Source organism: Rhodococcus baikonurensis (assembly GCF_040489275.1).
Lineage (GTDB): Bacteria > Actinomycetota > Actinomycetes > Mycobacteriales > Mycobacteriaceae > Rhodococcus_F > Rhodococcus_F baikonurensis.
Genome location: NZ_JBEUOQ010000014.1, coordinates 1 through 115,343, shown reverse-complemented (window position 1 = coordinate 115,343; position 115,343 = coordinate 1). Strand labels below are relative to the sequence as shown.

Genomic DNA, 115,343 nt, shown 5'->3' with positions numbered 1-115,343 from the left:
CGACAGCAGTTCGTCACGGACGTCACGGACCACGTGGTCGTACTGATCGGCGCTGCCACGATGGACGTAGTCACCGGCCGAGCGCCAATGCATGAGAATCCAGGGCACTCCGGCGTCGGCCACAACGGATGCCATGTCGGGGTCTGCGCGACCACCCGATACGTCGTTGACGATCCCTGCACCCGCTTCGATCGCGGCGGCGGCGACGGAAGCGCGCATCGTGTCGACACTGACGCGGATTCCTGCTGCCACGAGTTCTTCGATCACCGGGGCAATACGATCAGCCTCGAGTTTCGGATCGACGCGGGTGGCTCCCGGGCGCGTCGACTCGCCGCCGACGTCGACGATGTCGACGCCTATGCGTTGCAGTTCGAGCCCGCGAGCGATCGCCGCGTCACGATCGAGAAATTGACCACCGTCGGAAAACGAATCGGCGGTGACGTTCAGAATCCCCATCACGACCATCCGGGCCGGATCGCTGCCTGCAACGGGAGCCGCGGACATCTCGCTCACTTACGCAGGATGAGGTCCAGCGCTTCGGACCGTGAGGCCGCGCTGGATTGCAGGAGCCCACGAACCGCAGACGTGGTCGTGCTGGCTCCGGGCTTGCGGATACCGCGCATCGCCATGCAGAGATGCTCGGCTTCGATGACGACGATGGCTCCACGGGGGTCGAGCTTGCGCATCAAAGCATCCGCGATCTGACTGGTCAGGCGTTCTTGAACCTGCGGACGCTTGGCGTACAGATCGACGACACGCGCGAGCTTCGACAAACCGGTGACCTTGCCCGACTTTCCGGGGATGTAGCCAACGTGGGCGACGCCGTGGAAGGACACCAGGTGGTGCTCGCACGTCGAGAACATCGGAATGTCTCGCACGAGCACCAATTCCTGGTGGCCCTCGTCGAAAGTTGTGTTCAACGCGTCGTCGGGCTCGGAGTACAGACCCGCGAAGATCTCCTTGTACGAGCGCGCAACCCGGGCCGGCGTATCGAGCAGGCCTGGACGCTCCGGATCTTCACCGACCGCGATCAACAATTCCCGTACGGCAGCCTCTGCCCGCGCCTGATCGAACGGGCGGCCCGTTCCGAGCGACACCAGTTCACTGGCCACATCATTCACCGACAACCGAACTCTCCTCGAGAATTGTTCACAGGTCCCCCGCCGCAGAGCCTAGTGGCGCAGGGTCAGCGAGATCCGTCCGGTCCGTCCCAGCGAGCGGTGCTCGGGCCGTCGTCCTCAGCCGAATGATGCGGCGGCGGAGTCTGCGGTTGTTCCGGCGTGGGGCTCTGCCACTGGTTTTCGCCGGACGGGTTTCCCCGATTCGGATCGGCGAAGGGTCCACCGTCCGGGTACTGCACCGGGTAATCGGGCTGCGCGGGGTAACGGCGGCCGGGATGCGGCTGCTCCGGGTACGCCTGCTGGCCCGGATGCGGCTGACCGTACTGCCCCTGATCGGGCTGGGGCTGACCGTGTTGGGGCTGTCCGTACTGGCCCTGCGACTGGTTCGGCGGGGTCGGATTCTGTCCACCGGTGTATCCACCCGACTGCTGTCCGGGGTACGTCGGAGACGGATTCTCACGCGGAGGCCAACCCGGTGCCGACCATCCGGCGGGCGCTCCGTAGTCCGGTGTTCCCGGTTGCGGCGTCTGCTGCGGAGCACTCGGCTGTGGGTACGAAGGCTGTGCGTAGCCGTTGGAAGGTCCCTGGTTGCCGTTGTTGGGGAGACCACCGTTGTTGGGGACACCACCGTTGGGGGCACCGCTGTTGGGTGCGCCTGCCTTGACGAGAACAGGTGCGGCAGCGGGCTCCGGCCACGTCTCGCCGCGCTCGATTGCGAGTTCGCGCGGAGTCTTCACCGGCGGACGATCCGAAGGCGTACGCCCACCGAAATCGTTGAAAGCCGTGATGCGCGGACGCTTTTCGACGCCGGCAAGGATCTTCTCGAGGTCCTTGCGAGTCAACGTCTCACGCTCGAGCAGTTCGGTCGCGATGAGGTCGAGCGCATCGCGGTACTCGTTGAGGATGGCCCACGCTTCGGTGTGCGCTGCCTCGATGAGGTTGCGCACCTCCTCGTCGATTTCGCGGGCGATCTCGTGGGAGTAGTCGGACTGAACGCCCATTGAACGGCCGAGGAACGGATCCCCGCCCTCCTGTCCGTAGCGAACTGCGCCGAGCTTGGCGCTCATGCCGTATTCGGTGACCATTGCGCGGGCGATCTTGGTCGCCATGTCGATATCCGACGACGCTCCGGTGGTGGGCTCGTGGAACACGAGCTCCTCGGCGGCGCGTCCACCCATTGCCATGACGAGACGAGCGATCATCTCGGAACGCGTCATCAAACCCTTGTCGTCCTCGGGCACCGTCATCGCGTGACCGCCGGTGCGACCGCGAGCGAGGATCGTGACCTTGTAGACCGGCTCGATGTCAGGCATTGCCCAAGCAGCCAGCGTGTGACCGCCCTCGTGGTACGCCGTGATCTTCTTCTCGTGCTCGCTGATGATGCGACTCTTACGCCGCGGTCCACCGACAACACGGTCCACCGATTCCTCGAGCGACGCTTCGGTGATGACGGTCCCGTTTTCGCGTGCGGTGAGCAGCGCAGCCTCGTTGATGACGTTCGCAAGATCGGCGCCGGACATGCCGACGGTCCGCTTGGCGAGACCTTCGAGGTCGGCGTTGGGATCGATCGGCTTGCCCTGCGAGTGCACGCGCAGGATCGCGCGGCGACCGGCGAGGTCGGGGGCGCCGACCGGAATCTGGCGATCGAAGCGTCCCGGACGCAGCAGTGCGGGATCCAAGATGTCGGGGCGGTTGGTTGCGGCGATCAAGATGATGCCGGTGCGATCACCGAAGCCGTCCATCTCGACGAGCAACTGGTTGAGTGTCTGCTCGCGCTCGTCGTGTCCGCCGCCCAGGCCTGCTCCGCGCTGACGACCGACGGCGTCGATCTCGTCGACGAAGATGATGCAGGGGCTGTTCTGCTTGGCCTGCTCGAACATGTCGCGAACACGCGAGGCACCGACACCGACGAACATCTCGACGAAGTCCGAACCGGAGATGGTGAAGAACGGGACACCGGCTTCGCCTGCAACAGCGCGAGCGAGCAGCGTCTTACCGGTTCCGGGAGGGCCGTACAGCAGCACACCGCGCGGAATCTTGGCGCCGAGCGCCTGGTAGCGAGCCGGGTTCTGCAGGAAGTCCTTGATCTCGTACAGCTCTTCGACAGCCTCGTCCGCACCGGCGACGTCGGCGAACGTGGTTTTCGGCATGTCCTTGGTGAGCTGCTTGGCCTTCGACTTACCGAATCCCATGACTCCGCCGCGACCACCGCCGCCCTGCATCCGGTTCATGACGAAGAAGAAGATGCCGAACAGAATGATCATCGGCAGCACGAACAGAAGGATCGACGTCAGCCAGCTCTCCTGAGTGACCGTCGTGTTGAACTTGTCCGCTCCGGCGCCTTCGACCTTGTCGAAGATCTGCTCCGACGCACTCGCGGGGTACTTCGCCAGGATCTGCGTCTTACCGTCGGTGGCGTCGTTGCCGTTCTTGAGCCACAGACGAACCTGCTGCTCACGGTCGTCGATCTGCGCCGACGCAACGTTCTTGGCGTCGAGTTGGGAGATCGCGACCGAGGTGTCGACGGTCTTGAAGTCGCGGGTGTCGTTGCTGAAGTAGCTGAAGGCATAGATCACCAACAGCACGACGGCTACGAGTAGCACGTTACGGAACACAGTCTTACGGTTCATACAGGTCGGCCGATGTGGCCGGTCCTTTCGAGAGTGCGGGTCTGCCAGGTCGCCTTCCGGCTGCCAACCGGACACCTGCAGGTTACCGCGATCGGCCCCATCGATGCCCGCCAGCAGCCGTGCCGCTTGGTCGGAACGGTCGTCACTGTGTTCAACGTGCGTATTGCCGATCAGGTTCCCGGGCTACGTCGCAGCACAGTTTCCCGTGAGCGAACACGCTCACAGTGGTTATCGTGCGCTTTTCCGACGCTCGTCCGTCGTTATTCGTCAGGCCGTGCCGGAGAGGATTCCCGCAACAGCGTCAGCGGCACCCGACGGGTCACCGTCGATGATGCGGTGAGCGAGCTGATCGAGCCGCGCAGACAGCCGAGCCGAGGACTCGGGCACGTCCGCCTGCTGGGCGATAGTGTCGTCGAGATCGGCCAACAAGCCGCCACCGGCCAGGTGCCTGACGCAGCGCCACGTCTCGGCGAAGTTTCTCGCGGTCCCGTCGTCGGTCAGCATCGCGACCCGCAGCGCAGCGTTGGGATTCGACGCCGCGGCCCGCGCCAAACCAGCCATGATCGCTTCCCTGGCCGCAGTCAGTTCGTCGACGGTTCGGTCCTGTAGCCGCACTCCCGAGTCCGCAGAGCGGCCCGCGTCAGGCGTCGGAGCTTCACGAATCACTGCACCGTTGCCGTGCTGGATTTCGACTCGGCCCCGGATTTCGAGGGCAACGAGCGCCTGAGCGAGCGACGCGCGACTCACGCCGAGTTCGGCAGCCAGGCTGCGTTCGGGAGGAAGCCGATCGCCGGGCGAAAGACCTTGAGCCTCGATGAAATTCGAGATGTGCTCGGCCAACTGCTCGTACAGACGCGGACGCTTCAATCGTCCGGGCAGGCCCGAGCGCGAGCCGGGCGATGACGTCGAATTCATGCCTCGGAGTGTACTTGACAAATGGCGCAGTGGCAGAGAGGCTAGGCCAATTCCAAGTGATGCAGACCACAAGATGGTCGCGAACGGATTGAGAGTTCGATGGCAAATGTCATAGCCCTGTCAGTACTTGTCCTGGTGTTCGTCATATCCACCGTGAGGTCGGTGAACATGGGTGCGCTTGCCCTGGTGGCTGCCTTCGTCGTCGGAACACTGGTCTTCACCGTCGATACCAGCGAGATCCTCGACGGCTTCCCGGCCAGCCTCTTCGTCATCCTGGTCGGTGTCACTTACCTGTTCGCGCTGGCCAGAAACAACGGCACGGTCGACTGGATCATTCACGCGGCAGTGCGGGCGGTCAGAGGACGAGTGGCCCTCGTGCCGTGGGCGATGTTCGCGGTGTGCGCGGCCGTGACCGCCATGGGTGCGGTCAGTCCCGCTGCCGTCGCCATCATCGCGCCCGTGGCGATGGGCTTCGCCACCCGCTACCGGATCCACCCCATGCTGATGGGCTTCATGGTCGTCCAGGGCGCAACGGCGGGCAGCTTCTCCCCCATCGGAATCTTCGGCGTGATCACCAACGACGTCATGCGCCAGAACGGTCTCCCGTCGAGCCCGGCCTTGCTGTTCGTCTCGACCTTCGCGGCCGCGGCCGTTGTCGCTGCCATCGCGTACGTCTCGTTCGGCGGTCGCGCACTGATCGCTCGCGGCGCCTCGGAACGCGTGCTCGTCAGCGCAGTCGGAAACGCGTCGGGCGGTGGCGACACCATCACCGGTTCGGGTTCCGGCGACAGCTCGAAGGGTGGCGGTAGGTCCTCGGGTGGGACCGCTCCGCACGAGGGAGCACTCAATCTCGAGCGGCGACTCACCCTGCTCGGACTGGCGTCACTTGCCCTCGGCGCCTTGGTCTTCGACCTCGACGTCGGATCCACCGCACTGACCGTCGCGGTACTTCTCACCCTGATATTCCCGGCCTCCGCCCGCGGAGCCGTCGACAAGATCAGCTGGGGCACCGTGCTCCTCATCGGCGGAATCGTCACGTACGTGGCCCTACTGCAGAACCAGAACACCGTCCAGTGGCTCGGGGATTCGGTAGCGCACGTAGGCATTCCGCTCCTCGCGGCCTTCTTGATCTGTCTGATCGGCGCGATCGTCTCGGCGTTTGCATCCACCACGGGAATCCTCGGAGCACTCATTCCCTTGGCAATTCCCTTTCTCATGACCGGTCAGGTCAATGCGACCGGCCTGGTCATCGCGCTGGCGATCTCGTCGTCTCTGGTCGATTGCAGTCCGTTCTCGACCAACGGCGCACTGGTGGTGGCGAACGCCGCTCCGGAAGAACGCGACGTGGTGTTCGGGCGGACGATGCGGTGGGGCATGACCATCATGGTCGTGACGCCGATCCTCGCCTGGCTGCTGTTCGTTGTTCCCTGGTCCGTCTGAAACTTCTTTCAAAGAACGGAAACTCACAATGAACAGCGAATCCACACTTTTGCGCTCCCTCGACCCCCACTTCTTCGACGATCACGGAGCGGCGGTCAGTTTCGGCGAAGGCGCAACCCTCTCTCGCGCCGACCTGTTGGCCGCCGCCACCGCGGTCGCCGATCGAATCCACGGCGCACAGCGAGTGGCAGTACAGGCCACCGCCGGCCTCGAGACGGTCGTTGCTGTGACCGGCGCGCTGATCGCCGGTGTTGCCGTGGTCCCGATCCCGCCGGACTCCGGCCCGCTCGAACGTCAGCACATCATCGCCGATTCCAAGGCCGAACTGATACTCGGAGAAGGGCCGACGGATTCGAGTATCCCGTTGATTCCCATCGATATTCACGCGCGATCCGCGACGTCCTATCCCGAACCGAGCGCGGCAGCTACTGCACTGATCATGTACACCTCGGGAACCACCGGAGCTCCGAAAGGCGTCGTCCTCTCGCGAGCATCGATCGCAGCGGATCTCGACGCACTTGCCCACGTGTGGAATTGGACTCCGGAGGACACACTCGTCCACGGACTGCCCCTCTTCCACGTCCACGGGTTGATTCTCGGCGTGTTGGGCGCCTTGCGCGTGGGTTCGGCGCTGATTCATACCGTCAGACCAACTCCGGATTCGTATGCCGCAGCGGGTGGCTCGCTGTACTTCGGTGTTCCGACCGTCTGGTCACGAGTGTGCGGAGATCCCTCGGCGGCAGCAGCATTGCGATCCGCGCGTCTGCTCGTGTCCGGCAGCGCGCCACTTCCGGTTCCGTTGTTCGAGCGGATGAAATCGCTGACCGGGTTGGCTCCCGTCGAGCGCTACGGAATGAGTGAAACTCTCATCACCGTCAGCACGACGCACGACGGCGAACGCCGCCCGGGTTGGGTCGGCCACGCTGTTCCCGGTGTCAGAACGAGGTTGCGCGGCGAGAACGGTGAACTGTCGGCGCGCGACGGTGAGCAGCTTGGGCAACTGGAAGTTTCGGGAGCCGTGCTCTTCGACGAGTACCTCGGGAACCCCTCGAAGACAGCGGAATCCATGACAGAGGACGGCTGGTTCCGCACCGGAGACATCGCAGTGATCGACGACAGCGGATTCCACCGCATCGTCGGACGCGAGTCTGTCGACATGATCAAGTCCGGTGGATACCGCATCGGTGCAGGCGAGGTGGAACAGGCGCTTCTGGCGTACCCGGGGGTTCGCGAAGCCGCCGTCGTCGGTGTGCCGGACGACGACCTCGGACAGCGCATAGTCGCCTTCATCGTCGGGGAAGTAGCCGACTGCGCAGTGGTTTCGGACTTCGTCGCCGAATCGCTGTCGATCCACAAGCGTCCTCGCCAGGTTTGTCTGGTCGACAGCTTGCCCCGCAACGCCATGGGCAAGGTGCAGAAGAAACTGCTGACGCTCTGAGACAAGTCGCCTCCGTCAAAGCGTGCTCGGCTACTGTCGGGTGACCACGACGACGGCGTCAGCCATCCGATCGTGAAAGCCGCGTACGTCCGGTGCGCCACTGATCGAAACGATGATCGCGATCGAAATACCCACCGTTACAATATTACCCAGGATACTGGCGATACTGCCCAACGACATCGAACTCAGCATGCCGACAAGCTCGTCGCCACTACCGAGCATGGCCAACGCCGAAACAGCCGATCCGAGGTACATGGGAATCACGAATGCGTTCCGTTTGAAGGACTGCGCCAGGGTCGGACGCGCACCTCCTATCGAGCGAACGCCTATTCCGAGGGCGAGTTTGCCCAGGGTTACCCCGAATGCCGACTCTCCCCACACGAAGTACACGATCGAACCGATCCCGATCAGCAGGCCGATCAGACCCGAACTTGTCCGGTAGGCATCGAAGTCGAAAGCGCTTCCGAGCGTCGCGGTGGAGATCATTCCGCCGACGACCGATACAACTCCGAGAATGGCAAAATCGATGAACCGCGCGGCAACTCGTATCCCGGTGCCGGCCGGCCGAAACCCACCAGGCAGGAGTGGAACGCCGGTCGGCACATACCCCGGGTTCGGTTGCGGCACGGCCAGTTGCGGTACGGCCAGCTGCGGTTCGGCCGAATGCACAGGGGCGCCGCTGGAGCGGGATTCCGGTGCACTCGATATGAACATCTCTGTCGCAGGTTCGGGGTCGGGTTCGTGTCCGACTAGGCCGAATTGACCAGCAGTCCTTCGATCTAACGCCGCATCCACAGCAGGATCACCCAACGCTTCGAGCCACGTAACAAGGTCGTCGTACGTCGACGGATTCGCGGCAATCGCCGGCCGCAACTCCGGCGAACTCGACGCGATCGCGAACAGCACCGCCGCCGGAGTCCGCGGATCCGCAGCCTCGAGAGCACGTCCCGAAGGCTGCACGGGGACGGGTTCGGGTTCGGGTTCGGGTTCAGGTAGACCGAATTGACCAGCAGCCCTTCGATCCAATGCCGCATCCACAGCAGGATCACCCAACGCTTCGAGCCACGTCACAAGATCGTCGTACGTCGACGGATTCGCGGCAATCGCCGGCCGCAACTCCGGCGAACTCGACGCGATCTCGAACAGCACCGCCGCCGGAGTCCGCGGATCCGCAGCCTCGAGAGCACGCCGCGAAGGCTGAACGGGCTGTCCGACATTCGGTACCGCAGCTGTAACCGTGGTGGCTGACGCGAACAGTTGCACCCCCGCATACAAATTCCGAACAGCCGGTGAGACTGTGAGGGGGAGAGCGACCACAACTACCAGCACCGCCATGGCGAGATCGAATATCCATGAACTGTAATATATTTCGCCGTACATGGCCGACTGCACCACGAGACGAGCGATCATCAGGACCAGCAAGCCGACACAGACTCCGAGACAGACCTCGCGTGACGGGCGAGGGTCGAGCGAAGAATACCGCAGCGACAGTGATTTGACTCCGACGACGGCAAGAATCGCGACGAGTATCGCGAGAACAGCGAGCACTAACGCATCTCCCCACGGCACGATGCCAAATTGCGTTGCTGCCATTGCGATCTGAGAGAATCCAACACCGAAGCTCCACACCGCGATCAACAGCATGCCGTTTCGTGCCGCTGCGAGCCAGACGTATCCGGGGTGCGTCCCGTCGCCGACGGATGCAACACCGAATGGAATGAATGTAATTGCGGCTGCGGCAATCAAGAACGTGATGCCGTAGTACGGACTAGCCGTGACCGTGTGGAACAGTTCGACACTTGTGCCCTCGCTGATCGAGTGGAGTAATCCGGCTGCGAGGAGAGCGATGCCGAGCGCGGCGATGGTGAGGCGCCAGGACGCAAACCGTCTGGCGAGACCTACTGCCGCAACACCCACCACGACGATCGGAACGGCCGACGACACGAAGAGAACGATCAGGCTCTCGAATGTCTGCGGCCCGTCGTAATATCGGTAGCGACTGGCGGAGACCAGGATGTAGATCAGCGCGAGTAGCGCCGAGGCCACTGACGACCCCCAAGCCACAAACACAAGCGGCTTCACCAACGCCAACCATCGCGGCGCAGTTCGAGGGTCGATGCGAATTTCGGCCGCTCGCGGTTGAGCTGCGAGCAAGGCACCGGCAAGCCCGAACCACGCTCCGGCGCCGACGCCGTTGCCGGTGAAAATACTCGAACTCTCGCTGAATCGAAACATTCCTCGAATGACGTCGTAGACGACCAAACCCACGACGGCAGAAAGGAGGGGCGCGTTGGCCACCAGACGCAGCACACGTATCTGTCCGACGTTCCAATTCGGCCCGAGCATTCCGAGGCGCGCCACGTACGGCAGAGACAGTGACACCAGCGACAGCAGTATCGGCAGAACAATGAGCGCGACAAGACCACTCGAACCGACGCGGGTTATTCCGACGGTCATGCTCCACGGTAAGAAGAACGACACGAACAGCAGTACGGCGGCTGTCCCGTCGCGGGTGTAGTCACCGATCCGAATATCCTGGAACACAGATTGCGTGGGTGAATAGCCCTGAGCCGGTGGATACATGTCGTGCGACTGGGGCAAACCGTTTATCGATGGTTCACCGTGTTGACGCGAGTTGTCTTCGGTCATTCGCCAAGCTCCTCAGATGTGGAAGTGCGCCAAACGGCTCAGGCACTATCGCCGATATTTGGTGGTACCCGACGAATCGCGATCGTTGCTGACGATCTTGGCGAAGCATTGATCGTTGGCAATCCGCTTCGAATCGCACCACCCGTTGGCTGCATCCGCATCCGCAAACGTCAAGCCTGCGACGGTTATCCACCAACCCCGGAGATCGAAGGTCCGCCATTCGTCACTCCAGAGCAGACGCACCTCCGGATACATGAGACGAAGTTCGAGATGCTGTCGCAGGATCTGGGCAGCAGTCCAATGCACCTGAGCGCCATTGATATCCGCCGCATCGAGCCCAACCCGCTTGGAGGAGATCTGAGCCACCCACCTGTTTGCGAGGTCACCGGTCACAAACGGACGATCGGCGTCGGCTTGAGCTCGGAGGGCGTCGAGACTCGCAGATTCGACGTCGCCCGTTGTCGGCTGCGCGCTACGTGTGGGCCGGATCGGCGTATTGGTGTCACTTCGCGATGCCGGCCCGGACGTCAGGCTGGCATCACTTGTCCCCTCGTCCTCACACTCGACGAGTTGAGCACCTGACGCTCTCGAATTGGTCAGGCTCGAAGACTCACCGAGAGTGTTCGGCAGCCTCCAGAAGCTACCGAGGTCGTACAGGAACTCGCGCTGGATCGAGTTCGTCGTGTTCGTCCCATCGGTTCGGGGAAGGTAGATCGGGGCATCGGAGAAGTCGAACACCGCCGATGCAACGCTCTGGCCGGTGTCGGTGATCGACACCCGAAGTGCGTCGGTGGAGACGATGTCTCCGCCGGGACATGATGCTTTCATTTCCATTCGGACGACGAGACCCTCTGCCTGCGTGCGGTATTCAACCGGCGTCAGGGTCGGCGTCCGTCCGCATTTCGTGACGTACTCGTCGCCTCCGTCGATTTCAGGGACAGCGGGCAGTTTGCCTGGCGCTCCCGACGGTCCGCCGGTCGGTCGGTAGTAGACGAATTCGTCATTGGAGATCGACGCGAGTCCGTCGTGGGCCTTCGACCAAGACCAGTGGTTGGTGTGGGAATCGAGTGACCAGCTGATGGAGCCGTCGTCGAGTTCGACGGCAAGTACCCTGCCGTCGTTGGGGTGGACGAGAATTCGCTCACCGTCCGAGACCGAGTAAGAGAAGTAGTCACCGATCTTGGTCGACCACAACTGTTCCCCTGTGTCGATTCGGTAGGCCGAGAGCGTGTCCGAGTCGTTGCCCAACACGATGTCGCCGACGATCCGGCGTAGCGAGAAGTGGTCTCCGCCGATGACCGACCACAGCTCGGTGCCGTCGTTCATGTCGTAGGCACCGTGCGAGCCGATGTACGGACGAGAGTTCGATGCCGAGACAAGCCACGGTGATGCCGGTGCGTCTTCGTCAACTCTAAATCTCTCGGCACCGTCGCGGTCGGACACGATGCTGGAGTATCCGTCCGAGGGAAATGGCATCGCGCAGAGGACGCCGGCAAAACCCTGCCCTGGAAGTGCCTCGTAGCCACCCAGATTCGGATTCGAAAGCAGTGCGCCATCGACCGCGTCGAGCGCCGTCGATCCAATGCTCGAGTAATAGACGATGCCGTCCACGATCTCGAACGAATGCGAATCGCCGGATCCGACGCAGTCGGTTTCCGGTGGAATTGTCGTTGTCCACGCCGCGTCGAGATCGTTGGGCGTACCGCGCGAAATCACCAGCCCGGACTGGGTACCGCCGACAGTGAAGACCGCTCCGTCGGAAACCTCTACCAAGGTGGCTGTGTCGGTGTCGACACTCGAACGAATCGCCCCCGAGTCGAGCGAGAAGGAAACGATTCGAGCTGTTCCACCAGGGTTCCTGACGACACAAGGTAGGGCTGCATCGATCGCGGCGGTCGCACACGACACCGTGCCGGCGACCGGCGACTGCCATCGAATGGATCCGCTTTCGGCGTCGACTGCAACAAGTTGGGATTGCTGTCCCTGCTGTGGACCGACCGTAGTGATCAGAGTCTGTCCCACGTCGATGAATCTCGCCGTTCCATAGCTCGCACCGAGCGAATCCGGCCACAGAAATCTTCCGCCCGGCAGAACCTCGTCAACGTCCAACGACCACCCTGGCGTCGGCTGCGTGGGGTAGGTGTTGACCAGCTGGCCGGCCACAGGTCCATCGGTGTCTCCCGATCGTAGAACCGTGACAACGGTGACGGCGCCTGCGGCGAGGGCCGCGACGGCGGTAAGGGCTGCAACGGCAACAATCCATCCTCGGCCACGAGATCGAGAGGGCGGAGGATGTCCGGCAACCGGAGCCTGCGGTGGTGAAATCGGGGGCGGGGGTGGAGGTGGAGGTGGAGGCGGGGGCGGCAACGTCATCGGTTGTGTCTCCCTCTGTCGATCATTCGTCCGCTAGGCAAAGCACTACGACCGGACTCTCTTTGCGGACCCAATCGGCGGTGCACGAAGATGTGGACGTGCCGCGACTGACTACCCGGTGTGTGGCGCTGCTCGAGCTGCACGAGACCGGACTGACGTATGTCTCGCTGGTCCCGTCGCCCTTGTCTGCCCCGAGCCTTCGGACGATGCAGTCACCTACCGAGGCATTGGCGATGACCGATGCCGTGTCGCTACCGCTGAACGTCGGCGCCACCGTCCGGGATGTGGTGGTCGAGTACGTCGGATAAGTCGTACTCGACGATTCGGATGTGTAGTAGAGAGAAGACGCGCTGTCGTAGTCGTCGAACGCACGGGTGACAGCATTGGCAATGAGAAACATCCACACGATCGACAGCACCAGAAGCCCGGTGAAGATGTAGCCGATGACCAGACCGGCGATTGCAAGTCCTCGCCCCTGCTCACCGGTTCGTTTGATCTGCGCCAGCGAAATGTGGCCGAGCACAATGCCGACCGGTGCCAGCACGAGCGCCCCGACCAGGGCGGCAATTGCGAGGCCGTTCGTGGTCGGAGGTTGGTACAGACCGCCCTGCGGTTGGGCACTCCTGTACTGCTGCTCCCCACCAGGAGGAGGTGGGGGCGGGGGTGGCGGTGGTGGCGGAAGGGTCACCGAATAAGCCGTCGATAGCGCATTCCGTGAATCTAGCGACGCCTCGGAGACCTGTCTGTCGTCCGTTCGCAGGACTGATGCAGAGGTGCCGAAATGTGAAGAGTTCTAACCAGCGAGCAGGCTCAGCCGCCGTAGACCTCGGGGTCCAGGGTGCCGATGTACGGCAGATCGCGGTACCGCTCGGCGTAATCGAGGCCGTAACCGACGACGAACTCGTTGGGGATGTCGAAGCCCACGTCCCGGACGTCGACGTCGATCTTGACCGCGTCGGGCTTGCGGAGCAAGGTGACGACCTCGAGCGAAGCGGGGTTACGAGTCTTGAGGTTGCGCATCAACCACGACAGCGTGAGACCGGAGTCGATGATGTCCTCGACGATCAGCACGTGGCGACCAGCGATGTCCTTGTCGAGGTCCTTGAGGATGCGGACGACGCCCGAAGACGAGGTCGAGGATCCGTAGGAGCTGACGGCCATGAATTCCATCTGCGACGGGATCGGCAGGGCGCGGGCGAAGTCGGTCATGAAGAAGACCGCTCCCTTGAGGACGCCGATCAGCAGGAGATCCCCTTCGGGGGCGCCTGTCGGGTAACGCTTGGCGATGTCCTCAGCCAGTTCCGCCGTTCGAGCACGGATCTGTTCTTCGGAGATCAGTACCGATGCGATGTCGCCCTCGTACACGCGTCAAACCCTTCGTCGGTCTTCGAATCCGAGGATCAGCCTGCCACGTCGCCGGGCCGCCACCAACCTCGCCTCCGGTGTTCCGCCCCCGATCGCGACGCCGCCTTGCCCCCGCCAGTCGATCACCAGGGCGTCGACCGCGCGTAATTGTTTGTCGGTCAATGCTTTTGCGCCACCTTGCAGTAGCCAGGCCCGTAGAGCGCGTCGACGGATTGCGGTGGGAGCTTCGGCAAGTGTGTCCACTTCCACTTCTCCGTCGACGACAACCCGTAGGAGTAGGGCCTCGGCGTACTCGTCGAGCGCTTCGCCGTCCTCACGTAACTGCGTCGCGGTTCGGGCCAACGCCTCGGGAACTCCCCCACCGAGAATTTCTTCGAGTAGCGGCAACGCCTCGTGCCGCAGACGGACACGAGTGAACTCGGGATTGTCGTTGTGCGGGTCCTCCCACGGCGTGATTCCCAGGTCGACGCAGGCCGCCCTGGTCACCGATCGACGGATGCCGAGCAGCGGCCGTCCCCAGGGGGCGTCGAATGCCGCCATACCCTGAATCGATCGCCCACCGGACCCGCGGGATAGTCCGAGAAGCACGGTCTCTGCTTGATCGTCGAGCGTGTGTCCGAGTAGAACCGGGAGGTCAGTCCTGGCGTCGCGCAGGGCGTTGTACCGAGCCTCACGCGCTGCGGCCTCGAGACTCCCACCATCGGCTACGTCGACGGTCAGCACCGTCGCGGTCCGGCAACCCAGCGCCAGCGCCTGATCCGCGGCCGAGCGTGCGACGGCATCGGAGCCGTCTTGTAGTCGATGGTCCACGATCAACGCGTCGACAGAATCGGTTTCCGCCACGGCTGCTGCGGTCAGCGCCAACGAATCGGCTCCCCCGGACAGGGCGACGACCACACGGCGTCGCGGCTCGTATGCGACCGTCCACGCCCGCACAGCCTGTCGCAACGCGAGTAGGGCAGGCGTCTCAGGCAGCAGCATCTAGCCGAGAACGCGCTTTACCCACGCGTCGGGATTGTCGATCTCGTCGAGCAACGGCAAGGTCTCGGGCCCGGTCCAGATGGTGTTGAACTGCTCCATGCCGACCTTGAGGACCACCGCGTCGACGAAGGCCTTGCCGCGTACGTACTGCGCCATCTTGGCGTCCATGCCGAGCAGCATCTTGATGATCCGCTGCACGGGGTTGGACTTGCGCTGCCGACGCTTGTCGAAGGCCGCTCGGATAGTGGCCACCGACGGCACCACGGCAGGGCCGACGGCGTCCATCACGTGGTCGGCATGCCCTTCGAGGAGGGTGCCGAGCACGAGCATCCGATCCAGCGCGTCACGCTGGGGTTCTGCCTGCGAGGCACGCAGCAGGCCGATGATCCCGCCCGCCGTCGCACCGTCACTGGAGTCGGGTTCCTTCCGCGAACGCAGCTCTGCGGCGAGGCGCCCGACTACGTCGGTCATCGACTCGTCCACCGTCGCTCCGAGCGTTTCGACGGATTCCTTCATGTACTCCGCGAGCCACGGCGAGGAAGAGAACTGGACCCGGTGAGTGACCTCGTGCAGGCAGACCCACAACCGGAAGTCACTCGGATTCAGCCGAAGGGACCGTTCGACGGAGACGATGTTCGGTGTGACCAGGAGCAGCGTGCCGTGCTCGCCGGTGAACGGGTCGTACTGCCCGAGGATCGCCGAAGACAGGTACGCCAGCATTGCTCCGGCCTGCAAGCCCGCCGGCTTTCCGACGATGAGATTGCCACTGCCGTCGGGGTCGGCGCCGGTGAGATGCGCCATCGACCGCGAGGCCGCCGTGATCCACCCGGCCCGGTCGAGCACGTCAGCGGCCGGGACCGGTAGGCCGTCGGCCAAACCGGTCACCTCACGAACCGGCAGTTCTGCACGCTTGGACGCTTCGGCGAGTTCTGCGGTTGCCGTCTCGGCCGTGTAGCGAGACATCGCGGGGCCACCGCGCGCCAGCTTTATCCCGGCTTTGGCGGCAAGACTCCAGTCGACGGCACCACCGAGCGGAGCCGAGGCTTCATCATCGTGTGGAGTCTTTTCGGCCACTATTGGCACCCGCAATTCCTCAATGCTCCGGCAATCGCGTCCAGGGCAGGACGGCTCACTTCTGGCGGCCGGTCATTGGACATCAGTGCGAAGGTGAGCACTCGCCCGTTCTGATCGACCACGAACCCTGACAACGCGCTGGCCGTCGACAGAGTTCCCGTCTTGGCCCGCACCCAACCCGCACCGGTTCGGTTTCCGGACGCGTAGCGGTCGGACAAACTTCCCGTTCCGCCGGCCACCGGAAGGTAGTCCAGCAGCGGACGAAGCTTCGGATCACCGTCACCGGCCGCAGCCGTCATGACGCGATCGAGTACCTGAGCGGGAATGAGATCGTCGACGGACAGTCCGCTGGAATCGTGCAGCGAAACTCCGGTGTAGTCGAACCCGGCCGCCTGCAAGGTCTTACCGGTCGCGTCGACGGCTCCGGTGAACGAGGCTTCGATTCCGGAGGCAATCGCGACCTCACGCCCGATGGTCTCGGCGAGCACGTTGTCGGAATGTTCCATCATCTGCAGCAGCCGGTCGCTCAGCGGCGCCGACTGCACAGTGGCGATTGGCTTGGCACCGGCAGGCGCCGCGCCGAGACTCACGTTGGCGGGATCGACGCCCAGCGCCTGAGCGAGCACCTTGCCCGCGTCCAATGCGGGAGTCTCCGAACGTGGCGACTCGTCTTGAGTGCCGTCGTACCGACCACCTTCGATCATCACCGATTCGATCGGAGTGATGTAGCCCGCGGCAATGTCAGCGGGGAACCAGCCGGTGGCCATGTTGTCCCCCTTGAACAAACTCGAGTCCACCACGACGCTGGTCACCGGCGTACCGGCAGCCTTGATCTGGTCGACGAGATCCGCGATGTGAGCGGCGTTGGCGTAGTACCCGCTCTGCCCCTTCGGCGTCGCCGTCAGCGTCGGGTCCCCGCCGCCGACCAGAACGATCTGGCCGGGGCTCGATCCGGGCACCACCGTCGTGGACAGCCTGTGGTCGAGCGGCAACTTCAGCAGTGCCGCCGATGCGGTGAGCACCTTCGTCGTGGACGCAGGCGTCATCGGCGTCGACGGGTCTGCGCTCCACAGAACGTTGCCGGTCAATGCGTCAGCCACGACTCCGGTGAACTTCCCCAGATCCGGGTTGGCCACGGCCGGGCCGATCGCCGCAGCGATTCCCGACGCGCTCGGGATCGGTGCGTCCGTCGGGACGGGCACCACCTGAGGTGACGGCGTCACGAGAGCAGGCTGCGGCGACGTAGTCACGGTCGCGCTGCCCGCGGTGTCGTTCGACGTACCGAGTTTCACGACGACAACTCCGGCGACGGCCAGTACAACCACTGCACCGACCGCCAGAAGGATGCGGAAGTTACGCCGTCGACTCTCTTCCAACGAGCCGATCTTCTTCTTTCCTTGGCCCGCCAACGCCCCTCCGTCTTTGCTCTGCCTACTGGGTGGTCAGGCAACCTTATCCTTGACCCGATATCCTTCCGACGAATCATTACCGACACGACAGCGAGGAATCGGCGTGGAGTTCGACGTCACCATCGAGATCCCCAAGGGTCAGCGCAACAAGTACGAGGTCGACCACGTAACCGGTCGCGTCAAACTCGATCGCTACCTCTACACAGCTTTCGGCTACCCGGCCGACTACGGCTTCATCGAAAACACCCTGGGTGAGGACGGCGATCCGCTCGACGCCATGGTCCTGCTCCCCGAGTCGGTCTTCCCCGGCGTCATCGTCGAGGCTCGCGCAGTCGCGATGTTCAAGATGGTCGACGAGGCCGGCGGAGACGACAAGGTCCTCTGCGTTCCGGCCGGCGACCCCCGCTGGGATCACATCCAGGATCTGGGTGACATCTCACAGTTCGAGCTCGACGCGATCAAGCACTTCTTCGTCCACTACAAGGACCTCGAGCCGAACAAGCACGTCGAGGCAGCCAACTGGGTCGGCCGCGCCGAGGCAGAGGCCGAGATCGAGGCTTCGATCAAGCGTCTCGCTGCCGACGGCGGTCACTGAGCTCGAGTTCTCAGGCCTTACGAAAATCCCCGCACATCGGAAGATGTGCGGGGATTTTTTGTGCTGTTTTTACTCGCCCTTGCAGTTCCTACTCACCCTTGCAGTTTCTACTCACCCTGGAAGACCGGCGGGCGCTTCTGGAAGACGGCGGTGATGGCCTCGGTCAGATCCTGCGAAGGCAGGAACGCCGCGTTCCAGGCTGCGACGTAGCGAAGGCTGTCGTTCACGCTCGCGCTGCGGGTGTGATCGAGCACGTCCTTGATGCCGTGGACCACGAGCGGCGGGTTGAGAGCAATCTCCTTGGCGGTCGCGCGCGCCGCGGCCAGTACTGCGTCGGCATCTTCGAACACGTCGTTGACGAGACCGATCTTCTCGGCTCGCGCTGCGTCGATGTCCTTGCCGGTCAGAGCCAATTCACGCAGGTGTCCGTCGCCGATGATCGCGGGCAGACGCGCGAGGCTGCCCATGTCCGCGACGATCGCGACCTTGACCTCGCGGATGCTGAACTTGGCGTCGGCACTCGCGTAGCGGATGTCCGCTGCCGTGATCAGGTCGACGCCGCCGCCGATGCACCAGCCCTGCACAGCTGCGACGACGGGCTTGCGGCAGTCTGCGACGGCATTGATGCCCGACTGCATGCGCTTGATCATGTCGTGGAACTTGGTGCGCGGGCCCGCCTGAGCCTTGTCCGCGAGGACGGCACCGAATTCGCCGCTCATCGCCGGCAGGTCCAGGCCGAACGAGAAGTGCTTGCCGGAACCGGCGATGACGATTGCACGCACCTCGGGATCGGCGTCGAGGTCGGCGAAGATTTCGGGGAGTTCACTCCAGAAATCCGGCCCCATCGCGTTGCCCTTGCTCGGCCCGATCAGCGTCACCTGGGCGATGTTGTCTTCGCGCTCGACGGTAAACGCATTCCAGCTCTTCTGTTCAGTCATTACTCAAGAGTAACTAAAGGTCGGGCTCAGCCGAAGACCGCTGCCTTCATCCGAAAATTCCTGCCTCGTCGAGTACCAGTACGACGAGGGTGACGGCCATCAGGGCGAACATGATGAGCATCGCCATCCTGGCCGCCCGCTCACTGGTCGGCGGGAAAACGCGCTGCGCCGGATGCTCGGCCACGTACTCGGACAAGGACATGGTCCTGGCACGTGAGCGTGTCGGATTCTGTACCGCTGCTGTTGTAGCCATGTCGGTGATCCTTTCAACTACGCAATCTCAGTCAGGTACCCCAAAGGTGAAGTACCCGACCGAGTTCGACTTCTCCAATGTAGACCCGCAGACCGAAGAAGTCAGCGTGAGTTTCGTGCGAATTACCTGAGAGTTAGTCCACACAGGGGATGCCGCCATTCGCGTCGGCTCGGATGGGTGATCCCTGCGCTCCCGTGTCGGGAACGGTCCCGGCCGATACCGACGGACCGGGTTGCACCGGAGCAGTCGAGAACACGGTCTGCGCATTGTCCTCGCCGATCAGTACAGACACTGATTCGGCCGCTGCCTGCTCGTTCGACACCGCGACCACACCCAACTGCTCGGCCAGCGCCTCTGCGACGGCTTTGGCGCCGACCCCATAGCTGACCACCGACTTTGCCGTCGGAGGTGCGGTGCTCACCTCGCCGACTTCGACTCCCGACGCTTTCATCTCCGACGCCAACGCGGCACCCAACCCGTCCGTCGCGGTTCCGTTGCGGATGTCCACAACTTCGTTCCCGGTCGAGATCGCGGTGTCCATCGCAGGGGCAGACGCAGAGTCGCCTCCCGCGAAGATCCTCGACACTTCACTACGCAGACGCGCCGGATCGACCGTGTTGACGTCCTGGCCGTCGACGGTCTCGTATCCCTCGATGGGCAGGGTGTAGAAGTCGATGTTCCCACCCGCGAGAGCGCTTGCCTGAGAGGCGAATCGGACGGGATCCATGGCGGAATCGATCACCACGTCCTTCTTCACCACGTCGGCGAGTGCCGTCATCTTCGGAATGTTGCCGATGACGCCTGAGCCCTTCAGGTTGGCAATCACCGCACTGATGAATGCCTGCTGCCGATGGGTGCGATCCAAGTCCCCGTTGTCGAGACCGTGGCGTTGACGGACAAACGAAAGTGCCTGTGACGCATCGAGAGTCTGGATCCCGGCCGGGAAGTTGGCACCCGAGAAGTCGTCCTGCACCGGATTGTTGAGGCACACCTGAACGGGGCCGATAGCCGAGACGACGTCGTAGAAGCCCATCAGGTTCACTTCGGCAAAGTGATCGATCGGAACCTTGAGCAGATTCTGCACGGTGGTCAATGTCGAGCGCCTTCCGACTTCCCGCGCTTGCTGTTCTCGCGCAGCAGGATCCGTCACACCGTCCGCTACGAGTTTGGCGTCCGCGTCAGCCTTCGCCATTCCGTAGGCTTCCTTGATCTTGGCCATTCCGTAGCCGGGCACCGCGACGTAATCGTCGCGTGGGATCGCCACCGCACTGGCCTTGCCGCCGTCGCCCGGAACATGGAGCAGGATAAGCGTGTTCGTGTTGTACCCACCCACGTCGCTGTCCCCCGCATGCAACTTGTCGGTGACGAACTCTGCCGGCAGATCGCTGCCGTCCATCGCTTTACGACTGTCGAGCCCGATCAACAAGATGTTGGTATCCCCGCCTGGTGAACTGCCGGCGTCGTCACCGAGAGCGGAGAGCGCGTCCGATCGATACAGCCCCGACGTGAGATCCGACTGCACGTACCACCCGATTCCGACGCCCACCAGAATTGTCGTCGACAAGGAGGCGGCCGCCAGCTTGCGCCCCACCGAGAGCGTCGACCGCTGCGGTTGACGCCTACGCCTGTGCCTGTTTGCCGAGTGTCGAGGTCGCGGTTCCACGGCCGACACGCTATCCACCGTTCCTGAGTAGAACCTGTCGATACCGGACACAGCTGGTCATTCGCTGAAAGAACGCTGAGAATGAAGTCCGAATTGGGCAAATCTGCTCTAGGCTCCGCCCTGTGGACCGCCGACGCTTCCTCAGTGCCCTCGCAGCAGCAACCCTGACCGGAACCGCCGCGGTGACCATGGGAACCGCTTGTTCGTCACGTTCGGTCGGGACGGCGGTCGCCGCAGCCGACGAACCAGCGGACCCCGCGCCTGTCCCCGATCTGCCGCCCGCCTTGTTGCCGCCTCCACCGCCGTCTGCCCGGGTGCCACTGCCCGGTGGCGGATCGTTGACCGCCCTGCCAGGTGGCGGAGATCTGCTCGCCCTGACGGTTGACGACGGGGCCAGCTCCGAAGTCGTGCGCCTCTACACACAGTTCGCAAAAGACACCGGTATCCGTTTGACGTACTTCGTCAACGGGCAATACAACTCGTGGACCGAAAACGCCGGACTTCTGAGACCGCTGGTCGAGAGCGGACAAATTCAGCTCGGCAATCACACCTACTCGCACCCGGATCTGACGTCCGTGTCGAAGCAGCAGATCGCCGACGAGCTGACGAAGAACGGAACGTTCCTGCGCAACACCTACGGCGTGGACGCGGCGCCGTACTTTCGACCGCCGTACGGAAGGCACAACGCGACAGTCGATTCCGTGGCCGCAAGCGTCGGCTACACCGTGCCCACCCTCTGGTACGGGTCACTGTCGGATTCTTCCTTGATCACCGAGGAGTACATCCTCCAAATGGCGAACCAGTACTTCAATCCAGGGGCCATAGTGATCGGACACCTCAACTATCTGCCCGTGACCCACGTGTATCCGCAACTGGTGGACATCATCCGGAGCCGGAACCTGCGGACGGTCACGCTCAACGATGTGTACCTGAAGCCGTGACGCCGTGGTGACCGCAGCCGACAACGAGGTCCCGGCTGAAAACCCGGTCCCGTCTGTGAAACAACGCACCGAGGCCTGGCTGCTCGCGGACATCACCGAGGAACCCGCCGGACATCTGGGGCCACACCGGATGGCGCCGAAGAAGGAGAAGCGCCACCCGTGGTGGAAAGTGATGTGCCTGACCGGTGTCGATTACTTCTCCACTCTCGGCTACCAACCCGGTATCGCGGCACTGGCGGCCGGCACCTTGGCTCCCATCGCGACAGTCGTATTGATCCTGCTGACGCTGTTCGGTGCGCTCCCGGTCTACCGGCGAGTGGCCCGCGAGAGTCCGCACGGCGAGGGCTCGATCGCCATGCTCGAGAAGCTGCTCCCCAAGTGGCGCGGCAAGATCTTCGTTCTCGTGCTTCTCGGCTTCGCGGCCACCGATTTCCTCATCACCATGACGCTCTCGGCTGCCGACGCCACGGCGCACCTCGTCGAGAATCCTTTTGCACCAACCTTTCTCTCCGGACACACCGTCGCTGTCACCCTGGTTTTGCTTGCGCTCCTCGCTGCGGTATTCCTCCGCGGCTTCACCGAAGCTATCGGCATCGCGGTCGGATTGGTCGCCGTCTACCTCGCCTTGAACGTGGTGGTCATCTCCGTGGGTTTGTGGCACATCGCGACTGCGCCGTCGTTGGTCACCGACTGGACGCGCGCCATGACCACCGAGCACGGAAATCCGGCGATGATGATCCTGATAGCGCTGATCGTCTTCCCGAAGTTGGCGCTCGGCCTGTCCGGCTTCGAAACCGGGGTCGCGGTCATGCCGCAGATCAAGGGCGAGCCGCACGACACCGAACAGAATCCACGCGGACGCATCAAAGGCGCACGGCGCCTGCTCACCACGGCGGCACTGATCATGAGTGGATTCCTGCTGACGTCGAGCCTGGTCACCACCATCCTGATCCCGGAGAACGAGTTCCAGCCCGGAGGCGCTGCCAACGGCCGCGCGCTTGCCTTCCTCGCGCACGACTATCTGGGTGAGATCTTCGGAACCGTCTACGATCTCAGCACGATCCTGATCCTCTGGTTTGCCGGTGCGTCGGCAATGGCAGGGTTGCTCAATCTCGTTCCGAGGTATCTGCCCCGCTACGGCATGGCGCCGTCATGGGCCCGCGCCGTGCGTCCGCTGGTCCTCGTATTCAGCGTCATCGCCATCACCGTCACGATCTACTTCGACGCCGGTGTCGACGCTCAGAGTTCCGCGTACGCAACCGGTGTCCTCGTGCTCATCTCGTCGGCGACCGTCGCCGTTGCCCTGTCCGCCCGCAAGCACGGTCAGCGAAAACTGTTCGTAGGGTTCAGTTTTGTCGCAGTTTTGTTCGTCTACACGACGATCGCGAACATCTTCGAACGTCCAGACGGTGTGAAAGTGGCGTCGTTTTTCATCGCCGCGATCATGGTGGTGTCCTTCCTTTCCCGGATCTCGCGAGCCTTCGAACTACGGGCAACCTCTGTCGAATTCGACGAGACGGCGCTGCAATTCATCGCCGAGGCAGCCGAGAAGGGTTACCTCGCGATGGTGGCGCACGACGTCGACCGTCTCGACGAGGACGAGTATCGGCAGAAGGAATCGCAGCAGCGCGCCGAAAGCAACATCCCGGAGGCGGAGTCGATCATCTTCATCGAAGTCAACGTCACAGACTCCTCCGAATTCAGCACCGACCTCCTCGTCCACGGCCGACAGCGCGGTGAGCACCGGATTCTCTGGGTCGACAGCCCTGCCGTCCCCAACACCATTGCGGCGGTTCTCCTGCGGACGAGGGACATCACCGGCGTGATTCCCGACGTCTACTTCGAATGGACGGAGGGAAATCCGATCATGTACCTGCTCCGATTCCTCTTCATCGGTGAGGGTGAGACGGCTCCGGTGACCCGTGAGGTTCTCCGCCGCGCCGAGCCCGATCAGTCCCGACGGCCCCACGTCCACGTCGGTTGACACGGCACTCCCCTTGACCGCCCACGCGCGTACAGATGCGGCGTTGCTCGCACAGCCAGCATTGTTGATTGCTTCGGGCACAACCGACTCGGCCACGATGTTCGAGCATCCTGCGAGAACGCATCCGGTGAACATCTGCAGCCTCGGAAGTCGGCGAATATCAGCGACAAGCAGTTAGGAGCAGGACGGGCTTACCGGGCGGGGAGTGGGTGAACGCGATTCTTCGTTCGATCTATGGTCCGGAGCAGACGCTTAGTGGACAATGCGAACATGACGACCGGCGCGCCTGCTCAAACCGTGCACTTTGATCAGAAGCATTACACGGCAGTGGTTTCTGGCGCGAAAGTTTCCACCGTCCGCTGGCGCGAAGACATACACGAAGGGCCGGCAATTTTCATCTTCGATAATCACCCGACCGCCCGCCCCCTTGCAGGACAGGTCACTGCTGTAGAAACGTACGATCTCGCTCATCTGTCGCCGCTAGCAGCTCGCCAGCCACCCGGCACCGACATGACGAATTTCGCAAGACAACTCCGGGTCAACTACTACCCCGAGATGCCTGAAGACGCTGTTGTTCAGGTGGTCGTCATAGCCACTGGTCACCACGGGGATTCGTCACTGCCCACGACGTAGTGCGACCGAACTCAGCCGTCGAAAACGTCTGTTGCACTTCCGTGTGCGTAGAGGTCTGCGCTGCCGGCGCCGATCGGGTAGTTGCGGCCCATTCTGGCTGGGTTGATCGGTCCAGGCGCGCTGGCACTCGTCCGGGGTCAGCGTTGTCGTGGATCCTCTGCGACAGGGCCGCCTTCGTTTTCCCACCGATCCAGTGCGCGTTTTTCCTGCTTGGCGGCGGTGTCTTTGCGTGATCCGAGTGATCTTACGGACTTGAGTAGTTCTGTGAGTCGGCCCATGACCGGACCATACTCGACTTTCCGGCGAAGCTGACCCGGGGTTGGATGTATCTCCATCGGAGATGCCATAGGGGACTTCGACGGCGTCGACAACCACGACAGAAAACGGCTCCGGAGCGAAATCGATTTCAACAGTTGCCGAATCGCAACGTGTCTCAGAAGGGCTCCAGTGGATGTGAAACTTCGCGGTGTCGAGGTCGGCTAGTTATTTTCGCTCCGGAGCGACCGGTTTGGTAGTCGGTCGAATCTCGAATGGCGTCGGGTTTTGTTGCGGTGCTTAGTTTTATCCAAATTGCCCACGCGCAGGCCTGTTCGGGCGTGGTGCCGTAGCGCTCGATCGTGGCCTGCCAGTGCTGCGGAAAAGTCATGGCGGAGCGAGGCGAATTTCTCTCCGCGAGGACACCGCAGGTGGCCGGACCGCCGAGCAAGCGGATGCAGTAGATGATCCACCTGACAAGGGTTCCTGGTCTGTGGCTCGTCCGACAGACAGGTGCACTGACCGAGCCCGTCCACGACGGCAGACGGCGACCCATCGCGACGGGACGATGCGACGGAGATCTGGAATGACCGCGACATACCATCGCGGTCAGAGCGAAGCGCCAGGCCGAGATTCCGGCACCGTAGTGAGGGAGGGCAGGATGTTCGGCTGGAAGAAGAAGCGCCACGATTCGAAGATGACGCTCGACGATGTGATGTCGAAGCTCCGGCCTGACCTGAGTCGGGAATCGCTCGGCGTCGGGCCCGACTTCCCGGGCGTCGCCCCGAATCCTCTCCTGAGCAGTGGTGCACGCAAGCGAAATGCCGAACTGCGTACGGCGGCACTTGCACTCGGCGTTCTCGTCGACTGGCGAGAGGTCAGCAGCGACGGCAGTCCACGCGTCGTCCTGATGTTCGACGTAGAGACCGCCGACGGCATCTCGTTCCGCGGTATCGCAGACGAAGACCTCACGATCACCGAGCTGACACGACTCGCCCCAGGACAGACGTTGCCCGTGCGCTACCGGCCGGCCGTCATGGACCACTACGTCGCCCTTGCCCGGGACGCGGACCCCGCCCACGTGCAGCAGCTCTCCGACGAGATCGCGAGCGGCAAGCGGACCTGACCCGAAGCCTTGGCCGGATCCCTAGGTCGCCGGCAATTCGGTGATGGCGTCCGCGGTCACGAGCATGTCGATTTCGACGAGGTTGTTTCCGCTGCTATCGGTGACTCGCACAGTTACCCCTGCCAGCCATGCGACAAACGCATGAATTAGCCTACGGCTGGAAGAGGTTCGAGGCGAAGGAGAGGCTTTCGGGGAGCGCTGCCCGCATCGTCTCGATATGACCGGTCGGATATGTTCGGAATGTAACTGGCTGGCGGTTGGCGGCGAGTTCGGCCGCGAGTTTCAAAGCCAGCGGTGCCGGTACCATCTCGTCCGTCAGCCCCTGCCCGAGGAACACTGGCCGGTCGTACCCGGTCGTCGGGATCTCCAGCATGCCGCGAGCAGCAGCCAGCACCGCGGGATCGTCGAGGGGCCGGTTCACCAGATCGCCGATCGTGAGGTCGCCGAGGCCCGATGCCATGTCCTGGTAGCAGTCGGTTTCGGCTCGGGCCAGGGCATCCTGGCCGCGCGGTGTCAGGTAGCGATCGATGTCGAGATCGGGTCGCGCCGCCCGCAGTCCGGCCAAGAGGTACGAGACGAACACGGTGCTGCCGGTCAGTGGCAAGCGGGGAAAGTCCGGCCCCACGAGTGGTGCAAGGTTCTCCAGATTGGACGGCGCCCCGGTCGCGACCGCGCCCCGGTAGTCCAATTCGGGCGCGTACCGTGTGGCGATCGCTGCCGTGACCATAGCGGCCTGCCCGCCCTGAGACTGTCCGAGTGCCAACCACCGCGGTGAGAGCGACGGTTCGACCGCACGCGCCGCACGCACCATGTCGATCACGCTGTGCGCCGCCGACGGTCCGTCCAGGTACGCGTGGATTCCCGGCGTGCCGAGCCCCACGTAGTCGGTCGCGACGATCGCGTACCCCTGCGAGAGCCAGTTCGTGAGGTATGGACTGCCGACGGTCCCGGTCACGGTAGGAGCGCACTGGTCGGAAATACCTACAGTGCCGTGAGCCCACGAGATGACCGGCCAACCGCCTTCGGGTGGATCGCCGGGGGGCAGGAAGAGCGCGCCCGTACTCAACGCGGGCCGGTTCAGCGGACCCGTGGACCAGTACGTGAGCTTTGATGCGTTGGCGGTGCCGGGAATCCAGAAGGAGTGCGGCAGGGAAGTTGCCGCGGTCACTGTGCCCGGCGTCGTGATTGGCGCCGGTTCCTGCGCGTGGACGGGCGCGGTCGAAACGGCCGCGGAGGCGAGTGCGATCACCATCAATGCTTGGCCGAGCCGTCGTCGGATCATCGCATCGCTCCCGTGGTTCGTCGGTGTCTGCGCCGACTTCCATTCTGCGCGAACCGGCGGCGCCGGCGTACTGGTTCGACTATCTTCGGGTGCCGCGAATACGGGAAGTTGTGGGCTGGATAGCCACCTCGGGCTTCTCCCCTGGACCAGCCAAACTCCCTGATCGGCAGAAGGTTCTTGAAACGAGTACCGTGCGCTTAGGTTTGGTCTCGTGCAGCACGAAAGGCTGAGACACGGAGGCAATTACATCAGCTAGCGGACGCACTCACTTCTGAGTGAACTCTGTGCACACCGAGACGTCGGCAACTGGACATTCCACAGCCAAATCACGAACTTCGAAGATTGACACTGACTCCCGAATTGCGCGCGATTAGAGAGCCTGGCCAGCTATCCACTGGGTCGACTTCGAATCAAATCGATGTCACCAGCGGGACAAATCGCCGCCAATCGCAACCGCGAGAGCTGCGAGCAAAGCGCCTAGCTGGATACGCCCCCGATTGCCGCCCGTGGGGTTCCTGCGTTGTGTGGGTCAGCTCGTTACGCCGCGTTAAGAACCTGAAAACTCGGTGAGCAAACCTTCCTTTCCCAGGTGAAGCGGCGGATTATCGAATTGGCCGCGCATCTGGTTACCGCGCGGCATGTCGAGCGCGCCTGAAGGCACAACGGGCCGGGAGGTCACATGCTGCTACATCAATCGATCGGGTTGGAGCGCTTCAACGAACTACCGCGACAGAAGGCGGTTCACGCATTGTTCGAGTGCTGCTGCTCTCTGACGTGGGCCGGGTGGGTCAGCGACGGACGTCCGTTCGCCGATCACGCAGAGATCCTGTCGCGAGCCGAGGACGCGATTCTCAACCTCTCGGACGAGGACGTCGAGCGAGCATTGCAATGCCATCCACCCGTAGGCGTGCGCAAGAACAGCGTGCCGTCCCACCTCGAGCAATGCTCGATCTGGGTTCCCGACGACGCCGTCATGGCTACCATCTATCGCGCCGGCGAGGAGTACGAGCGGAACTTCGGCTTCCGTTATCTGTGGTGTTCGCACGGCCACGACGCCGACGACCTGCTCGCGAACATCGGCCAGCGTATGTCCAACGAGCGGTCCGTCGAGCGCAAGGTCTGCGTCGACGAGCTCGCCAAGATCACGCGGACGAGAATCGAGCGCATGCTGGGACCCGAGGACGGTTATCCCGAGTACTGAAAAGAAAAGCGGGTGCAGCGCTTTCGCGCTGCACCCGCTTTCGTCCTCTGAAGATCAGAGATCGAACTCGGCCGGAGAGATTCCGACTGCAAAACACATGTCGCGTACGACGCCGCGCTCGTGCTCGTCGAAGTTGCCGTCCGCGCCGCCGATGATGATGCCGATCTGGATGACCGCGCGGGCCTGATCCTGCTTCGACTTGAGCTTGGCGATGGTCGCGGTTGCCTCGACCTTGCCGAACTCGTAGTCCGAGGACAGCTTGCTGCAGTACCAGTCGAACTGCTCACGAAGCTCGTCCGGCGGGAAGACCGCGAGCGACTCGTTGCTCATGATCAGCGCGGCGGTCTTCTGACGCTCCGACGGATCGATCGAACCGTCTGCGGCGGCGATCAACGCGCACATTGCCATGCTCGCGTTCTTGAATTCCTTGTTCTGGAACTGGCTGGTCTTTGTCTTGAGCTGACCGTTCATCTCCTGAGCCTTAGCCTTCAACTGATCCCAGAATGCCATGAGTCTCCTCGAGTATTGCCGCCACACACCGCGCGTGGTCGTACCACCACTCTGCCTGTGCGCTCGGCAATCCGCCATCGGCCGCTAGGTGCGGTCGAACACTGCCAGAATTCGCGACTCGGAGATCGGGTCGAGCACGTCCGGGGTGAAGTGCCATTGCGTGCGGGTCCACGGATCGTGAACCTCCGTCTGCCCTGCTGCCGAAAGATGTTGGCACCCCTCGGACAGCGCGGCGACGGACTCTTCCGCGAAGTTCGACTCGTCCTCTCCGACAATGAGTATCGACAAACCGATTGCCGGTCCACGTTCGGCGAGGAACATGACGGTCTGTGCGTCTTCGGCGGAGTATCCGTGCGGAAAATCGCTGAGGATCAACAGTCGTAGGGAACTCGGGCCATCTGCGACGCCACTCATTCGCGCGAGTTCGCCCATGTCGACGGCTTCGGCAAGTGCCCGCAGACGCGCTGAGATCTCGGTGTGAGCGGTGATGACCGGCCCCGCGAGCATCGGTGCCAGTCGGTCGGTCAGTGGCGTGAGCGAGCCGGTCAGGTCGACGACGTCGAGTAGCGGCATCGGGCCTGCGGCCATGACGCGCACGGTGACGGCACTGATCAGACCGAGCGCTGCTTTGCTCGACGTACTGTCCACCCAGATGGGTCGACGCAGTGGGAGCGGGACGCAGTAGGGAACGGTGAGCGTGCCGCGGTCCGGAGCCGACAGCTCGCCCAGACGCATTCCGTCGCTGACGGCCGTGATCTGGGCCGGATCGGTTGTTCCCGCCCACGACACCGACTTCCACGACGCCATCGACCGTGGGAGCACGCCGTCGATCACGCCGAGTTCGTGCGCAAGCTGGGCGCTGTCGCGGGCGTGATTGTCCCGTGCGAGTGAGACGAGATCGTCGTGACGCTTCTGTGCGGCATCACGCGCTGCCACTCCGGCTGCCGAGTTCCGCAACGACGGATCTGCGACGGCTGCTGTCAGATCTTCGTCCAGCCGAGCCAGCGCGTACTCACTGCTGGAGACGAAGGAAGCGGCAGATCGTGAGGCGTCCTCGAAGATCATCCATGCACGTTCGAGACCGCGGCCCACCTCCAACGGCTCCACCGCGGAGTCCGACGCGGGCGCAGCTGTCGGGGCTGGTTGGGCCGGCTCGTCGTCCACCTCGACGCCGTGCACCGAGATCAGTTCCGCCAGACCACCCGCGTAGCCCTGCCCTACGGCCCGGATCTTCCACGCACCGGACTTTCGGTACAGCTCCCAGCAGATGACCGCTGTCTCGGTACCTGCGGTGGGGATCGCGAATTCGGCCAGGACCGAACCGGATTGATCGCTCAGGGTGGCGGAGAGCCCGGCCGTGCGAATGGCTCCCGCGGCCGTCGCTGCCGGATCCACGCTCACGATGCACAACACGGCCGCCGCATCGGGGTGAAGTCGATCGAGTTCCACCCGGATGCCACTCTCGTCGAGTTGCACTCCAGCGGTGGACGGTTGGTTGTAGAAAACGAAGTCCGCGGACGTCAATGCCCGCAGGTTCGCGTCCGCTACCAGCGCCGACACGTCGAACGGCGTCTGGCTCTCGGCTCGAAACGTCACCACGGGCGCCTGCAGCGGCGCGTTCTGTCCGGGAACAAAAGTCATACCCACAGCAGCGAACTATGCCATGACCGGGCTCTCTCGGTCAGCCTTGCACGTCCGCCACCACTAGATCGGCCACCGCGGTCATCCCAGCGTCCGTGAAGTGCAAGCGCTGCGCCGTCGACTCCGAGAACAGGCCTTCGAACCAACGCTGATCTGCACTCGCACATGCGTCGTGCCCGCCGGCGATGCTCGCCGCCGCAATGTCGACAGTGCGCACACCGTGGGCGTGGGCGACCTCGTCGAACTTCGTGTTGTAGCGAGCGAAGTAGTCCATGAACCAGGATGCGTCGGCGTCTGAGAACGGAATGTTCGGCCAGCATCCGCGAGAGGAGATCATGCCGCCCTCTCCGATCAGGTAGATGCGAGCGTTAGGCGCGCGCTGCGTGACCGCAGTCAGGATGCGATCCAATTCTCCGGCAGCCCGGTCGATTCCGGATTGGGCGACGGAATTCGCGAGCGGGTCGTACCGGCATCCACGATCGGTTCCTGGCCCCGGAGCGACGCACAGGGGACCGAGGAAGATGCTGTTGGAGTCGTTGCCGCCGATCGAGATGGTGATCAGGTCGGTGTCCGGGTGAACGGCATCGAGTTGGACAGGCCAGTAGTTCGGAATCAGCTGTGGAGTGTCGATGATGTTCTCGGCGCGTGCCGCGCTGCAAGAGACGTCGGTGAACTCCGCGACCTCGAGTGCCCGAGAGATCTTGCCCGCGAAGTTCTCGTACGAACGCGAACAGGCGTCGGGGTACATCGGTTCCAGCCTTGGACCGGAGGCACGGGAGTCACCGAGGGCGACGTACTTGATCCCGGTGCCGGATACTCCTGACCGAGTTTCCGACTGGGGCACCGAAGCCTGCGCGATTCCGGTGCTCACGAGCGCCAGCACAACGCCTGCGACAGCCGCCGCACGACCGAGAAGTTTCCCTCGAATGATCATCTACTGTGCCAAGTCCTCTCGCGCACGGCCGCTCGACTGACGGCTCGACATGCCGCATGAGGTTAACGCACGGAGTGGGCAACGATGTCCGGTTCGGCGGACGGCGATCGAAACCACCTACCGCCGAACCGGACTCATCTCGACTATGCAGTCTCGACTCACACAGTGAGGAAACGGCCCAGCTGCGGCGCAGCTTCTCCCGCATGCTTGGCCTGAATACCTTCACCGATGGCCTGCAGCTTCCATTCACCGTTCACGCGATACACCTTTGCCATCACCATTCCGGTGAAGGCCATGCCGCCCTGGAGCGTGTATCGAGCGAGCTCGGAGTTGGTGGTGCTGTCCACGAGGCGGCAGAAAGCGTTGGAGACCTGCTCGAACGTGTGTCCGCGGTACGAGGTCACGGTGAAGATCACGGTGGTCACGTGAGCCGGGACGCGCTGCAGATCGACGAGCATGACCTCGTCGTCACCATCTCCGTCGCCTGTCAGGTTGTCACCCATGTGACGGACCGAGCCGTCCTTGGACGTCAGCTGACCGTAGTAACAGACGTCGACGAGGTTGCCGTCGGCGTACAGGAGAGCCGAAGCGTCGAGGTCGACGTCGGCGGTACGGCTGCCGAACAGGCCGCTCTTCTTGATCGGGTCCCAGCCGAGCCCCATCTGGATCATGGTGAGCGCGACGCCACCTTCCTTGCGGAGGGTGACCTTCTGGCCCTTGGTCAGGCTGACAGGACGTCCCTTGACCAGGCTCACCTCGGGCTGCTGGGCCGGCGGCTGGTTCTGCACGGGAGGCGCCGGGGGCGCCTGGTTGTACGTCGGCTGCTGGTTGTACGCAGGCTGTTGGTTGTAGGCAGGCTGCTGCGCCGGCGGGTAGGCCGGCGGCGTCGGGCCCTGGTTGTAGGCGGGCGGCTGGTTGTACGCGGGCGGGGCCGGCGGAACCGGCGGAGCGTTGTACGAAGGCTGCTGCTGCGGCGGCTGGTTGTATGCCGGCGGTGTAGGAGCGACGGACGACGGCGGGGCGATCGGAGCCGGAGCCGCGACCGGAGTGGGCGGCGGCGGCGCGGGAGCATCGTCGACGGACACACCGTGATCGGTGACCAGCGCGGCAAATCCACCGGCGTAACCCTGGCCGACGGCGCGCACCTTCCACGCACCCTGGCGTCGGTACACCTCGAGCGCGATGACGATGGACTCGGCGGTGAGGCCGTCGATCACGTACTCGTACAACACGTTCCCGGCCGCGTCGGAGACCCGAGCGGTCGGTGCAGCAGTGCGCCCGAAGTTCGACGACGCGTCGTCGAGCGTGATGACGGCGCGGACTTGCTCGATGTCTGCCGGGACGCCGGCGAGCGAGACTCGGAGTGAGGCAATGCCACCCGGGTTGGGCACCAATTGCACGCCGGGTCCGGTCGGCTGGTTGAAGAAGACGAAGTCGGCGTCGGAACGAACTTTTCCGTTGCTCGTCACGAGGAGTGCAGACAGGTCAGCGGCTGCAGCCAACTGAACCGACACAACTACATCCGAGACGTCCAGCGGGCCGTTCTGCCCTTTGGCAAGCGATACAGACAACTAAATCCCCTTCATAGAGAGCGTGTATTACCCGAGCGCGGAAGAGAACCACCGCAATATCTCCGCGCTCGCTGCGATACCGGACCTTTCTGTCACAGTAACGGTCGGCCGTTGCCAATTCAGTTCTTCCAGCTCACCGTGCCTCGGCCGGATCGCGAAATCGGAGTATTCGAGCATGTCCGCATCCAACGCACCGTCACCAGCCGAGATCACCACGGCGGACTGATCCAGATCACCCGACTCGACCAATCTGCGGCGCACCTCTGCCAGTGCGCGTGACTTCGAGACCGCGTCGGGCATCGTGTAGATCTTCCGGCCTTGACGAGAGACGTTCCAGCCCCGCGCCACACACCAGTGATTCCATTCGGTCTCGAATTCACTCGGCATCACGGCCAGATCGACGACCAGGTACGGAAACAGATCGTCGGCAACACGAATGGAGCTGACCCAACTCGAGTCGATGCGCGATTCCAGTTCCGCCTGAACCTGCGGCAACTCGGCGCCGGCGTTGCGGGTCGAACGGTCGATCTCGTTTCGCCACTCGCGATCGGCTTCGCCGTCCACCAGGATGTTTCCGCCGTTGCTCGTGATCGCGTACTTCCACGGTCCGCCGGGGAGATCGATCCGCTGAAACTGTGCGATGGTCCGGGTCGTTGTCGGAATCACCGGAACCCGCGAGCTGAGCGCAGTCAGCAGTTCGATCGATTCGACGCTCATGTGTGAGAGCGGACCGCCGTTGTAGTACTCGACGCACAGGGGGCTCGGCGCCGAATCCAGGTCGGAGCCACTGGGGTCACCGCCGATCGCGGCCTGTGAATAGATCATCGTGCGGTCCAGATCCGTAGCGATCAGGACCTGGGACGCAGCGGTGTCCGCACGGCTCACGTGATGTCCTTGATCAGGCCGACACACGAGTAGGCGAGGTCGGGTACCTCCTCGACCGGAACCCCACGGGCCTGCGCCAACAACCGGATATGTGCATGCTCCGGGGCTTCGAGTTCGCGCACCAGAACCTTCCACGGGAGCCGGCGCAGCAGCACCCTGGTTGTTTCTCCGACACCGGGTTTGACGAAGTTGACCGTCGAGATCCCGTATTCGGCCTGCACCTTCTCCACCGATTCCCAGCCGGCCCAGGTCGGCGTCCGATCGGAATCGAGCACTACGGCAAGAGAATCCGCGGCATCTGCACGGACAGAGTCGAACTCGGCCGAGACCACGTCGAGCAACCTGTTGGAGACGTCGACGTCGGCCAGATCTGCGTAGAACTTGGCGCCGTGGAAGTCGCCCGGCCCGATGAGGGTGTCGTTGAGGACTGTTCGTGAGACCAACCCGGATACCGTCGAATTGAGGCACGCCGACGCGATCAGGAAGTCGTCGCGGGTTCCGTACGTTCGCACACAGTGGCCGGGGTCCGCGAGAACAGCCAGATCGGAGTCGAACTTTGCGCCGCCCGCCTCGTGGTACTCCGTCAACGCCGCGTCGAGTTCGCGGGCGATCGCACCCTTACCCGTCCAGCCGTCGACGAAGACGACGTTCTCCGAGTCATGATGGTGCGCAAGATAATCGAGTGCGACGGAATCGATGCCCTTGCCGCGGACGATGGACACTGCGTAGTGCGGCAGCGTCAACCCGCGAGTCTGCTGGGCCCAGCGCCGCATCAGAATCCCGATCGGTGTTCCGGCCCGGGCGAGTGAGACCAGCGTGATGTCACTTCCGCGCTCGGCCAGCACCAGGTCCATGACGGTCCCGACAGCGCGCGCCAACCGTGGGGCGCTCTCGGCGAGCACCGTCTCGAACAGATCCCGATATGCCTGATCGGGTTGGTACTCGATGGGAAGAGACTCGGCATAGTGCGCCTCACCCGACTGAATACGCTTCTCGCGCACGGATACATCCGCTTCGAGATCCACGTGCGAAAGATCCTTGAGCAGCCACTTCACTTCGCCCGGCGCGTACGAACCGAAATCGGGTCCGACCAATGGTTCGTTCATGACGAGCCTCCTGCTCTGGAATCTCGCAGCGCCGACGGATCGGCCCCGCGAACGGTGGCGACCAGGACGTCGGTGCCGGAGTTCCGCAACACCTCGATCACTCCGTCCATCGCCGTCAACCGATCGGTGTCGGCGGGCTCGTCGACGACCAGCAATGCAAGGGCTTCGACCGCCGCATCAGGCCACTGCGCGTTGTACACGTATCGAGGCTCGTTCTCACCCAGTTCCGGTGCCGGAAAGGTGAACCCACGACGCAGCGGGTATCCCGGCAGGTCGACGACGTAGGCGGGTGAGCGAGTTGTGGTCTGGTACCGAACTGCTCGCCCAGCGCTTTCCAAGCCCGCTGCGATCCGCAATGGCAGGTACATCAACTCTTCGTGACCGATCACGATCACAGCACGCGACGGGTCGATCGATGTTCCGAGTATGGACACCGCCGCCTCGACGGCGGACTCGAATGCCACGGTGTCGCCATCGAGAAAACCGTGCCGGCCACCGTCGGGGACGTGCGCGGGCCATGGCAGATCCACTCGAGCCAAGGAGCCGCGACGATCGCCGATCGGATTGAGATCCGGAGCATCCAGGGCCGTGACGCGCTCGGTCAGCCCGTCGGGCAGGACCGTCGAACCCGAAGCGAGAGAGACGTAGTCGATCCGCACGCCCAACTCTGCCGCCGCGGCTGCGCTGGCGGCTCGGTGTTCCTCGGTCCTCATGTCCACCAGCGAGGCCACGACGTAACGGCTTCGCGGGCATTGGCCGTGCAGCGCCCGGATGGCGTCGATCGCGGTTGCGCCGGTGGAGATCTCGTCGTCGACGAGGACCAGCGGCAGGTCGTTCTCGAACAGTTCGGCGGACGTCGGCTGCATCAGATGACTCGTGGCGTGCGAGTGCCCCTCCTCGAATCCGGCGAGCGTCGTGGCACCGGGTACGTCCCGGCGCGTGGAGTGCAGGTAGCAGTGAGCGCGCAGACGAGCCGCGACACAGTGGCCCAAACCTGTTGCAGTTTCGGCAAACCCGAGCACGACGACGTCGACGCCGTCACCGAGAGCGGTCCGCACCAAGTCGCCGAGGTCGTCGGCAGCGCCGATGACAACGGACGGCTCGGTAGGTACGTGCTTTCCCAGCACCGTGGACACCAGCAAGTGAGCGCGACGCGGATTCCGCCGAAGTCCGGGGATCACCAGATCGGGCACCGAATGCCCGAGTGACGAATCGCCGTGAACGAGGTCCAAGCCGAATTCTGCGGTAGCCCAGGGGACGTCCCGGGACTGGACGACCTCTGTCATCGATCGACCAACGCCGTCAGCAACTCGACGAACGTGATGCCCTTGTTGGTCACACCGAACACGTGAGCGCGGAGCGCAGTCTGATGGGCCCAATTGCGGTGTGGCTTCATCTCGTTCATCTTGTTCCGGTAGCCGGAGGCCTGCACTCCCCCAGCGTCGGCACCGAGAATGTCGAGGGCATCGTGGTACTCCTCGTGCGTGACCGCGGAGAGAGCATTGACCGCCGCGACGTGCGACGGGTGGATGACCGTCTTGCCTTGGATTCCGTTGGCTCGGTCCAGCGCGATCTCACGGAGCAGGCCGTCGAGGTCGCGGCTGACGAGGTGCTGACGGAACCGGACGGCGTCGTGTTCCTCGAACGGGGTGGCGCGCAGCATCGGCCGGAACATGCGTTCGTGATCGGCGAAGTACTCCCACACCGGCCCGGTGATGACAAAACCTGAACCGTCGGCGCGGCCGAGGTAGTTGACGATGTCGGCGATGACGTCGACCACCACGCGCACGTCGTAGATGGTCAGATCGCGGTCACGACGGATGCCGAAGGTGCTGCACATGTCGGTGGCGCCGATGCGGACGGCAAGGATGCGCTCGCGGTGTTGCGCGAGAATTCCACTGATGGTGCGCAATTCGAGATCACGTGTATCGCGGTGAACCAGCGCGGGTGATTCGAGTACCGGCATCGCGTAGAGATGCTTACCCAGCAGCTCGGACGCGTCCGCGACGGCGTCGAGAAACACGGGGCCGGACTCGCTGCCGAACTTGGGGATGACGAACCCGGTGAGCGCGGCACGCCCCTCGGTCAACGACGCGGCGACCTTGTGGATGTCCGCGACCTCACGGACCCGCACGAACAGCAACATGCCGACGGCGTCGGTCGACGCGATCTTGTCGAGAGCGTCAACCGCGTTAGCCCGCGCCGACTCCACCTCGTGATCAGCGACGGCGTCTTCGAGATCGAGCACCATCGAGCTGACGCCCTCGGACGCTCGCTTGACCACGATGTCGGCCAACCCGGCCCGGGTGGCCGGAACGTAGAGAGTTGCACCCAGAGCAATCGCGAGCAGATCCCTCTCGTCGGAATCCGCGAACGACCGAGGCGCATGCAGGAACAGTTGCTCCCGCACGTCGTCCTCGAGATGTTGAAAGTGCTGCATTTCTCTTCTCTCTGTAACCGCAATCAAGTCCATGAAACGACCCCCTGTGACAACGCGTCGGGCTACTCCGATCCCCCGATCGGCCCGACCATTCAGTTTTTGCCGGCTCGCGCCCGCATCTTCTCGACAACTTCGGTGATGAACGTCGATACCGAGTCCAGCTGTAATACATACGACCAGTAGTCCGGATGAGTTCCCGACAGTGACGCACTCGCTCGCTCGATCCTTGCTAGTTGAGCATCGAGTACGGAGCCCCACTCCGCCACCAACCCTTGGTTAACAGCGAACATCTGGGCGTCTTTCAGCCGGAAACGAACCTCACGTTCCTTTTCGCTCGGATCTGCCCGAACTGCACGCAGAGTAGCGAGACGGTCCGTCACGGCATCGGCGCACGCTTCGGCGTCGGCGAGGTGAACACGCGCTTCGGCCATCAAAGCCAGTGCGTGTTCGGGGTTTCCCGCAGCCAACGACTGCTTCGCTTCCTTGAGATCGATGTCAGCCTGATCGATGTGCGCTCGGCTGCGACTGCTGTTGTCGACGAGGTCAGCGGAACTCGCGGCGTTGAACTCGCGCAGCAATGCGGAGTACGCCGGGTCCAGCCGGTCCACTCGTGTGCGCACTGCCGACAACCTGGTCGAGACCGAGGAGATCGTCATCTCGGCACGGTGCTGGGTCGACGGGGCGTCTGCCAATGCTTCCTCGAGCGCCGATACCGCTTCGCGGACACTCTCGGCCCGCGTGCGGACTGCGTCGGCGCGACCGGAGGATCGCGCATTGTCGAGCGCTGCCACCGCGTCGTCGAGGTGTTCGGAGGCCGTCACCACCGACGGGTACTCGCGATAGCGCTGATCAGTGGCAGCAAGTTTCTCCCGGGCGGCGTTCGCCAGGGTTCGGGCCTGTTGGCCGAGAACGGGAATGGCGGACATCGTGACCGTCGCCTGCTCGAGATGCGCTCGATGTCCGTTGTAGAAGGCGTCGACGCCCTGCGCTGCCTCGACAAGTGCAGCTACCGACTTCTCGAACGCCGCCCGAGCACCGTTCGGGTTCTGGTGAAGTACCTGATCGTTGCCGTAGCGCTCGGATGTGTCGAGGTAGTCCGACGCAGCCTGGAAGCACCGATCTCGAACGGGTTCCCACGCGGCGCGCAGCCCGCGCTCGGGGTACAGCTCGGCGGAAGCGTCGACTGCTGCCGACGCGATGGTCTGCCGCTTGTCCATGTCGAGGAACGCCGAAACCATGGCCGTCTGCGCCTCCCGCGCACGACTGACCGACTCCCCCACTCTTGCCCCCCGATTGAAGCGCTCCGACCATCTTCCCACCACGATTGAATCCTACGGGTCCAGCACTTCGCTTCTCGGTTCGTAATTCTGCTGTTACGGCGAACACACCGGAACTGCGGTTAGGGTGGTGGAGGTAAACACACTCCCAAGACGACTTCGCGTCGTAGTGGGCCTTGTCTCTCCTCTTGAAAGGACCCCTGAATGGGCGTCAGCTTGACCAAAGGCGGCAATGTCTCTCTCACGAAGGAGGCCCCGAACCTGACTGCAGTGGTCGTCGGCCTGGGCTGGGACGCGCGTTCCACCACCGGAGCTGCTTTCGACCTCGACGCCAGCGCGATCGGCGCAGGCTCGAACAAGAAGGTCCTCTCCGACCAGCACTTCATCTTCTTCAACAACCTCCGTTCGCCCGACGGCTCGATCGAGCACAAGGGTGACAACACGGACGGCGAAGGCGAAGGCGACGACGAGCAGATCGACGTGAACCTCGCAGCGGTTCCCGCCGAGGTCGAGAGCGTTGTCTTCCCCGTCTCGATCTACGACGCAGAAGCTCGCTCGCAGTCCTTCGGCCAGGTCCGCAACGCGTACATCCGCGTCGTCGACAAGTCGAACGGCAACGAGCTCGCTCGTTACGACCTCTCCGAGGACGCTTCCACCGAGACCGCCATGGTCTTCGGTGAGCTGTACCGCAACGGTGCAGAGTGGAAGTTCCGCGCAATCGGCCAGGGCTACGCGTCCGGCCTCGCGGGCATCGCGCGCGATTACGGCGTCAACGTCTGATCTTCGCTCTCGACGAGCTGACTCGGGGAAGGTTCCGCAGTAGTCTGTGGAACCCTCCCCGTTTTCACGTTCGGATGCGGTGAGAGACCGCTTGCAGTAACCACTCTGCATTGACCAACTAGAAAGGGCCACGCTCCGTGGTACTGCGAATATTCGGTTTATCCATCGCAATTTCGATCCTCGCGATGATCGTTGCGTTCATCTACGGCGGACCCGAGGCACTGTTCCTCGTCATCATCCTGTCGATTCTGGAAATCTCGCTTTCCTTCGACAACGCCGTCATCAACGCCACTGTTCTGCAAAGAATGAGTGAATTCTGGCAGAAGATCTTCCTCACCATCGGCGTCATCATCGCCGTCTTCGGCATGCGTCTGGTGTTCCCGCTCGTGATCGTCTGGGCTGCATCCGGTCTCGGACCCGTAGCTGCACTCGACCTCGCACTGAACCCGCCTGCGGACGACGCCGCGTACTTCGCCAACGGCGAGCCGAGCTACGAAACCATCCTCACCGACGCTCACCCGCAGATCGCTGCCTTCGGTGGCATGTTCCTGCTGATGCTCTTCCTCGGGTTCATCTTCGAAGAGCGTGAGATCACGTGGCTGTCCTGGCTGGAGAAGCCGCTCGCTCGCATCGGCAAGCTCGATCAGCTCTCCGTCGTCGTGGCCGGCATCGTCCTGGTTCTCAGTGGTTCTTTCCTCGCTGCTGACGACAAGGTTTCCACCGTCATGATCTCCGGTGTTCTGGGCATGATCACCTACATCGCGGTCAACGGACTGGGTGAACTGTTCAACCTGCCGGAAGAAGGCGAAGAGGAAGAAACCGCCAAGTCCGGCGGCCCCACGCAGCTCGCGAAGGCAACTGGCAAGGCCGGCTTCTTCCTGTTCCTCTACCTCGAGGTCCTCGACGCGTCCTTCTCGTTCGACGGCGTCATCGGCGCATTCGCCATCACGGCAGACCCGATCATCATCGCTCTGGGCCTCGGCTTCGTCGGCGCGATGTTCGTCCGTTCCATCACGGTCTTCCTGGTCCGCAAGGGCACGCTCTCCGATTACGTCTACCTCGAGCACGGTGCCCACTGGGCCATCGGCGCTCTGGCCGTCATCTTGATGGTGTCCATCGGCGTTCACATCAACGAGATCATCACCGGCCTGGTCGGTGTCTTCTTGATCGGCGCTGCTTTCATCAGCAGCCTCATTCGCAACAAGCGAATTGCGAACGACGATCCGAAGTTGGACGAGAACACTCCGGCAACTGTCTGACGTTCTTTTTTCGAAACGCCCGCGACCAATTAGTCGCGGGCGTTTTGTTTGTTATGACTGAATTGAAACTCTCTGCATTCACAGCCGCGCGCCAATTGTTCAGCCGCGCGCCAAATTCAGCCTGCGGGTGAACAATTGCCCTGCGGATTCGAAACCGCACAATTTTCGACCTACCCCGGCACAATCAAGAGGCGAAATCCGACTGTGCACAGTAATGAGGGGGAAAGTCGTGGAAGACCAGTTTCTGTCCAAAGGCCAGAACATCGAGCTCCCCGACGAACTCGATCAGATCGACATCGTGATCACCTGGGACAACTCGGAATTCGGTGTCGATGCCTCGGCATTGCTTCTGGGCGCCGACGGAAAAGTCAGGTCCGACGCGGACTTCGTCTTCTACAACCAACAGGAATCTGCTGACGGCTCAGTTCGATACCTCGGTCGCCGCGAAGCCGAATCCGGCCCGCACGAGCGACTCCTCGTCCACCTCGCTGCTGTACCCGATCAAGTCGACGCGATCGCTCTAGTGGGCAGCGTCGACTCCGGGTCCTTCGGCGACCTCGGCAAACTTGCGCTCCAACTGGTTGATTCCGGCGGCTCTCCTATTGCCGAGTACGTCACCGCCGACGCGTCCACCGAAACAGCATTCGTCTTCGGTCAGGTCTATCGACGTAACGGGAAGTGGAAACTTCGGGCAATCGGCCAAGGTTGGGCTTCAGGCCTCGCCGGGCTCGCCGAAGACTTCGGGGTCGACGTGAGCGAGGACGCACCCGTCGAGGAGCCTGGGCCACCTGAGGTGGAGGCACCCCAACCGATATCGGAACGGGAACCGTCAGTCACCGAGCCCTCAACGCCCACGAAGCCCGTCCGACAGCGTGGGGTTCGAACAGCGAAGCCCGTGCCCAAGAAAGCCCCACTACCCGAATTCAAGCACGCCGAGTCCGAGGCCTGGCAACCTGCACGACTCTTCTCTGTGATCGGCGTCGGAACCGGTGAGGAACAAGAGCGTCGAACGACGTCGGCATTGGTTTCCACGATGCAAGCGGTTCCCATGTTTGCGCGGGCAGTTTCGTCCCGTGTGGGGGCACCGGCCGGCTCGTTCGAGGGATACGTCGAAGTTCCCTACGTCAAAGGTGAATCTCGGGTGATCCCGGATGCGGTGTGGCGCATCGCCCGCGGAAGCCGACTCTGGACAGGCTTGCTCGAGGCAAAGACTGGAGCAGGCACCCACACCCGAGAGCAGCTCGAGAACTATCTCGACGTCGCCAAGAAGAACAAGTACGACGTCGTGATCAGCCTGTCCAACGACTTGCCTGCCGGCGCCGGCGAATTACCCGTCGAGGTGGACAAGCGCAAGCTCACCAAAGTTGCGTTACGGCATCTCTCCTGGGCAGAAGTCATCCACGAGGCACGGATGGTGCTCTCGCACGGCGGAATCGACAATCCACTGCAAGGTTGGATTCTCAGCGAGTTTCTCCGGTACATCGAACATCCCAAGTCCGGGGCCGCGGAGTTCGTCGACATGGGTCGGCACTGGGTATCGATACGCGATTCCGTGAGTGCCGGAACGCTCCGTCCTGGAGATCCGAAAGCAGCGGCGGTCGCTCAGTCGTGGATCGCGCTCGCGCGGAACCTCGCGCTGCGGTTCACCGCAGATCTCGGTGTCGTCGTCAAACACGTGTTGCCCCGACGGGTAGTCAACGATGCGGATGCGCGTACCGCGCTGACGGTCAACGAATTGGCGAACGACGGCACCTTCAGCGCCACCCTCCGAATCCCCGACGCAGCCGGAGAGTTACGGGTTACTGCTGATTTGAGAACCAACAAAGTGAGCTGCAGTACGACGGTTTCTGCACCCGACGAAGGTACTTCGGGAAAACGAGTCACCTGGGCTTTGCGTCAGTTGAAGAATGCTCCTGCCGACTTGTTGGTCGAAGCGTTGTTCACCGGCCCGGCCTCGTCGACGTGCGAGACCATTGCATCCGCTCGCGCAACGCCACGCCTGTTGACGGACGGTCAAGGCGGCCAACTCAGTTCATTTGTACTGACGCAGTCCTTCACTCTCGGCAGCAAGCGTGCGGGTACTGCTGCGAGTTTCATCAACAGTGTGACCAGTTCGGCCGAAACCTTCTACTCCGAAGTCGTTCAACCGCTCCGTGAATGGGTCCCCGCTGCCCCGAAAGCGTCCGATCTCCCTCGCGACGAACAAGTCGACAACGAAGACTGACAATGGACGAGATCGTCATACAGAACGCAACGGACGAGGACGCCGCGGAAATCCTTGTTCTACAACGCTGTTGCTGGGTCTCGGAAGCAATCTCGAACAACAGCATGGACGTACCCCCGCTCCACGAGGACCTACCCACGGTCCGAGCCTGGGTTCAGGAGTCGACGGTCTGGACCGCACGACGCGGCGGCCGGCTCGTCGGGGCCGTCCGCGGCACAGCCGACGGAACCGCATGGCAGATAGGTCGCCTCATGGTGGCGCCGGACTTGGCGGGCAATGGCCTCGGCCGACGCCTCTTGCAGCACGTGGAACAGAATGCACCCGAGCACATCACCAGTTTCGAGTTGTTCACCGGCAGCAAGAGCGCGCGGAACATTCGTCTCTACACCCGAGCCGGCTACGTCCCGTTGCCGCCGGATCCCAGCCACATCCCCGGAGTTGTCTACCTGTCCAAGCCGAACGTAACCGCCTCAGCTTGAACGGCAATACTGATGTGTGTGGTGAACATTCGCGTCGCAGCACAGACAGACTTGCCGTTCTTACGTGAGAACGACTCGCACATCGCAGACGAGGAACTCGTGTCGGTGGTCCAACGCGGCCGGATACTCGTCGCCGAGGACAGCGATAATCCAATCGGATGGCTCCGTTGGGGCCTGTTCTGGGACGAGATTCCGTTCATGAACATGCTGACCGTCCAGTCTCTAAACCGCGGCCAAGGCATCGGGAGCGCGTTGGTCAGATATTGGGAAACACAGATGCGCCGTGCGGGATATTCGACGGTCCTCACCTCCACACTCGCCGACGAATCAGCCCAGAACTTCTATCGCGCAATGGGATACGTCGATGCCGGAGTTTTGCTACTTCCCGGCGAGTCCTCCGAGATCTTTCTACGCCGAGAACTCGACACGGCGCCCGAGATGACCGATCCCCACATTACCCGCGAGTAATATATGGTGGTCGTCACACCGCGATCTCAGGGTGGGGCGTGGCACACCAATGTGGAGGACGAGTATGTCGTCAAGGGTCTTATCTCGCACAGTTGTCGGAGTACTCGCTGTCGCACTGACAGGCGTCGGCGCACCGGTAGCGCTCGCACAGCCGGCTCTTGCCCAGTCCCCTGATGACGGTTTCTACAGCTACGACGGCGCGACACCCCTCTCGTCGTACGCTCCCGGCGCAGTCCTCGAGACTCGCACCGTGCCGTACACGGTGCTCAACGTCCCGACCCCGATACAGGCAGTGCAGGTTCTCTATCGATCAACCGACGCCCTGGGACAACCGTCCGCCAACGTCACCTCGATCCTGCGCCCCGCCAACGCTCAACCGAACAAAGTTGTTTCGTACCAGTCCTTTTACGATTCTCTGAACCCCGACGACAGTCCGTCTCGCGCGATCGCGGGCAACACCCCGATCGGTGACTGGACGCCCAGCGGACGCAACTTCAACATCGGCGGTACCTTCACGTCCATCGAGGCAGCTTTGTTCGGGCCGCTCTTCGCATTGGGCTACACCATCGTCGTCCCGGACACCGAGGGCCCGGATGCAAACTTCGCTGCCGGACCCGAATACGGGATGATGACGCTCGACGCTCTGCGTGCCGCCCGCGATGTCCCGGAAACCGGAATCACCGACGACGCAGAGATCGCGCTGATGGGTTACTCCGGCGGAGCGATCGCCACCAACTGGGCTTCGATACTCGCTCCCGCATATGCACCGGAGATCAACGACAACTTGATCGGTGCCGCGCAGGGAGGCGTGCTGGTCAATCCGGCCAACAACCTTCGCTACGCGAGCGGAAGCATCGGGTGGGGCGGCGTGGTCGGCATGGCAGTCGTCGGCGTTGCGCGTTCGTACGACATCGATTTCGGGAAGTATCTCAGCGACCGTGGACGCGACGTCATGGCTCGACTCGAAGACGCGTCCATCGGCAATGTGCTGGCGCAATATCCCGGTTTGACCTGGCAGGACTTGGTCAAACCCGAGTACGCAGATCCCAATACGGTTCCCGAGTACGTCGATGTCGTGAACAAGATCAACATGGGCACTGCTGCGACACCGACGATACCGATGTTCATCGCGCAGGCAGCGAACGGAACCATCGAGGGCACCCAACCCGGCGGCCCCGGTGTCGGAGCAGGTGACGGCGTGATGATCACGGGCGACGTCCGCAGCCTCGCACGCAAGTACTGCGACGCCGGCCTGGCGATTCAGTACGACCAGTACGACACCATCAGCCACTTCCTCGGCGCCATGCTCTGGCTCCCCGGTGCGCTCGCTTGGGTCGACGACCGATTGAACGGCAAGCCTGCGCCGTCGAACTGCGCGGACATCGCACCGGGGAACTCTCTTGCGCCGCAGGAACATGCACGCTAGCTGACCGGGACCTCGAATCTACTTCGACGGCTCCACCTCCCACCGAACGTGAGTTACCAACGGTTCCAGGCTAAGCCGGCTGACGGCGGATTCCAGAAGTCCGTCGTCACGCTCCGCCGCAGCCAGTTCGGCCACCACCCGCACGCGGTCGCTGTCCGGGATGTCGAAGGACTGCACTGACCGCAGTTGGAACTCCGGCCTCGAAATGGACTGTACGGTAAGCCCTCTGATGTGGGCTTCGGCGTCACCGTGGCAGGTCACCTCGAAGGTGTAATCGGCCGGCGGTTCCTCGCGCCCGGTGCGGGCAGGCTGGTGATCCATCATCCGGCCCAACGGCCTCAACAATGTGTTCGCCAACATGATCGCACCGGCTCCGAACACCGCCACCCAGTACATTCCGCCGCCTGCCAGCGCGCCGACGGCGGCCGTGGCCCACAAGGTTGCGGCGGTGTTCAGGCCCGTGACCGAGGCTCCCTGCTTCATGATCACCCCGGCACCGAGGAAGCCGATCCCCGAGACGATCTGCGCTGCGACGCGCGTCGGATCAGCGTCCGGCCCCTCGAACCCGTACGCGCCCATGATCACGAAGAGCGTCGCACCCAAGCTCACCAACGCGTTGGTTCGCAGACCCGCCATCCTTGCGCGCCATTGCCTTTCGATCCCGACGGCAGCGCCGAGGACGAGCCCGAGCGCTATCCGCACAAGGATGACGTGGATTTCCACGGTGAACTCCTAGAGCCAGGTCGCGAATCGACGGATGAACATTCCCTTGGCCACCTGCGTGACGACGCAGTATGCCGCGAGAGTGAGGACCAGCCACGGGAAGTAGTTCCACGGCAGTGAAACCAACCCGAGGGAATGGCCCCAGGACGTGAACGGGAACACCAGCGCGAAGACGCAGGCAGCGCCCGTGCTGAGCAGTACCGGCAGCGAAGCACGCGACTGGATGAACGGGATCTTGCGGGTGCGGATCATGTGAACGATCAGCGTCTGTGAGATCAACGACTCGATGAACCAACCCGATTGGAACAACGCCGCATGCTCGGGAGAGTTGGCGGCGAACACGAACCACATCAGCGCGAAGGTCGAGATGTCGAAGATCGAACTGATCGGGCCGATGAACACCATGAACCGACGAAGGCTCTTGGTCTCCCACTTGCGTGGCTTCGCGAGGAAGTCGTCGTCGACACGGTCCCACGGGATCGTGAGCATCGAGAGATCGTAGATCAGGTTCTGCAACAACAGAACTACGGGAATCATGGGGATGAACGGCAGCAACGCACTGGCGACGAGCACCGAGAAGACGTTCCCGAAGTTCGACGACGCAGTCATCTTGATGTACTTCTGGATGTTTCCGAAGGTGCGACGCCCTTCGATGACTCCTTGTTCGAGTACGCCGAGGTCCTTCTCCAGCAAGATGATGTCCGCGGATTCGCGGGCGATGTCCGCCGCTGTGTCGACGGAGATGCCGACGTCCGCGGCCCGAAGTGCGGGTGCGTCGTTGACACCGTCACCGAGGAAACCAACCGTGTGGCCGACCCGGCGCAGCGATTCGACAATGCGTGCCTTCTGCATCGGATCCGTCTTCGCGAAGACGGTTGTCCGTTGCACCAACTCGTCGAGGGCGTCGTCGCTCAACGCTTCGATCTCGGCGCCGGACACAACAGTTCCCACGTCGATACCGACTTTGCCGCAGACGGTTTCGGCGACCAGTTCGTTGTCACCCGTCACCACCTTCACGGCGACACCGTGACTCGCGAGAGCTTCGATCGCCCCGGCCGCAGATTCCTTCGGCGGGTCGAGGAAGGCCAGCAACCCGACCAGGGTCATGCCCTCTTCATCGGCAGTTGAGTACTCGCGTCGCTGTTCGTCGACAACGACCCTGGTCGCCACCGCAAGCACTCGCTTACCCTGACCGTTCAGTTCGGCGACCAGTCGGTCGACTCGGGCCAGCCATCCCGGCGTCAGCTGGTGGGTCACCCCGTCCAGTTCAACCGATTCACAGACCGAAAGAAGCTCTTCCACTGCACCTTTGGTGACGATCAGATCGGCGTCACCGTGATCGACCACCACCGAGAGCCGACGACGCTTGAAGTCGAAGGGAATCTCGTCCACCAACCCGTGCAGACGCGAGATCTCCTCGATCACTTCGGGACCGGCGGCCTCGATCACCGCGTCGTCGAGAAGACTGCGCAATCCGGTCTGATTCACGGAATTGACTGCCGCGAGCCGCAACACGTCCTCGGACTTGCGGCCGGCAGTATCGAGATGTTCACCGAGAACGATGCGGTCCTCGGTGAGAGTTCCGGTCTTGTCCGTGCACAGAACGTCCATGGCGCCGAAGTTCTGAATCGCGTTGATCTGCTTGACGATCACCTTCTTGCGCGACATGTGAAGCGCACCCTTGGCCAGGTTCGCAGTCACGATGAGCGGCAACATTTCCGGAGTCAACCCCACTGCGGTGGCGACGCCGAAGAGTAGTGCTTGGCTCCAGTCCTTGGTCAGTCCGTTGATGATGAACACCGCGGGAACCATGATCAGCATGAATTTGATCAGCAGGTAGCTGACGCTGCGCACCCCGACGTCGAAGCTGGTTTCGGGTCGCTTGGAGGCCAATTGTGCTGTCATGGCACCGAAGTAGGTGCGCTTGCCCGTGTGCACCGCGACGGCGGTGCCGCTGCCCGACACGACGGAAGTACCCATGAACCCGATGTTCTCGGCTTCGAGCAGCCGATCGACGTCGATTCCCGACGACGGTTCCGCCGACTTCTCGGCCGGCATCGATTCACCGCTGAGCATGGACTGATTGACCTGTAGATCCTTGGCCCGAATGATGCGGACATCGGCCGGGATCATGTCGCCGGCGGCAAGCTGGACCACATCACCTGGCAGTAGTTGCTCGATCGGAATCTCCGCCGTGACCACGGTGTTGTTGATCTTGCGGGTGGCCGCGACGGTCGTCGTGACCATCGCCTTGAGCGCCTCGGCGGCGCGACTCGAACGGTATTCCTGCCAGAACCTCAGTGAGACACTGACAAAGATCATCAACCCGAGAGTGATGATGCCCTCGTAGGAGGGACCGTCCTCGGGGTCCGCCCAGACCACGTCGGTCCCCACCATGATCAGGGCGAGGAACACCAGGATCAGGATGAACGGATTCTTGAAGGCTTGCGCGAACTGCACGATCGCCGGTGCCGGGCGGTCGTGGCGGACATCGTTGCGCCCGTGTTGCCGACGAAGATCGTCGATCTGATCGTCGCGAAGGCCGTTGGCCGTCGTGGTCAGATCTGCGAGAACGGTGCGCGTGTCCGAAGCCGAGTAGTCGACCAATTCCTGTGCGCTTTCCTTGGCCAGGACCGTTGAATGTGCTTGTTGTGCGCTGTTTCTCGTGGGCCGTGGCCGCAATGCGAGAACGGAAAATGACATGACGAATCTCCTCGGCTGCCCGAACACGCCTGACCATGCCAGTACATGAGGGCAGCAGAATGCGCTGAGCGACAATGTAAGTCGTCAGCGGACGCGGCGAGCCGCGCAGATGAAACCGAGGATGCACAGAGTCAGTGGCTGAAGAGCAAAAGACCGGGGTGAGCATCGTCGGCAAGAACAGAAGGATGGGTCGAATATCGACTCGGCGGGTCGTCCACGATGGTCACCTCCTGAAGGTTAGGGCGTCCGATGACGCCACAATTGCGTGCGCACAGCACACGTCAGGAGAACCGAATATCGACGTACTCTCGCCTTCGCCGGAAGAAACCGGCATCAAGCTGCGAAAACACCTCCACGTCCGAGTTTTGGCACTGCACGACGTGTCCCGATCGAAACCGGGAAGCCACTTTGGATCACCCCTTAAGCCGGGGAGATCTGTCCTAACCTTGGGCGTCTCTCGACGTCGTGAGATCAGTGGCCTGTGTTCGTGCAGAAGCCTCACCTAACGAGGTACTGCACCCAGAGGGTAGTTCTCAAATCTGTTGCCTGTCAACCGAGCAACTCAGACTGCGGGCAATCCTGCCCGTGCGACGGCACCGGCGAAGAGTGCCGTCACGGCGGCACCCATGACGCTCTGATCAACTTCTTCCGGATCCACCGAGTGTTCGAGAACGAGCCCGGATATCAAGGCCATCAACGAGATTGCGGTGGTCCGTACATCGAAGGAATCGTCCACTCCCCATTCACGGGCACGTTCGCCGATCAACTCCACGAGTTGGCTGCGCAAGTGGCGACGCTCACGTAAGTACGCCTGAGCGATCTGCGGATCACGCCCGGCGAGCACTCCGAATTCGAGGACGAGCAGTGACCACCCCGGGTCGTCGACCATCCACGTCGCAATGGCCTCGCCACCTTTGCCCGCCGCATCGGCCGGGTTCATCCCGGCGATCTCGGCGAGCACACGGCCGGCCAGTTCCAGAGACCGTTGCGCGAACAGTTCTGCGAACAGATCCTGTTTCGACTCGAAGTTGGAGTAGACAGCCCCCTTGGTGAAGCCCGCTCGGCGAGCAACTTCAGTGAGACGTGCAGCACTGAATCCGCGCTCCGCAAACTCTTCCGCCGCAGCGTCGAGCAGTCTTTGCCGCACCACGTCGCGTCCGGGGCGGGTTACCGGCGTCCAGTCCGGTTGACGAGATTCAGTCACGATACCTAGAGTATTCAATACCTCGGGTATTGACAAGCTCTTTACTTTCGACAAGATCAGGACTCTTTCGTGACCACTACGCATCCGGCACACGCCGCACCAGACAACAGCTCCACCCACGACGAACACCACCACGACAATCTGCTCGTGAAGTACGGCGCACCCAAGGTGATGGCCGCGCTGTTCGTCGGCGTGCTCCTGCTGCAGATGGGCTTCATCCTCAGCTACGTCGCCGCCTTCCATCAGCCCACTCCGCGAGACATCGAAATCGCGGTCATCGCCGATCAGGGCACACCAGACGGTATGGACCAGCAGATCGCCGACAAACTCAACGCCATCGACGGCAGCCCGCTCGACGCTCAGGTGGTCGACAGCACGGCGACCGCTCGACGCATGATCAACGACCGCGAGATCCAGGGCGCGTTTGTCATCAATCCGGCCGGACCGGACACCCTGATCACCGCGAGCGCTGGCGGCAGCTCCATCGCGTCGTCACTCGAAGCGGTGTTCACGAAGGTCGAGGCGACGCAGGACCGACAGTTCGTCGTCCGCGACGAGATCCCCGTCGGAGCGCACGACAACCGCGGCCTCTCCGGCTTCTACCTCTCGGTCGGCTGGGTCGTCGGCGGCTATCTCCTCGCGGCAGCCATCGGACTGTTCATCGGTGCGCCGAAGACCCTCCGCCAGGCCGGCGCACACACGGGCGTGATCGCGATCTACTCGATCATCTCGGGAGCCCTCGGCGCCCTCATCACCTCACACGTGCTCGGAACTTTCGCCGGCCACTGGTTCCCGCTCTGGATCCTGGGAACAGCCGTGGTGTTCGGCACCGCCATGTTCACGCTCGGATTGCGCGCCGCCATCGGCGTTCTGGCAGTCCCGCTGGCCATCGCCGTCTTCGTGATCCTCGGCAATCCCAGTGCGGGAGGCGCATTCGGCTCCAACGTGATTCCGTCGTTCTATGCCGCCATCGGCCGATGGATCACACCCGGCGCCGGTACCGAAGGCGTGCGAAGCATCGTCTACTTCAACAACGTCGGCGTCGGCCAGCCTGCTCTGACGCTCTTCCTGTACGCGCTGATCGGTGCGGTCATGCTGTTCGGCTTCACGATCCGTCGTAACCGAAAGTCCACCGACACGACGCCGACTCCAGCTGTGGCGAACGCCGACTAGTCCTAGTCTGAACTCATGACGAGCCTCCTCCACCCCAACGCCTCGCACGTCGCCGAAACACTGATCTCGCGGGGTCACCACGGCGTCATCGTCACGCAGCCCGAAGCCACGCACACCGCGGCCGAGGCAGCGGCGGCCGTCGGGGTGGAGGTAGGCGCGATCACCAAGTCGCTCGTGTTCCTTCTCGACGACGACCCGGTCCTGCTGCTGGTGTCGGGCGCACATCAGGTCAACCTGAAGGCAACCGGAGAACGCCTCGAAGGCAAGCTCACGCGGGCGCCGCTGGAAATGGCGAAGTCGGCGACAGGTCAGCCGATCGGTGGGGTCGCGCCACTCGGGCATCCCACCAACCTGCCCACCTACATCGATACCGCCCTCGAGCAGTACCCCGAGTTGTGGGCGGCCGCCGGGCACCCGAACACGGTCTTTCGCACGACGTACTCCGAGCTCCTCCGAATCACCGCCGGCCTCGCCGTCGACATGGACTGACGCGCTTCAGCCAACCCGGTCCGAACCCACTCAGACGTGCGTCCACCTATAGTTGGACGCACCATGTGCACTGCAACCAGGACCCCGGCCGGTAACCACTGGCGTCGACGACACGTAGATCTGTGCCGCACCGACGCATGTCTGTGTATGCCGAGCGCAGTCACCTCGACCACACCGCACACCTCGAGTTCCAGCCGGAGAGTTCCCGTTGTCTGACAAGCCGAATGCCGTTTCCAGCCACACCACCCCCGACGTCCCCGAAGTAACGGCGACGCCCGAGTTGTCCACCGGCATCTGCGCCGGCGACTACCGCGCAGCGCTTCGCCGCCACCCCGCAGGTGTCACCGTCGTGACCCTCGATTCGGGTACCGGCCCGGTGGGTTTCACCGCCACCTCGTTCTCGTCCGTCTCCCTCGAGCCGCCGCTCGTTTCGTTCAACATCGCGGAGACGTCGTCGAGCATCAATGCACTCAAGGCCGCCGAGTCCTTGGTGATCCATCTTCTCGGCGAGCATCAGCAACATCTGGCCCAGCGCTTTGCGCGGAGTGCCGATCAACGTTTTGCAGACGAGTCACTGTGGGCGGTACTGGACACCGGGGAGCCGGTTCTGCACGGCACCCCCAGCTGGATGCGCGTCAAGGTCGACCAGCTGATCCCCGTCGGAGATCACACTCTGGTCATCGGACTCGTCACGCGGGTTCACGCCGAAGAGGACGACGAATCCGCTGCCGCACCCCTGCTCTACCACGAGGGCAAGTACTACCGCCCCACTCCGTTAGGTCAATAGACAACTGTGCGCCTTTATTAACCGCCCGCGGTTAATAAAGGCGCACAGCAAGTTAGAGCGCTACGTACTTGGTATCGAGATACTCGTCGATACCCTCGGTTCCGCCTTCACGACCGAAGCCCGATTCCTTGACGCCACCGAACGGCGCCGCAGCATCGGAGATCGCGCCGCGGTTGACGCCGACCATGCCGGTGTCCAGCTTGGCCGAAACGCGCATCGCACGGTCGATGTCGCGGGTGTAGAAGTACGCCACGAGGCCGTATTCGGTGTTGTTCGCCGCCGCGATCGCTTCGTCTTCGGTGTCGAAACCGACCACTGCCGCAACGGGTCCGAAGATCTCTTCCTTCAGCAGGCGCGCATCGGCGGGCACCTGGTCCAGAACGGTCGGGGTGAAGAAGAAGCCGGGGCCTTCGGGTGCCGATCCACCGGTGCGAACGCGAGCACCCTTGGACACGGCGTCGTCGACGAGTCCGGTGACGGTTGCGAGCTGCTTGGTGTTGATCAGCGGGCCGATGTTGGTGCCCTCGGCGTCACCGGCGCCCACCTTCAAGGCCGCAACCTTGGCGGTGAACTTGTCGGTGAACTCCTCGCGGACGGAGTTGGCGACGTAGATGCGGTTGGCCGCGGTGCAGGCCTCGCCGCCGTTGCGCATCTTCGCCAGCATGGCGCCGTCGACAGCTGCGTCGATGTCGGCGTCGTCGAAGACGATGAACGGCGCATTGCCACCGAGTTCCATCGACGTGCGGAGCAGCTTGTCAGCGGCGTTGCGCACCAACAGCTTTCCGACGCCGGTGGAGCCGGTGAAGGTGACCTTGCGCAGACGCGAATCCTCCATGAGCGGTCCGCTGATGGAGGCCGCATCGGACGTCGGGAGGATCGAGAGCACACCGTCGGGCAGACCGGCGTCGGCGAACACCTGACCGAGGAGCTGCATGGTCAGCGGCGTGTCCTCGGCGGGCTTGACGATGATGGTGCAACCGGCAGCCAGCGCCGGCCCGATCTTGCGCGTGCCCATCGCGAGCGGGAAGTTCCACGGCGTGATCGCGAGAACCGGTCCGACGGCTTCCTTGGTGACCAGGATACGACCGTTACCGGCGGGAGCCTGCGTGAAACGTCCACCGATGCGAACTGCTTCCTCGCTGAACCAGCGCAGGAATTCGCCACCGTAGTTGACCTCACCACGGCTCTCTGCCAACGACTTACCCATTTCCAGGGTCATCATCAGCGCGAAGTCCTCGGCGCGGGCATGCAGCAATTCGAAGGCGGTGCGCAGGATCTCGCCGCGTACACGTGCCGGAGTGGCCGCCCAGTCTTCCTGCGCCGCAGCGGCGAGGTCGAGCGCGCGGATACCGTCGGCAGCGGTGGCGTCGGCTACCTGGGCGAGCTCCTCACCCGTTGCCGGGTTGTAGACCGCAAAGGTCTTCTCGGCCGGGACGAGCTTGCCGCCGAGCCAGAGACCCTTGGGGACCGAGTCGAGAAGATCCGAGACGTTGGACATGTCAGTTCCCCTGTGCTGCAGTGCGGATGGCGGTCTCGAGGACGGTCAACGCGTCGTCGAGCAGCTCTTCGGAGATGACCAGCGGCGGGAGCAGACGGATGACGTTGCCGTAGGTACCGCAGGTGAGGATCACGACGCCGGCAGCGAGGCATTCGGCGGCGATCTTCTTGGTGATGTCTGCGTCCGGCTCCTGCCCACCGGGCTTGACCAGCTCGATGGCGAGCATGGCGCCGCGGCCGCGAACGTCACCGATGACGTCGAGTTCCTTTGCCAGTGCGTTCATTCGGCCGACGACGGTCGACTCGATGGTGCGTGCGCGGCCACAGAGGTCGAGCTCACGCATCTGGTCGATGGACGCCAATGCAGCGGCGCAGGCGACGGGGTTACCGCCGTAGGTGCCACCGAGGCCGCCGGGGTGGACGGCGTCGATGAGCTCGGCGCGGCCCGTGACAGCGGCGAGCGGCATGCCGCCTGCGATGCCCTTGGCGAGCGTGACCAGGTCGGGCACGATGCCCTCGTGATCGCTGGCGAACCAGGCGCCGGTACGAGCGAAGCCTGCCTGAACCTCGTCGGCGATGAAGACGACGCCGTTCTCCTTGGCCCACGCGACGAGCGTCGGGAGGAATCCTTCTGCGGGAACGATGAATCCGCCCTCGCCCTGAATGGGCTCGATGAGGATGGCGGCCGTGTTGGCAGCGCCGACCTGCTTCTCGATCATCGTGATAGCGCGCTGTGCGGCCTGCTCACCGGTGATCTTGGAGCCGTCGACATTGAGGCCCTCGCGGTACGGGTAGGACATCGGGACGCGGTAGACCTCGGGGGCGAACGGACCGAAGCCGCTCTTGTACGGCATGGACTTCGAGGTCAGTGCCATCGTGAGGTTGGTGCGGCCGTGGTACGCGTGGTCGAAGACGACGACTGCGTCGCGACCGGTTGCGTGACGGGCGATCTTGACTGCGTTCTCGACAGCTTCTGCGCCGGAGTTGAACAGCACGGAACGCTTCTCGTGGTCACCGGGGGTGAGTTCGGCGAGACGCTCGGCGACCTCGACGTAGCCCTCGTACGGAGCAACCATGAAACAGGTGTGGGTGAAGTGTGCGACCTGATCCTGAACTGCGGACACGACGGCAGGGTTGGAAGCGCCGACGCTGGTCACCGCGATACCGGCACCGAGGTCGATCAGCGAGTTGCCGTCGACGTCGACGATGACTCCACCGTCTGCGTCGGCGACGTAGACCGGAAGGGTGGATGCGACGCCGGCGCCGACGACCTTCTTACGGCGTTCGGCGAGCGCAGCCGAGCGCGGGCCCGGGAACTCCGTGACGATGCGACGCTCCTGCGGAAGCCGGTATTCGATTGCACTCATGTGACCACCCTCTCGGTTGTGTATTGCATTCGAGTATGCGACGCGCGAAGCATCGCAAGCACTGCCGAAATGGATACCCGGAGCTTCGGGGCTACTCCATATCGGCAACGACAGCTAGCCTTGATCAGGTGACGGTTCCGATCTCGTGGCTCTTGCGCCAGAAACACCTCTCGCTGGCTCTGCTCACCGACCGAGCAGCTGCCACCCACCCCGTCACGTTTGCGCAGGCCACAGAGCTGACGGACCCCACACCCTGGCTTTCCGGCGGCGAATTGGTGCTCACCACCGGGCTGGCGCTGGTGGGCGCGGACGCCACCGACTACAGCGAGTACATCGACCGTCTGGCCGCCGCAGAAGTGTCGGCTCTGGGTTTCGGGACCGGCCTTTCCCACGAGAGTGTTCCCGCAGACCTGATTGCCGCCGCCCGCGGTCGCGGACTCCCCCTGCTGGAAGTGCCGTTCACGACCCCGTTCGCGGCGGTCACGCGCGCGGTGATGACTCGATTGAGCCAGCAGGAATACGAATCGGTACTCCGCGCGGCAGAAGTGCAAACACGCATCACCCGCGTTGCACTGCGTGGTGGCGTGTCGGCGATCGTGCGTGAACTGGCCACGGCCACAAAAACTTCCGTGGCGTTTGTCGGTGATCGGATCACCGCGGTGCATCCGGCGAACCAGAAGTCGTTGATCACCGAGGTTCGTGCGGTCGCGGCCACCACCCGCGATCCCAACGCTCCGGCGTCGATCTCGCAGAGCACACCCGAGCGGACGCTGACGCTGTCACCCGTCGGAGTGACCGACAGTTGGCACGGCTACCTCGCCATGGCGGGAGCCGGGCCCCTGAGCAACATCGACAGGGTGCTGCTCGGACATGCCGTCTCGCTGCTCACCCTCGAACTCGAGAAGCCGGTTCGCCTGCGGGCCGAGCGAACCCGACTCAATGCCATGGCTTTCGGGCTTCTGCTCGACGGCCGAATCCCCGAGGACGGTGTGCCGTCGTACCTGGACGAAGCGAGCGACACACACGGCAACGTTCGCCTCGTCCACGTTCGCGGATCCGGACTCGGCCCCGTCCTTCGCGAACTCGACAACGCTCTCGCCCGGGCAGGTCGGCCACTGTTCGCACAATCCGAGGACGGCGCGCTGACCGTACTCCTTCGCGGAACCGACACGATCGACACGGCCAAAACGCTACTGGCGCAGCTCTCCCCCACCGAAGCGAAAGCTGTGCGTGCCGGAATCAGCACCCCTCACCGCCTTCTCGACGCACCCCGCGCACTCGTCCAGGCCCGCGCCGCGGCCAACCTCACGACGGCCACGGCGCGCATTCTCGAGTTCGACGCTCTGAGCGGGTCGACAATTCTGGCGTCCGAGCCTGCCCGCGAGGCACTGATCGCAATGGCTGCGGACACCATCCCGGTGTTGACCGAACACGACCAGACACACGGGACGGCCCTGGTCGCGTCGTTGCGCGCCTATCTCGAGGCGAACGGCCAATGGGAGTCGGCGGCAGCCGAACTCGGTGTTCACCGGCACACCCTCCGAGGTCGCATCGCGCGCATAGAAGAACTGCTGCAATGCGACCTCGGTCAGGCCAGGGTCAGAGCTGAACTGCTGCTCTCACTACTCGCCTGGGAGGGCCGCTGAGCGCTCCGCAGCGTGCACCGAAGCGAAGCTGGACGCACCGCGAACGAGCAGTTCGAGTTCGGCGTCGACCGTGCACAGTCGTGCCGTGTCCAGCGCTCCGCTGCGACTCACGCTCGACATCAAAGCCGTGAACCGGCGCACCGCTTGCGGATTGGCGGCGGTCCACAACTCGACTACGTCCGGAACACCTTCACCGAGTGCTCCGGACACGAGATCCGCGAAACGCGCCGTCAACCTGGCATGCACGGCGGCGCTTCCCATGACCTCCCAATGCGAGGCACCGACGGCAACGTCGACGCCTCCGAGAACATCACCCAGGTCGAGAGCGTCGGAGAGTTCCCGGTAGATCGCGGCAGCGGCCGCGACCGTCGTATTCTCCTGCAAGGCAATGTCCGCCAGGGCGAGCGCTCCGAAGGACGCCTCGATACGGTCGCCGGCCGACAAACCTTCGGTGAGAGCTCGCACCGGAGCTGCCCATCGATCGATGTCGGCGCGCGGGTTCACGGTGAAGCGTCCGGCAGCGCCCGGGCGGCGCAACACCCAGCTCATCTCGGATTCCAACAACTGCTGCAACCGATCGAGAGCCTTCAACTGCTCGGTGGCACTGCGATCCGAGTTCAGGATTTCGCGTCGAAGGTCCTCGGTACCAAGCACTTCGCTGACCACCGCGTAAGCGAGAGCCGCTTCCGGACTGCGAACTCCGAGATGTTCCTCGAGCCGGAACAGCACGCCGGGGCCGACGCGGTTGACCAGTTCGTCGACCACCGAGGTGATGATGATGTCGCGACCCAACCGGTGTGCACGAACTGCGTCCGGTGCGGCCTCGACGACGGAGAGCGGGAAGTATTCGGCAAGGCGACCGGCGAAAATCTGATTGTCCGGGACGGTCGAGGCCCCCAATTCCGCTGTCAGCACGTTCTTCGACTGCGCCACCAGCACAGCAAGTTCCGGTCGAAGCAGACCCTGACCGGCACGCGCCCTGACCGCCAGCGCCTTGGCGTCGGGCAGAGATTCTTCCAGTCGCTTCATGGCACCCGCCGAGACCAGGTTCTCGATCAACCGCTCGTGCTGATCGAGCAGTGCGGGAGCTCGGTGCTCGGCCAGGCTGATCGCGAGGGTCTGATCTTCACTGGCCTCGAGTACTGATGCGGCCACCTCGTCCTGCGCCGCCGCGAGCAGCTCGTTGCGCGCAGTCGCGTCCAACTCTGCGAGTGCGATCTTGATGTTGACTTCACGGTCCGAGGTAGCAACGCCGGCGGCGTTGTCGATGAAGTCGGCGTTGATTCGGCCACCGCCAGCGGCATATTCGATGCGAGCACGCTGGGTGAAACCGAGGTTGCCGCCCTCACCCACCACCGTCGCACGCAACTCGTCCGCGCTGACGCGAACTGCGTCGTTGGACGGATCGGCCGCGTCGACGTTGCTTTCGGTCGACGCCTTCACGTAGGTACCGACGCCGCCGTTCCACAACAGGTCCACCGGAGCGCACAGGATCGCTCGGATGAGTTCCTGCGGGGTCAGCTTCTCCTCGGTGATTCCGAGGGCCGCACGCGCCTCGAGCGGAAGGCGGATCGACTTCGCGCTGCGCGGCCAGACGCCACCACCCGGCGACATCACGGTGCGGTCGAAGTCGTCCCAGGACGAGCGCGGCACGGTGAAGAGTCGAGCGCGTTCGGCGAACGTCGTCTCGGTGTCGGGGGTCGGGTCGATGAAGATGTGGCGGTGATCGAATGCCGCGACCAGACGGATCTTGCGCGAGAGCAGCATTCCGTTACCGAACACGTCGCCGGACATGTCACCGATGCCCGCGACGGTGAAGGGATCGGTGTCGACGTCGAGGTCGCGCTCGGCGAAGTGGCGTCGTACCGCTACCCAGGCGCCGCGAGCGGTGATGCCCATCGCCTTGTGGTCGTAGCCGGCCGAACCGCCGGAAGCGAAAGCGTCGCCGAGCCAGAAACCACGCTCGACGGCGATGCCGTTCGCGACGTCGGAGAACCGTGCTGTCCCCTTGTCGGCAGCCACGACGAGGTAGGAGTCCTCACCGTCGTACTCGATCACTTCGGCCGGATGTACTGCTGCGCCGTCGACGATGTTGTCCACCACGTCCAGCAGGCCGCGAATGAAGGTGCTGTACGACTCCTGCACCTGCGCCGGAGTCGGTGACGACGTGCCTCGAACCACGAACGCGCCCTTGGCGCCCGAAGGAACGATCGGCGAATTCTTCACGCTCTGGGTCTTCATGAGACTCAGAGCCTCGGTGCGGAAGTCCTCGTATCGATCCGACCAACGCAGGCCACCACGGGCGACGGAGGAACTACGCAGATGCACGCCTTCGACATTGGGTGCGCTGACGTAGATCTCGCGGAAGGGAACGGTCTTCTGCGGAGTGGAGAGCAACTGCGAGTCGATCTTGAACGACGCGTACGGCAGCGGTTCGCCACTCTCACCGCGCAGGTACCAGTTGGTGCGCAGAGTCGCCTGCAGGAACGAACGCACGCCGCGCAGAACACGGTCCTCGTCGAGAGTGTCTGCACCGTCGACTGATTCGTCGATGGCTGCCGTTGCGGTAGCCACAGCTGTCTCACGCACACCCGCCACGGCGGGGTCGAAACGCGCGGTGAAAAGTTCGATCGCCTGCCGTACGAAGAGTGGCTTCGCTGCCAACACTCCGACGATGTAGCTCTCGGACAAACCGATACGAGCCTGAGCGAGGAAACGGCACGCAGCCCGCAGCAACTCTGCATCGCGCCAGGTGATGTCTGCTCGTCCGATCAGACTGGAGAACGCGTCCATCCGGGTCTGTCCGGCGATGACGGCTTCGAAGGCGTCCGCCATCTTCTCCAGCGCACTGCCGTCGAAGGTGCTCGGCTCGAAGGTGAAGTAATGCGCCGAACCCAGAACGGTCGGAAGCGGGCGGTGCGTCGAAACTCGGAGTCCGAGAGACTCGAAGTTCTCGCACAGATCGGAGAGGGAGGGCTCTCCGGACGGCCACAGCACCACGCAAGTCAGATCGTCACTGTTCTGGTTGTCACCCTGACGGAAGACGAGTCGCTGGCCCGCTGCGGCCAATTCGGCGACCAGTTCGAGCGCCGGGTCACCGGATCGATCACCGCCTGCCGATCTCGATTCTGCAGCTGCGGTCTTGGTCGCCGATGATGTGCTCGCCATTGAACACCCTCCTGGAAATTATTGGATCCGAACACTTTCCAGTGTTGCGTGGATCACCGGAAAGAGGTCGTGCCCGATAGGAGTACCAACCCCCATCGGGCACGACATTTCGGCAGTTGCGGTGAGCTCAGTCGCCCAACCTGATCGGAGCGAGCTCCTCGAACACGTCGCCGGGTCCGGGGTTCTCGGTAGGCGCAGCGCCGCCGAGATGGTTGACGACACCCCACACCGCGTTGATCGCGGTCTGGATCGCGCCCTCGGCCCAGCCGGCGGTCCACGACACGTCGTCACCGGCGAGGAAGATTCCCCGATGACGCGGTTCGAGATCATTCTGCACGAAGTGCGAGAACAGGCGTTCCTGGTAGCGGTAGTGCCCCGGAAGATTCGCCTTGAACGCACCCATGAAGTCGCGCTCGGTCTCCCACGACAGCGTCACCGGGCTCGAGATGATGTGGCTGCGGAAGTCCACGCCCGGGTAGATCTCTTCGAGAGAGCGCAGCATGATGTTCATGCGCTCGGTGGCGTCGAGCGCCAGCAGCTTGAGCGAGTCGTCCGACCAGGTGTACGACAAGCAGATCAGGCCGGGCTTGCCCTCACCTTGATCGAGCAGGTACGTGCCACGACTCATGCGGTCGGTCAATGTCATCGACACCGAATCACGCCCGGTCTCGGGATCCTTGTCCTTCCAGAACGGGCGGTCGACGAGCACGAACACCTTGGTCGAACCCATGTAGTGAGTCCGCTCGATCGCAGTCCAGTGGTCGATCGGGAACAGGTCGTCGTCACACCTGATGTTGTTGAGCAGCATCCAACTCTGCACTGTCACAACGGCACTCGCATAGGTACGAATGAACCCGTCGGAGTCGGTGACCGTGATGTTGCCGGGCTCGGTACGGCGGAGTTCGGTGACGCGGGGACGGGTCTTGCCGTCGTTGAGCGAAGCGACCGTCGTACCGGCAGGCCAATGCGCCATCTGCGCCGGGGCGCGGTTCCACAACCGCATCGGCAACTGCTGCGATCCACCCACGATGCCGCGATGGTCGTCGTCGGCGGCCGTGATGACCACACGAAGGATTTCGAGGATCGAGTTGGGGTAATCGGTATCCCAACCGCCCGTACCGAATCCGACCTGCCCGAACACTTCCCGCATGTGGAAGGACTTGAAGTGCTTCGACGCGGCGAGGAATCCGTAGAACGTCTGGTCGTCGTAGCGCACCACGAGGTCGTTCCAGATCCGCTTGATTTCTGCGGTGTCGCGGTCACGAATGGCCTGCTGCAACGGAATCAGATCTGCATGCTCTTCGAGAGTGCGCTGCCAGGCCTGCGCCACCTCGGTGTAGATCGGCGGCAGATCCTCGAGAGTGTGCGCGTAGTGGCTCTCACCCTTGAGATCGATGACCGTGCTCGGTGTGACCTCGGCAAGGGGATTGGGGAACTCTTCGGTCTGCAGACCCAGTTCGTTCAGGTAATGGAACAACGTCGTCGACGACGGCGGGAAACGCATTGCGCCCATCTCGGCGACAACCCCGGGGTGCCCGTCGAACTCGACCGACCGCATCCGGCCGCCGATCTGATCGGCTTCGTAGACAATCGGTTTGAGACCGATCTTGAGCAACTCGTAGGCCGCGATCATGCCGGAGAGTCCGCCACCGATCACGGCAACCTCGGTACCCAGTGCCAGGTCGGGCACCGAGCCGAGTCCCGCCGGACTGGAAACGTAGTCGTCGTACGGGAACGGAAAATCCGGTCCGAACATCGTGAGGGGCGGCTGCTTGCCGGGTTCCGAGGAACTGTCCGGAGCTACTGGGATGGTCATCTACGGTTCTCCTTGGAGACAGTCGTGACAGGAAGGTCTGGATACAGATCGAGGCGTCGATCGTCGAGATGTGTATTGAGAGTGCGCGATTGCGCGACGGTGGCGGCGGCGATGTCCGCGAAGAGCAATTCCTGGTCGCCGCCGGCCCTCGCCAACTCGGCACCGTCTGGTGCGATGGCGCACGAGAGACCGCAGTAGGTCAGCTCGGTTTCGGCACCGCAGCGATTGACGTAGGTGACGAACATCTGACTCTCGTAGGCGCGGGCCGGAACCACTTGCTGCGCAATGTGTTCGTAAGGAGTCATCAAGCCTGTCGGCACGATGAGCCATTCGGTACCGGCGTCGGCGTGTGCCCGAACCGCTTCGGGAAACTCCACGTCGTAGCAGATCAACAATCCGCAGCGGATACCCTCGAAATCGAACCCGACCACCAAGGTCTCACCTGGCCGAAAGTGCTCACGGTCGAGCGTGCCGAACAGATGCGTCTTGCGGTAGTGCGCAAGCGAGGTGCCGTCGCGGCCCACCACCTGCACACTGTTGTAGACATCTCCCCCGTCGAGTTCGGGGTAGCCGTAGACGATTGCGATGCCCGCACTGCGAGCAATCTCGGCGACGGAATCGAAGATCGGGCCGTCGGCCGGTTCCGCACGCAGCGACACCAGTTCGCCGATGTCGTAGCCGGTTGCAGACATCTCCGGGGTCAGAAGGATCCTCGCGCCGGACTCAGCAGCCTCACGGGCAGCGGTGTCGATCGCAGCGAGGTTGAACTCCACCGACGCAAAGGTGTCCGGTGTAGTGAGCGGACCTTGGAACAGGCCAACTCGAACTGAATCGACATGCATGGTGCGCTCCTTCAGGAGTTCCGTGACGCCAATTTTCGACGGTGTGTGTGACGGGGACAACTACCAGCGTGACGGGTGCCGCCAATCATGTCAACTCTTGTTTCCTAAGAATCAACATTCACGGATTCGAGCCTCACGAAGGCGACGCGCGTGGCCCTTCCGGCAATGCCGGATTCAAGACCCACAGAACCTTCGCCAGAACCGAGCCTTCGGCCTGAAAACTATGGTTGTGCGTCGGCGTGAATGTGAAGGAATCGCCCGCCGCAAGCACGACGTCCTCGGCGTCGACGGCCTCACCGTTCGGATCCGTCCGACCGCCCTCGAACGAGACCCGCAAGCCGCCCTCGAGCACGTGCACGAAGTTCACGTCGATCGGCAGACTGTAGAACTCCTGACCACTTCCGCCGCCTGGTTCCAGCTCGCCGAGCAGCACCTGAATTCGACGCTCGTTGGTAGGCGTGAGCAGGTATTCCGTCATCTTTTCGCCGCCGAAGCTGATTTGCGGCATGGCATCGGCACGAACCACTTCACCGGCAGATGCGTTCTCGAACAGGGATCCGACAGGGATCTCGAGTACCGCACACACTTTGATCAGGGTTGCCACCGACGCATTGACGTGATCGCGCTCGAGTTTCGAGAGATACCCCTTGGTCACACCGCAGGCCTCGGCCAGGTCGTCGAGGGTCAACCGCTTCGATTGACGTGCCGCCTTGAGCCTCGCCCCGATGCGCGGACCGACCGGCTCGACCGCTTCCTTCGCCTTGGCCACTGAACCCACTCCTTCACGACCGCCGTGTCCCTTTCAGGAAACAGGGGTTGACAACCGAGCCTCTTGAAGAAACCATACTTGCTCAGAGAGCTACATCACTGAAGGGCGCCCGGTGTGCGCCGAATCGAGAGCAGGGACCTCTGCACATGGCAACCAACAACCCCGGATCGTTCATCGGACCCGTCGACGCCACGCGCGTCCCCCGCTACGCCGAGCCGACCACTTTTGCGCGTCTCCCGCGCCTGGACGAGGTCTCGCGCGCCGACGTGACGATCCTCGGCATTCCCTTCGATTCGGGTGTCAGCTACCGCCCCGGCGCTCGTTTCGGTCCGGGCCACATCCGCGCTGCGTCGAAGCTGCTGCGTCCGTACAACCCGGCGCTCAAGGTCTCCCCCTTTGCCAACCAGCAGGTAGCCGATTTCGGTGACATCGGCGTCAACCCCTTCGACATCCAGGAAGCTCTCACGACGGTTCAGTCCGCCGTCACCGACCTGCGTGCCGACGGTTCATCCGTGCTCACGCTCGGCGGCGACCACACCATCGCACTGCCGATCCTGCGCTCACTGGCCCGCGATCACGGCCCGATCGCCGTCCTGCACTTCGACGCTCACCTCGACACGTGGGACACCTACTTCGGCCAGCCCTTCACCCACGGCACGCCCTTCCGCCGCGCCAGCGAAGAGGGCCTGATCGACATGGAGCGTTCTCAGCACATCGGTATCCGAGGACCGCTCTACAGCGAGAAGGACCTCGAAGACGACCGCGTCCTCGGCTTCCAGGTGATCCGCAGTGACGACTACGAGGTCGACGGCGTCGCCAGCATCGTCGAGCGCATGCGTAAGCGCCTCGACGGTGGCCCGGTGTACGTCTCCGTCGACATCGACGTACTCGATCCCGCCCACGCTCCGGGTACCGGAACACCCGAAGCGGGCGGCATGACCTCTCGCGAATTGTTGAACACACTGCGCGGATTGGTCGGACTCAACGTGGTCGGCGCCGACATCGTCGAGGTAGCGCCGGCGTACGACCACGCCGAGATCACCGGTATCGCAGCGGCTCACGTCGCTTACGAGCTGCTGTCGGTACTCGCGCTCAATCGCTGAAGCAGCACAACGGTATCCGTGGTGTGATGCATCTCGGGGTTCACGGGAAGATCTCGTGCCCGCGACTCCGAGACCAACACCTTCCACCCGTCCGTGAACAACGACTCCACATATTCCGGGGTATGGAGCATGGCCCGATGATGCTCGGTCGGCGACTCGTGGGGTGAATGACCCACGATCAGCAGATGTCCGCCCGGCGCGACCAGATCTCCGAGAGCTCGGAACAATTCCCCGCGCGCGGGTTCGAGCATGTGGAAGAACTGCGCGGACACCAGATCGAACGAGCGACCCTGCGGATCCCACTTCGTCAGGTCGGCTTCCAGCCATTCGATGTCGACGCCCTCGCCCTCGACGTGTGCCTGGGCACGACCGAGCGCCACCGACGAGATGTCGGTGCCGGTGACCTTCCACCCGCGACGCGCCAACCACAATGCGTCGGCACCTTCGCCGCAACCGACGTCGAGTGCAGTGCCCGGTTCGAGGTCGGAGGCCTCGGCAATCAACTGCGGGTTGGGATTTCCGCTCCAGCGCGCGGGGCGTTCCTCGTACAGCGAGTTCCAGAATTGTGCGTCCGCCTTGGCGTACGGGTTCTCGGTCGTATCGGAGTTCTCGTGGTGATTGTGGTGTTCATGGCTCATTCGTCCAGGATGAACACCTCCCACAATTCACGCAACCATCTTTGCTGAAACAGCAACTTCTCCATCTTGACGCTCTGCTAACGTCACGCTTCGTGGCCGGTGGATTTCCCGTGTTTCGCCTGTACTGCAACTCGGAGAGCTCACACGTATTGTGTTGCGCGCATTTTCCCGAGTTCAGCGGTTCGAGCCCGGACGAAGAGTTCAGCGTCCAGCGGAGTTTCGACCGCACCGTCGAGAAGATTCTGCGCGAGGCATCCTTCGATCCGACGACCTTGACTTTGGTCGGCGAGCAGCAGGGATATCCCGTCGGAGACCGACTGTTCGATGCGACAGTTCCGCGCACCGGGACTGTCTCATACGCGTTTCAAGAAGCCGGACCGCCGTGGATCGTTCTCGGCCTTGATGTTTCGGTGGACGAATTCTGGTCCGAGATCGATGACGACGAAGACCTCCACGGTCTCGGCCCCACCTCCCCGTTGAGGTCAGTTCCAGCAACCGTGCTCACGGAGACCGAGTGGCCACGACGAAGTGACCTCGACTCCCCGTGAACTGAACCAAAACTTCAACCTTCGTGAAATCGAACAAAAATCCGCCCGATTTTCGTGAAGATCGACCGAGATGCCCGTCACGTCCTACGCCAAGATTTAGCGGTCACACTCGACTGCGCCCTCACGATTCGTCCCGGGGCCCCGGCTCCTTCACGGAGGCACAATGAAACACCGCTCCTATTCGACGCTTGCCGCGACCGCGGGGCTCGCGCTCGTGTTGTCGGCTTGCAGCTCGGGAGGCACGTCCTCGGGCTCTGGCGGCGGTGAGCCTCTTACAGACGGAACCTTCCGGTACGCGTTGCAGGGCGATCCGGGTGCACTCAACCCGATCATGTCCGGCTCTGCGGCAACCGCGGAAATCTCGAAGCTGGCGTACGACTCCCTCGTCTACCAGGATCCCGAAACCAGTGAATTCAAACCATGGTTGGCCGAGAAGTGGGAAGAAACGCCGACCTCCGCGTCCTTCACCATTCGTGAAGGCGTGACCTGTACCGACGGGTCGACGCTGACCGCACAGACCGTCGCAAACAACATCAACTTCGTTGCCGACCCGGCCAAAGGTTCACAACAACGCGGCACCACGGTTCCCATCGGCGCTTCAGCCACTGCCGATCTCGCCACCCGCACCATCACGGTCACCACTCCGGCGCCGACCCCGTTCCTCCTCCTCACCATCAGTCGCCTCCCGATCATGTGCGACGCCGGACTCGAGGATCCGACCGCCTCGAACAACAAATCGCTGGGCTCCGGAATGTTCGAAGTCACCGAGGTCTCGGCCAATGACCACTACACGTTCGAGCGTCGTGACGGTTACAGCTGGGGGCCCGACGACACCACCTCCGACACACCGGGTGTCCCCAAGACAGTCATTGCTGTCATGGCACCCAATGTCAGCACCGCAGCAAACCAGCTCCTCTCCGGCGAACTGAGCGCATCTCCGATCGCCGGTCCGGACAAGGATCGCATCGATGCCGCCAATTTCGACTCGGTCCAGCGCCCACTTCCCGCCGGTCAGATGTACTTCAATCAGATTGCGGACAATCCGACCAGTGATCCCGCCGTTCGAAAAGCTCTCGTCCAGGCTGTCAATCTCGACGATCTCGCTGAAGTGATCACTGGCGGCCAGGGCACCCGTGCAACAAGTCTTGTCTCCGTCGAACCCCGCGCCTGCGTGTACGACTCTGTCGCAGGCAATATTCCGGACTTCGACCTCAGCGCAGCGAAGGCAACCTTGGATGCGGCCGGTTGGACCGCCGGCTCTGACGGCAAACGAAGCAAGGACGGAAAGCCGCTGGCCCTCCGCCTCTTCTACGCTGCCGGCGAAGATGCACGCAGCGCGGCAGCCGAGCTCACTCAGTCGGCATGGTCCGACCTCGGTGCGACCGTCGAGGTGACGGGAGCCGACCAGACCAAGGTTGTCGACGTCATGCTCAGTGGCAAGGACAACAACCAGTGGGACATCGCGTGGATCCAGATCAACAACTCGGTTCCCAGCGGGTTCGTCCCGTTCTTCTCCGGTCCTGCCCCGGCAGCCGGTAAGAATTTCTCTTCGATCAACAACCCCGCCTACGAAGCTGCCGTTGCCAAGGCATCCGGCTTGACCGGCGACGCAGCATGCGCGGAGTGGGCGGATGCCGAGTCGCAGATCACCAAAACGGTGTCCGCAGTCCCGTTTGCAGATACGGTCTTGAGCTTCTACTTCAACAAGGCCGGACTCGCATTCGGTAAGACCTTCATCGGGTCTGCACTGCGTCTCTACCAGTAGTCCGGTCGATCGAACGCTGTGCGTCAGCGAGATACGTCAGGTCAGTGCGATCTGACGTATCTCGTTGTTACACCGATTGTCTCGTTGTCGAGCTCGAAAATCTCCGGCCAGGCACCGCCCGCCAACCGCTCGGCACATCGATCGACGGACTCGTCCAGGGCGTCCGTGTCTACGAACCATCCACGTTCTCCGAGTTGGTCGTCCTCGAACGAGAACCCCACTCGCATCGTCACGCGAAAACCCTCGGCGAGCATCAGCGGCGGTAAGTTTTTCGCGTCCCGCACCGGCGCCGGAAGCCGCTGGAAACCCTTGTCTCACAGCGAATGTACGACGGATCTCGACTCTGAACATGCCCACCACGGTATCAACGTTCATCGAACTCAGCTCTACGAGCGAACCAACCGCGCAATCGCGTCGTTCGCTTCCTTGATCTTCGCGTCCGCCTCGGGGCCGCCGGCAACCGCAGCTTTGACGACGCAGTGGCCGATGTGGTCCTCGAGCAGGCCCATGGCCACTGCCTGGAGAGCCTTGGTCATCGCCGAGACCTGCGTGAGAATGTCAATGCAGTACTTGTCCTCGTCGACCATGCGCTGTAGACCGCGCGCTTGGCCCTCGATACGACGCAGACGCGCCAGGTAGTCGCCCTTGGCGGAGATGTAGCCGTGCGAATCACTCGTGCAGCACGCATCGCCGGTCGTATCACTGCCTGGGGCACTACCTGGAGTGCTGCCAACTTCTGCCGCTTCCGACATTCGATGTCCTCCTGTTCGTCAACGCGTGACGTCGCAACAATTCTCATTCCCGGGGCGATGTGCGGATACTCTTCGGCTTCCGTTGTCCTGCAGAGCAATCACTGCGCACATCGCCACGCACTTCGCTACTGCACGAACAGATGGGTGCATGGCGATTAGCGATGCCCGTTTTCCCGCTGCTGCGAATCGCATACGGTCTCAGTGCCCGTGGTGGGCGTGATGCGCGCGTTCGGACTCAGGCGTGGTCGCGTTGTCGGCAGTCAGTGTGAATTCCGCGGTACGCACCACATCGCCATGTTTGAAGTCCAAGAACAATCGGTAATCCTCGGCGCTCGGCATGTTGGCGTAGAAGGTGATTGCCGGTCCGGCCGGTGTGACGCCGTCACCGGGGTAGCCGTCCGGATGGACGTGGAGATACGCGAGGTCGGAGGCACGCAACGCGACCAGATGCCCGTAGGCGGCAAGGTAGGGCTGCAAGTCCGTGACGGGGATTCCGTCTCGACTGACCGAGAGTGTGAGCTTCGATGTCTGGCCCGCATGGGCTTCACCTTCGACAGAGACGGTGTACCCGTCGACCGTCGTGACACTAGCGGCGGCAGGCAACGGCCGAGGTTCGTAGGAGCCGGCGACGCGCGCATCTGCGCTCAGTGTGATTCCGTCACCACCGACCGGCGTGAAGTCCGCGAAGACTCGATAGTCGCCTGGGTGATCGAAATCTACTGACACATGCCAGTTTCCGTTCTCATCCAATTCAGGATGCACGTGCTGGAATCCGGTCAGGTCCAGGCCGACCACGATCAGATGCAGCTGCTTGTCGTGGGTATCGGTGTACCGAGTCAACGGAGTTCCCGCCGAATCCAGGATCCGAAACTGTAGAGGCACATTGCTGCCGACTGATGCCTCCGACGTTGCCAATTCCAATGTGTAGCCGTTATTGCTGGACATCTTGCCCTCCCGAGCCTAGGTCGGCAGCACTTTCGTTGCCGTTTGCGTTGGGTTCTGCGTTCTTCGAAATCGAAGCTGTTGCAATTTGTACCATACCCCCCTAGGGTATGCAACGAACTACTCGAACACCGTGAATTCACTCGAAGGAGATCCGATGCGCACCCACGCCGAGCGTCGGCCGACCGAGTTCGAAAAGCGCCCCTTTCCCGTGCATTTCCTCGCAGCACTGCGCCGATGTCGCAGTGGCTCGCTCATGACGCCACCCTGACCACGCAAGCATCACCTATACCCCGTACAGGTAAGGAATTCAGAATGTCCACACAACCGAAATCCACACGTAAGTGGTGGGCGTTGGCGTTGATCGCCGCCGCTCAGTTCATGGTCATCATGGACACGTCGATCATCGGTGTCGCTCTCCCCCAGATGCAGAGCGACCTCGGCTTTTCCCAGGAAGGCCTGACCTGGGTCTTCAATGCATACGTCATCGCGTTCGGCGGGCTACTCCTCCTCGGCGGCCGCCTGTCCGACCTGTTCGGCGCTCGCAGAGTGTTCTCCGCTGGTTGGCTGATCCTGCTGATCGGTTCCGTTGTCGCCGGTGCCGCCGGTAACGTGGCCGTCGAACTTGCGGGCCGCGCAGTTCAGGGCGCAGGCGCAGCACTCATCGCCCCCTCGGCGCTCACTCTGCTGATGATGCTGTTCGGCAGCACGCAGAAGGAAATGACCAAGGCGCTGTCCATCTACGGCGCTGCCGCCCCGGCAGGCGGTACGGCCGGCGTGTTCCTCGGCGGCGTCATCACCGAATACACCAGCTGGCCTTGGGTGTTCTATCTCAACATTCCCATCGCCGTCGTCGCGCTGATCGCTACCCCCTTCCTGATGCCGAACGCACCGGCACGTACCGGTTCGATCGATTTCCTCGGCGCACTGGCCGTCACCGCAGGCCTCGCTGTCGGAGTCTTCGGCATCGTCAGAGCACCTGACGTCGGGTGGGGATCCGGGCAGACCTGGCTGGCGCTCGCCGTTTCGGCCGCTCTGTTGGGCGCATTCGTACTGATCCAGTCCAAGCGTCGTGAACCTCTCGTGCGTCTGGGAATCTTCAAGGCGCCCAACCTCGGTGCCGCGAACATCGCTCAGCTCGTGCTCGGCGCCGCCTGGATACCGATGTGGTTCTTCCTGAACCTGTACCTGCAGCAAGTGCTCGGATACAGCGCCTTCCCGGCCGGTGCAGCGCTGCTGCCCATGACCATCTTCGTCATGCTCGGCATGATCGTGGTGGCACCACGGGCCATGGCGCGATTCGGCGCGAAAGCAATGATCGTGGCCGGATTGCTGGTACTGGGAATCGGATTGGGGTGGATGTCGTTGATCCGGCCCACCGGCAACTTCTGGGTCGACGTACTGCCGGCGTCGCTGGTGGCTGCTGCAGGTATGACGCTGGCGTTCATTCCCTCACTGGGTACGGCGATTTCGGCCGCACGCCCGGAAGAGGGCGGATTGGCCTCCGGCATCGTCAACGTCAGTTACCAGGTCGGCTCGGCTGTCGGTCTCGCGGTGATGACCGCGATCGCAGCGGTGTTCGGCGCCGATCAACTCGGTGACCTGACGGAGTTGACGAACGGGTTCTCCGCGGTATTCCTCGGTGCAGCCGCCATCGCCGTAGTGGGCGCAGGTATCACCGCGGTAGTCATGCGCTCGCCCAAGGTCGACGAGTCTGAAACCGCTAGATCCAGCGTCAATTCTTGACCAACTCCGGTGGTGGGTTCGGCCGACGATCACCGGCCGAACCCACCACCGTCGGAACCACTTAGGACTTGTCATGCCTCGCCTTGCACCTCTCACACCGGCCACCGCTGTCGGCACATCCAAAGACCTTCTCGCCGAGCTCGTCAACCGTCACGGACAGGTCGGCGACATGGTCGCGGCGATGGCTCACTCGCCCGCAGTGCTGGGCGGCTATCTGGAACTCAGCCGCGCAATGAAGCGCGCGAAACTCAGCCGCAAGATCACCGAGCGAATCTCGATCGCTGTGCAGGTCCAGCAAGGTTGCGCCGTGTGCCTAGAAGCCCACGTTGCCGCCGCGCACGCCAACGGCGTCGAGTTGGACGAGATCGAGCGCGCCCGCGCGGGCACATCGGCCGATCCCGCCATCGCGGCGATGATCGACCTCGGACTTCGCGTCTATCGGGAACCTGCCTCGATTTCGGACGAACACATCGCGGGCCTTCGAGCGTACGGCTACGGTGATCGCGAGATCGCCGACGTAGTCGGAATCGTGGCCCTCAATATCCTGACCGGAGCTTTCAACCTTGTCGCGGGAGTGAAACCAGATGAACCGGACCGCTAGGACCGCACCGGAGCGGAACAGCATGCGTCTGTTCTTGATTCGCGACTATCGCCTGCTCTTCAGCGCCCAGATCATCGCGCTGTTCGGCACCGGGTTGGCGACGGTTGCCCTGGGTCTACTCGCCTACGAACTGGCCGGACCCAGCGCCGGAGCGGTGCTCGCCACCGCGCTGACGATCAAGATGTCGCTGTACGTCGTGATCGCTCCGCTCGCGGCGGCGTACGTAGACCGGTTGCCGAGACGGGCTTTCCTCGTCGCGCTCGACGCCATACGCGCAGCGGTTGTGCTCGCCTTGCCCTTCGTCAGCGAGATCTGGCACATCTACGTGCTGGTAGGCGTTCTGCAAGCTGCGTCGGCAGCGTTCACTCCCACGTTCCAGGCGGTGATTCCCGACATCGTGACCGACGAGGCCGATTTCACCCGTGCGCTGTCGGCGTCGCAGGTCGCCTACACGATGGAGAGCCTGCTCAGCCCCGTTCTCGCCGCGATCGCGCTTTCCTTCATGACATTCAACCTGTTGTTCGTCGCCACCTCCGCGGGCTTTGCCGTCTCGGCACTACTCGTGCTGGCCACTCGAATCCCCAACGCTCGTCCCAGCGCTCACGGAAAGGCGTGGGATCGGATCGCGTCGGGAGTGCGAATCTTCGTGACCACGCCGCGACTGCGCGGCATCATGGCCCTCAATCTCGTGGTGGCAGCGGCCGGCTCGATCGTCGTCGTCAACACCGTCAACTACGTCCGCGACGAGCTCGGTGGAACCCAATCCGACGTGGCGTGGATGCTTGCCGCGTCAGGCACCGGCACGTTGGTAACCGCGCTGCTTCTACCGCGCGTCCTCGACAGAACCGCCGAACGAACAGTGATGACAGCAGGTTCCATTGTGCTGGCCTTCAGTGCCGGCGCCGCAGCCTCCCTCGCCGTGGCAGGAATATTCACGTGGATACTGACTGCCGCAGTGTGGGCACTCGTCGGCGCCGGGATGGCCATGATCGTCACACCGACCGGAAAGGTGCTTCGGCGCTCCGTCGAACCCGCAGGTATACCGGAGGTGTTCGCAGCCCAGTTCTCCCTGTCCCACCTCGCCTGGCTCGTCACCTACCCGATCGCCGGGTGGGTTGGTTCGAGCGCGGGATTTGCGGTCACCTGGACCATCCTCGCCGCCCTGGCCACAGTGGGAGCCGTTGCAGGGTTCGCACTTTGGCCCCGGGAGACGGGCACCGAGACGCCGGCATCATCGAGCGCTGTTGCGACTTACGAAACGACGCAAGGAGAATGCACCCTGGCCGCGACCCAGTGCGCCTGCGCTCGCACCGTCTGATTCGGCAGCCTGCCCCCAAGGAATCACCGGTTGCGCCGGCAGTGCCGAATCACTCTGCAATAGAACGAAATTCGATGGGTTGCAACCCGAAAAGTGCGTCCACACCATGGAACTCCAGGTAAATGGCCGCTCCGGAACCTCCGGAGAGATTCATGACCAGGATTTCTCCCTCGGGGGTTTCGTTTGGTGCAACCGTGTACGGGCTTCTAGCCTCGATCCCATGACGACATCCCCGCCTTCATCCCGCACCGTTGCCGGCCGCCGGCTTTCCGTCGCAGCGTTCGTGGCCCTCGTGATCGTATATCTCGCTGTCATTCAAGGATTAGGGTTCCTGCTGACCCGAGACGAAGAAATCAGCTACGCAGCTCCGACCGACATCGACCAGTTGTGGCGTTCGCTCATCGTGCCGGTCGGAGCGTCGTTCGTCCTCGTATACGGGGCAGTCGCATGCCTGCGATGGTGGCGTCCGGTGTGGATCGACGACCGACCGGTACAACGCTGGTTGATCGTCGTACCGATCATGATGGTCATTTCGATCGCTGTGGTCACCGACTACCCAGGTCTCGCCGACCAGGACCTCACGTTCGTTGCACTCCTTCTTCTTACTTGCCTTCTCGTCGGCCTCACCGAGGAGACGATGTTCCGAGGAATCGGAATCACCTGCTTCCGCAGCAACGGCTTCTCCGAAAAGAAAGTTGCCCTGTGGAGCACCGTCATCTTCGGGTTGGCGCACTCGACCAACCTGTTCTCCGAAGGCCCCAAAGCTTTTCTCCAGGTGTTCAGCACCATCGTGGCCGGCTACTTCTTGTACATCATTCGGCGACGTACCGGGGGCCTGCTGATACCCACCGTGGTGCACGGCTTGTGGGACTTTTCCTTGATCTCCGGTATGACGACCCCGGATCATTCGTACCCGCTCGCGATTGTCGCCGTACTGACCATGCTGGCCCTGGCGATCGTGCTCTTCGTCCGCCGCAAGCACATCGAACCTCACGATACCGAAGCCGCGCGAGGCCGACACGAAACATCGAACACATAAAATCGTTGCTGCAGTGAGAAATTGAAGGGATGTGGGCATCTACGACGATGCCCAAGCGATCGAGCAGATCACGAGTTCTTCGGCTACCGTCAGTCGATCTGACAGCGCGCCACGTGACCTGTCTCCACCATTCGGCACGTAGGACGTCGGCGCGGAGTAACGGCGCAACTCATTCACTGCACTGACGGAAGAAAGTGGTGGTGCAGGCATCGCCTGCACCACCACTTTTTACTCAGCTCGCGTTGGCATACTTCCTGGGATTTGCGTCGAACCGTGGTCCACAACCCTTGCAGCAGAACCAGTACCGGTTGCCTTCGTAGTCACGAAACAGGCCCTCGGCCTCGGCACGCGTCTTTTCGATCACGCTACCGGGCATGACTCGACATTCGACGAGTTCGCTACTCCCCGAGTTGAGTAGGTCTTCTCCACCGGGTGGCATCGCCGTACCGACAGCGCCTACAGCACCGTTGTCGTCTGTCGTCGGGGTATTGCCACAGCCACAGCTACTCATTGCGATTCCTGTTCTCTAACGGACGGACGTGACCCGGGAAGCGAGCTCACACATTCCGAGCATACCCCCTATAGGTATGTGAGCCAGAAACCATAGGAGAGTCCTGTCGACATTTCACTCCCCTCGATCATGTAAGCCACTGCAGGAGAACGAAGAATCGATCACCCAGCCCTCACTCGCCTCCCACGCCACAAGGATGCGACATTGATACCTATAGGGGGTATAAGTTAGGTCAGTACACAGACCATACCCACAAGGTCTTCGACGAAGAGGCTCAATGAAGAACTGGAAAGCAATCGGTGGCAGCCGATTCGCCGTAGTTGGAGCTTTGCTGTTGGTCGGCGCGCTCTGGGGAAGCTCGTTCCCCCTGGTTGCTGTGGCGGCACCAACTCTCGGCGCCGTCGGCACGACGCACGGCCGCTTCATTGTTGCAGCGTTGGTTCTCGCGCTGATAACGGCTTCCAGCAGATCGACCTGGCGTGCGGTCGGTTCCCGGTTTCCCGCATTCCTACTGCTGGCAGCCCTCAACGTCGCCGGCCCCCTCACCCTCGTTGCAACTGCGATCGTCGGCCTCAACTCGTCGACGGCGTCGATCCTGAATGCCACGACGCCGATGTTCACCGTGTTCGTTGCCGCGTTCTGGCTTAGGCAAAAGATCACCTGGCGAAAAGTCTCGGGTGTCGCGATCGGCATTGCCGGCGTCTCGGTGCTCGTCGGCGGGATTCCGTCAGCGCTCGACAGTCGCGCAATGCTGGCCATCGGCGCATCTTTGACTGCGGCACTGCTGTACGCGGTCGGTGGTGTCTACACACGAAAATCGTTCCAGGGCACTCCACCGATGACACTTGCCCTCGGCCAGCAGCTCGCCGCGGTTGTCCTACTGGTACCTGTGTCCGCCATCGCTCCCCCGCCGGGGCCCGTGACCGTCGGTCCACTGATCGCAGTGACCGCCCTGGGACTGGGGGCTACCGCCGGTGGCTACCTGGTGTACTTCTGGATAATTCGCCAGGCGGGTCCTGTCGCGGCTTCAGCCGTCACTCTTCTGGTTCCGATTTCGGCGTCGGCCATCGGAGTGCTGTGGTTGAACGAGCCTGTCACCTTCGCGCTCGTCAGCGGGCTTGTCATCATTCTTGCCGGAGTCGGCCTGCTCCTGGATCTTCCACCGACACGGGGTCCCTTGGGCAGTGCCCCTCCCGAACTGTTGGACAGCGCCGGAGAACGGTCGGTCAGCGGGTGATCGGGGCAGTCCAAAGACCCACCAGTGCGTCGACGAGGTCGGTGGTGAAGTCTTCCCACGACGTGACCTCGCCCGGCCCTGATTCTGCAAGTGCGCGCTCACGTTCGGCGAACATGTGCACGATCGCATTTCGTCCGATGTCTGCGCGGGCACGTCGAACACTCATCGGCATGTCAGTCAGACAGGCCGAAAGTCCACGAAGGGTCTCCTGAAGAGTGGGCGAGGCCAGCACCTCGTCGTAGACGATCTTCCGCAGGACCGGATCGGTGAGAATCTGCGCACTGAACCGCGCGTACCACGTCGGGCCACCCATTTCGGCGTAGTGATCGGTCGACGCCCGAACCAGACACGAAATCCAGTCACGAACATCCTCGGACCCTTCGATCTCACGCAGCAGTTCACCACGCTTCTTCTCCACCTGCCGAGAATGTTTGTTCACGATCGCCCGGACCAGATCGGTCTTGGTCCCGAAGTGATAACCGACGGCGGCGTTGTTGCCCTGGCCCGCCGCCTCACTCACCTGACGGTTCGACACCGCGAAGACTCCGTGTTCGGCGAACAACTGCTCGGCGACGGCGAGGATGCGGTCTCGGGTTGCGGCAGAACGCGCGGAGTTTGCCGCGCCGCCGGCGTCGGCCGTCGCATCCTCAGTCCTCGTAGTCATGTCCACCATCATCCTCGACCGTCCGAAATTGCTCGGTACCGGAGACGTTCGTCACGATCGTCGACACACCCTTCCATTGAGTCAGTCACTTGATTTAACTTTAGTTCAAGCAACTGACTTAAACCATAATTCGTTCTTCCTCCGATGGAGTTACCGCAATGTCGTCAACCACTTCTCCACCACCGACAACGCCGCCACAGACGACGAAGTCACCAGCCACCACGGCAGTGGTGGCTGTACTGGCGTTTTCCGGAATCGTCGTCTCGCTCATGCAGACGCTGGTCATCCCGATCATCCCGCACCTGCCCGAATACCTGAATGCGCCGGCGTCCGATACCGCGTGGGCTGTGACCGCCACGCTGCTCGCCGCCGCCGTCGCCGTCCCGACCATGGGCCGCTTGGGCGACATGTTCGGCAAACGCCGTCTGCTCCTGATCAGCATGGCGCTGTTGGTGACCGGTTCGGTGGTCGGCGCACTCAGCTCGAGTGTGATCCCGCTCGTTGCGGGCCGAATCCTGCAGGGCCTTGCCGCCGGCGTCATCCCGCTGGGTATCAGCGTGATGCGCGACGTGCTTCCGCCGAAGAAGCTTGCCGGCGCCGTTGCCATGATGAGCGCTTCGCTGGGAGTCGGTGGTGCTCTGGGTCTTCCGATAGCGGCTCTGATCGCGGAATACGCAGACTGGCACGTTTTGTTCTGGGCTTCTGCAGTTCTCGGCGCACTCGCGGCCTGTCTCGTTGTCGTCCTGGTCCCCGAATCGACGGTTCGCACGGGTGGCACGTTCGACTTCGGCGGGGCAATCTCGCTTTCGGCAGCCCTCATCGCTCTACTCCTTGCTATTTCCAAGGGTGGCGACTGGGGTTGGACGAGCACGCTCACGCTTTCCCTGTTCGGCGCCTCGATCGTGATATTCGGATTCTGGGCCTGGTGGGAACTACGTACCCCCAAGCCCCTTGTCGATCTACGCGTATCCATCCGCCGCCAGGTGCTCTTCACCAACCTCGCATCCATCGTGTTCGGATTCGCGATGTTCGCCGCCAGCATGGTCTTTCCCCAGGTCGTCCAGTTGCCTGAAGTCACCGGTTACGGCCTCGGCGGTTCGATGCTCACCGCAGGTCTGGTCATGGCTCCCTCCGGCATCATCATGATGCTCATCTCTCCGCTGTCCTCACGCATCACCAATTCGCACGGCCCCAAGGCGACGCTCATGCTCGGCGCCGTTGTGGTCGCAATCGGTTACGGCATCGGTATTTTCGCCATGCACTCGATTTGGGAACTGGTTGTGATCGCCGTGATCATCGGTGCAGGCACCGGTATGGCTTACGGCGCAATGCCCGCTCTCATCATGGGCGCTGTTCCTCCGTCCGAGACCGGAGCAGCCAACAGCTTCAACACCCTGATGCGCTCCCTCGGTACATCATTCGCCAGCGCCATCGCGGGTGTCGTCATCGCCCAGATGACCATGTCCATCGGCGGGGCAACGCTGCCGTCGGAGAACGCTTTCCGCGTCGTCATGGCTCTCGCTGCCGGATCCGCCGTCATCGCGCTCGTCCTGGCCGGCTTCCTCCCTCGGTTCAACAGCTCCAACTCCCGCAAGGAGATTGGTAGCGATCACTCCGATACCTCCCCGACCACGTCGAAGGAATCCGTCCCGACGCACTGAGCCAGCGAGCAAGACGCATTGTCGGCCCCGGCGGAGTTCAACTCCGCCGGGGCCGACGCGTTCGAGGCGTTTTGCGGTTGATACACCTGCGGACGACAGTTTCGTGACATGCTCCGTTGAGATGAGTGCTCGTTCGATACTCGGGGAAAGGATGCCGCGATCGCCGCTCCTCGTGCTGACGTCGCCCTTGCCGTCGCCGCTGCTGCCGTCCTCGGCATAGGCGTCGGTGTTCTACTTGCCGATGTCGTCGCCGGCCTGGCTGCAGGTGCGGGTGCCGCGGTGGTATTTCGGTTTGCACTTCGGATGATCAATACCCGAAAGTGAGCGTTAGCGGGTGGTCTACTTCAAGACCCGGATCGCCGAGCCCGGGAGGATTCCGCTCGAAGGTGGGTAGATCGACGTTGCTCCGTTGAAGAACATGTGAGCAGGTGTCGTCGACACCGGAAGCAGGTCGATGTCGTTGAACAATGCCCGCTCACTTTCCTCCCAGATCTTGCAGGACTCGTCGCCGGGAAGAAGCGAAGCCTCAGTGGACAATTCGATGTACTTCTTGTTGTCGAGGGAAGCGAAGTTCACTCCTTCGGGCTTCGGCGGGCCGGTGAAGTACTTGGCAAAGATACTCGGCGTATCACTCCCCAGCGTCAAACCGATGGAAACGTCCCACGACGACAGGTCGGTGGTGCTGAACGTGTTGGCGATGACGAAACTGTAGTCGCCGCCGGTCAGCTTCACCTTCGCACCCAGTCCTTCCCACTGGGTTGCCACGTATTCCGCGGCGGCAGAGTTCGTATCGCGCGAGTTGTTGAAAATCACGTTGAGTGCAAGCGGTCGCCCGTCCTTCGTCAGGACGCCGTCGGCCCCTGCCTTCCAGCCTGCGTCGGACAACGTCTTCTTTGCCGCGTCGACGTCGAATTCGGGGATCGTTCCTTCGACACTGTTGTAGTCGCAGGCAAGGGGTTCCGAAACCGCAAGGGCGCGTGCGCGGGTTCCTTTTCCGCCGGTGGTGATCTCGGTGTAGTCGTCCAGATCGACTGCTTGAACGAGCGCCTGCCGCACAGCGCGGTCCGACGTGGGTAGAGACGCGAAATGATTGAAGATGAACTCGCCGGACAACGTGGTGTAGGTCTTCGAATCCAGACCTGCGGCCAAGACTCGTTCCTCGTCCGAACCTGTCACTGCCGCGGCATTCACTCCGCCGGTGAGAACAAGATTCGCGGTCGTACTCGGATCGGTGACAATCTTGATCGTCACCGTCTTCGGTACCCCGAGAGTGTCGGAAGTGGTCTCCCCGTTCGGACTCCAGGTGTAGCCGTCGCGGCGTTCCATCGTGATGTGATCGTTGGGAACAACTTCGGTGACCTTGAACAGACCCGTTCCGTTACTACTCGAACGGATACTGGCCGGGTCGTCGAGCGTCGCAGCGCACGGCAGCCGCAACGCGCCGATTCGAGAGAGCAAGAAGGGTGCCGGTTCGGCTGTAGTCACCGTCAGTTCGTCACCGTCCGCGGACGCGACCGTCGACAACGGTACGGTGGATCCGCGTAGCGGTGAAGCGTTTTCAGGGTCCATGACCCAGTTGATGTCATCGGCCGCGGTCTGTGCGGTGAAGGAAGTGCCGTCGGCGCACGTAATACCCTTCTTGAGCACGAACTTGAGTGTGTTCCCTTCTTCACTCCAGCTTTCTGCCAGATACGGACGCACAGTGCGTGTTTGCGCGTCTATGTCGATCAACGAATCGTACGAGTACGCGTTCACGATCTGAGTCGACGTAAGATTGGTGATCAGAGGGTGCAGATTTCCCGGATCGGCGTTGATGACGGTCGTGAAACTGCCGTCCTGTGCATACTCACCGACCGAACCTTCGGGACTGGATGCGCCGCCACACCCGGCCAGGGTGAATACGCCAACGCTGATAACTGCTGTCGCGGAGACAGAACGGGCTTTCATACGAGCCGCCATCTACTAGAAGTTGCCATGGCGACAATCGTGCGGGACTGACGTGGTCTGTATCTCGTTGAAGTGCCCCATACAGTCGGTCGTACTCTGTTCGATTGTCACTATCGACCGAGCGAGCGCAGAGGCTAAGTACGACGCTGTCGTTGACGGCTAAGTACGACGCTGTCGTTGACGACTAAGTAGAACGCTGTCGTTGACGGTGATTCGCGACGTTGATTCGATTGCCGCACAACGCAGGCATGCAGTAGCGGCGTCGCCCTCCCCGACTGGTATCGACGAACACCCCGTTGCATGTCGGCGACGCGCATGGGCGGAATCGTTCGTACCCCAATGTGCGCAGAGTTCCCAGCAACGAGTATCCGATCGACAACGTGAGTTCACCCGCGAGATCGATTGTGCCGTCCGGTAGTGCATTCCACCGATAGTCGTCCTGAAAATCAGGCACGAGCCGAACGTGATGCGGGACGGTTTGCAGGAGTCGATGAGTGCGATCAACGAGCTCGTCGCAGGTCGGAGCATCGAGAATCGAACGAATCTCCTCTCTGAGCGCCTGCACGTCGGCAAGTTCACCGCGGGTAGGCCGACGCCCGTTGGGGAGCGCATCCGGCGAGAGTCCGTGTTCACCGAGTAGATCGTGAAGCGCCTGAGGGTCAGGCAACGCGTCCCCTGCCTCCACCCACACTCGGGGTGAGGTATTGACCAGGTCGGTCGCGAACGACGCACCGGCGACGTAATCGTCTAAAACTACTTGCATCCCTTACCGCCCTGCTTTACCGTAATTGAATAACCCAACTTTACACCTTACGAAGGCGGCGGGATGGAACACTGCGTAGACCACAGACTGCCGGAGATACTCCTCGACACCCATCACCGATTGCGCCGCGCCGGCACCGTGGCATCGGAGACACCCATCGTCGCCGCCGATCTCTACTGGTCGATCGGCGCACTCGCCCAATGCCTGGCCGCAATGGACGAGGTCATTTCGCAACTTGGCACCAACGCCCGAAAGCAGTTGCGAAGCGGAAAGTTCGACATCGAGAGCGGGCCGTTCGCAGGCGAACCCGACGCCGCCCTACTCACCGCGATTCTCGCCCTCGCCAGAGCGTCGAGCAGTTGCGAACCAGTGCAGACGGCAATCGGCAATGCGCAGATCGCGGTCAGCGATCTCGTCGCCACAAGGCACATCAGAACCTGACACACGCCGCAAGCGTCCCGACTCAGTAGAGACTGTATGGTTGGTTTTCGGGAAACCTCCAAGTACATCGAACAGCAGGAACCGGGTTATCACTGTGAGTGCAGGGACATCGACCATCTACGAGGACAGGACGGTCCGGATCGGCGATCAGGGCGTCACGATCCGCCACTACTACTTTCCGTTTGTCAGCAAGTTCGTTCCGTACTCGCAGATCGAAACCGTCGACCTCGGCGTCATGTCATGGCTGAGTGGACGCCTACGAATTTGGGGAACAACAGATTTCAGCTCGTGGTACAGCCTGGATCTTTCACGCCCGTGGAAGGAAACCGCGGTGGTACTCACCCTCGCCGGTCGCGGAGCGCCTTCGTTCAGCCCCAAAGATCCGGATCGTGTCGAGACCGAAATCCGAAGTCGCATCGGATCACACGCCGCGAACTGACTAGCTGAACTCGGATTCGACGGTGACGATCTCACTCCAGTCGGTTCGATCGAACAACCGCGCCAGTGCAGTGAACAGAACTTCCGGGTCGATGGCGCTCTCAGCTGAGTGCACACCGACCCGATCAGAGATCGTTCCGTCGGCCAGCCGCGACACCACCTGAGCAAGGCCGAGCGCCAAGGGGATTCCGGTTGCACCGGCCATGTCCGACAGCAACTCCGATACCGGTGAATCATCAGCGATCCGTGCCACGACGCGCGTCTTTCGTCCATCGAGCACCCCTGTGGCCGAGGCGAAGAACGACGGCAAGGATCCGTGGTCGGCGCGCGTGAGCATGCGAGGCGCAGCACGGATCATCCGGCTGAGCGAGGGCTTGCCCAATTCTTCAGCGGCCGAGTCGAGATCGATTCTGCCCTTGTCGATATCCGAACGTAGAACGTCGAGAAACGCAACGGTTTCCGGTGTGATCACCATCAGATTTGCCGAATGACCTGAGGGGCGGAAGGTTCGATGAAACATCACCGGCTCCGGATGCCCGACCACGTAAGCGTTTCCGCGGCGTCCGCCGGGCAGTTCCAGTGCAATGGAACGCAACGGTGCTTCTTTGACGATTCGTCCCGCACGAACGACCGGCACCTTGCCGCTGATCTGCTGCATCCAGTGAACGGCGGCTGCACTCAATGTGTCTACCGACTCGTCCTCGCCTTCGACATCAACCGGCCAGGCTGTGTACAGGTCGTCGACCACGTCCAATCGCGAGACTGCCATCGCGGCCAGGAGATTACTCATCCCGGGACTTGCGCCCATGCCCACTACCGCACAGATTCCGGCTTCCCTGGCAGCGCAATTCAATTCCAGCATGTCGACGGCCGGTTCCCAGTCGTCGCAGATGTCGAGATAGTGAGTCCCGGTCTCGATCGCTGCCTGGAGAATGCCGACACCGAAACGGAAGAACGGGCCTACGGTATTGATGATCACGTCTGCGTCGTCCAACAATTCACGTAGCGTGCGACCGTCCGTGACGTCGATGCTGCGCGCCTCGACTTGCGCTGATGCCTGAGCCAGGTCAATTGAAAGACGATTCGCAGCATCGATATCACGATCCGCGACTACTACGCTGCCGATTCCCGGCAATGTTGCAGCCAGTCGAACTGCTGCCGAGCCCATCGCACCGGCGCCGCCCAGAGCGACAACCGTAATTCCGTCAGCCACGAATTCCCTCCAAGAATGCAGTCTGATCCGCTAGATAACCAGGAGCGAAGATCGAACGGGGAGCAAGAACGGCTACCAGAGCCGACATCACTTCCGAGTCTTCGAGGTTCTTGTCCACAATCGAATGGGTTGCGTCGGGATACTTCTCGACCACCAATTGCCCTGGAGCGTCGAGCACTTCGCGATACACCCTTTCGGTGTCTGCCACGTCGACGTTGACGTCTTGTCCGCCGATGATCAAGAGCACCGGAACCCTCACGGTTTCGAGATCGGCTCGCGCATCCGATCGGTAGTTCTTTCGGATGAAGTTCCATCGGTCTTCGGTGAGACCGTCGGCCTCGCCGGAGGCCACGAGATCGCCGAACGTTGCATCACGGGCCAACTGATCCAAGTTCTTCGCACGATCGACCCGCGCTTTCTCGAATTCGTCGGCCGACGCATTTCTCTCGGAAAGTTCGGCAAGAGTATTGAATTCGCCTTGTTGGAGCCAGTTGATTGCCGGACCCACGGCAATGACGAACGCTACGTCCGGATCGAGGTTCACCACCTTGGGCATCACCCACCCTGCCTGGCTCGCACCCCACAGACCGATACGAGACGGATCGACGTCCGAACGGCCCCGTGCCCACTCGATTGCCGCTTCCGTTTCCGCCGCCCGATCGTCCATGCTCTGATCGAGCCAATTGCCCGGTGCCCCATTCACCCCCGGCTTGTCCCAGGAGAGTGACGCGTACCCGGCCTTGGCGAACGCCTCCCAGACCGGCCTGTAAAAGGTCTCGTGTGTTGCATCGACCGGCCCGTCTCCGTGGACGAAAACCACGAGCCCGAAGGGACCGTCACCGTGTTCGGGCAGTGCAAGGACTCCCTGGAGCGGCACCGATCCCCCGGAGATCGTCACTTTTTCCTCACGGATGTCATAGGTGTTCTGGTACAGCGTCCAGCCCACCAGACCCACGATCAGAACAACGACCACTGCCAGGGAAGTAACCATCCACCTGCGTAAACGATGGCCACTCTTCCTCTCACTCACCGATCCCACTGCCATCTTCCCGCCTAACGTACGAATTTGAAACGATCGTATTGCATTCGATAGTACAGTTATGGGCGAAGATGTCGAGAGGCAAGGAAAGGACACGGCAATGACGGACAGGGACGTCGATGTGCCCACGAGGATCTTGATCGAGGGTCTACTGCGCACGGACGGAACTGTCGACGGGCGCACCCTCTATGCCACCGCCGACGCCCTCGACAAAACAGATCAACAGGTTCGGCTGTGCATCAAGCGGTTGGTCACCGAGGGGAAGTTCACTCAGGAAGGTCGCGGGCGGCAGGCCACGCTACGAGCAACGCCGAAAGCCGTGCGCGAGATGGAACCCGACGTCGAATTCGTTCGACTGGCCTATCAACAAGATCGCAACACTGCGACACCGTGGGACGGGTATTGGCATCTGGTCGGATTCGCAATTCCGGAGTCGTCACGGAAAGCGCGAGATGCGCTGCGCACCAGGGTCGTATACCTCGGCGGCGCGCTCGTCCAGGGCGGTCTGTACGTCTCGCCGCACGCCTGGGAACCGTACGTTCTCGATGCGGCCGCCGAACTCGACGTCGAACAGCACCTGTCTTCTCTCACCACTCGGGATCTGAAAGTGGGCAGGCTCGAAGACCCCGTGAAAATTGCCGCACAGTTGTGGCCGCTGGACGAGATCGCAGCCGGATACGAACGGCTGCTCGACGTAGCGACTGTGCGCCTGGAGAAACTGCAGAACACTCCGGGCACCGATGCTGTCACGATGACCATCGAACTCGCGGCGGAATTCACGCGAGCCATGGAGCCGGACCCTCTGCTGCCGCCGGAACTGCTGCCCACCAACTGGATCGGCACGCGGGCGCGCTTCGTCACGGCACAGTGCTGGGCGCTTCTGGCACAGGTGGACGGTGCAGACGAATTACCGTCGCTGTTCCACCTGTACGCAGATGCGATCGGTGATCAGGACGCGAGCGTGCGCTGACGGGGCGGCAGTCCGAAACGACCGAGCACTTCGTCGACTGCGGTGGACGGTGTGACAAGTCCGCGATCCTGGAGCCACGGAATGGTGCTGTCCACCAGATGTTCGAGTGTGCGGGGCAAGGCGAGGGGGAGCAGCGTAACGCCGTCGGCGACCTCGGCAGCTCGGATATCGGCGATCAAACTGCCGAGCCCGGAGGGTGTTCCGACGTAGTGAAGCGAAACCGGGACCCGCGGAGCAGTCAACGCACTGTCCAACTGTGCAAGCTCTTTTCGGGCGGAGCGAGCTTCCGGTGCGATCAGAATCTCGAGATCGACCAACACTGCGACGCTGTCGGGATCGCGGCCTTCTTCGGCGACAACAGCACGGATCCGTGCGCGTTCGAGCTGCGCCTCACGCAGATCCGCAGCGCGAATCCGAACCACATTGGTAGGGAATGAAGCCAAATCGAGAGCCCTGTCGCTCTCGGTGAGGTCAACCCAGTAGTCGCCGCCGATGATCGGCAGGTTTCCTGGTGCGCCCTCAGCGGCCGGATGGTGACCGGATCCGGTCAACTCGACCGCCACGTGCAGAGAATGCGAAGCGAGTGAAGACATGTGCGACCTCCGAAAATCAGAAAAGTGTGGGATGAGCGAGACGAATCGTCAGCTCGAACACATTCCTGACGAGGTACGGCACAGATCGACATGACGACGGCACCACTGACCGAGAGTGATGCTCACTCTCGAAGGGGTGGCGGGAAAATCCGCTGGTGCCATGGCTGCCATGCTAGTTGTCCATTCGAGTTTTCGGGGACCGAGCTCAGCTCAGACGCACTCGGCTGCGCCGGCGTTGTCGTCGGCAGCTCCGAGGAAGGGGCGGGTCTCGGGCACGGGGTTCCACGCTCCGGCCGTCTTCGCGTACTTCCAATCACGCTGATTCGAAACCAGGATGTTCACGGCGTCGACCAAGCGCGTCACGTCGTCCGAACTGCTACCGAGCCCGAGGCTGGCGCGGACGGCGCCGCCGGAGAGACCGAGGCGCGCGAGAACCGGGTGTGCGCAGAAGCGACCGTCGCGAACTCCGATGCCGTGTTCTGCGGACAGGAATGCGGCGATCTCGCCGGCTTCGAATCCGTCGACGGTGAAGGTGACGATTCCGACGGCGTCCGGTGCGTCGTTCCACAGTCGCACCAACGAGACTCCCTCGATGGCGGATAATCCGTAGGTGAGCTGTGCGGTGAGTGCCTTCTCATGCTCGGCGATGACGTCGAAGTCCAGGGCGTGCAGGGTTTCGCATGCGGTCGCGATTGCTGCCGCACCGAGCACGTTGGGGGAACCGGCCTCATGACGTGCAGGCGCGCAAGCCCATTCGGTGGACTCGACGGTCACCTCACGCACGGCGCCTCCGCCGGCGAGGTACGGCTGAGCTTCGTCGAGCCAGTCACGGCGTCCGACCAGTACGCCGGCGCCGAACGGCGCGTAGAGCTTGTGGCCCGAGAACGCCGCGTAGTCGACGCCGCATTCCTGCAGGTCGATGCGACGGTGGGGAGCCAACTGAGCAGCGTCGACGAGAATACGTGCGCCGCAACGGTGCGCGATGTCGGCCAAGCGTGCAATCGGCAGGATCTCGCCGGTCACGTTGGAGGCGCCGGTGATTGCGAGCAGCGCAGCAGGCTTGGTGCACAGTTCACCGATCAGCCGCTCGATCGTCTCTTCGATGGTGTCTGCAGCGGTGACGATACGAGCGTCGTTCCACGGCAACAGGTTTGCGTGATGCTCGACGTCGAGGACAACGGTGCTGCCGGGGACGCACTGGGCCAGCAAGTTCAGCGAATCAGTGGTGTTCCGCGTGAAGACGACGACCTGATCGTCGGCACAGTTCACGAAACGGGCAACGGATTCACGAGCGTTCTCGTAGGTGAGCGTGGAGATCCGGGACGCGTAGCCGGCACCGCGGTGAACACTGGCGTACGTCGGCAACAACTCGGCGATACGGTCGGTGACCTGGGCCAATGCCGGCGCGCTCGCGGCGTAGTCGAAGTTGGCGTAGGAGCATTCGCCGCCCTGAACCAGCGGAACCTGCAGGTCGGCACCCGAAACCTTGGCGATCGGAGCGGTGCAGCAGGTGTCGGCACTCAATACAGCAGTCATCGAAGACAATCCTCACGTTCAAGGACTCGTTCGTCGGGAGATGGCCCCGGAAGAGTCCGCGCTTGCCGCATTCGTTTTCGAACGCAGCCGGGTCGTCACCCGGAGCACCCCACCGCGGAGGAGGGTTGCCGACCAGCAAGCCGGGGCTGAACACTGGTACTCGTGACCTGGCAACGAGGATGGCAGGAACCTCCCGTGCTTGTCAAGACGAAGCTGGGAAGACCGTCGTCACGGCGCGATCGTCCGACAGGCGAGGTGGAGCGCAAGCCTGGTTTCCGGATCGGCCAGATCCACCGAGAGAAGTCGCTGAATTCGATCGATACGACTCGATACGGTGTTGCGGTGCAAGCCCATTCGAGTGGCGGTATGAGCCAGAGACGATTCTTCGTCGAGGTACGTCGAGAGCGTCTCCAGCAACTCCCCACTCGCATCTCGTAGCGGCGCGAGCAGTGCCGCGGCCGCGGGCTGAAACGTGTCGGTTCGCGTCCACGCCAGTAGCAACTGCGCCAACCCCAGCCGGTCCACGTGCAGGAATCGGCCCGTTTGCGACCGGGAACCGGCGAGCCGAGAGGCATCCCCCGCCTCCGACAGAGACGCTCCGATTCCGGCTGGCCCATCGTGCGCGCGTCCCACTCCCACCCATGTCTCCATGGTGGGCCCCAATCGGGCTTGACCTGCACGAATACTCTCGGCAATCCTGGTGATCGCCTCCGGACGCGGCTCACCTGGCAGAGTCGTCCACGCCGCCCAGCCGTCAGCCTGTTCGACGACAGTGGCGTCGATCCCCTCGGCGGCGAGGGCGTCTGCAACTTCACTGCGCCTGGCGACCAGGTCGACCTCACCCACCGCCAGGACTTTGATGCCGATGTGCCATCCGTCCAGCACCCAACCCGCGTCGAGTGCGCGCCGGAGCAGTCCGGGTGTGGCGTCTGCGGACGTGTCGATCAGTTCACCGAGCAACGCGCTGCGCCGGCGCGCTTCACGCTCGTCGACCATGCGTGCAACGGCCAGGCGGTGCCCGACAGCCAACGAGGCAACGTCGAGAACCACTGAGAGAGAGGCCTCTTCGACGCTCTGTCGCACCGGAAGCAGTACAGCCAGCCAGGGCTCTCTGGCCGCGCCGGACATCACCGGGCACGCGATCAGGACCCCACCGGAGTCCAACTCGACGGTGGTCGGTGCCCCACGACCCGACAAAGTACCCGCGCCTGCTCGATCAGCCTCTGACAAGAGCTCAGCGCCCGTCAGCGGACGTCCGGACGAGTCCAGGAGAATGAACGAACGCTGAAAGGTGTTCAGTAACACCGACAGAAGATTCTCGACGCTTCCGCCGGCTCGTTGGCCCGCGTGTGTCGCCCGCAGTACTGCGTCAGCCATCACCGCACGCGAATTCGAGAGAAGATCACGAAGATCCACGCTGAACTGCCAAGGGTCGGAGACCCCGAGCACCACCAGCCCGAGCCGATCCGCGAGCAACGAGAGACTCACATCCCCGGCCGCAGTGCTGTGAACAGCGACTACCTGGCACCCGGTCGCTGCCGTGCGTCGAAGGAGCGCATCGAATCTCCACTCCCCCACATCGATTCGATCGAGAATCACCAGAACCGATCCCGAACCCGCCGCACCCGACACTGCCTCCGCCGACTGTGCCGATTCGCCGGTGAGTGCCCCCACTGTCGTGACGACGGGGTCGCCCTCGCCCGCGAGTCGATACAACCCGACAAAGACCGGGTTGTTCAGCAACGCCGAAACACTCGCGCTCATCGCGCCTCCATCAGCACCGCGTCATGGTCGATTCCGAACGCCCGCGGGCCGACAACCTTCAATCTGCCCACCTCGTCCGCCCACCACGGTGGGCCGGGCAGGACCAAGACAGCTACATCCTGACCCTGGTGCACGGATTCACACGAGACGAAGGCACCGGTCCGGACGTCGAGCAGCGTCACGATGTCCGGGCATGTTGCGATCATCTCGCCATCCAACGCGACGGTCAGGAATTCACTCTCGAATTCGACTCGCATCACCGCAGAATCGTGTTCGAGAATCACGTTGCCTCGACGATCGTCTGCGCCCGGGCGGCTACGACGCACCGCACGCACTCGGCCTGTCCCCAGCACCCGCGCTCCGGCGCTTCCGGCGATCTCCTGCCAACTGCCGAGGGCACCGATATGCTGCCCCAGTTCGTGCGCTCGGGAGAGAGTTCCCGGAATACAGGCCTCCCGCACGGTCCGCGCATCGATCGACGCGATCGCCAGAGCGCCCCAACCGCTGGTTCGCCCGATCAGAGAGCGCACTGCTACCTCGGCGCCCAGCACATCCACTCCGTCAATAACGGTGATCAGGCCGCCTGGCTGGGCGAGGGTGACCGGGCACAATTCCAATCCGGCTGCGGCGAGAGAGAAGTGATCGAGCCGCGGCATCGCCCGACCGAGCAGGTCCGCGTCGACGACGGGAACTCCCAACGCCAGCGCCGCCGCAATGCCGGAAAGAGCGTTGAGTCCACCGCCTTCGAACGTCATCACTGCGGTCGGACGCTTCCCGGTCCACCGAGTCAAAGCTGCTGCAGTATCGGAAAACTCACGCCCGGATGGCAATTGCTCCTCCAAAGCCAGAGCCGATCCGACGATTCCCAGCGGCATGACCAGTGCCCCGTCGGGCAACTTCTCCGGCGCGACGACCTCTACCGAAGTGGACGCAATGAGTGGACGAAGCATCTCCACGAACAGGCGTGGATCGCCGCCCCCGCCGCAGCCCAAGACCACCGCCCCCGCTGCGATCGCGTCGAGGTCGGCCTCCCGGACCGCGTGCAGGCTGCTCACGGCTCGTTATTCTGCCAGCACGGGTTGCTCGAGCGTCTCCACCGGCCGGAACGGCCGATCGAGTCCGAAACTCGCCGGACCGAAGACCGCCAGTGCCTCGGGTGTTCTCATGATGGGTGGAGTCGCGATCCCGATGACCGCGACGCGCTGCCCGTACCGCAAGCCCTCGGTGGTGATGGGTTCGGCAGTGTCGGCCTCGACGATGCAGATCAAGTCAGGCACGATGGCCACCAGCACTCCGGATTGCAGTACCCCAGAATGCAGTACTCCGGAATGCAGGGCGATCAGATTCTCGTTCTGGAACTGGACTTCCAGCTCTTCGTCTCCGACGCCGGCGATCCGCACCGAACCCCGAGCGAACCCCTCATCGGTTCGCCGGTCGACATCGATCACCTTGCCGTGAAAGAGAACTCGCCCGTATCCGTAGAGCGTGTCGGACAGACTGTCCACCAGCGCCTGGACGGGGTCCACCCGCTGCTCACGCGAAGCCCTGATGGACCGACCGATGGTCAGGGCCAATGACAGAGTTCGTGGGATAGCCGTGCGCTTCACATCTGCACCCGTCATCGAGTACTGAGCGATGTGCGCCATCCCACCGAACCTCGACGTCACCCCGCGGGCGAGACCTTCCAATCTGCTGTTGTCGCTGCCGGTCTCGAAGATCGCCACCTCGTCGTGCTCGTTCGCCATGGCGAGCGGGCTGGCCGAAATCCCGTACACCGAAAAGGTTTCCATTTCGAGCTGAGGAAATGCCCGTCCCATCCCGTCGGCATCGACAACCGGAAGTCCGCGCCGTGCGGCCACCAGCAACGGGATCATCGAATTGATTCCCCCGCACTCCATCGGCATCGTCGCATCCGCGGTTCGCCCCGAGTGCCGCTCCAATGTGATCAGTGCCAGCTCGGGTTCCGTTCCGCGTGGCATTTTCTCGACCACAACGGTCGGTGCACCCATCTGCGCGACAGGGATCACCCACGCGTCGTCGTCGAGTTCCTCCGGATCCAGAATCGTGATCTCACCGGCTTCACCGAGCGCCTGCGCGACCAGCATCTTGCCGACAAACGGATCTCCACCGCCGCCGGTGCCCAACAGAGCTGCGCCCCTGGCGAGGTCGTCGAGGTCTGCCGTTCGTAGTGTCCAACTCATCGTGAGCCCTCCTGACCGGTGGAGACCAGACCACTGTGCAGTGCCAGGTCACCGACTGCCTTCACTCGAATACGTGTTGCGTTGCCCGGCAGGTACGGAATCGGGACCTCGTCGAACTCCACGATCTGCACGGACTCGGGTCGTGCGCCTGCGGCCACCGCCCGATCGATCGCCTCTTGACGGGCGTCGTCGGCAAGAACGTGACGGTGACCGTCCCGCACCGCTTCGACACGATCGACTTCACCACTGACCTGCGCGATGGCGGCGCCGATCGCGTTGGCGACGTCGAAACGCTCAGGGCGAATCACCGTGCCCAGGCCGGGAAGTTCACGCTCCAGCAATACCGATCCGCCCCCGACCGCCACTACCGGTAGCGGATCCGACGTGGTTCGCATCTGCTCCACGGCGTCGGCGACTCTCCGCGAGATCCGTTCGAGCGCCGTCGACACCAGGCCGCGGTCGAGGTGCGCCACCGCATGGCGATCACCGACGTCGGCCAAACCTGCCGCGACGGCGATGTCGGTGGCCGTCAACGTGTCTCCGCCGAAGACGAGTGCCCGTGAACCCAATTCATATCCCACCGATCCGGGCCCCACTGTGAGTCCGTCTGCATCCACCAACGAACCACCGCCGATGCCGATCGAGAACACATCCGGCATACGGAAATTGGTCCGCACCCCGGCCACGGTCACCTCGGTGGTTGCTTCTCGCGGAAAACCGTTGGTCAGTACACCGACGTCCGTGGTGGTTCCGCCGATGTCGATCACCGCACAGCTCGCCAGACCGGACAGCACAGCGGCACCGCGCATGGAGTTGGTCGGTCCCGACGCGAAAGTTGCTACCGGATAACGCCTTGCGTACTCGATGTCCATCAAGGTGCCGTCGTTCTGGCTCAGATACAGCGGTGCGACGATGCCGTGCTCGACCAATGAACGGGCGAGTCCGTCGACGATGTGATCGGCGAGCTCGCGCAGAGCAGCATTGATGATGGTCGCGTTCTCACGTTGAAGCAGACCCACTCGACCGATCTCGTGCGAGAGCGAAATTGCGACGTCCGGTCCGAGTTCCTCTCGGATGATTTCAGCGGCAGCAACCTCGCATTCGAGATTGACCGGAGAGAACACCGAAGATATTGCGACCGAACGAGTACCACTGCGAGCCATATCGGCAGCATGGCGACGAATCTCGTCGGGATCCAGCGGCGAGATACGACGACCGTCGAACTCGTGCCCACCGTGAGCGAGGTAGTGTCTTCCTTGCACAGCGGAGACCAGGTCTCGCGGCCACCCCACCATCGGGGGCAGCGCGGCAGTCGCCGGAAGTCCCAGTCGCAGCGCCGCGGTGGGGGCAAGCCCGCGCTGCTCGATGAGAGCATTGAGAAAGTGCGTCGTACCGATCATCACTGCTTGAACAGCATTGGGAGAGAACGAGTACTGCTGCTGCAGCGCCGTCAGCGCTCCGCCGATTCCGCCGGTGATGTCCTTGCTGGTCGAGTGTTTGACATGCCCGATGACGGTGGTCCCGTCCATCAGGACTGCGTCGGTGTTGGTGCCGCCGACGTCGATTCCGATTCGCATCGCGAACTCCTTTCTACAGTTGTAGTGCTAGTGCGTGAGTGCAGACGAGCCCGAAGGCTCTTGCGGCGCTTCGGTTGCGGTGCGTCCGACTCCGCGAATCAGGCCGAGTCGACCCGCGACGACATAGAGAACAAATGCCGAGGCCACCGCGTTGATGGATGGCAGTCCGAAGGTGCTGTAATGACCGATCAGCGCCGAGACGATCCAGATCACCAGCGTGGCCGGTACCCAGGTGGGTGCCGAACTCGGTAGGGTGCCGGCGGCGCGACTCTCGTCCAGATCCTTGCGCCAGGTCTTGACGATGAAGTATTCCGCCACCATGATCCCGGCAATGGGCGGGAAGCCTACGCCCAACAGGATCAGGAAGTCGGTGAACGAGTTCAGGATTCCGGCGGCGGCGAGGACCGAACCCGTGACGCCGACGACTGCCGTGACAACGGCGCGGTTGATCCTTCGACCGAACACGACGTCGATGAAGTTCACGATGCCGAGACCCGAACTGTAGAGGTTCCAGTCGTTGATCTTGAAGGTGCCGAGAACGATGATCAGAACGCCGACCCAGCCGACCGACGAGAGAATGATCGTGGCGATGTCGGAGCTGCGAACGGCATGCGCGAGAAGTACGCCGGTCAGCCCGATCACGTATTCACCCAACGTGATTCCGACGAGCGTCTGCTTCACGACGTCGCCTGCCGTGCGATTGAAGCGCGTCATGTCGGGTGTGATCACCGCGCCGGCGATGAAACCGCCTGCGACAATGGTGGTTCCCGCAAGAAAGCTGAGCTCCGGCCCGGCCGGAGCAGATGTCATCAGATCCGACAGCGAGTGATTACGTAGTTCGGATATGACGGCCCATCCCACCAGGATCAGGAACAGCGGAACGGTGATGTTGGCGATCAGCTGCATGGAGCCGAACCCGCGCAGGACTATCGCAGTGATCAGGAGACCGAAAGCCAAAGCCCACGCCCATTGCGGCAGGAACGGCATGATCCCGTGCAACCCTGATGCAGAGACGGCCGATTGGATGCCGAACCAGCCGATCAGGCTGACCCCGATCACCAGTCCGATCACCGCCGAGCCTGCATGACCGAACCCGCACCAGCGCGCGACCACCGACGTGTTGAGCCCCTCACGAACTCCGATGATTCCGATGAAGATACAGACGACTTCGAGGATCACCGCGCCGACTGTCAATGCCCAGAAGGCATTCCAGAACGTCATACCGTAACCGAGCGTCGCACCGAGCAGGAACTGCGCGAGTGCCGACACCTGACCGAATCGCTGTACTGCCACCGAAAACCACGAATACCGTGCTTCGTCGGGTACGCGGGTGAGCGCGTAGTCGTCACCGTCGGACACTTCGCCGCCGCCGGCGGTTGTCGATGCTTTGTTCATGACGGACTCCTCGAATAGTTGGGAAGTGTTCTCGGAGAAGACGGTACGAATGTGTCCGGGGTCACACCTATGGGCGAATCGACGTTTCTTCGTGTTACGACAATGCATTTCGCACAGTCTCGATTTCACGCAGTCGCGATTCCACAGTCGTCATGTGGCACGGGTCTAGCGCAACGCGTACCCGCCGTCGGGGTAAAGGGTGGAACCCGTTGTGTACGTGTTGGTGAAGAGATAGAACACTGCTTGTGCAATCTCGTCTTCGTTCCCGACGCGGCCGAGGACGTTGTTCTCTGCACTCCACGTGAAGGCCGACTCTCGAACCTCTGCCGGGCGCTGAGCCCAGAGATGCCCGTCGATGGTTCCGGGCGCGACGGTGTTGACGCGAATCGGCGACAGCTCGACCGCCAACCCGCGTCCGAGCCCCTCGATTGCCGCATTGGCTGCCACATATGCCGCAGCGGCCGCTGGCGGCCGCACACTGGCAGCGCCGGACATGAGGACCACCGACGCGGTAGGGGTCAGCTTGTCGAGCGCAGCGTGTACGACGCGGTACTGCCCCCAGAACTTCGATGTGAACGGCGACGCCGCATCCTCGACACTCTGTTCACGAAATGAGCCGACCTGGTAATCGGCAGCCGTGGTGAAGAGCGCGTCGACGCTGGGGATGTTGGTGAAGAACGCTTTCACCGAGTCGTCGTCCGAGGTGTCGACGGTGAACCAGTGTGCGGCTTCACCCAGCTGCGAGGCCGCTGCTTCGAGTTTGGATGCGGTTCGGCCACCGAGCACAACCTGCGCGCCGGCGTCGACGGCAAGCTGCGCCACTCGCAGCCCGATGCCCGTTCCGCCGCCGATCAGGACGACGGTCTTGCCTGAAAGAAGAGAAAGTGTAGTTGTCATGCAGTGACTGTAGAAGCCGCTAAAACGACCCGATATGTGCAGAATGCACCGATTTCACGACCACACGGGGCAAAGTGCCCAGACTCATGTGGTCCAGCGTCCTGGCGGAGGTTCCGCAGATGTGTCGTCAGCGAGCGGAAGCGGTTGGTCGCCGAGAAATGCCTCCAACAGCCCTCGACGACGTTTGCTGCGTCGACGTTGCCATCGCATCTGCTCCCGTTCGAGTTCGCTTGTAACAAAACAACTCCCACAGCCGAAAACATCGGTGAACCGCAACAGCGAAGGGAAGTAACGAATATGGGATCAGCAGACGTAATGGCCTGGCTCGCCGAGGGTTACCTCGCCGGCGATCCGATTCGCTATCCGCTCTATGTCGGATCGATGTTCCTGGCAATGCCGTTCCAGCTGATCGGCGTGATTCTGGGTCACCCCTTCTGAATCGTCACATCAGGCCAGGGCGGTCGACGTAGAACGGCCAGAGTCGCGATCACGGCGGCCGCCAACCCGATGAACTCCCCCATCAGAGCCGCCCGGGTGTGATCGACAGCCGGTGACCACGACGGCTCACCCTCGTGGATCGAGAACACTCCCACTGGCACCGGTATGGGGTCTCCGCGCCACCGCCGATGCAGACGCGAAACCGTGATGATCGTCGTTCCGTCGCTGGTCTGGTGCGGTTCTCCGAAAATCGTCGAGGCCCCTGATTCCCCTCGAAATCGCTCCACCGCATCACGAATCTCCATGATCTCCATCGTCGCACCGAAACAGCACCCCTGTGCGAGTATCGATCGATGGCCGAGTGGTGGAATCCGAGCAGGCGCGTCGAGCGATGGTGGCAGACGATCACGCTGGCTTGGCTGCTCGTTTTCTTCGGCCCAAGCGCCATCGACAAGGTCATCACGGAACCCACAGCTTGGAATTGGGTATGGTTCGCGATCTGGCTTTTCGCGACGGTCGGATCTGCTTACTACACCGTCCAAGCCTGGCGAACCAGGAACAATCCGCAGCCGGCGTGGCAGGACGGGACAACTGCCCCCTCCGAAGTACCCGCCGACGACGTCCGCAATGCACTCGCGTCGACTGACGACCGCATTCCGGCAATCAAGGCACTACGCGAACTACATCCGGGCTTGGGCCTGAAGGATGCGATGGATCTGATCGACGCCCAACGAGGCGAACAGGGCCCGCAGCACTGATAGTTGCGACCATCACAATCACAGTTAGGTATCGGCGTCTCACTGCCGGGATCGAGCGAGCACGCCAGGAGTTAACCACCTGACAGACAGGCTGTTTCACCGAGTTTGACAGATACGATCGATCAGTGAGCGTCGACCTGACCGATGCAGCTCACCGTACCAATCGAATTCGTCTTTCGGCGTTCCACGAACAGCTCAATTCGGCTATTGTTCAACGATTTACAACAAGATCAGCGTCTACCCACGACAATTTTCGCGACAGTGCAGCATCATTCGCTCAGTTGAGTTTGACCGAACCTTGGCGTTACGTTGAATTTCAAAGCAATAGCCCGGTCTTGACTGCGATGGTGTGAGCGAAACGCCCACCTACGCGTGACACGTGGCCGCCCTGACGGGCGCTGTGAATGCCTGAACGTTCGAGGAGTGGAATGACTGCGGTCAAAACTGCGTGGCGTGAACTACGGAAACCCGTGTTCATTCCCGCGTCGATAGTGATCTTTGCCCTGATCGCCTTTGCCGTGATCTACGCGGGAACCGCCGCGGATGCTTTCGAAACACTCAACAACGTGATCAGCGACGGCGTCGGCTGGTGGTACATCCTCTCCGCGACCGGGTTCGTGATATTTGCTCTCTACTGCGGAATCAGCCGTATCGGCAACATCCGATTGGGACGCGACGACGAGCAGCCCGAGTTCGGAATGCTCTCGTGGTTCGCGATGCTCTTCAGCGCAGGCATGGGTATCGGCCTCGTGTTCTACGGAGTAGCAGAACCGCTTTCGCACTACGTGACTCCTCCCGTCGCCGGGCAGATCGCCGGATCCACGGATGCCGCGGCCAATCAAGCAATGGAACTGACGCTGTTCCACTGGGGCCTGCATGCATGGGCGATCTACGTCGTCGTCGGTCTGGGTCTGGCGTACATGACCTACCGCAAGGGTCGTCCACTGTCGATCCGTTGGCTGCTCGAGCCACTCCTCGGACGCGCTCGCATCGAAGGAAAGATCGGCCATGCCATCGACGTCGTCGCCATCGTCGGCACGTTGTTCGGCGTCGCTACGTCGCTGGGATTCGGTGTCCAGCAGATCTCGGCCGGCCTCGACTACCTCGGCTGGGTGGAGACCGACAACTGGTTGGTCATCACCATCATCGTCATCGTGACGGGCATGGCCACCTTCTCGGTGGTCTCCGGCGTCACCAAGGGCCTCAAGTGGCTCTCCAACATCAACATGATGCTCGCTGCAGCGCTGGCCCTGTTCGTCCTGATTTTGGGACCGACACTGTTCCTCATGCAGTCGTGGGTGCAGAACCTCGGCGGATACGTCCAAGCCTTGCCCGAGCTGATGCTGCGCACGTCCCCGTTCGCCGAGGACGGCTGGCAGGGCGCATGGACCATCTTCTACTGGGGTTGGTGGATGAGCTGGGCACCGTTCGTCGGCATGTTCATCGCGCGCATCTCACGCGGCCGCACCATCCGCGAATTCGTCTTCGGCGTGCTGCTCGCCCCCACGCTGGTCGGTTCGCTGTGGTTCACGATCTTCGGTAACTCCGGCATCCTGCGTCAGCGCAACGAGGGCACGATGCTCGACGCATCCGGCGCCGTGGACACCAACACGTCTCTGTTCACGCTTCTCGACGGACTTCCGCTCGGAACGATTTCGAGTGTCCTCGCGATCGTCGTGATTGTGTTCTTCTTCGTCACGTCCGCGGATTCCGGCTCGATCGTCATCGACATCCTCGCGACGGGTGGCAGCCTGGAGACGTCCAAGATCACGCGCGTCTACTGGACGTTCCTGTCGGGCGCCGCCGCCGCGGTTCTCCTCATCGTGGGTGGCAGTGGATCGCTGACCGCGCTGCAGACCGTTGCCATCGCCACCGCTGTGCCGTTCTCGGTCATCATGGTGCTCGCGTGCCTGTCGATGCTGAAGGCGTTCCGGTACGAGGTCGCTTCGGCACCGCGCTACCTGCGAGTTTCGACCAATACCCCGGCGTCGACCGACGTTCCACAACCCACCGAGAAGCGGCTCCGCGATCTGAAGATCTCGTCGACCTTCGCCGGTCTGACCCCGTCGCAAAACGGGATCACGACGGAACCCTCCGACGCCCACATGCTCGTCGCGGTGCACGAAGTTCCCGCCCATGCGGTCAACATCGACCCGGACACCGGCGCCGTCGACTTCTCCGAGGATTCGAAGGTCGTCGATCCGCTGGGCGGAGAGGTGTTCGACACACCCGAGTTCGCCGACTCGGCAGAAGGCCACGCGCAAGCTGCCAGTACGGACTGACCGGCACGTTCGGCATGTTGCATTAGGCATATCTGTTCACCAACTCGCAAACTTGTCATGAGACTTTCAACTCGACAGTTCGCAGGACTCTAAGTTTCGTGAGTAGAACAGGACCAACGGGTTTGCCACTCCAGTCGCAGTCGGAGACGGAACAGTCTTTCGGGATTCCGTCCGTATTCCTACGGTCGGCGCATGCACCTGCGCCGCGCACGCTCATCGACATCGTGCGGGCCTCAGCCGAGGCCAACCCGGAAGCACCTGCCATCGACGACGGCGACACCACACTGTCGTACTCGGAGTTGCTCGACGAGATCGAGCTCGGCGCACGCTGGCTCGGTGATGCCGGTGTCGGCGCAGGTGACCGCGTCGGAATCAGGATGCCGTCAGGTTCACGGTCGCTGTACGTGGCGATCCTGTCGATCCTCGCGGCGGGCGCAGCGTACGTGCCCGTCGACGCCGACGATCCGGAAGAGCGCGCCGAGTTGGTCTTCGGTGAAGCGCAGGTAGCGGCGATCATCACCGGCGACGGTATCCAGCCGGGGACGGCGCCGAAGCGGCTCGAACATCCGCCGGTTCGCGAACCCGAACCCGACGACGACGCCTGGATCATCTTCACCTCCGGGTCTACCGGCACCCCCAAGGGCGTCGCGGTCACGCATCTCAATGCCGCGGCGTTCGTCGACGCCGAGGCGCGCATGTTCCTCCAGGACGAGCCCATCGGACCTGGTGATCGCGTCCTCGCGGGACTGTCCGTGGCATTCGACGCGTCCTGCGAGGAGATGTGGCTCGCGTGGCGTCACGGCGCCTGCCTCGTTCCGGCGCCTCGTTCCCTGGTCCGCAGCGGCATGGACCTCGGCCCGTGGCTGGTCTCGCGTGACGTCAGCATCGTCTCCACCGTGCCGACCCTTGCCTCGCTGTGGCCGGCCGAAGCTCTCGAAGCCGTTCGGCTCCTGATCTTCGGTGGCGAAGCCTGCCCACCCGAGCTGGCCGAGCGCCTCGCCGTCGAGGGCCGCGAGGTCTGGAACACATACGGGCCCACCGAGGCGACCGTCGTGGCCTGCGGCGCGCTGATGGACGGCAAGAGCCCCGTCAGCATCGGACTCCCCCTCGACGGTTGGGACCTTGCCGTCGTCGACGCGCAGAGCAATCCCGTCGCAGTCGGTGAGGTGGGCGAGCTGGTGATCGGTGGCGTCGGCCTGGCCCGTTACCTGGATCCCGCGAAGGACGCCGAGAAGTACGCGTCGATGCCCTCGCTCGGGTGGGAACGCGCCTACCGAAGCGGCGACCTGGTCCGTCTCGAGACCACCGGCCTGATGTTCCAGGGCCGCGCGGACGATCAGGTCAAGCTCGGCGGCCGGCGCATCGAACTCGGTGAGGTCGACAACGCCTTGCAGAACCTGCCGGGCGTCAGCGGCGCTGCCGCCGCCGTGAAGAAGACGGCTGCCGGCAATCAACTCCTCGTCGGGTACATCGCGAGCACGGATCCCGACTTCGACCTCAAGGCAGCTCACGCTCTGCTCAGCGAGCAGCTACCCGCGGCCCTCGTGCCGCGTCTGGCGTTGATGGACGAACTTCCGACGCGCACGTCGGGCAAAGTCGACCGCAACGCGTTGCCCTGGCCGTTGCCCGGTGCCGGTGAGGACGCCGGGGCCGCGTTGGGGCTCGACGGCACCGCTGCCTGGGTTGCCGGTCTGTGGGGTTCGATCCTGGGCGCGCAGATCACCGGACTCGACGACGACTTCTTCGAAGTGGGCGGCGGATCCCTCTCCGCTGCTCAGTTGGTCACCGCCCTACGCGAGCGGTTCCCCGAAGTGACCGTCGCACAGCTCTACGACCATCCACGGTTGGGGTCGCTCGCCGAATACCTGGACGAATTGGCGCCCACCGCAACTGTGGAGCCCCGCATCGTCGCTCCCACACCGTTGAAGACTCAGCTGGCGCAGATCGCCGTCACCGTTCCGCTCACGACGCTCACCGGACTGCAGTGGGTGACGTGGCTGGCGATCGCGAACAACGTCCTCGGCTGGTTCGTCGATGTCAGCTGGGCTCCCACCGTCTCGTGGTGGTGGATCCTGTTGGCGTTCATCGTGTTCATCACGCCGATCGGGCGCATGACCATCGCCGTCGTCGGAGCGCGCCTGCTCCTGCGCAAACTCGAACCGGGTACGTACCCGCGAGGAGGTAGCGAGCATCTGCGTCTGTGGATCGCGCTGCGGCTCACCGAAGCCAGTGGCGCAGCCAATCTTTCGGGTGCTCCGTGGATGCTCTACTACGCACGTGCCCTCGGCGCCGACATCGGCAGCGGCGTCGATCTCCACACGCTTCCCCCGATCACCGGAATGCTCGAACTCGGTGACGGCTGCTCCGTCGAACCCGAAGTCGACCTCTCCGGCCACTGGATCGACGGCGACGTCATTCACATCGGCGAGATCAAGATCGGCGACGGCGCCTCCGTCGGTTCACGCTCGACGCTTCTGCCCGGCGCGCGTATCGGTCGGGACGCCGTCGTCGAACCCGGATCTGCGGTGTTCGGTCGGGTGAAGGCCAACCAGCAATGGGCCGGATCCCCCGCCACCAAGATCGGGAAAGCGAATCATCCGTGGCCTGCCGAACATCCGAAGCGCGCACCCGGCTGGGTACCGGTATACGGCGTCACCTCGGTCTTCCTGGCCGGTATGCCGATCTTCGCTCTGATGGCCGGGATCGCGTTGATCGGTTGGTGGATTCGCGACACCGACACGCTCGCGAGTGCCGTGCTCCAATCGCTGATCATGCTTCCGGTCGCGACCATCTTGAGTTTGCTCGTCTTCGCAGTCATCACACTGGTGGCCGTTCGTCTTCTCTCGATCGGGCTGACCCCCGGTTACCACCCTGTCCGCAGCCGCATCGGCTGGCAGGTGTGGGCGACCGAACGCCTGCTCGACTCGGCCAGAACCTTCCTCTTCCCGCTCTACGCGAGCCTGCTGACGCCGGGATGGCTCCGCCTCCTCGGCGCCAAGATCGGCAAGAACGTCGAAGCATCCACCGTGCTCCTCCTTCCCAAGTTCACGACGGTCGCCGACGGCGCATTCCTCGCCGACGACACCATGGTTGCGAGCTACGGCCTCGGCGGCGGCTGGATGCACATCGAACAGGCGAAGATCGGCAAGCGCGCGTTCCTCGGCAACTCCGGTATGACCGCACCTGGTCGACGCGTCCCCAAGAACGGTCTGGTGGCGGTTCTGTCGGCTACCCCGTCCAAGGCGAAGTCCGGGTCATCGTGGCTGGGTAGTCCACCGGTACGACTGAGAAGGGCTGCCGGGGACACCGACGCCGCCCGTACGTTCAATCCGCCGATGCGCCTCAAGATCGCCCGCGGAGTGGTCGAAACCTGCCGACTGCTCCCCGTGATGGTCACGTTCGGCATCGGTCTCGGTGTTCTGTTCGCCCTCGAAGCACTGGTCGGTGCAGTCGGATTCTGGTTCGCTGCGCTGCTGAGCGGGGTAGTTCTGCTCGTCGCCGGAGCAGTGGCGGGCGCGATCACCATCGCCGCCAAGTGGATCGTCGTCGGACGCATCGCCAAGGTCGAGCATCCGCTGTGGAGTTCGTTCGTCTGGCGCAACGAGGTAGCCGACGCATTCGTCGAGACCGTCGCAGCGCCGTGGTTCGCGCGGGCGGCGACTGGTACCGCCGTACTGAACATCTTCCTACGTGGGCTCGGGGCAAAGATCGGCAAGGGCGTTTGGTGTGAGTCGTACTGGCTACCCGAGGCAGATCTTGTGACTTTGGGCGACGGAGCAACGGTGGAACGGGGGTGCGTCGTGCAAACTCATCTCTTCCATGATCGGATCATGTCCATGGATACCGTCACCCTGGGAGCAGGAGCAACGCTGGGACCGCACTGTGTCGCGCTACCCGCAGCCGGCATCGGCGCGGGAGCGACGGTAGGGCCTGCATCTCTGGTGATGCGAGGTGACACCGTTCCGCCCTCCACCCGCTGGCAGGGCAATCCGATTGCGCCGTGGGTGGCGTCGTGAAGCCGAACAGAATGCTCGAGGAGCCGATCGATCCGTACCTGCCACACAACGGCAACCGCGGTTACCGCGTGTCTCGGTACGAACTGGAACTGACCTACAAGGTCTTCAGCAACCGGCTCGCCGGCAAAGCTGTCATCACCGCAGTCACCACCGAGAGCAGATCCAAGTTCAGCTTCGACCTCGCACAGAACCTGCAGGTGTCGAAGGTGTCGGTCAACGGTGCCCGCGGCACGAAGTACGCGCACCAGAACAACAAGCTGACCGTCACGCCGTCCGCCAAGATCCCCGCCGGCGGTGCATTGTCGGTCACCATCGCCTACAACGGCAATCCCGAGCCGATCAGGAGTCTGTGGGGCGAAGTCGGCTGGGAGGAACTCGACGAAGGAATCCTGGTCGCAAGTCAGCCCAACGGCGCGGCGTCCTGGTTCCCTTGCGACGACCACCCGATTTCCAAAGCGTCGTACCGCATTTCGATCACCACCGATTCACCGTTCTACGCTCTCGCCAACGGCAAGCTGATCCGCAAGCAGACCCGCGCGAGTCAGACGACGTGGGTCTACGAGCAGACCGAACCGATGGCAACCTACCTGGCCACCATTCAGATCGGCCAGTACGAGCATCGGCAGGTGAGCGCCGGCCCGGTGCCGGTCTTCGCCGTTCACCCGCCGCGGCTACGCGCAGCGTTCGACATCGATTTCGGACGTCAGCCACAAATGTTGGAAGTCTTCGGAAAACTGTTCGGCCCGTATCCTTTTGCCGACTACACGGCTGTCGTCACCGACGACGAGCTCGAAATCCCCATCGAAGCGCAGGGGCTCTCGATCTTCGGAGCCAACCATTGCACAGGTAGGCGCGGCTCCGAACGTCTTGTCGCGCACGAGCTTGCCCACCAGTGGTTCGGTAACAGTCTCACTCTCGGACAATGGTGCGACATCTGGCTACACGAAGGCTTTGCCTGTTACGCGGAGTGGATCTGGTCCGAGAATTCCGGTGGCCCGTCCTCTGACCAACTGGCCGCCAACGCCTATCAGGGACTCCGGCGGAAACCCCAGTTCTTGATCATCGGCAATCCCGGGCCCGCCCACATGTTCGATGATCGAATCTACAAACGGGGCGCGTTGACTCTGCACGCCCTGCGCGGCGTTCTCGGAGACGAGAAGTTCTTCGAACTGATCCGCCAGTGGACCACGAAGCATCGACACAGCACGGTCAGTACCGAGCAATTCACCGATCTCGCTTCACGTTTCACCGATACTCCACTGCGGCCTCTGTGGGACGCTTGGCTGAATCAACGCCTGTTACCGCGGATGTGACGTACTGGATTTTGACGAACAGGCTTCGACGAACGGACCTCGACGCACGCCGCCCGATGATCTGAAACAGTCGGGCGGTGTGCATGTACGGCCAGCACGCCGTCGGCTACCGGCGCCATCACGGCAGGCAGTGCGCCGATCCCTTTCAGAAGATCCAGCACTTCGCTGTTCACGAAGTCCTTCGATGCACTCACGCCAGCGGCATCGGCACGACCTGACGCAATGTCGAGCATCGCCGGGCAACAGTCGACCGGCGTGACCTGATTTCCGTTCCGCAACGAGCCGCTGCACACCACGCCGAAACATTCCGAATGCGCCGATTAGCTTTGTCTTACCTTTACTATATAGATGGGCCGAGGGACGACCCCGACGACAAAAACTTCAGGGCGCGCTTCCTCGACAGGTAGATCGGGGGATCGATGTTCGTTGTATTCACAATATGTTTCGTGATCGGAGTTGTCGCTCTGATCGGAGCCTTTGCCGTCGGCGAGGTTGCGGATCTGGGCGGCGGCCACGCAGACGGGCTGCCATTTCTGAGCCTGACAACGTTGGCCACAGCACTTTTCGGTTTCGGTGCCGGCGGCGTTGCTGCCACTCTCGCGGATGCTCCGACGTTGGCAACAGTGACTGCAGCACTCGCACTCGCCGCCGTTCTCGTTGTCGTCACACGCGGCCTTCTCCTTCCCTATCTCCTTGAACAACAAGATAATTCGCACATCGGGCGAGCTTCATACTCCGGGCTGTTGGGCACGGTCACCCTCACCATCGCAGCCGAAGGTTGGGGAGAAGTCTCGTTCGTCGACGCCGAAGGCAATCGCGTGCAGGCCAAGGCCGTCAGTGCACAGCCGATCGCGCTCACCACCGGCACCACCGTCTACATCGCCGATGTAGACGATCAATACCTTCACGTCGTCACGGTTGACGACGCGATCTAAGGACTCGATACATGCTGCCAATCATCATCATTGCGGTTGTAGTCGCGGTAATCATCTTCATCGTTCTCCCCGCGATCTACGTGAAGAACTACGTCAAGGTCCCGCCGAACGAAGTGGCGGTCTTCACCGGTCGAGGCAAGCCGAAAGTGGTACGCGGCGGTGCCCGGTTCAAGATTCCCGGCATCGAACGCGTCGACATCATGTCGCTCGAGCCGTTCAACGTCAGCATCAACCTCAAGAACGCGCTCTCCAACGACGGTGTTCCGGTCAACGTCGAAGCAGTCGGATTGGTACGGATCGGCTCCGCTGACGAAGCGGTTCAGACTGCCGTGCAACGATTCCTGACCTCCGACCTCGACGAACTCCAGCAGCAGATCAACGAAATCCTCGCAGGTAGCCTGCGCGGAATCACCGCAACCATGACCGTCGAGGACCTGAACTCCAACCGCGACTCCCTCGCCCGCAGTGTTGTCGAGGAGGCCGGCGGCGACCTCGCCCGCATCGGCATGGAAGTCGATGTCATCAAGATCGCGGGAATCTCCGACTTCAACGGGTATCTCGAATCGCTCGGTCAGCGTCGAATCGCCGAGGTCAAGCGTGACGCCGCGATCGGAACCGCTGAAGCCGAACGTGATTCGCAGATCCAGTCGGCAAAGGCGCGCCAGGCCGGGTCCGTCGCACAGGCCGAAGCCGACACCGCGATCGCGAGTGCGAATCAGAAGCGCGACGTCGAACTCGCTCGTCTGCGAGCACAGACCGAAGCCGAGAACGCCGAAGCCGACCAGGCCGGACCTCTCGCGCAGGCAACAGCGGAGAAGGCCGTCGGCATCGCACGTGAGCAGGCCGAGGCGGCCCGTGTCGAAGCTCGCACCGAGGTCGAGCGTCGACGCGCCCAGCAATCGGAAGCCGCATTGCAGGCAGACGTCATCGCGCCGGCCGAGGCCGAACGGCAAGCTTCCATCGCACGCGCAGAGGGCGAGCGACAGGCTGCGATCCTCCGCGCCCAGGCACAGGCCGAGTCCGCGAGGCAGGCCGGTGGCGCTCAGGCCGATGCACGAAAGCTCGTCGCCGACGCCGTTCGCTCCGAGCAGCAGGCTGACGCAGACGGTCTGCGAGCACGTCTGGAAGCCGAAGCTGACGGCCGCAAGGTAGCGGCCGACGCAGTTCGCGCCGAGCAGCAAGCCGAGGCAGATGGTTTGCGCGCCAAACTCGAAGCGGAGGCTGCGGGTAAGCGTCAGATCGCCGAGGCACTCAACTCCTACACCCCGCAGGCCGCGCAGTTGCTCACTCTGCCTGACGTTCTGGCGGCGCTGGTCGACGCCACCGCGGCGGCAGCGAAGCCGGTCGGCGACATCGATCGCATCTCCATCGTCGGGGGAAGTGACGGGGCGCAGGGTTCGATCGGCTCGATCCTGGGCATCAGCCCCCAGGTCATTGCCGGCGTCATCGAAACTCTGGAGAGCTCGGGCGTCGATATCACCGGATTGCTCAACGGCTTGAACAAGACCGCATCGGTTCCGGCTGGTACGGCACACAGTTCGGTTCACAGTTCTGAGAACGGGTCCGCAACTGTAGACGCGTGATTGATCCCGGTCCGCCGACTCTCACCGGAGTCGGCGGGCCGGCGGCATCAGAGAGCCGGAAGATGCGAACGTGACTTGAAGAGGATCAGCACAAGGCAAGCAGCCGCGGCAACGGATCCGAACAGGAGCGTCACCGTATAGCTCAGCGCCGGAATGCTTTCCGACAGCATCGCCAGCAGTGCCGGCACGGCAAATCCGATATAGGTGATCGAGTAGAACACTGCCGTCAGCCCTGCCAGATCATCCGGCCCCGCAATTCGCTGGATCTCCAGCAATCCGGACACCAATGCCATGCCGTACCCACAGCCGAGAATCGCTGCAGCGACGATCGCAACCGCCACGGTCAGCGTCGACGCGACCAGAGCGGCAGCCGCCATACCGACCACCAGAAACACCAGCGCCACCAGAGCGCCCCGCGCGCTGCGGTCGGTATCGATCTTGCGCCCCAATGACTGAATCGCGAACCCGCACGTCAGCGCGACCATGCACAGCAGAGCCGAAAAGGCCACGGGCGCATCGCCACTGTGCCCGGTCATCAGCGATGGAATCACTGCATACGCGACACTGGCAGCACCGAACACCCACGGGGCCAAGGGAACAATGACGTAGAGGAATCTGCGATGACCTGCCGAGGGGATCTTGAGGTCGTCGATCAACCTGCGTCGCTCGGATTTCTCCTGCGCCGGCCGGGTTTCGGGCGCACGCCACAGCGCCACGCCCGCAACCACGGTGATCACGATGTGCAGCACGTACGCCAACGCACTCGGCATGGGCGCCCACTGCGCCAAGATTCCCGCAGCACCCGCACCCAAAGCGAAGCCGGCGGTCAGACTCATCGCCGCTCGCCGGGCGCCCGCACCTTCCGACGCCGCCGAATCCCAGGGCTGCGTGGACAACTCCTTCACCCACGAACCGCCGACGGCCATTCCGATCCCCAAGGCGATTCCGCAGAGGATCCTTCCCAGAATCAGGACGGCGGCGGAGTCGGCACCGAAAGCGAGGAGCGTCGAGCCGGCGATCGCGATGATCGGCGCCGGAAGCATGATCGGGCGTCGGCCCAATCGATCGGACAGCGGTCCGCCGAGCAGGAGAGCCGGCACGATCCCGACCACGTAGGCGAAAAGGAAGAAGTCGACCATCACCGGCGAATAGCCGTGGTCGAGTCGGTACATCACCAGCAGTGGCGTGAACTCGTTACCACCCCACGCTGCAGCGAACATGCTGGCGGCGACGGTCAGCCACAGCCATTTTCCGCCGTCGGCGCGTGCACTGTCGAGACGAGGTTCGGCCGCGGTCCCAGCGCCCATCGTTTGGGTGCTCATCACAGAGTTCCTTCGAAGCCGAGTCCATGCACCTGGCGCATGTGCGTGAGTACGGCAGTGTTGTATCCGTCGGCATCGCCTGTTTCGACAAGGTCGGTCAGCGCGGTGTGATCGACAAGGATGCGAGAGAGTTGGCCGGGGTCGCGTGAGATCGACCGCGCTGTCATCCGCCGTTGCCTGTCGCGCAGACTCGCGTAGAACGAGTCGAGCAGTGGGTTCCCACCGGCGGCAACGATCATCTTGTGAAAATCCGCATCGATCGCGCTGAACGCGGCAACGTCCCCGCGATCAGCAATCTCACGTTGCTCGATCAGGTTCGCGCGCAACGCTGCGACAAGCGCTTCGCGTGCGTGGGGTCGGACCGACACCACTCGAACACTCTGAGTCTCGACGAGTTGCCTGGCACTGACCACATGTTCCGCCTCCCCGTCCGCGACCGGGACGATCAACGCCCCCTTCTTCGGGTAGAGGCGCATCCAGCCTTCCGCTTCCAGTCGCAGAAATGCCTCACGCACCGGCGTTCGGCTCACATTGGTCTGTGCGGCGATGTCACCCTCACTGATCAACTCCCCTCCGGCGAGCTCGCCGGACAGGATCAGTTCCTTGACTTCGCGGAAGACGGTTTCGGAAGCGGAATACAACATAGACACAAGATGTATTTATACTCCACGCTGGCCCAACCCAGACATGCGGGTCGCCGATCCGAACATCTCGGTCCAATGCGGCATCGATCCAGTTAGCATTGCAAGGTGCCAGACAGCCGAGGAGTCAGTTCGCGATGATTGGCGCACGCTCCCGCCTTCGCAGACTGAAGCACTCATGACGTCGCAGATGAAGTCCATGAGGACGCTGACCCGCGAGTGGTTAGCTCTTCCCGATCAATACGACCGCTTCACTCGCTATCTTCGCGACAACGGCCTCACCACTGCCACCCGGCTATTACTTGGCATCATCGTCATCGGGTTGGGCGTGTGCGCGCTACTCAACAGGTTCAGCCCCGCCGGTCCGACGAGCACTATCGCGCTGTTCTTCAACTCTGTCGTCGTGATCTCGTGCTTCGTGGTCGGAGTCTCCTGGTGGGTCTTCGGCCCGACCAAGCGGCGTTCGTTCGGATTCGTGGTGTTCTGCGATATCGCAGTCACGATCTCCGTGGTCGGGGATTCCTCGCAGCTTGCACGATTGCTCACCTGCGTCATTTTTGCGCTGATCGGCATCTACATCGCCTATTTTCACAACCCGAAGCTGCAGGTTGCCCACCTGGTCTTTTCAGTAACGATAATCGGGATCGCGGCGCAGCCGATACTGTTCGGCCCGGACCGCGATCCGGCACTGGGTGCTTCGAAAGTGCTGGTCGTCGTCACCGCACTTGTGGTCTGCGCGTTCATCTCACAGATCGTGCTGACGATGCTCAGCATGGACGCATCCAGCTCCGACCTCGACCCCCTGACCGGCCTCCTGAACCGTCGCGGCCTCGATCGCCACGTCGAGAAGGTACTCGCGGAGTTCCAGCGCCAGGAATCGGCAGCCCTACTGGTGATCGCAATCGACATCGACAGGTTCAAGACGATCAACGACGTCCACGGTCACGACGTAGGCGATCGCATCATTCTTCGGGTGGCACAGCGCTTGTCGTCCTGGGCGCATGCCGATGCTGTCGTCGCGCGGGTCGGCGGCGACGAATTCATCCTCGCTCAAAGACTTTCCGTGCCGGCAATCGGTCCGATGCTCGACTCGATCGGGCCTGCCATGCACTCGAATACCGACGAGATCCCGTCGACGTCGAGCATCGGAATCGCCGTGCGCACCCACAAATTGACCGCAGGTGAGGAGCGGGCAACCGCGTTCACGGATATGCAGAAAGTCGCCGATTCGGCGATGTACGAAAGCAAGAGACTCGGCGGCGGACGCGTGCACACGATCGTCACCACTTCGAACAGGTAGCAGTACGCGAGTTTTCAGTAGTAGACCGGCCCCGGCACTCCTCCGCCCGCTGCTACTGCGTCACCGGTGATGGCGATGCTTCGCGGCGATGCCAGGAAGGTCACGACGTCAGCCACCTCTTCCGCGTCGATGATCCGGTGTATCGAGTTCGTTGCGATACCCCGCTCCACCTCGGCCGGCGAGCGGCCCGACTCTTCCGACTCGCGGGTAATCCGTGCGGTCAACCTTTCGGTTCTCGTCACACCCGGATGGACGACGGTGACGTTGATTCCCTTGGGGCCCAGCTCGTCTGCAAGATTCTTGGTCAGCGCAGAAACACTGACGTTGCGGATCGTGTGGGCGATCGAGGTGGCCTGCCTCGCGCCCAACCCACTGATGTTGATGATCCGACCCCAACCCTGATCGATCAGATACGGCGCCACAGCCCGTGCGGTTCGCAGGTACCCGAGTACTTTCACTTCGACTTCGTCTCGCACGACGTCGTCGGTGGTCGCCTCGAAATCCGTCGGCTTTCCGGCGCTGAACGGAGTCGCTGCGGAGTTGACCAGAATGTCGACACCGCCGAACTCCTTTACTACTTGCCGCACCGACGCCTGAACCGCGTCGTCGTCGCGTGTATCCGTCACGACTCCGATCGCACGAATTCCGAACTCCGAAACCAAATCTCGTGCAACGCTTTCGACCGTTTGCTCAGTGCGTGCGAGTATCGCGATGTCGACACCTTCAGCGGCCAGACCCCTGGCGATTGCCAGACCGATCCCCTTGCTACCACCGGCAACGATCGCACGCTTTCCAGACAGGTGAAGATCCATACCTGCGACACTATCCAACGGGCACGATTTCCAATGCGTCAGACCATCAGGTCCGCGTACAGATAGACGTTGTCGGCGTAGTTGCCCACACCATCCTCGAATTGCAGTTCGCCGCCGCAGGTTACGACTGCCAACTTGCGAGGGCCTTCCGGGCCGGCCAGCACGCTTTCCTCCACACCATCGGCCTTCGGGCGCGTCGTAACCGCAGTCACCTTCCACGACGTGCTCTTGCCCGTCGCGTCTGATGTACGGATCACTTCACCCGGCTCGATCGTGCCCAGGTCGAACAGCGCACCGTTACCCTGGCCGGTCAGATTGACGTGTCCGGCAATCAAGGTCGTGCCGGTGGCAGAATCGAGAGATGCACCATCGAGCCAGATTCCGACGTTCTTGACGTTCTCCGGCGGAGTGAGAACTCCTTCCGGCACGGTGGCGTCCACGATCGGCGCCTGAACCCCGACCGGGTCGAGCGAAAGGGTATTGGGAGTCATCAACTCATCAGTGGGCGCTGCCGGATTCGCGGAGTGCGACATGACAACTCCCGGACTCGGCGGGATCGCGGCACTGTCATCGGATGATCGCAGGCCGACGAAGGCCATGGAAGCACCAGCGACAAGCACCGCGACAACGGCCAGGATGTACGCGACACGACGCCCCTTGCCGGTGTTCGCGGGCAGATCATGGTTGGGATCGTCGTATGGATTGGATGGATTGGGATCCGACTCGTACATGGTCATCGAACTGTCTCCTGCGGGATGAGGTGCCCCCCGGGCACCTCTTGCGAATTGACGCCCCCTGCGTCTGATCAGTGCCGGCACCGATCACACAGCCGGTGATCGGTGCCTACGTCTACTGCATGTGCCTGGTGTCAGGAACGCTTGCGTCGGAGAGCAACTGCTCCGGCAGCAGCCATTCCGACAAGCCCGAGGCCGGTCACTGCGACGGCGACGTTACGGCCCGAATTCTGTTCAGCAGCACCACCGTCGATGGCAACCGGGCGAGGTCCGGTGGCAGGCTTCGGAGTCGTCGGCGCCGGAGTTGCAGGCGTGGCAACGGGCTGCGAGGGAACAGGGACACCCGGAACTACCGGCACGACCGGAACAATCGGAACGATGGGCACGATCGGAACAATCGGCACGATCGGAACGACCGGGGTTACAGGCGTCGTAGTGGCCGGGGTCGTCGTCGACGGTGTCGTGGTTGCAGGTGTCGTTGTTGCTGGTGTCGTTGTTGCGGGTGTCGTCGTGGGCGCTGCCGCATATCCGACGGTGGCAGACGCATTCATCGAAGCCGGCCGAACGGTGTCGAACGACGCGAAGATCTGGCACTCTGCCCCGGCCGTGTTCCAGTGCAGGTTCTCGACCGAATCCGGAATGACACTTGCGGTCACGGAGTAGTCCCCGGCGTTTGTGGCGGCGAGGCAAAGATCAACGGCAGTCGGTGCATCTCCGCGACCGTCAACGGTCAACTGGTTTCCACTCAGCGTCGCCTTGGCATTGTCACCACAGACAGTGAGTTCCGTTCCCGCCGAGGACTGAACAGTGATCGGCTTCCGGTACATATTCGTGTTCAGAGTGAAGACGGCGGTCTCCCCGGCCTTCAGAGTGCCCGTCGCCGGCGTCTTGCGGGCAAGATCAAGCGTTTGCGTCACGTTCATGATCTCGACGATGCGAGCTCGCTCGTCGGCGCCGATGTTCCTGTCGCACAGGCCTTTGAAGTCGGCCATCAGCGGATTGTCGTAGTCCGAGACACACCACACCAGCGTCTGGCGGGCCGAACGTGCATTCTCACTGCCATTGCCCGAAACAGTGCCGTCGAGTTTGGCGGGATTTTGCAGCAACCAACTGATGACAGCGAGATCGTCGGCCGACAAATCGGGATTGCCCGAAGACGGCACCGTCGCGCCCATCTCGTCGTTGTGCTTGTCGACCGGCAAACCATTTTCGTCGACGCCGGAACACGGATCGAGATCGAAGTCCGTGCAGTACATCCATTCCGACTTCGCAATTCCGTCGACGTCGCGGACACCGCAGACCGGAGCATCCACCGCCGTCGAGGTACCTCGATCGGTGGTGCCGTACATCGGCACGATGTTGCCGTCGTTGTAATGGTCCAGTCGAACGCCGGAGATGTCGAGCATCTGCTCCGAGGGTGTGTACTCGGTGCCCTCGCACAACCCGGCGGTGAACGCCGGAGCGGCAGCGGTTCGCACCGGCAGTGGCGCGGAGACGGCCGGCGAAGCAAAAGCAACGCTACTGCCGGCCACCGTTACGGCAATAGCTGCGGTTAGCGAGAGTCGGAGAGCAAGCGGCCTCCGCCGTGAACCAGACACAGTCATCAAAGCTTCCCTTTCAAGACATTTCGGTAGCGGGGAGGTTGCCTGGAATCCCAAGACCACGCCGTCCAGCACTCACTTCCGAGAGGATCGGCCAGCTACTTTTGGCAACCGGCCAGTTACTAGATGGCAATGTAGTGCATGTTTCAAGAAAGTCCACCCATGCTCCGGGCAGGCGAACGTCGCGAGGCACTACGGGCGACAAGTTAGCCAAGTCGGTGACTGGAATCTTGTCCAACCGCACAACCGTCACGATCAACCCAAAAATGGCTCACCCAACCCCGAAGATCACGGCAATCCTCGACTGCTAGCCAGTCGATAACTCACGGTTTCCCGGGAAACCCACAGGAAGGGGCGCTTTCGGTCCGCACACAAAAGAAGGGGCCCGCATGGCGGGCCCCTTCAGTGGATAATTCAACAGAGACTGCTTTGTCGGAATCCCGACAATCTGCGGGCGTCCGGCATAGCCTTCCGACCAAGGCTATGTGATTTGCATCACATTCAAAGATTCAGTCGGTTTTGTTCACAGCAGAAAGCAATCTTTTGGTCCTCTTTGGAGTGATTGCCCAGATCTCCGACCGAGACAGCCGGTCGCCGATCGCACGTGACGAATGCGGCTCGGGGTCAGCTCCGTACCGGCGGCGCCTTCCTCGTGGTCACCGCGATGCGATTCCACGCATTGATCGTCAAGATGACGCTGATGAGCTGGGCCAGTTCCTCGTCCGAGAACTCTGCGGCCGCCTCGCTGTACACCTCGTCCGGAACGAAACCGTCGGTAAGGACTGTCACGGCCTCGGTCAAAGCGAGCGCGGCGCGTTCGCGATCGGAGTACATCCCTCGCGCCTCTTCCCACGCGTTCAGTAGGTAGAGCTTCTGCTCCGTCACTCCGACCTTCCGAGCATCACGCGTATGCATGTCCAAGCACCACGCACAATGATTCAGCTGCGACGCGCGCGTGAGTACCAGCTCGACGAGCGTCGGCTCCAGCCCCTTTCGCGCAGCGGCATCCAACGCAATCATGGCCTTGTAGACCTCGGGCGCCAGCTTTGCGATATCCAGTCGTTGTCCTGTTGCTGTAGTCATACTCAAACCGTAATCCCGGAAAGACCCCGAAACATGGTTCAATCCGGTGATGAATTCATGGGCCAATCTTGGGTTCGATCTACATATCGAGTTGCCACAGGGAATCGGGGTTCGCACTGCGCTGCTTCAGACGCTTCGCGACGCGATCGACAGTGGACTGTTGAAGCCCGGCACCAGACTCCCACCTTCCCGCACACTCGCAGTCGACCTCGGAGTTGCCCGAAACACTGTTGCGGACTGTTACGCCGAGCTCGCCGCAGCTGGGTGGCTTGTCACACGGCCGGGTTCCGGAACCGTGGTCGCCACGCTCGCCAGCACACACAGTCGCGAGGTCGAGCCGTCACCGACCCGACGGCGCTTGACCTACAGCCTTCTCCCCGGATCGCCGGACGCGTCGGCGTTTCCCCGCACTGCATGGATTTCGTCCGCCAGACGTGCTTTGACCACCGCGCCGACCGACGCATTCGCGACCACTGATCCCAGAGGCCGAGTAGAACTCCGAAACGCCCTCACCACATACCTGAGCCGCACCAGAGGCGTTCGCGTCGATCCGAACCGCATTGTGATCAGCGCCAGCTCGGGTCACGGGATCTCCCTCCTTGCCCGCGCACTCGGAGGAACGATTGCCGTCGACGCCTTCTGCCTTCACCTGCACCGGCAGCTACTTGTCGACGAAGGGCTTCTGACGATTCCCATATCGGTCGACGAATCAGGCACTTGCACAGACGAATTGGCGTCAACATCTGCTGAGAGTGTTCTGCTGACACCGACCCATCAGTTCCCCCTCGGAGGCCCCCTCACAGCGGCGAGGCGCGCGACCGCTCTCGAATGGGCCGCGACTAGCGGCGGCGTCATCATCGAGGACGACTACGACGGCGAATTCCGTTACGACAGAAAGCCTGTCGGCGCACTCCAAGGAATTGCGCCGCAGCACGTCGCGTACCTGGGCACTGTCAGCAAGACACTGTCGCCGGCCATTCGCATCGGATGGATGGTGTTGCCGGACAGGCTGATCGATCCCGTCCTCGCAACAAAGGGACCCTACGAACGCTGGGTCAGTTCAACGGATCAATTGACCTTGGCGGACTTCATCGAGTCCGGAAGATTCGACAGTCATATTCGAAAGATGCGGACCTCGTACCGACGACGACGCGATCAACTGGTTGCGACCCTTGCGCAGCGAGTACCCCAGGTCAGGGTCGAGGGGATCTCCGCGGGACTTCACGCTGTGATCCGTCTTCCCTCCGGCACCGAACAATCTGTGCTTGCAGCGGCCAAGGCGCGCGATCTCGGGCTCGAAGGGCTGTCCGTCTTCCGACATCCCGACGTGTCGTCAGTCGGCAGTGACGGCATCGTCGTCGGCTACAGCACGCCGACGCAGTCGCAGTACTGGAGGACGCTGGACGTGCTCTGCGAGGTGCTGCAGGCGGCTCTGCGATAACGCCTGTCGGTTCTGTCCAGCCGTTCACCTGCCCTGCCCTGCCAGGATCGAGTGAACGGTACGTTCGGTCGATCTGAGGCGACGAAGGTACCGTTCGCTCGACGTCGGGGGTGGTGAGCCGGCCGCGACGGTGCCGCCAGTGCCTGCCCTGATCGTGTGAACGGTACGTTCGGTCGATCTGAGGCGACGAAGGTACCGTTCGCTCGACGTCGGGCGGGGTGGTGGGTGTGTTTTGGGTACGAGAAAGCCCCCCAACCATGACTGGTTGGGGGGCTTCTCTTACGTTGTGTTCGGCGGTGTCCTACTCTCCCACACCCTGTCGAGTGCAGTACCAT

At 62.7% G+C, this 115,343-nt stretch carries 98 protein-coding genes and 2 riboswitches (1 of these 100 running past the window's edge); of the genes, 40 read left to right on the top strand and 58 right to left on the bottom strand.

Annotation, left to right across the window (positions count from 1 at the left end):
* The 4 genes from folP to ABWI03_RS26505 all read right to left on the bottom strand — a co-directional run.
* Positions 1–504: the 5' portion of a dihydropteroate synthase gene (folP, locus tag ABWI03_RS26520; protein WP_041815553.1), read on the bottom strand. The gene continues 357 nt to the left of window position 1, outside the view; only the first 504 of its 861 coding nucleotides appear in the window; the start codon lies at positions 502–504; the stop codon falls past the left edge of the window.
* A 5-nt stretch (positions 505–509) separates the two neighbouring features.
* Positions 510–1,127 carry a GTP cyclohydrolase I FolE gene (gene folE, locus ABWI03_RS26515; protein WP_019746783.1) on the bottom strand — a complete coding sequence of 206 codons (618 nt, stop codon included), beginning with the start codon at positions 1,125–1,127 and terminating at the stop codon, positions 510–512.
* A gap of 59 nt (positions 1,128–1,186) precedes the next feature.
* Positions 1,187–3,751, bottom strand: coding sequence for an ATP-dependent zinc metalloprotease FtsH (gene ftsH / locus ABWI03_RS26510; protein WP_166813239.1), 2,565 nt, complete (start codon positions 3,749–3,751; stop codon positions 1,187–1,189).
* A gap of 267 nt (positions 3,752–4,018) precedes the next feature.
* Positions 4,019–4,666, bottom strand: a complete 648-nt coding sequence (locus tag ABWI03_RS26505) for a FadR/GntR family transcriptional regulator (RefSeq protein ID WP_298773576.1) — start codon at positions 4,664–4,666, stop codon at positions 4,019–4,021.
* A gap of 99 nt (positions 4,667–4,765) precedes the next feature.
* On the opposite strand from ABWI03_RS26505, the gene ABWI03_RS26500 reads away from it, so the two are divergent.
* Both ABWI03_RS26500 and ABWI03_RS26495 read left to right on the top strand, forming a co-directional pair.
* A complete protein-coding gene (locus tag ABWI03_RS26500; protein WP_298773574.1) occupies positions 4,766–6,106 on the top strand; it encodes an SLC13 family permease in 1,341 nt (446 codons plus the stop codon).
* 28 nt (positions 6,107–6,134) lie between these two features.
* Positions 6,135–7,544 (top strand): acyl-CoA synthetase, encoded by a 1,410-nt coding sequence (locus ABWI03_RS26495; protein ID WP_298773572.1) that lies wholly within the window; start codon positions 6,135–6,137, stop codon positions 7,542–7,544.
* 30 nt (positions 7,545–7,574) lie between these two features.
* Here the strand turns inward: ABWI03_RS26495 and ABWI03_RS26490 are convergent, their stop codons facing one another.
* The 7 genes from ABWI03_RS26490 to dacB all read right to left on the bottom strand — a co-directional run bounded on the left by ABWI03_RS26490 (position 7,575) and on the right by dacB (position 17,395).
* On the bottom strand, positions 7,575–10,193 hold the full coding sequence (locus ABWI03_RS26490; protein WP_298773570.1) for an RDD family protein: 2,619 nt from the start codon (positions 10,191–10,193) through the stop codon (positions 7,575–7,577).
* A 45-nt stretch (positions 10,194–10,238) separates the two neighbouring features.
* A complete protein-coding gene (locus tag ABWI03_RS26485) occupies positions 10,239–12,566 on the bottom strand; it encodes an outer membrane protein assembly factor BamB family protein (RefSeq protein ID WP_298773568.1) in 2,328 nt (775 codons plus the stop codon).
* 22 nt (positions 12,567–12,588) lie between these two features.
* Entirely contained in the window at positions 12,589–13,254 is a 666-nt protein-coding gene (locus tag ABWI03_RS26480; RefSeq protein ID WP_214879871.1) for a DUF4190 domain-containing protein, read from the bottom strand.
* A gap of 122 nt (positions 13,255–13,376) precedes the next feature.
* Positions 13,377–13,931: a hypoxanthine phosphoribosyltransferase gene (gene hpt, locus ABWI03_RS26475; RefSeq protein WP_020906068.1), complete on the bottom strand. Its 555-nt coding sequence runs from the start codon at positions 13,929–13,931 to the stop codon at positions 13,377–13,379.
* Positions 13,932–13,934: 3 nt separating this feature from the next.
* Positions 13,935–14,912: a tRNA lysidine(34) synthetase TilS gene (gene tilS / locus ABWI03_RS26470; protein ID WP_200314514.1), complete on the bottom strand. Its 978-nt coding sequence runs from the start codon at positions 14,910–14,912 to the stop codon at positions 13,935–13,937.
* Positions 14,913–15,986, bottom strand: coding sequence for a zinc-dependent metalloprotease (locus tag ABWI03_RS26465; RefSeq protein WP_214879873.1), 1,074 nt, complete (start codon positions 15,984–15,986; stop codon positions 14,913–14,915).
* Positions 15,986–17,395: a D-alanyl-D-alanine carboxypeptidase/D-alanyl-D-alanine endopeptidase gene (gene dacB / locus ABWI03_RS26460; RefSeq protein WP_200314506.1), complete on the bottom strand. Its 1,410-nt coding sequence runs from the start codon at positions 17,393–17,395 to the stop codon at positions 15,986–15,988. The genes ABWI03_RS26465 and dacB overlap by 1 nt, the downstream gene beginning before the upstream one ends.
* A 103-nt stretch (positions 17,396–17,498) precedes the next feature.
* Here dacB and ABWI03_RS26455 point away from each other — a divergent pair, with 103 nt between their 5' ends.
* Positions 17,499–17,990, top strand: a complete 492-nt coding sequence (locus ABWI03_RS26455; RefSeq protein WP_020968339.1) for an inorganic diphosphatase — start codon at positions 17,499–17,501, stop codon at positions 17,988–17,990.
* Between the two features lie 107 nt (positions 17,991–18,097).
* Here ABWI03_RS26455 and ABWI03_RS26450 read toward each other — a convergent pair whose 3' ends face one another.
* The 3 genes from ABWI03_RS26450 to ABWI03_RS26440 all read right to left on the bottom strand — a co-directional run bounded on the left by ABWI03_RS26450 (position 18,098) and on the right by ABWI03_RS26440 (position 20,844).
* Entirely contained in the window at positions 18,098–18,928 is an 831-nt protein-coding gene (locus tag ABWI03_RS26450) for a crotonase/enoyl-CoA hydratase family protein (RefSeq protein WP_007727023.1), read from the bottom strand.
* A gap of 46 nt (positions 18,929–18,974) precedes the next feature.
* The gene (locus ABWI03_RS26445; RefSeq protein ID WP_124568973.1) at positions 18,975–19,181 is read right to left on the bottom strand and encodes a hypothetical protein; all 207 of its coding nucleotides are present in this window, start codon (positions 19,179–19,181) and stop codon (positions 18,975–18,977) included.
* Between the two features lie 133 nt (positions 19,182–19,314).
* Entirely contained in the window at positions 19,315–20,844 is a 1,530-nt protein-coding gene (locus tag ABWI03_RS26440) for an LCP family protein (RefSeq protein ID WP_298773556.1), read from the bottom strand.
* 122 nt (positions 20,845–20,966) lie between these two features.
* On the opposite strand from ABWI03_RS26440, the gene ABWI03_RS26435 reads away from it, so the two are divergent.
* The 4 genes from ABWI03_RS26435 to ABWI03_RS26420 all read left to right on the top strand — a co-directional run bounded on the left by ABWI03_RS26435 (position 20,967) and on the right by ABWI03_RS26420 (position 25,783).
* Positions 20,967–21,785, top strand: coding sequence for a polysaccharide deacetylase family protein (locus ABWI03_RS26435; RefSeq protein WP_298773554.1), 819 nt, complete (start codon positions 20,967–20,969; stop codon positions 21,783–21,785).
* Positions 21,786–21,789: 4 nt separating this feature from the next.
* Entirely contained in the window at positions 21,790–23,769 is a 1,980-nt protein-coding gene (locus ABWI03_RS26430; protein ID WP_298773552.1) for an amino acid permease, read from the top strand.
* 270 nt (positions 23,770–24,039) lie between these two features.
* Positions 24,040–24,402 carry an ASCH domain-containing protein gene (locus tag ABWI03_RS26425; protein ID WP_124568977.1) on the top strand — a complete coding sequence of 121 codons (363 nt, stop codon included), beginning with the start codon at positions 24,040–24,042 and terminating at the stop codon, positions 24,400–24,402.
* Between the two features lie 841 nt (positions 24,403–25,243).
* Positions 25,244–25,783 carry a hypothetical protein gene (locus ABWI03_RS26420; protein WP_298773549.1) on the top strand — a complete coding sequence of 180 codons (540 nt, stop codon included), beginning with the start codon at positions 25,244–25,246 and terminating at the stop codon, positions 25,781–25,783.
* Positions 25,784–25,934: 151 nt separating this feature from the next.
* Here the strand turns inward: ABWI03_RS26420 and ABWI03_RS26415 are convergent, their stop codons facing one another.
* A complete protein-coding gene (locus ABWI03_RS26415; RefSeq protein WP_298773547.1) occupies positions 25,935–27,065 on the bottom strand; it encodes a lipase family protein in 1,131 nt (376 codons plus the stop codon).
* A gap of 679 nt (positions 27,066–27,744) precedes the next feature.
* On the opposite strand from ABWI03_RS26415, the gene ABWI03_RS26410 reads away from it, so the two are divergent.
* On the top strand, positions 27,745–28,266 hold the full coding sequence (locus ABWI03_RS26410) for a 2-oxo-4-hydroxy-4-carboxy-5-ureidoimidazoline decarboxylase (RefSeq protein ID WP_095970800.1): 522 nt from the start codon (positions 27,745–27,747) through the stop codon (positions 28,264–28,266).
* A gap of 54 nt (positions 28,267–28,320) precedes the next feature.
* Here ABWI03_RS26410 and ABWI03_RS26405 read toward each other — a convergent pair whose 3' ends face one another.
* The 9 genes from ABWI03_RS26405 to ABWI03_RS26365 all read right to left on the bottom strand — a co-directional run bounded on the left by ABWI03_RS26405 (position 28,321) and on the right by ABWI03_RS26365 (position 38,591).
* A complete protein-coding gene (locus ABWI03_RS26405) occupies positions 28,321–28,776 on the bottom strand; it encodes a tellurite resistance TerB family protein (RefSeq protein WP_003941110.1) in 456 nt (151 codons plus the stop codon).
* 84 nt (positions 28,777–28,860) lie between these two features.
* On the bottom strand, positions 28,861–30,417 hold the full coding sequence (locus ABWI03_RS26400) for a TerD family protein (protein WP_298773540.1): 1,557 nt from the start codon (positions 30,415–30,417) through the stop codon (positions 28,861–28,863).
* A gap of 40 nt (positions 30,418–30,457) precedes the next feature.
* The gene (locus ABWI03_RS26395) at positions 30,458–31,351 is read right to left on the bottom strand and encodes an SGNH/GDSL hydrolase family protein (protein ID WP_042922710.1); all 894 of its coding nucleotides are present in this window, start codon (positions 31,349–31,351) and stop codon (positions 30,458–30,460) included.
* Positions 31,352–31,509: 158 nt separating this feature from the next.
* Entirely contained in the window at positions 31,510–32,922 is a 1,413-nt protein-coding gene (locus tag ABWI03_RS26390) for a TerD family protein (protein WP_235171229.1), read from the bottom strand.
* Positions 32,923–32,949: 27 nt separating this feature from the next.
* Entirely contained in the window at positions 32,950–33,807 is an 858-nt protein-coding gene (locus ABWI03_RS26385) for an HAD family hydrolase (protein WP_298773533.1), read from the bottom strand.
* On the bottom strand, positions 33,804–34,913 hold the full coding sequence (locus ABWI03_RS26380; RefSeq protein WP_095970796.1) for a cysteine protease StiP family protein: 1,110 nt from the start codon (positions 34,911–34,913) through the stop codon (positions 33,804–33,806). The genes ABWI03_RS26385 and ABWI03_RS26380 overlap by 4 nt, the downstream gene beginning before the upstream one ends.
* A complete protein-coding gene (locus ABWI03_RS26375; protein WP_298773529.1) occupies positions 34,910–36,199 on the bottom strand; it encodes a phosphoribosyltransferase family protein in 1,290 nt (429 codons plus the stop codon). Before ABWI03_RS26375 ends, ABWI03_RS26380 begins: the two co-directional genes overlap by 4 nt.
* Complete coding sequence (locus ABWI03_RS26370; protein WP_021342746.1) at positions 36,196–37,353, bottom strand: HpcH/HpaI aldolase/citrate lyase family protein; 1,158 nt, start codon at positions 37,351–37,353, stop codon at positions 36,196–36,198. Before ABWI03_RS26370 ends, ABWI03_RS26375 begins: the two co-directional genes overlap by 4 nt.
* Before the next feature lie 92 nt (positions 37,354–37,445).
* A complete protein-coding gene (locus ABWI03_RS26365; protein WP_166812584.1) occupies positions 37,446–38,591 on the bottom strand; it encodes a hypothetical protein in 1,146 nt (381 codons plus the stop codon).
* Between the two features lie 243 nt (positions 38,592–38,834).
* Here ABWI03_RS26365 and ABWI03_RS26360 point away from each other — a divergent pair, with 243 nt between their 5' ends.
* The 6 genes from ABWI03_RS26360 (at position 38,835) to ABWI03_RS26335 (ending at position 45,266) form a co-directional block, all read left to right on the top strand.
* Positions 38,835–39,410, top strand: coding sequence for a TerD family protein (locus tag ABWI03_RS26360; RefSeq protein WP_003941199.1), 576 nt, complete (start codon positions 38,835–38,837; stop codon positions 39,408–39,410).
* Between the two features lie 137 nt (positions 39,411–39,547).
* Positions 39,548–40,669, top strand: a complete 1,122-nt coding sequence (locus tag ABWI03_RS26355) for a DUF475 domain-containing protein (protein WP_235171225.1) — start codon at positions 39,548–39,550, stop codon at positions 40,667–40,669.
* A gap of 229 nt (positions 40,670–40,898) precedes the next feature.
* Entirely contained in the window at positions 40,899–42,893 is a 1,995-nt protein-coding gene (locus tag ABWI03_RS26350) for a TerD family protein (protein WP_095970792.1), read from the top strand.
* 2 nt (positions 42,894–42,895) lie between these two features.
* Positions 42,896–43,372 carry a GNAT family N-acetyltransferase gene (locus ABWI03_RS26345; RefSeq protein ID WP_298773527.1) on the top strand — a complete coding sequence of 159 codons (477 nt, stop codon included), beginning with the start codon at positions 42,896–42,898 and terminating at the stop codon, positions 43,370–43,372.
* A gap of 18 nt (positions 43,373–43,390) precedes the next feature.
* Positions 43,391–43,840 carry a GNAT family N-acetyltransferase gene (locus tag ABWI03_RS26340; protein ID WP_124568991.1) on the top strand — a complete coding sequence of 150 codons (450 nt, stop codon included), beginning with the start codon at positions 43,391–43,393 and terminating at the stop codon, positions 43,838–43,840.
* 64 nt (positions 43,841–43,904) lie between these two features.
* The gene (locus ABWI03_RS26335) at positions 43,905–45,266 is read left to right on the top strand and encodes a lipase family protein (RefSeq protein ID WP_124568992.1); all 1,362 of its coding nucleotides are present in this window, start codon (positions 43,905–43,907) and stop codon (positions 45,264–45,266) included.
* A gap of 18 nt (positions 45,267–45,284) precedes the next feature.
* Here ABWI03_RS26335 and ABWI03_RS26330 read toward each other — a convergent pair whose 3' ends face one another.
* The 3 genes from ABWI03_RS26330 to ABWI03_RS26320 form a co-directional block, all read right to left on the bottom strand.
* Positions 45,285–45,989 (bottom strand): MgtC/SapB family protein, encoded by a 705-nt coding sequence (locus ABWI03_RS26330; protein WP_095970789.1) that lies wholly within the window; start codon positions 45,987–45,989, stop codon positions 45,285–45,287.
* A gap of 9 nt (positions 45,990–45,998) precedes the next feature.
* Positions 45,999–48,692, bottom strand: a complete 2,694-nt coding sequence (gene mgtA / locus ABWI03_RS26325; RefSeq protein ID WP_298773523.1) for a magnesium-translocating P-type ATPase — start codon at positions 48,690–48,692, stop codon at positions 45,999–46,001.
* Positions 48,693–49,035: 343 nt separating this feature from the next.
* Positions 49,036–49,209, bottom strand: a riboswitch (M-box (ykoK) riboswitch).
* 45 nt (positions 49,210–49,254) lie between these two features.
* On the bottom strand, positions 49,255–49,839 hold the full coding sequence (locus tag ABWI03_RS26320) for a TetR/AcrR family transcriptional regulator (RefSeq protein ID WP_029254386.1): 585 nt from the start codon (positions 49,837–49,839) through the stop codon (positions 49,255–49,257).
* A 126-nt stretch (positions 49,840–49,965) separates the two neighbouring features.
* Between ABWI03_RS26320 and ABWI03_RS26315 the strand changes: the two genes are divergently transcribed.
* The 3 genes from ABWI03_RS26315 to dszD all read left to right on the top strand — a co-directional run bounded on the left by ABWI03_RS26315 (position 49,966) and on the right by dszD (position 52,345).
* The gene (locus ABWI03_RS26315; RefSeq protein ID WP_200314468.1) at positions 49,966–51,069 is read left to right on the top strand and encodes an ABC-2 transporter permease; all 1,104 of its coding nucleotides are present in this window, start codon (positions 49,966–49,968) and stop codon (positions 51,067–51,069) included.
* Between the two features lie 15 nt (positions 51,070–51,084).
* On the top strand, positions 51,085–51,558 hold the full coding sequence (locus tag ABWI03_RS26310) for a YbaK/EbsC family protein (protein WP_019746727.1): 474 nt from the start codon (positions 51,085–51,087) through the stop codon (positions 51,556–51,558).
* Between the two features lie 208 nt (positions 51,559–51,766).
* Positions 51,767–52,345: an NADH:FMN oxidoreductase DszD gene (gene dszD / locus ABWI03_RS26305; RefSeq protein ID WP_283376459.1), complete on the top strand. Its 579-nt coding sequence runs from the start codon at positions 51,767–51,769 to the stop codon at positions 52,343–52,345.
* 52 nt (positions 52,346–52,397) lie between these two features.
* Here dszD and ABWI03_RS26300 read toward each other — a convergent pair whose 3' ends face one another.
* Together ABWI03_RS26300 and gabT are read right to left on the bottom strand one after the other, a co-directional pair.
* Complete coding sequence (locus ABWI03_RS26300) at positions 52,398–53,843, bottom strand: NAD-dependent succinate-semialdehyde dehydrogenase (protein WP_095970785.1); 1,446 nt, start codon at positions 53,841–53,843, stop codon at positions 52,398–52,400.
* A gap of 1 nt (position 53,844) precedes the next feature.
* The gene (gene gabT / locus ABWI03_RS26295; protein ID WP_007727077.1) at positions 53,845–55,209 is read right to left on the bottom strand and encodes a 4-aminobutyrate--2-oxoglutarate transaminase; all 1,365 of its coding nucleotides are present in this window, start codon (positions 55,207–55,209) and stop codon (positions 53,845–53,847) included.
* A gap of 128 nt (positions 55,210–55,337) precedes the next feature.
* Between gabT and ABWI03_RS26290 the strand changes: the two genes are divergently transcribed.
* A complete protein-coding gene (locus tag ABWI03_RS26290) occupies positions 55,338–56,855 on the top strand; it encodes a PucR family transcriptional regulator (protein ID WP_298773517.1) in 1,518 nt (505 codons plus the stop codon).
* Here the strand turns inward: ABWI03_RS26290 and ABWI03_RS26285 are convergent.
* From ABWI03_RS26285 to ABWI03_RS26270, 4 genes are all read right to left on the bottom strand, one after another.
* The gene (locus ABWI03_RS26285) at positions 56,832–60,023 is read right to left on the bottom strand and encodes an NAD-glutamate dehydrogenase domain-containing protein (protein ID WP_124568995.1); all 3,192 of its coding nucleotides are present in this window, start codon (positions 60,021–60,023) and stop codon (positions 56,832–56,834) included. The genes ABWI03_RS26290 and ABWI03_RS26285 overlap by 24 nt on opposite strands.
* 127 nt (positions 60,024–60,150) lie before the next feature.
* A complete protein-coding gene (locus ABWI03_RS26280) occupies positions 60,151–61,839 on the bottom strand; it encodes a flavin monoamine oxidase family protein (protein WP_166812594.1) in 1,689 nt (562 codons plus the stop codon).
* The gene (locus tag ABWI03_RS26275; protein ID WP_200314460.1) at positions 61,836–62,681 is read right to left on the bottom strand and encodes a carbon-nitrogen hydrolase family protein; all 846 of its coding nucleotides are present in this window, start codon (positions 62,679–62,681) and stop codon (positions 61,836–61,838) included. Before ABWI03_RS26275 ends, ABWI03_RS26280 begins: the two co-directional genes overlap by 4 nt.
* A gap of 133 nt (positions 62,682–62,814) precedes the next feature.
* The gene (locus tag ABWI03_RS26270; protein ID WP_020968310.1) at positions 62,815–63,450 is read right to left on the bottom strand and encodes a helix-turn-helix domain-containing protein; all 636 of its coding nucleotides are present in this window, start codon (positions 63,448–63,450) and stop codon (positions 62,815–62,817) included.
* Positions 63,451–63,596: 146 nt separating this feature from the next.
* Here ABWI03_RS26270 and speB point away from each other — a divergent pair, with 146 nt between their 5' ends.
* Complete coding sequence (gene speB / locus ABWI03_RS26265; protein WP_003941134.1) at positions 63,597–64,553, top strand: agmatinase; 957 nt, start codon at positions 63,597–63,599, stop codon at positions 64,551–64,553.
* On the opposite strand, the gene ABWI03_RS26260 is transcribed toward speB, so the two are convergent.
* On the bottom strand, positions 64,517–65,191 hold the full coding sequence (locus ABWI03_RS26260) for a class I SAM-dependent methyltransferase (protein WP_298773504.1): 675 nt from the start codon (positions 65,189–65,191) through the stop codon (positions 64,517–64,519). The two genes, speB and ABWI03_RS26260, sit on opposite strands and share 37 nt — an antisense overlap.
* 92 nt (positions 65,192–65,283) lie before the next feature.
* Between ABWI03_RS26260 and ABWI03_RS26255 the strand changes: the two genes are divergently transcribed.
* Positions 65,284–65,739 (top strand): hypothetical protein, encoded by a 456-nt coding sequence (locus tag ABWI03_RS26255; RefSeq protein ID WP_298773502.1) that lies wholly within the window; start codon positions 65,284–65,286, stop codon positions 65,737–65,739.
* Positions 65,740–65,902: 163 nt separating this feature from the next.
* Positions 65,903–67,504, top strand: a complete 1,602-nt coding sequence (locus tag ABWI03_RS26250) for an ABC transporter substrate-binding protein (RefSeq protein ID WP_235171216.1) — start codon at positions 65,903–65,905, stop codon at positions 67,502–67,504.
* A gap of 41 nt (positions 67,505–67,545) precedes the next feature.
* Here ABWI03_RS26250 and ABWI03_RS26245 read toward each other — a convergent pair whose 3' ends face one another.
* The 3 genes from ABWI03_RS26245 to ABWI03_RS26235 form a co-directional block, all read right to left on the bottom strand.
* Positions 67,546–67,737, bottom strand: a complete 192-nt coding sequence (locus tag ABWI03_RS26245) for a hypothetical protein (protein WP_298773499.1) — start codon at positions 67,735–67,737, stop codon at positions 67,546–67,548.
* Between the two features lie 153 nt (positions 67,738–67,890).
* Entirely contained in the window at positions 67,891–68,256 is a 366-nt protein-coding gene (locus ABWI03_RS26240) for a metal-sensitive transcriptional regulator (protein ID WP_298773497.1), read from the bottom strand.
* A 198-nt stretch (positions 68,257–68,454) separates the two neighbouring features.
* Positions 68,455–69,201, bottom strand: a complete 747-nt coding sequence (locus ABWI03_RS26235) for a DUF8832 domain-containing protein (protein WP_298773495.1) — start codon at positions 69,199–69,201, stop codon at positions 68,455–68,457.
* A 312-nt stretch (positions 69,202–69,513) separates the two neighbouring features.
* Here ABWI03_RS26235 and ABWI03_RS26230 point away from each other — a divergent pair, with 312 nt between their 5' ends.
* The 4 genes from ABWI03_RS26230 (at position 69,514) to ABWI03_RS26215 (ending at position 73,902) form a co-directional block, all read left to right on the top strand.
* Positions 69,514–70,944 (top strand): MFS transporter, encoded by a 1,431-nt coding sequence (locus ABWI03_RS26230; RefSeq protein ID WP_095970775.1) that lies wholly within the window; start codon positions 69,514–69,516, stop codon positions 70,942–70,944.
* 73 nt (positions 70,945–71,017) lie between these two features.
* Complete coding sequence (locus ABWI03_RS26225) at positions 71,018–71,545, top strand: carboxymuconolactone decarboxylase family protein (protein WP_124569005.1); 528 nt, start codon at positions 71,018–71,020, stop codon at positions 71,543–71,545.
* Positions 71,529–72,863 (top strand): MFS transporter, encoded by a 1,335-nt coding sequence (locus ABWI03_RS26220; RefSeq protein ID WP_298773493.1) that lies wholly within the window; start codon positions 71,529–71,531, stop codon positions 72,861–72,863. Before ABWI03_RS26225 ends, ABWI03_RS26220 begins: the two co-directional genes overlap by 17 nt.
* 220 nt (positions 72,864–73,083) lie before the next feature.
* A complete protein-coding gene (locus ABWI03_RS26215; RefSeq protein WP_298773491.1) occupies positions 73,084–73,902 on the top strand; it encodes a CPBP family intramembrane glutamic endopeptidase in 819 nt (272 codons plus the stop codon).
* A 232-nt stretch (positions 73,903–74,134) separates the two neighbouring features.
* On the opposite strand, the gene ABWI03_RS26210 is transcribed toward ABWI03_RS26215, so the two are convergent.
* On the bottom strand, positions 74,135–74,413 hold the full coding sequence (locus ABWI03_RS26210) for a YHS domain-containing protein (RefSeq protein ID WP_124569008.1): 279 nt from the start codon (positions 74,411–74,413) through the stop codon (positions 74,135–74,137).
* Positions 74,414–74,690: 277 nt separating this feature from the next.
* On the opposite strand from ABWI03_RS26210, the gene ABWI03_RS26205 reads away from it, so the two are divergent.
* Positions 74,691–75,650, top strand: coding sequence for a DMT family transporter (locus tag ABWI03_RS26205; protein WP_298773488.1), 960 nt, complete (start codon positions 74,691–74,693; stop codon positions 75,648–75,650).
* On the opposite strand, the gene ABWI03_RS26200 is transcribed toward ABWI03_RS26205, so the two are convergent.
* Positions 75,640–76,314 (bottom strand): TetR/AcrR family transcriptional regulator, encoded by a 675-nt coding sequence (locus ABWI03_RS26200; RefSeq protein WP_298773486.1) that lies wholly within the window; start codon positions 76,312–76,314, stop codon positions 75,640–75,642. The genes ABWI03_RS26205 and ABWI03_RS26200 overlap by 11 nt on opposite strands.
* 158 nt (positions 76,315–76,472) lie before the next feature.
* On the opposite strand from ABWI03_RS26200, the gene ABWI03_RS26195 reads away from it, so the two are divergent.
* Positions 76,473–77,975, top strand: a complete 1,503-nt coding sequence (locus tag ABWI03_RS26195) for an MFS transporter (RefSeq protein WP_298773484.1) — start codon at positions 76,473–76,475, stop codon at positions 77,973–77,975.
* Between the two features lie 339 nt (positions 77,976–78,314).
* Here ABWI03_RS26195 and ABWI03_RS26190 read toward each other — a convergent pair whose 3' ends face one another.
* On the bottom strand, positions 78,315–79,922 hold the full coding sequence (locus ABWI03_RS26190) for an ABC transporter substrate-binding protein (RefSeq protein ID WP_095973445.1): 1,608 nt from the start codon (positions 79,920–79,922) through the stop codon (positions 78,315–78,317).
* A gap of 184 nt (positions 79,923–80,106) precedes the next feature.
* On the bottom strand, positions 80,107–80,685 hold the full coding sequence (locus ABWI03_RS26185; RefSeq protein WP_298773481.1) for a CGNR zinc finger domain-containing protein: 579 nt from the start codon (positions 80,683–80,685) through the stop codon (positions 80,107–80,109).
* A gap of 63 nt (positions 80,686–80,748) precedes the next feature.
* On the opposite strand from ABWI03_RS26185, the gene ABWI03_RS26180 reads away from it, so the two are divergent.
* On the top strand, positions 80,749–81,126 hold the full coding sequence (locus ABWI03_RS26180) for a hypothetical protein (protein ID WP_298773479.1): 378 nt from the start codon (positions 80,749–80,751) through the stop codon (positions 81,124–81,126).
* A gap of 94 nt (positions 81,127–81,220) precedes the next feature.
* Positions 81,221–81,565, top strand: coding sequence for a PH domain-containing protein (locus ABWI03_RS26175; RefSeq protein ID WP_095973418.1), 345 nt, complete (start codon positions 81,221–81,223; stop codon positions 81,563–81,565).
* Here the strand turns inward: ABWI03_RS26175 and ABWI03_RS26170 are convergent, their stop codons facing one another.
* Positions 81,566–82,777, bottom strand: coding sequence for a saccharopine dehydrogenase family protein (locus ABWI03_RS26170; protein ID WP_298773476.1), 1,212 nt, complete (start codon positions 82,775–82,777; stop codon positions 81,566–81,568). It abuts the gene before it with no gap.
* Complete coding sequence (locus ABWI03_RS26165) at positions 82,770–83,768, bottom strand: alpha/beta hydrolase family protein (protein ID WP_298773474.1); 999 nt, start codon at positions 83,766–83,768, stop codon at positions 82,770–82,772. Before ABWI03_RS26165 ends, ABWI03_RS26170 begins: the two co-directional genes overlap by 8 nt.
* A 109-nt stretch (positions 83,769–83,877) precedes the next feature.
* Between ABWI03_RS26165 and ABWI03_RS26160 the strand changes: the two genes are divergently transcribed.
* A complete protein-coding gene (locus ABWI03_RS26160; protein ID WP_353798715.1) occupies positions 83,878–84,786 on the top strand; it encodes a PaaX family transcriptional regulator C-terminal domain-containing protein in 909 nt (302 codons plus the stop codon).
* On the opposite strand, the gene ABWI03_RS26155 is transcribed toward ABWI03_RS26160, so the two are convergent.
* From ABWI03_RS26155 to ABWI03_RS26120, 8 genes are all read right to left on the bottom strand, one after another.
* Entirely contained in the window at positions 84,765–85,379 is a 615-nt protein-coding gene (locus tag ABWI03_RS26155; protein WP_298773472.1) for an LLM class oxidoreductase, read from the bottom strand. The genes ABWI03_RS26160 and ABWI03_RS26155 overlap by 22 nt on opposite strands.
* Before the next feature lie 210 nt (positions 85,380–85,589).
* On the bottom strand, positions 85,590–86,915 hold the full coding sequence (locus ABWI03_RS26150) for an aminotransferase class V-fold PLP-dependent enzyme (RefSeq protein ID WP_298773469.1): 1,326 nt from the start codon (positions 86,913–86,915) through the stop codon (positions 85,590–85,592).
* Between the two features lie 53 nt (positions 86,916–86,968).
* Positions 86,969–87,083, bottom strand: a riboswitch (SAM riboswitch).
* 60 nt (positions 87,084–87,143) lie between these two features.
* Positions 87,144–88,679 carry a PucR family transcriptional regulator gene (locus tag ABWI03_RS26145; protein ID WP_353798714.1) on the bottom strand — a complete coding sequence of 512 codons (1,536 nt, stop codon included), beginning with the start codon at positions 88,677–88,679 and terminating at the stop codon, positions 87,144–87,146.
* A complete protein-coding gene (locus ABWI03_RS26140; protein WP_298773462.1) occupies positions 88,676–89,734 on the bottom strand; it encodes a DUF917 domain-containing protein in 1,059 nt (352 codons plus the stop codon). The genes ABWI03_RS26145 and ABWI03_RS26140 overlap by 4 nt, the downstream gene beginning before the upstream one ends.
* A 6-nt stretch (positions 89,735–89,740) precedes the next feature.
* Entirely contained in the window at positions 89,741–90,880 is a 1,140-nt protein-coding gene (locus ABWI03_RS26135) for an S-methyl thiohydantoin desulfurase family protein (protein ID WP_298773460.1), read from the bottom strand.
* The gene (locus ABWI03_RS26130; RefSeq protein WP_200314431.1) at positions 90,877–92,457 is read right to left on the bottom strand and encodes a hydantoinase/oxoprolinase N-terminal domain-containing protein; all 1,581 of its coding nucleotides are present in this window, start codon (positions 92,455–92,457) and stop codon (positions 90,877–90,879) included. Before ABWI03_RS26130 ends, ABWI03_RS26135 begins: the two co-directional genes overlap by 4 nt.
* A 27-nt stretch (positions 92,458–92,484) precedes the next feature.
* Positions 92,485–93,852 (bottom strand): purine-cytosine permease family protein, encoded by a 1,368-nt coding sequence (locus tag ABWI03_RS26125; RefSeq protein WP_298773455.1) that lies wholly within the window; start codon positions 93,850–93,852, stop codon positions 92,485–92,487.
* A gap of 165 nt (positions 93,853–94,017) precedes the next feature.
* Positions 94,018–94,749 (bottom strand): SDR family oxidoreductase, encoded by a 732-nt coding sequence (locus tag ABWI03_RS26120; RefSeq protein WP_298773453.1) that lies wholly within the window; start codon positions 94,747–94,749, stop codon positions 94,018–94,020.
* Between the two features lie 297 nt (positions 94,750–95,046).
* On the opposite strand from ABWI03_RS26120, the gene ABWI03_RS26115 reads away from it, so the two are divergent.
* Positions 95,047–95,187: a hypothetical protein gene (locus ABWI03_RS26115; RefSeq protein WP_003941170.1), complete on the top strand. Its 141-nt coding sequence runs from the start codon at positions 95,047–95,049 to the stop codon at positions 95,185–95,187.
* On the opposite strand, the gene ABWI03_RS26110 is transcribed toward ABWI03_RS26115, so the two are convergent.
* The gene (locus ABWI03_RS26110; RefSeq protein WP_095973429.1) at positions 95,175–95,501 is read right to left on the bottom strand and encodes a hypothetical protein; all 327 of its coding nucleotides are present in this window, start codon (positions 95,499–95,501) and stop codon (positions 95,175–95,177) included. The genes ABWI03_RS26115 and ABWI03_RS26110 overlap by 13 nt on opposite strands.
* A 39-nt stretch (positions 95,502–95,540) precedes the next feature.
* On the opposite strand from ABWI03_RS26110, the gene ABWI03_RS26105 reads away from it, so the two are divergent.
* The 7 genes from ABWI03_RS26105 to ABWI03_RS26075 all read left to right on the top strand — a co-directional run bounded on the left by ABWI03_RS26105 (position 95,541) and on the right by ABWI03_RS26075 (position 106,074).
* Positions 95,541–95,945, top strand: a complete 405-nt coding sequence (locus tag ABWI03_RS26105) for a hypothetical protein (RefSeq protein WP_296553772.1) — start codon at positions 95,541–95,543, stop codon at positions 95,943–95,945.
* 125 nt (positions 95,946–96,070) lie between these two features.
* Entirely contained in the window at positions 96,071–96,298 is a 228-nt protein-coding gene (locus tag ABWI03_RS26100; RefSeq protein ID WP_166812646.1) for a hypothetical protein, read from the top strand.
* Between the two features lie 75 nt (positions 96,299–96,373).
* On the top strand, positions 96,374–98,227 hold the full coding sequence (locus tag ABWI03_RS26095; protein WP_095973431.1) for a BCCT family transporter: 1,854 nt from the start codon (positions 96,374–96,376) through the stop codon (positions 98,225–98,227).
* Between the two features lie 122 nt (positions 98,228–98,349).
* Positions 98,350–102,243: a Pls/PosA family non-ribosomal peptide synthetase gene (locus ABWI03_RS26090; protein WP_095973432.1), complete on the top strand. Its 3,894-nt coding sequence runs from the start codon at positions 98,350–98,352 to the stop codon at positions 102,241–102,243.
* An 11-nt stretch (positions 102,244–102,254) separates the two neighbouring features.
* A complete protein-coding gene (locus ABWI03_RS26085; protein ID WP_185564879.1) occupies positions 102,255–103,556 on the top strand; it encodes a M1 family metallopeptidase in 1,302 nt (433 codons plus the stop codon).
* A 419-nt stretch (positions 103,557–103,975) separates the two neighbouring features.
* Positions 103,976–104,491: a DUF1449 family protein gene (locus ABWI03_RS26080; protein ID WP_095973435.1), complete on the top strand. Its 516-nt coding sequence runs from the start codon at positions 103,976–103,978 to the stop codon at positions 104,489–104,491.
* Between the two features lie 11 nt (positions 104,492–104,502).
* Positions 104,503–106,074 (top strand): flotillin family protein, encoded by a 1,572-nt coding sequence (locus tag ABWI03_RS26075; protein WP_095973436.1) that lies wholly within the window; start codon positions 104,503–104,505, stop codon positions 106,072–106,074.
* A gap of 47 nt (positions 106,075–106,121) precedes the next feature.
* On the opposite strand, the gene ABWI03_RS26070 is transcribed toward ABWI03_RS26075, so the two are convergent.
* On the bottom strand, positions 106,122–107,396 hold the full coding sequence (locus ABWI03_RS26070) for an MFS transporter (RefSeq protein WP_298773450.1): 1,275 nt from the start codon (positions 107,394–107,396) through the stop codon (positions 106,122–106,124).
* Positions 107,396–108,040 (bottom strand): GntR family transcriptional regulator, encoded by a 645-nt coding sequence (locus tag ABWI03_RS26065; RefSeq protein ID WP_298773448.1) that lies wholly within the window; start codon positions 108,038–108,040, stop codon positions 107,396–107,398. The genes ABWI03_RS26070 and ABWI03_RS26065 overlap by 1 nt, the downstream gene beginning before the upstream one ends.
* Positions 108,041–108,215: 175 nt before the next feature.
* Between ABWI03_RS26065 and ABWI03_RS26060 the strand changes: the two genes are divergently transcribed.
* Positions 108,216–109,337, top strand: coding sequence for a GGDEF domain-containing protein (locus ABWI03_RS26060; RefSeq protein WP_298773446.1), 1,122 nt, complete (start codon positions 108,216–108,218; stop codon positions 109,335–109,337).
* A 14-nt stretch (positions 109,338–109,351) separates the two neighbouring features.
* Here ABWI03_RS26060 and ABWI03_RS26055 read toward each other — a convergent pair whose 3' ends face one another.
* The 4 genes from ABWI03_RS26055 to ABWI03_RS26040 all read right to left on the bottom strand — a co-directional run bounded on the left by ABWI03_RS26055 (position 109,352) and on the right by ABWI03_RS26040 (position 113,567).
* Positions 109,352–110,149: an SDR family NAD(P)-dependent oxidoreductase gene (locus ABWI03_RS26055; protein WP_095973440.1), complete on the bottom strand. Its 798-nt coding sequence runs from the start codon at positions 110,147–110,149 to the stop codon at positions 109,352–109,354.
* Positions 110,150–110,187: 38 nt separating this feature from the next.
* Positions 110,188–110,886 (bottom strand): class F sortase, encoded by a 699-nt coding sequence (locus ABWI03_RS26050; protein ID WP_298773444.1) that lies wholly within the window; start codon positions 110,884–110,886, stop codon positions 110,188–110,190.
* A 131-nt stretch (positions 110,887–111,017) separates the two neighbouring features.
* On the bottom strand, positions 111,018–112,415 hold the full coding sequence (locus ABWI03_RS26045; protein ID WP_298773441.1) for a hypothetical protein: 1,398 nt from the start codon (positions 112,413–112,415) through the stop codon (positions 111,018–111,020).
* Between the two features lie 693 nt (positions 112,416–113,108).
* Positions 113,109–113,567, bottom strand: a complete 459-nt coding sequence (locus ABWI03_RS26040) for a carboxymuconolactone decarboxylase family protein (RefSeq protein ID WP_095973441.1) — start codon at positions 113,565–113,567, stop codon at positions 113,109–113,111.
* A 49-nt stretch (positions 113,568–113,616) separates the two neighbouring features.
* Between ABWI03_RS26040 and pdxR the strand changes: the two genes are divergently transcribed.
* Positions 113,617–115,008, top strand: a complete 1,392-nt coding sequence (pdxR, locus tag ABWI03_RS26035; protein WP_298773439.1) for a MocR-like pyridoxine biosynthesis transcription factor PdxR — start codon at positions 113,617–113,619, stop codon at positions 115,006–115,008.
* Positions 115,009–115,343 lie beyond the last annotated feature (335 nt).

Excerpts from the sequence above, each read along its gene's own strand:
- ABWI03_RS26230 (WP_095970775.1), top strand. The coding sequence starts at position 69,514 with ATGTCCACACAACCGAAATCCACACGTAAGTGGTGGGCGTTGGCGTTG.
- ABWI03_RS26075 (WP_095973436.1), top strand. The coding sequence starts at position 104,503 with ATGCTGCCAATCATCATCATTGCGGTTGTAGTCGCGGTAATCATCTTC.
- ABWI03_RS26190 (WP_095973445.1), bottom strand. The coding sequence starts at position 79,922 with ATGAAAGCCCGTTCTGTCTCCGCGACAGCAGTTATCAGCGTTGGCGTA.
- ABWI03_RS26070 (WP_298773450.1), bottom strand. The coding sequence starts at position 107,396 with ATGAGCACCCAAACGATGGGCGCTGGGACCGCGGCCGAACCTCGTCTC.
- ABWI03_RS26215 (WP_298773491.1), top strand. The coding sequence starts at position 73,084 with ATGACGACATCCCCGCCTTCATCCCGCACCGTTGCCGGCCGCCGGCTT.
- ABWI03_RS26130 (WP_200314431.1), bottom strand. The coding sequence starts at position 92,457 with ATGCGAATCGGAATCGACGTCGGCGGCACCAACACCGACGCAGTCCTG.
- tilS (WP_200314514.1), bottom strand. The coding sequence starts at position 14,912 with ATGCTGCTGCCTGAGACGCCTGCCCTACTCGCGTTGCGACAGGCTGTG.
- ABWI03_RS26055 (WP_095973440.1), bottom strand. The coding sequence starts at position 110,149 with ATGGATCTTCACCTGTCTGGAAAGCGTGCGATCGTTGCCGGTGGTAGC.
- ABWI03_RS26095 (WP_095973431.1), top strand. The coding sequence starts at position 96,374 with ATGACTGCGGTCAAAACTGCGTGGCGTGAACTACGGAAACCCGTGTTC.
- ABWI03_RS26410 (WP_095970800.1), top strand. The coding sequence starts at position 27,745 with ATGCTGCTACATCAATCGATCGGGTTGGAGCGCTTCAACGAACTACCG.
- ABWI03_RS26080 (WP_095973435.1), top strand. The coding sequence starts at position 103,976 with ATGTTCGTTGTATTCACAATATGTTTCGTGATCGGAGTTGTCGCTCTG.
- ABWI03_RS26505 (WP_298773576.1), bottom strand. The coding sequence starts at position 4,666 with ATGAATTCGACGTCATCGCCCGGCTCGCGCTCGGGCCTGCCCGGACGA.
- ABWI03_RS26145 (WP_353798714.1), bottom strand. The coding sequence starts at position 88,679 with ATGAGCGCGAGTGTTTCGGCGTTGCTGAACAACCCGGTCTTTGTCGGG.
- ABWI03_RS26395 (WP_042922710.1), bottom strand. The coding sequence starts at position 31,351 with ATGATCATTCGAGGGAAACTTCTCGGTCGTGCGGCGGCTGTCGCAGGC.
- ABWI03_RS26365 (WP_166812584.1), bottom strand. The coding sequence starts at position 38,591 with ATGGTTTCGGCGTTCCTCGACATGGACAAGCGGCAGACCATCGCGTCG.
- ABWI03_RS26335 (WP_124568992.1), top strand. The coding sequence starts at position 43,905 with ATGTCGTCAAGGGTCTTATCTCGCACAGTTGTCGGAGTACTCGCTGTC.
- ABWI03_RS26370 (WP_021342746.1), bottom strand. The coding sequence starts at position 37,353 with ATGCAGCACTTTCAACATCTCGAGGACGACGTGCGGGAGCAACTGTTC.
- ABWI03_RS26225 (WP_124569005.1), top strand. The coding sequence starts at position 71,018 with ATGCCTCGCCTTGCACCTCTCACACCGGCCACCGCTGTCGGCACATCC.
- ABWI03_RS26165 (WP_298773474.1), bottom strand. The coding sequence starts at position 83,768 with ATGGTTACTTCCCTGGCAGTGGTCGTTGTTCTGATCGTGGGTCTGGTG.
- ABWI03_RS26260 (WP_298773504.1), bottom strand. The coding sequence starts at position 65,191 with ATGAGCCATGAACACCACAATCACCACGAGAACTCCGATACGACCGAG.
- ABWI03_RS26120 (WP_298773453.1), bottom strand. The coding sequence starts at position 94,749 with ATGACAACTACACTTTCTCTTCTTTCAGGCAAGACCGTCGTCCTGATC.
- ABWI03_RS26405 (WP_003941110.1), bottom strand. The coding sequence starts at position 28,776 with ATGGCATTCTGGGATCAGTTGAAGGCTAAGGCTCAGGAGATGAACGGT.
- ABWI03_RS26220 (WP_298773493.1), top strand. The coding sequence starts at position 71,529 with ATGAACCGGACCGCTAGGACCGCACCGGAGCGGAACAGCATGCGTCTG.
- ABWI03_RS26060 (WP_298773446.1), top strand. The coding sequence starts at position 108,216 with ATGACGTCGCAGATGAAGTCCATGAGGACGCTGACCCGCGAGTGGTTA.
- ABWI03_RS26500 (WP_298773574.1), top strand. The coding sequence starts at position 4,766 with ATGGCAAATGTCATAGCCCTGTCAGTACTTGTCCTGGTGTTCGTCATA.
- ABWI03_RS26425 (WP_124568977.1), top strand. The coding sequence starts at position 24,040 with ATGACGACCGGCGCGCCTGCTCAAACCGTGCACTTTGATCAGAAGCAT.
- pdxR (WP_298773439.1), top strand. The coding sequence starts at position 113,617 with ATGAATTCATGGGCCAATCTTGGGTTCGATCTACATATCGAGTTGCCA.
- ABWI03_RS26135 (WP_298773460.1), bottom strand. The coding sequence starts at position 90,880 with ATGAGTTGGACACTACGAACGGCAGACCTCGACGACCTCGCCAGGGGC.
- speB (WP_003941134.1), top strand. The coding sequence starts at position 63,597 with ATGGCAACCAACAACCCCGGATCGTTCATCGGACCCGTCGACGCCACG.
- ABWI03_RS26420 (WP_298773549.1), top strand. The coding sequence starts at position 25,244 with ATGACCGCGACATACCATCGCGGTCAGAGCGAAGCGCCAGGCCGAGAT.
- ABWI03_RS26180 (WP_298773479.1), top strand. The coding sequence starts at position 80,749 with ATGGAACACTGCGTAGACCACAGACTGCCGGAGATACTCCTCGACACC.
- ABWI03_RS26300 (WP_095970785.1), bottom strand. The coding sequence starts at position 53,843 with ATGTCCAACGTCTCGGATCTTCTCGACTCGGTCCCCAAGGGTCTCTGG.
- ABWI03_RS26040 (WP_095973441.1), bottom strand. The coding sequence starts at position 113,567 with ATGACTACAGCAACAGGACAACGACTGGATATCGCAAAGCTGGCGCCC.
- ABWI03_RS26085 (WP_185564879.1), top strand. The coding sequence starts at position 102,255 with ATGCTCGAGGAGCCGATCGATCCGTACCTGCCACACAACGGCAACCGC.
- ABWI03_RS26105 (WP_296553772.1), top strand. The coding sequence starts at position 95,541 with ATGGCCGAGTGGTGGAATCCGAGCAGGCGCGTCGAGCGATGGTGGCAG.
- ABWI03_RS26185 (WP_298773481.1), bottom strand. The coding sequence starts at position 80,685 with ATGCAAGTAGTTTTAGACGATTACGTCGCCGGTGCGTCGTTCGCGACC.
- ftsH (WP_166813239.1), bottom strand. The coding sequence starts at position 3,751 with ATGAACCGTAAGACTGTGTTCCGTAACGTGCTACTCGTAGCCGTCGTG.
- ABWI03_RS26050 (WP_298773444.1), bottom strand. The coding sequence starts at position 110,886 with ATGACCATGTACGAGTCGGATCCCAATCCATCCAATCCATACGACGAT.
- ABWI03_RS26280 (WP_166812594.1), bottom strand. The coding sequence starts at position 61,839 with ATGACCATCCCAGTAGCTCCGGACAGTTCCTCGGAACCCGGCAAGCAG.
- gabT (WP_007727077.1), bottom strand. The coding sequence starts at position 55,209 with ATGAGTGCAATCGAATACCGGCTTCCGCAGGAGCGTCGCATCGTCACG.
- ABWI03_RS26360 (WP_003941199.1), top strand. The coding sequence starts at position 38,835 with ATGGGCGTCAGCTTGACCAAAGGCGGCAATGTCTCTCTCACGAAGGAG.
- ABWI03_RS26490 (WP_298773570.1), bottom strand. The coding sequence starts at position 10,193 with ATGACCGAAGACAACTCGCGTCAACACGGTGAACCATCGATAAACGGT.
- mgtA (WP_298773523.1), bottom strand. The coding sequence starts at position 48,692 with ATGTCATTTTCCGTTCTCGCATTGCGGCCACGGCCCACGAGAAACAGC.
- ABWI03_RS26160 (WP_353798715.1), top strand. The coding sequence starts at position 83,878 with ATGGGCGAAGATGTCGAGAGGCAAGGAAAGGACACGGCAATGACGGAC.
- ABWI03_RS26415 (WP_298773547.1), bottom strand. The coding sequence starts at position 27,065 with ATGATCCGACGACGGCTCGGCCAAGCATTGATGGTGATCGCACTCGCC.
- ABWI03_RS26495 (WP_298773572.1), top strand. The coding sequence starts at position 6,135 with ATGAACAGCGAATCCACACTTTTGCGCTCCCTCGACCCCCACTTCTTC.
- ABWI03_RS26445 (WP_124568973.1), bottom strand. The coding sequence starts at position 19,181 with ATGGCTACAACAGCAGCGGTACAGAATCCGACACGCTCACGTGCCAGG.
- ABWI03_RS26240 (WP_298773497.1), bottom strand. The coding sequence starts at position 68,256 with ATGTCGGAAGCGGCAGAAGTTGGCAGCACTCCAGGTAGTGCCCCAGGC.
- ABWI03_RS26275 (WP_200314460.1), bottom strand. The coding sequence starts at position 62,681 with ATGCATGTCGATTCAGTTCGAGTTGGCCTGTTCCAAGGTCCGCTCACT.
- ABWI03_RS26235 (WP_298773495.1), bottom strand. The coding sequence starts at position 69,201 with ATGTCCAGCAATAACGGCTACACATTGGAATTGGCAACGTCGGAGGCA.
- ABWI03_RS26485 (WP_298773568.1), bottom strand. The coding sequence starts at position 12,566 with ATGACGTTGCCGCCCCCGCCTCCACCTCCACCTCCACCCCCGCCCCCG.
- ABWI03_RS26150 (WP_298773469.1), bottom strand. The coding sequence starts at position 86,915 with ATGACTGCTGTATTGAGTGCCGACACCTGCTGCACCGCTCCGATCGCC.
- ABWI03_RS26450 (WP_007727023.1), bottom strand. The coding sequence starts at position 18,928 with ATGACTGAACAGAAGAGCTGGAATGCGTTTACCGTCGAGCGCGAAGAC.
- ABWI03_RS26125 (WP_298773455.1), bottom strand. The coding sequence starts at position 93,852 with ATGAACAAAGCATCGACAACCGCCGGCGGCGGCGAAGTGTCCGACGGT.
- ABWI03_RS26210 (WP_124569008.1), bottom strand. The coding sequence starts at position 74,413 with ATGAGTAGCTGTGGCTGTGGCAATACCCCGACGACAGACGACAACGGT.
- ABWI03_RS26110 (WP_095973429.1), bottom strand. The coding sequence starts at position 95,501 with ATGGAGATCATGGAGATTCGTGATGCGGTGGAGCGATTTCGAGGGGAA.
- ABWI03_RS26380 (WP_095970796.1), bottom strand. The coding sequence starts at position 34,913 with ATGAACGAACCATTGGTCGGACCCGATTTCGGTTCGTACGCGCCGGGC.
- ABWI03_RS26400 (WP_298773540.1), bottom strand. The coding sequence starts at position 30,417 with ATGACTTTTGTTCCCGGACAGAACGCGCCGCTGCAGGCGCCCGTGGTG.
- ABWI03_RS26285 (WP_124568995.1), bottom strand. The coding sequence starts at position 60,023 with ATGGCGAGCACATCATCGGCGACCAAGACCGCAGCTGCAGAATCGAGA.
- ABWI03_RS26205 (WP_298773488.1), top strand. The coding sequence starts at position 74,691 with ATGAAGAACTGGAAAGCAATCGGTGGCAGCCGATTCGCCGTAGTTGGA.
- ABWI03_RS26345 (WP_298773527.1), top strand. The coding sequence starts at position 42,896 with ATGGACGAGATCGTCATACAGAACGCAACGGACGAGGACGCCGCGGAA.
- ABWI03_RS26250 (WP_235171216.1), top strand. The coding sequence starts at position 65,903 with ATGAAACACCGCTCCTATTCGACGCTTGCCGCGACCGCGGGGCTCGCG.
- ABWI03_RS26375 (WP_298773529.1), bottom strand. The coding sequence starts at position 36,199 with ATGACAGAGGTCGTCCAGTCCCGGGACGTCCCCTGGGCTACCGCAGAA.
- ABWI03_RS26195 (WP_298773484.1), top strand. The coding sequence starts at position 76,473 with ATGTCGTCAACCACTTCTCCACCACCGACAACGCCGCCACAGACGACG.
- ABWI03_RS26310 (WP_019746727.1), top strand. The coding sequence starts at position 51,085 with ATGACGAGCCTCCTCCACCCCAACGCCTCGCACGTCGCCGAAACACTG.
- ABWI03_RS26200 (WP_298773486.1), bottom strand. The coding sequence starts at position 76,314 with ATGACTACGAGGACTGAGGATGCGACGGCCGACGCCGGCGGCGCGGCA.
- ABWI03_RS26115 (WP_003941170.1), top strand. The coding sequence starts at position 95,047 with ATGGGATCAGCAGACGTAATGGCCTGGCTCGCCGAGGGTTACCTCGCC.
- ABWI03_RS26155 (WP_298773472.1), bottom strand. The coding sequence starts at position 85,379 with ATGTCTTCACTCGCTTCGCATTCTCTGCACGTGGCGGTCGAGTTGACC.
- ABWI03_RS26065 (WP_298773448.1), bottom strand. The coding sequence starts at position 108,040 with ATGTTGTATTCCGCTTCCGAAACCGTCTTCCGCGAAGTCAAGGAACTG.